Raw genomic sequence first — 114,295 nt, 5'->3', positions numbered from 1 at the left:
GGCCCACGCCGGACTGCCCGTCCTCGACATCGGCAAGGTCACCACGCGCTACGCGATCAGCCTCGACGTCGACGACCAGCCCGGCGTGCTCGCCGCCGTCGCGCAGACCTTCGCGCGGCACGGCGTTTCGGTCGAGCAGCTGCAGCAGACGACGAGCGACGAGTCTGGCCGGGCTACCCTGGTCGTCGGCACGCACACGGCCAGGGAGTCCGCCCTCGCCGAGACCGTCGCCGAACTCGCGACGATCCCGGCCGTGGCCTCCGTCGCATCCGTCCTCCGAGTCGAAGGAGCAGCGTGACCCACCCCACCCCGGCCGGCGAACCCGTCGAGGCCCCCGTCGCCGCGCGCACGGTGCACGTCAAGGTGCCGGCGACGACGGCCAACCTCGGCCCCGGCTTCGACACCCTCGGGCTCGCCCTGGCCCTCTACGACGAACTCGAGGCGAGCATCATCGACGCCGGGCTCGAGATCGAGGTGCACGGCGTCGGCGAGGGGGAGGTGCCCCTCGACGAGCAGCACCTCGTCGTCCGCTCCATCGCGCACACCTTCGCCCGCTTCGGCTACCGCATGCCGCCGCTGCGCCTCGTCGCCCGCAACGCGATCCCGCACGGGCGAGGCCTCGGCTCCTCGGGCGCGGCGATCGTCGCCGGCGTCATGATCGGCAAGGGGCTGCTCGAAGGCATCGCCGAGATCGGGCCCGACGAGCTGCTCGAGATCGCCACCGAGCTCGAAGGCCACCCCGACAACGTCGCCCCCTCGCTCTTCGGCGGGCTCACCATCGCTTGGACGACGCCCGACGGCCCACGGCACAAGAAGCTCATCGTGCACCGCGGCGTCTCGCCGCTCGTGCTCGTGCCCGAGCACGTCATGTCGACCGCGCTGGCCCGTTCGCTGCAGCCCGAATCGGTGCCCCACGAGGACGCCGTGTTCAACGTCTCGCGCTCCGCCCTGCTGGTCGCGGCCCTCACCCAGAGCCCCGAACTGCTGCTGCAGGCCACCGAGGACAAGCTCCACCAGAGCTACCGCGCCCAGGCGATGCCCGAGACCGACCGCGTCATCGCAGGGCTCCGCGCCGCCGGCTACCCGGCCGTCGTCTCGGGGGCCGGGCCCTCGGTGCTCGTGCTCGCGAGCGACCCGAAGCAGCGCCTCGACGCCGCAGCCCTCGTGGAGGAGACCTCGGAGAGCGCCTGGCAGGCGCTTCCGCTCGCGGTCGACTTCAAGGGGGCGACCGTCACGGGCACGGACGACGGACCTGCTGCGGCGTGACGCGCCGCTCGATTTCCGTCGCGGTGAGTGCCCGGTGCTAGAATGCTGAAAGCACCCGATGGCCAGGCTCTCCCCGAACCCGTCGGCTCGTGCACTTTTTCCAGCACTTCATTGCGTTCGCTCGCGCGCCCGCTCGGCAGGGTCCCTGCATCCGGCAGTGTTCCCGCATCGGCGGAGCGTTCGATTGCGATCAACTCTCCTGGTCACGCATGTCTTGCGTCCAGGGGGAAGGAATACACCCAGTGACCAACGGAACCGACCACGGCCAGGCCGTGGCGAACCGCACCGAACTCCGGGCCATGAAGGTCGCCGAGCTCCAGCGCCTCGCGCTCTCCCTCGGCGTACCCGGCGCCACCAAGCTCCGCAAGGGCGAGCTCATCGAGCAGATCGCCCTGCGGCAGGACGCGAACGCGGGCGCTTCATCCGCGCAGTCTGCGCCCGTCGAGGCGCCGGCGGCTGCGGCCCCGGCCGCCGCCCCGGCAGCGCCTGCCGCCGAGGCATCCGCCGGCGAGGAGGCCCCCGCCGCACCGGCCGAGGCCCCCGCCCGCCAGCGGCGTCAGCCGCGCCGCGCGACGAGCGCGAGCACCGCGGCCGCCGGCCACGTCAACGGCGGCGGAGCCGGCATCGACCTCGTGCCCGGCGACGACCGTCGCGAGGCCGCCCGTGCGGCCGTGCGCGAGGAACTCGCCGCGGCGGCCGAGGGCCGCGCCGCTCAGAACGAGGGCCGCGCCGCCAAGACGAGCGAGGAGGGCGGCGACGCCCAGGCCGAGGCCAAGCCTGCCGAGACCGACGAGACGCAGCCCCGCCAGGGCCGGCGCGGCCGCGGTCGTCGCGGCGGCCGGGACGAACAGGGCGGCCAGCAGCAGGGCGGCCAGTCGCAGGACGGCGGCTCCCAGAAGCAGCCCGAGAAGGGCGAGGGCGGCAAGAAGGACGGCGGCAAGGCCGACGGCGACGGCAAGAAGTCCGACAAGAACCAGGACAAGGGCGACCGCGGCCAGCACCAGGACAAGGGCCAGGGCGAGCGCCAGAACCAGGACCGCCAGAACCAGAATCAGCAGGACCGGGACGGCGAGGGCGGCCGCCGCGGCCGCTACCGCGACCGCAAGCGCCGCGGAGGCGGCGAGGACGTCGAACCCGAGATCCTCGACGACGACGTGCTCGTGCCCATCGCGGGCATCCTGGACGTGCTCGACAACTACGCGTTCGTCCGCACCACCGGCTACCTGCCCGGCCCGAGCGACGTGTACGTCTCCCTCGGCCAGGTCAAGAAGTACCACCTGCGCAAGGGCGACGCGGTCGTCGGCGCGATCAAGCAGCCGCGCGACGGCGAGCACAACAACCGCCAGAAGTACAACGCCCTCGTCAAGGTCGACTCGGTCAACGGCCAGAGCGTCGACGAGGCCGGCACGCGCGTCGAGTTCCAGAAGCTCACGCCGCTCTACCCGCAGGAGCGCCTGCGGCTCGAGACCGAGCCGACGAAGCTCACGCAGCGCATCATCGACCTCGTCGCCCCGATCGGCAAGGGCCAGCGCGGCCTCATCGTCGCCCCGCCGAAGGCGGGCAAGACGATCGTCCTGCAGCAGATCGCGAACGCGATCTCGCAGAACAACCCCGAGGTCCACCTCATGGTCGTGCTCGTCGACGAGCGGCCCGAAGAGGTCACCGACATGCAGCGCACCGTCAAGGGCGAGGTCGTCGCCTCGACCTTCGACCGTCCGGCCGAAGACCACACGACGGTCGCCGAGCTCGCGATCGAGCGCGCCAAGCGTCTGGTCGAGCTCGGCCACGATGTCGTCGTGCTGCTCGACTCGATCACCCGCCTCGGCCGTGCCTACAACCTCGCGGCCCCGGCGTCGGGCCGGGTGCTGTCGGGCGGGGTGGATGCCTCGGCGCTCTACCCCCCGAAGCGCTTCTTCGGCGCCGCGCGCAACATCGAGAACGGCGGTTCGCTGACGATCCTCGCCACGGCGCTCGTCGAGACCGGGTCGAAGATGGACGAGGTGATCTTCGAGGAGTTCAAGGGCACGGGCAACAGCGAGCTGCGCCTGTCGCGTCAGCTGGCCGACAAGCGGATCTTCCCGGCCGTGGACGTGAACGCATCCTCCACGCGACGCGAGGAGATGCTCCTCTCGCCCGACGAGGTCAAGATCACCTGGAAGCTGCGCCGCGCCCTTGCCGGGCTCGAGCCGCAGCAGGCCCTGGAGGCCGTGCTCGGCCGGCTCAAGGAGTCGCAGTCGAACACCGAGTTCCTCCTGCTCATGCAGAAGTCGGCTCCGGTCGGGGGTGCGCAGCACGCGCACGAGCTCGACCACCGCTGATCGTGTTCGAGTCCGTCCGGTCCCTCATCGCGGAGCACACCGCGCTGCAGGATCAGCTCGCCGACCCCGCGCTCCACGCGGACGCGGCGCGCGCCAAGAAGGTCAATCGGCGCTACGCCGAGCTCGGTCGCATCGTCGCCGCCCATGAGGCGTGGCAGCAGGCCGGCGACGACCTCGAGGCTGCACAGGAGCTCGCGAAAGAGGACGAGGCGTTCGCCGAGGAGGTGCCGGCCCTCGAGTCGGCCCTCGGCGAGGCGCAGGAGAAGCTGCGGCGCCTCCTCATCCCGCGCGATCCGGACGACGGCCGCGACGTGATCATGGAGATCAAGGGCGGCGAGGGCGGCGCCGAGAGCGCCCTCTTCGCCGCAGATCTGCTGCGCATGTACCTGCAGTACGCGCAGTCGAAGGGCTGGAAGACGGAGCTCCTCGAGCGCGACGAGTCCGACCTCGGCGGGTACAAGAACGTCCAGGTCGCCATCAAGTCGAACGCGAGCGACCCCTCGCAGGGGGTGTGGGCGCACCTGAAGTACGAGGGCGGCGTGCACCGCGTGCAGCGGGTACCCGTCACCGAGACCCAGGGCCGGATCCACACCTCGACGACGGGCGTGCTCGTCTTCCCCGAGGTCGACGAGCCCGAAGAGGTCACGATCGACCCGAACGAGCTGAAGATCGACGTGTACCGCTCGTCGGGTCCCGGCGGCCAGTCGGTGAACACCACCGATTCGGCCGTGCGCATCACGCACCTGCCGACGGGCATCGTCGTGTCGATGCAGAACGAGAAGTCTCAGCTGCAGAACCGCGAGGCCGGCATGCGGGTGCTGCGCGCCAGGCTCCTCGCTCGGCAGCAGGAGGAGCAGGCCGCGGCCGCGTCCGACGCGCGCAGGTCGCAGATCCGCTCGATGGATCGTTCGGAGCGCATCCGCACCTACAACTTCCCCGAGAACCGCATCGTCGACCACCGCACCGGGTACAAGGCCTACAACCTCGACCAGGTCATGGACGGAGCCCTGGAACCGATCATCGAATCGGCCGTGCACGCCGACGAGGAGTCGCGCCTGGCCGAGATCGGCGACGAGGCGTAAGGCGAGGCGCGGCGGTTCCGCAGAGGCCGCGCCCGACTCACTCCTCGTGCACGCCGCGGGCGGCGTCGGCGGTGCTCTGCGGCAGCGGCCGGAACGTCGCGGGGATGCCGACGACGAGCGAGTGCGGCGGCGCATCCTTCGTGACGACGGCGTTCGCGCCGACGGCGCTCCATGCGCCGATGACGATGTCCCCGAGCACTTTCGCGCCGGCGCCGACGGTGACGCCGTTCTCGAGGGTGGGGTGTCGTTTCGCGCCCCGGCCGGCGCCGCGCGCGGCCTTCCCGCCGAGCGTCACCCCGTGGTAGAGCATCACATCGTCGCCGATGAGGGCCGTCTCGCCGATCACGACGCCCATGCCGTGGTCGATGAAGAAGCGGCGGCCGATGCGGGCCCCGGGGTGGATCTCGATGCCCGTGAGGAAGCGCACGAGCTGCGAGACGAGGCGGGCCGGCAGGCGGAGGCCGGCCCGCCACATCCGGTGCGCGAGCCGGTACCCCCAGACGGCGTGCAGGCCCGAGTAGGCGAGGAAGACCTCGAGGTTCCCCCGCGAGGCGGGGTCGTGCGCCCGCGCGGTGCGGATGTCCTCGCGGAGGGAACCGAAGAATGTCACGCCCCTAGTCAATCAGGCGTGGGAGGGGTGCGGCCCGTTCAGTCGCGGAGATCTTCGAAGAGGATCGTCGAGACGTACCGTTCGCCGAAGTCGGGCACGACGACGACGATCGTCTTGCCGGCGTTCTCGGGGCGCTTGGCCACCTCGAGGGCCGCCCACACGGCTGCACCGGAGGAGATGCCGCCGAGGATGCCCTCGTCGGTCGCGAGGGTGCGGGCGGTGGTGATCGCGTCGGCCGTGGCGACGTCGACGACCTCGTCGTAGACGTCGCGGTCGAGCACCTCGGGCACGAAGTTCGCGCCGAGGCCCTGGATCTTGTGGGGGCCGGGGGTGCCGGTGGTGAGGATGGGGGAGTCGGCCGGTTCGACGGCGACCACGCGCACCTCGGGGTTCTGCTCCTTCAGGTAGGAGCCGGCGCCGGTGATGGTGCCGCCGGTGCCGATGCCGGCGACGAGGATGTCGACGGCGCCGTCGGTGTCGGCCCAGATCTCGGGGCCGGTGGTGGCGCGGTGGATGGCGGGGTTCGCGTCGTTCTCGAACTGGCGGGCGAGCACGGCACCGGGCGTACCGGCGGCGATCTCGTTCGCCTTGGCGAGGGCGCCCTTCATGCCCTCGGCGCCGGGCGTGAGCACGACCTCGGCGCCGTAGGCGCGCAGCAGCACGCGGCGCTCGATGCTCATCGTGTCGGGCATGGTGAGGATCACGCGGTAGCCGCGTGCGGCGCCGACGAGGGCGAGGGCGATGCCCGTGTTGCCGCTCGTGGATTCGACGATCGTGCCGCCGGGCTGCAGGGCGCCGGAGGCTTCGGCGGCGTCGATGATCGCCACGCCGATGCGGTCCTTGACGCTCGCGGCGGGATTGTAGAACTCGAGTTTGGCGAGCACCGTGGCGCCTGCGCCCTCGGTGAGGCGGTTCAGTCGGACGAGCGGGGTGCGCCCGACGACCTCGGTGATGTTCGCGTAGACCTGCGCCATGGTGCTGCTCCATTCGTGTGGGGTTCGGGGCCGTCTTCCAGCCTACGCGCGGGGCTCGCGTCCAGGACCGTGCGTTACATTCCCTTTCGTGAATACGTCGCGCGAGGCTGCCGGAACCGGGGTGCGGAGCGCACTCGAACGGGGCGCCGCCCGTCTGGCGGCCGCCGGCATCCCGGACCCGATGGTGGATGCCGAGCTGCTGCTCGGGCACGTGCTCGGGCTCGGGCGCGGAGCCGTGCAGGCGGCGGTCGTCATGGATCGCGGCCTCGGCGACGAGGATGCGGCGCGGTTCGCCGGGCTCGTGGAGCGGAGGATGCGTCGCGAGCCCCTCCAGCACGTCACGGGCGTCGCCTACTTCCGTTCCCTGGCGTTGGCCGTCGGGCCCGGCGTGTTCGTGCCGCGGCCCGAGACCGAGTTGCTCGCGGGCCTCGCGGTGGATCACCTGCTCGGGGTGCCGGGCCAGCCGGTGGCGGTGGATCTCGGATCCGGCAGCGGCGCGATCGCCCTGGCGATGGCGAGCGAGGCGCCGCACGCCCGGGTCTTCGCGGTCGAATACTCGCCTGCGGCGTATCCGTGGACGCTGCGGAACGCCCGCGCGGCGGCGCTGCCGAACCTCCGCACGGTCTTCGACGATCTCGGGCGGGCGCTGCCGGAGCTCGACGGCCGGGTCGACGTGGTCGCCTCGAACCCGCCGTACGTGCCGCGCGCGGCGGTGCCGCACGACCCGGAGGTGCGTCTGCACGACCCGGAGGCGGCCCTCTACGGCGGGGAGGACGGCCTCGACGCCGTCCGGGTGCTCGCCGTGCGCGCGGCCCGGCTCGTGCGCCCGGGCGGGCTCGTCGCGATCGAGCACGGCGAGGAGCAATCCGCCGGCGTCCGCGCGGTGCTCGAGGGGGCGGGCTGGCATGCCGTCGCCCACCACCGCGATCTCACCGGCCGCGACCGGGTGACGACGGCGCTTCGCTGAGGCGGTTCAGCCGAGCCGCTGCCGTGCGTCCTTCAGCATCTGGCGTTCGAGCTTGCGGGCCTGCCGCAGCGCCTTCTCGGCCTCGCGGATCTGTTTGCGGGCCTCGCGCACCTTCTTGTCGGCGGTGACGGCCGCAGGCTCGTCGGGTTCGGCCGGGGCTTCGGGGGCCGGTGTGCCGGCGGCGCGGGCGTCGAGGTAGGCGGCGATGCCGTCGAGCAGGCGTTCGAAGCCGAACGCGAGCGGATCGGCGTCGGGGTCGCTGAAGACGCCGGCGTCGACGGCGCGACGCATCGCGGGGAACTCCTCGGCCGTGATGAGTTCCTCGTAGAGGCGCGAGGAGGTGTCGTCGATGGTCTGCGCGTCGACGCCGGCGTCGGCCGCGGCGGTGTTGTAGGAGCGTTCGACGATGCCCTGCCAGCGCACCTGGCCGGTGACGAGCAGGGCGATGCCGATGCGTTCGCCCTCGTCGACGGGGGCTTCGGCGACGGCGTCGAGCAGCGCATCCATCCAGGCGACGGAGTTCGGGGTGACGGGCGAGCCGACGATGGGCACGTCAAGGAGCCACGGGTGGCGGAGGAACACGCCGAGCTGAGCGCGGAACAGGAAACGGATGCGTTCGCGCCACCCGGCGAGCCCGTCCTCCGGTTCGGGCGGCAGCCCGGTGCCGGCCTCGGCCATGAGCGCGACGAGGTCGTCTTTGGAGGTGACGTATCGGTAGAGCGACATGGTCGTGAAGCCGAGGGCCTGGGCGACGCGGGTCATCGAGACGGCGCCGAGGCCTTCGGCGTCGGCGATCTCGATGGCGGCGTCGACGATCTTCTCGATGCTCATCTCGCGCTTGGGGCCGCGCTGGGGGTTGGCGGCGACGCCCCAGGCGAGGGCGATGGCGCGGGGGAGTTCGGGCTCGGAGGTCTCGTCGGTCATGGGCCCTCGATTCGGTGGATGCCGGGCGGATTCCGCCGGGGTCTTGCGTCAAGCATAGAACTGTGTATTACTTAAACAGGAGTCGACGCCATAAACAGTTTGTCACATACACGGAAGGATCCGCCATGACGCTCGCCATCGAAACCCGCGGACTCGAGAAGCGCTTCGGCCGCACCGCGGTGCTCGCCGGGCTCGACCTCGACGTCCCGGCCGGCAGCATCTTCGCCCTCCTCGGCCCGAACGGCGCCGGCAAGACCACGACCATCAACATCCTCACCGGGCTCGTCCGGCCCGACGCCGGTCGCGCATCCGTCGCCGGCTTCGACGTCGTCCGCCAGGCCGGCGAGGTGAAACGCCGCATCAGCCTCACCGGCCAGTCGGCCGCCGTCGACGGCATGCTCACCGGCACCGAGAACCTCGTCATGCTCGGCCGGCTCTCGGGGCTCGGCCGCCGCGAGGCCCGCCGGCGCGCCGCGGAACTGCTCGCGCGCTTCGACCTCGCCGAGCACGCCGACCGCCGGGTCTCCGGCTACTCCGGCGGCATGCGGCGCCGGCTCGACCTCGCGCTCGGGCTCATCGTGACCCCGCCGGTCGTCTTCCTCGACGAGCCCACCACGGGCCTCGACACCCGCAGCAGGCAGGAACTCTGGTCGGTCATCGAGGGGCTCGCCGCCGCCGGCACCACGGTCTTCCTCACGACCCAGTACCTCGAAGAGGCCGACCGCCTCGCCGACCGCATCGCCGTCCTGCACCACGGACGCGTCGCCGCCCTCGGCACCGCCGATGAACTGAAGGCCCGCATCGGCGGCGACGTCGTCGAGCTCCGGGATGCCGACGGCGCGCTCCTGGCCGAAGTGCCGAGCGACGGCACCGTCCACGGCCTGCGCGCCGCCGTCGACGAACTCGACCGGAGCGCCGCGGCGGCCCTGCCCGGCGCGGTCGTCTCCATCCGCCGCCCGAGCCTCGACGACGTCTTCCTCGCCATCACGGGGCAGCCGGCGGATGCGGGCGACGCAGCGGCATCCACCCCCGAACCCGCCACCGCGAAAGGCTGAACATGACCACCGCACTCGCACCCCGCCCCGCCGCCCCGCGCGCCGGCATCGGCCCCGTCACCGCCGAGGCGGTCTTCGTGAAACGGAGCGTCCTGCACTCCATCCGCGACGGCGAATCGCTGCTCATGGCGATCATGCTGCCGACGATGCTCATGCTGCTGTTCACCTTCGTGTTCGGCGGCGCGATCGACCCGAGCGGCGGATACGTCGACTACGTCGTGCCCGGCATCATCCTGCTCTGCGCGGGCTTCGGCGCCTCGAACACGTCGATCTACGTCTCCCGCGACATGACGACGGGCATCATCGACCGCTTCCGCACCATGCCGATCCGCGCCGGCGCCGTCCTCACCGGCCACGTCATCGCGAGCCTGGCCCGAAACCTCCTGGCCACCGGCATCGTCATCGGCGTCGCCCTGCTGCTCGGTTTCCGGCCGAGCGCGACGCCGCTCGAATGGCTCGGCGCGATCGGGGTCATCGCCCTCTACATCCTCACCATCACCTACCTGTTCGCGGCGATCGGCCTGGCGGCCTCCAGCCCGGACGCGGCGAGCGGATACGGCTTCATCCTGCTCTTCCTGCCGTATCTGTCGAGCGCCTTCACGCCCGTGGAGACGATGCCCGGCTGGCTGCAGTGGATCGCCGAGAACCAGCCGATCACCCCCATCATCGAGACGATCCGGGGCCTGCTCATGGGCACGGAGATCGGCGACAGCGCGTGGTGGGCGCTCGGCTGGTGCCTCGCGATCCTCGCGTTCGCGGTCGTCTGGGGTGCCTGGTTGTTCCGGCGCAAGGCGGGCCGCCGCTGAGCGGTCGGGCCGCCGGGCCGATGCGCGCTCGCCCGCCACGGCCGCGCATCGGCGTGCGCGGCCCGCGAACGGGGGGTTGCTCCGCTCGGCATAGAATCGAGCGGATATGACTGCCACCTTCGATTGCTCGCTCGACTCGGAGCTCCTCGCCGGCATGCGCCAGGCGCGCGCCGCCCTCGGGCGCGGGGAGCTCGTCGTGCTGCCGACCGACACCGTCTACGGGGTCGCCGCCGATGCGTTCGATCCGAAGGCGGTCGCCCGCCTGCTCGAGGCGAAGGGCCGCGAGCGCACCTCGCCGCCGCCCGTGCTCATCCCGGGCGAGACCACCCTCGACGCGCTCGCATCCACCGTCCCCGACGAGGTCCGCGCCCTCGTCGCGGAGTTCTGGCCGGGCGGTCTGACCGTCATCCTGCACGCCCAGCCGTCCCTGCAGTGGGATCTCGGCGAGACGCGCGGCACGGTCGCCCTGCGCATGCCCGACCACCCCCTCGCCCTCGAACTCCTCGCCGAGATGGGCCCGCTGGCCGTCTCGAGCGCGAACCGCTCGGGCATGCCGAGCGCGACGACGGCCGAGGCCGCCCGCGACATGCTCGGCGACTCGATCGCGGTCTACCTCGACGGCGGACCGGCCGGCGACGGCTACGAGGCGATCGGGGAGCGGGCCGGCGACACCTCCTCGACGATCGTGGATGCCACGGCGCTCGGCACCGAGGGCGGCACCCTGCGGATCGTCCGCGCCGGCGTGATCTCCCGCGAGCGGATCGCGGCCGTCGTCGGCGAGGAGCTCATCGCGCCATGAGACTCTTCCTCATGCTCGCGCTCGTCTCGGCGCTCGTGACGTTCGTCGGGTCGATCGCGGTCTGGAAGCTCGGCCTGAAGTACAAGCTGTACCCGAAGATCCGGGATCGCGACGTGCACACCCGCCCGACGCCCCGGCTCGGCGGGGTCGCGATGTTCGTCGGCATCCTCGCGGCCTTCGGCGTCGCCTGGCTCGTCTCGATGATCGACTCGGCGACCTTCGCGCAGCTCGAGATCGTCTTCGCCGATCCGTTCCAGGTGCCGGCGATCCTCATCGCCGCCCTCCTCATCGTGGTCATGGGCGTCGCCGACGACCTCTGGGACCTCGACTGGATGACGAAGCTCGCCGGGCAGTTCATCGTCGCCGGCCTCATCGCCTGGCAGGGCGTCTCGATCGTCTCGCTGCCGATCGGCGGGCCCGACGGCGGCATCATCGTCGGGTCGTCCTGGCTGTTCGCGACGCTCACGGTCTTCACGATCGTGCTCGTCATGAACGCGATCAACTTCATCGACGGCCTCGACGGCCTCGTCGCCGGGGTCGCCCTCATCGCCAACGGCGTCTTCTTCCTCTACACGTACCTGCTCGTGCAGAAGACCTCCCCGTTCAACTACTTCAACCTCGCCTCGATCATCGCGGTCGTCGTCGTCGGCGCATGCATCGGCTTCCTGCCGCTCAACTGGCATCCGGCCCGACTGTTCATGGGCGACGCCGGCGCCCTGCTCGTCGGACTGCTCATGGCGACCTCGGCGGTCTCGGTGACCGGGCAGATCAACCCCGGCTCGCTCGAGGTCGGGGAGCTGTTCCCGGCCTTCATCCCGATCATCCTGCCGTTCGCCGTGCTGATCGTGCCGCTGCTCGACTTCGGTCTGGCCGTCGTCAGGCGATTGCGCGCGGGCAAATCGCCGTTCTCGGCCGACCGCGGCCACCTGCACCACCGGCTCCTCGACATGGGGCACAGCCACCTCGGCGCCGTGCTCGTCTTCTACGGGTGGACGGCCGTGGTCTCGGTGGGATGCCTGCTCGCCTTCGTCTTCCCCGTGTACTTCGGCATCCCCTCCTGGGTCGCATTCGCGTTGCTCGCGGCAGGCGTCGTCGTGCTGCTCGTGCTGACCCTCGCGCCGCTCGGGCGGCGCAGGCGGCTCGGCGCCGCCGCGGACCTCGGAGCGGGGGAGTCCGGTTCCGAGACGCCGTCACCGGCAGGACTCCCAGCCGACGGCCGGTAGAATCGCCGCGACCCCGAACTGGAGCCGCATGACCGCCGACACCCCCTCATCCGCCGACCGTACGCCGACCTCGACGCCGGTGCTGAAGGCCGCCCTGCGATGGGGCGGGCTCTTCGCCGCGATCATCCTCGTCGTCGGAGCCGTCGTCGGCTGGTTCGTCGCCGAATGGACCGGAGTCGTCAGCGCCCTGATCGGCACGGGCATCGCGGTCGTCTTCATGGGCATCACGGCCGCGAGCATCCTCCTGGCCAACCGCTTCGCGAACAGCGAGGCGTTCATCGGCGCCTTCTTCGGGATCGTGCTCGGCGGATGGCTCGTGAAGCTCATCGTCTTCGTCGTGATCGTGCTCGTGCTGCGCGGGCAACCGTGGCTGCACCCGATGGTGCTGTTCCTGAGCGTCGTCGCCGGCGTCGTCGCCTCGCTCGCGGCCGACGTCATCGCCATGACGCGATCGCGGGTCCCGTACACGGATGCACGGCTGCCGAAGCCGCCGGAGGACGTCTGACGATTCGTCGCGGGGCGGTCTCTTTGCTACAGTGTGTAGAGATCCCCCACGGTTTTCGCACCACTGTCGTGTGCGAAAACCGATTCCATGTTCGCCGCCGCGAGAGCCGAGCTCCACGCCCCGATTCAGGAGATAGCGCTGCTAGCTAACGCTGTGAACCTGCTGGTTCAGACCGAGTCCGAAGATGGTGGCTTCCACGCTCCCTCGATCTGGGAATTCTTCCCCGAGGTGTTCCTGTTCGAAGGCACGCCGTTCGCGATCAACCGCGTGATGCTGGTCCGCTTCGTCGCGGTCATCGCGCTGATCCTCGTGTTCTGGCTCGGCACGCGGAAGATGAAGGTCGTTCCCGGCCGCTTCCAGAGCCTCGTCGAGATGGGTCTCGACGTCGTGCGCGTGAACATCGGCGAGGACCTCCTGGGCAAGAAGGACGCGAAGCGCTTCCTGCCGATCCTCACGACGATCTTCTTCATGGTGCTGTTCATGAACCTGACGGGCATCATCCCGTTCCTGAACCTCGCCGGCACCGCCGTCATCGGCGTCCCGCTCGTCCTCGCCGTGATCTCCTACGTCACCTTCATCTACGCCGGCATCAAGAAGAGCCCCGGCAAGTTCTTCAAGAACTCGCTCTTCCCGGCCGGTGTGCCGTGGCCCGTCTACATCATCGTCACGCCGATCGAGTTCATCTCGACCTTCATCATCCGGCCCGTGACGCTCACGCTCCGACTGCTCATGAACATGATCGTCGGGCACCTGCTGCTCGTCCTGTTCTTCTCGGCGACGCAGTTCTTCCTGTTCACCCTGAGCGGCTGGTGGTCGGTGCTCTCGGCCGGCAGCTTCGCCTTCGGGTTCGCCTTCACCCTCTTCGAGATCCTCGTCGCGGTGCTGCAGGCCTACGTCTTCACGCTCCTCACCGCGGTCTACATCCAGCTCGCGGTCGCCGAGGAGCACTGAGCCGGGCTCACGCCCACCCCCTCCCAACGAAAGGAAATCCCACGTGGACGCAACGACTGTTCTCGCGGACATCTCTGGCAGCATCGCGACGGTCGGCTACGGCCTCGCTGCGATCGGCCCGGCCATCGGCGTCGGCATCGTCGTCGGCAAGACGATCGAGGGCGTCGCCCGCCAGCCCGAGCTCGCCGGCCGCCTGCAGGTGCTGATGTGGATCGGTATCGCCTTCACCGAGGCGCTCGCCTTCGTCGGCATCGCCACGGGCTTCATCTTCGGCTTCTGATCCCACCGCTCCCACCTAGGAGGCAATCGTGCTTCATGCAGTCCTGAGAGCTGCAACCGAGGGTGAGGGGACCCCGCCGGTCCTGCTCCCTGCGGACTACGACATCTTCTGGTCCGCGGTCATCTTCGTCATCCTGCTCTTCTTCTTCTGGAAGATGGTGCTGCCCCGCGTGCAGACGATGCTCGACGAGCGTTCCGCCGCGATCGAGGGCAACATCGCCAAGGCCGATGAGGCGCAGCGTCAGGCCGAGGCCGCGCTCGAGGAGTACACGGCCCAGCTCGCCGATGCGCGCGCCGAGGCCGGTCAGATCCGCGAGTCCGCTCGCGAAGACGGCAAGAAGATCGTCTCCGAGGCCAAGGAGCAGGCCACGACCGAGGCCGCACGCGTCACCGCGAGCGCCCAGGCGCAGATCGAGGCCGAGCGTCAGACGGCGCTCGTCTCGCTCCGCTCCGAGGTCGGCACCCTCGCGATCGACCTCGCCTCCGGCGTCATCGGAGAGACCCTCTCCGACGACCAGAAGGCCAAGGCCGTCGTCGACCGCTTCCTCGCCGACCTCGAGGCCAGCGAGCAGGCCGCGGCCGGAAAGACCAGCTAGAGCATGGGCAGCGCTACGAGCCAGGCACTCGCCGACGCACGCGATGCGGTGGCGAAGCTCGGCACCGTTCCGGCGGCACTGGCCGAGGAGCTCTTCTCGGCCGGTCTCGTCGTCGGCGATTCCCTGCAGCTGCGCCACGCCCTGAGCGACCCCGAGGTCGCCTCGACCGAGAAGCGCGCCCTGCTCGGCGCGATCTTCGGCTCGAAGCTCTCACCGGCCGCCCTCGAGCTGCTCGACGGGCTCGCCGCGGCCCGCTGGTCGCGTTCGAGCGACCTGCTCGTCGGGATCGAGGAGGCCGGCCTCCGGTCCGCGGCAGCCTCGACCGAGGCGGACGTGTCGGGCGAGCTGTTCGGCGTCGAGCGCCTCGTCGCCGGCGATGCCGAGCTCGAACTCGCGCTCGGCAGCAAGCTGAGCCCCGTCGAGACGAAGGTCGGCGTCGTCGAACGCCTGCTCACCGGCAAGGTCTCCCCGCAGACGGTCGCCATCGTCCGCCACCTCGTGCAGCAGCCTCGCGGCCGCCGCATCGGGGAGCTGCTGCGCCACGCCGCCGCGGTCACGGCCGATGCCCGTGGGTTCCAGATCGCGACCGTGACGAGCGCCGCACCGCTCGGCGAGGCGCAGACCACCCGACTCGAGCAGAGCCTGACCGCCCAGTACGGGCGGCCGCTCCGCATCAACGCGATCGTGGACCCCGCCCTCGTCGGCGGGCTCCGCGTGCAGATCGGCGATGACGTCATCGACGGCACCATCGCCAGCCGCCTCAGCGCCCTGAGGCAGAAGCTTGCCGGCTGACGCCGGGCCCCCAGAAAAGGAAATGGCAATGGCAGAACTCTCCATCAGCCCCGACGAGATCCGTTCGGCTCTCTCGGAGTTCGTCTCGTCCTACGAGCCGGGCAAGGCAGAGACGACCGAGGTCGGTCGCGTCACCGACGCCGCCGACGGCATCGCCCACGTCGAGGGCCTGCCCTCGGTCATGGCGAACGAGCTCATCCGCTTCGCGGACGGCACCCTCGGGCTCGCGCAGAACCTCGACGAAGACGAGATCGGCGTCATCGTGCTCGGCGAGTTCACCGGCATCGAAGAGGGCATGGAGGTGACCCGCACGGGCGAGGTCCTCTCGGTCCCCGTCGGCGAGGGCTACCTCGGCCGCGTCGTCGACCCGCTCGGCAACCCGATCGACGGTCTCGGCGAGATCGCCTCGATCGAAGGCCGTCGCGCCCTCGAACTGCAGGCGCCGGGCGTCATGCAGCGCAAGTCGGTGCACGAGCCGCTGCAGACCGGCATCAAGGCCATCGACGCGATGATCCCCGTCGGCCGCGGCCAGCGCCAGCTCATCATCGGCGACCGCCAGACCGGCAAGACGGCCATCGCGATCGACACGATCATCAACCAGAAGGCCAACTGGGAGTCGGGTGACGTCAACAAGCAGGTTCGCTGCATCTACGTCGCCATCGGCCAGAAGGGCTCGACCATCGCTTCGGTGAAGGGCGCCCTCGAAGACGCCGGGGCCATGGAGTACACGACGATCGTCGCCGCTCCGGCCTCGGACTCGGCGGGCTTCAAGTACCTCGCCCCCTACACCGGCTCGGCCATCGGCCAGCACTGGATGTACGACGGCAAGCACGTCCTCATCATCTTCGACGACCTGTCGAAGCAGGCCGAGGCCTACCGCGCCGTGTCGCTCCTCCTCCGTCGTCCGCCGGGACGCGAAGCCTACCCGGGCGACGTCTTCTACCTGCACTCCCGCCTGCTCGAGCGTTGCGCGAAGCTCTCCGATGAGCTCGGCGCCGGCTCGATGACGGGTCTGCCGATCATCGAGACGAAGGCCAACGACGTGTCGGCCTACATCCCGACCAACGTGATCTCGATCACCGACGGCCAGATCTTCCTGCAGTCCGACCTCTTCAACGCCAACCAGCGCCCCGCGGTCGACGTCGGCATCTCGGTCTCCCGAGTCGGCGGTGACGCGCAGCAGAAGTCGATCAAGAAGGTCTCCGGCACGCTCAAGCTCGAGCTCGCCCAGTACCGCTCGATGCAGGCCTTCGCGATGTTCGCGAGCGACCTCGACGCGGCCAGCCGCCGTCAGCTCGAGCGCGGCGCGCGCCTGACCGAGCTGCTGCGCCAGCCGCAGTACACGCCGTACCCCGTCGAAGACCAGGTCGTCTCGATCTGGGCCGGCACGAACGGCAAGCTCGACGAGGTTCCCGTCGAAGACATCCTGCGCTTCGAGCGCGAGCTGCTCGACTACCTCGGTCGCAACACCGAGATCCTCACGGCCATCCGCGACTCGGGCAAGCTCGAGGACGACGTGGTGAGCGAGCTCGCCGCCGCCGTCGACCGCTTCAAGCTCGAGTTCCAGACCGGCGAGGGCAAGCCGCTCGCCTCGGTCGGCCGCGAGGAGTTCGAGGCGATCAACGAGGAAGAAGTCGTCCAGGAGCAGATCGTCAAGGGTCGCCGCTAAGCATCCGCCGCTCGAGGCGCCGCACCGCGGCGGATCGGAACGGAACACGATTCGATCCGCCGCAGGTGCGGGCCTCGGACACCGGAAGGACACAGGAGAAACATGGGAGCGCAGCTTCGGGTCTACCGCCAGAAGATCAAGTCCGCCCAGACCACCAAGAAGGTCACGCGGGCGATGGAGCTCATCTCGGCGTCGCGGATCCAGAAGGCCCTGAACCGGGCGCAGGCTTCGACGCCGTACTCGAACGCGATCACGCGCGCCGTGTCCGCCGTGGCGAGCTACTCGAACGTCGACCACGTGCTGACGACCGAGCCCGAGCGCGTCGAGCGCGCCGCGATCGTCGTCTTCACGGCCGACCGCGGCCTCGCCGGCGCCTTCAACTCGCAGGTGCTCCGCGAGGCGGAGGAGCTCGCCGAGCTGCTCCGCGGCCAGGGCAAGGACATCGTCTACTACCTGATCGGCCGCAAGGCCGTCGGGTACTTCACCTTCCGGAAGCGCGACTACGTCCGCAGCTGGGTGGGCGGCACCGATACGCCCGACTTCGAGACGGCCAAGGAGATCAGCGACACGGTCCTCGAGTCGTTCACGACCGATGCCGCCGACGGCGGGGTCGATGAGATCCACATCGTCTACAACCACTTCGTGAGCCGGATGACCCAGGCCCCCGTCGTCACACGCCTGCTGCCGCTCGAGATCGTCGAGGCCGACGAGGCCGAGACGTCCGGCAAGTCCGAGGTGTTCCCGCTCTACGAGTTCGAGCCCGACGCCGAAACGGTGCTCGACGCGCTGCTTCCGGTCTACATCGAGAGCCGCATCTTCAACGCCATGCTCGACTCGGCTGCAGCCAAGCACGCGGCGACGCAGAAGGCGATGAAGTCGGCCTCCGACAACGCCGACAAGCTCATCCGGGACTACACGCGACTGGCCAACAACGCGCGCCAGGCCGAGATCACGCAGCAGATTTCCGAGATCGTGGGCGGTGCCGACGCACTCGCGTCGTCCGCACAGGACTGAATCAGAAGAGGAAGAACACATGACTGACACCGCTACCGCCCCTGGTGCGGCCCAGTCGACGGCCGGCGCCGTCGGCCGTGTCGCCCGCGTCACGGGCCCCGTCGTGGACATCGAGTTCCCGCATGACGCGATCCCCGACATCTACAACGCCCTGCAGACCGAGATCACCCTCGGCGGCGAGACGTTCACCCTCACCCTCGAGGTCGCCCAGCACCTCGGCGACGACGTCGTGCGCGCCATCGCCCTGAAGCCGACCGACGGCCTCGTCCGCGGCCAGGAGGTCAGCGACACCGGCGCCCCCATCTCGGTGCCCGTCGGCGACGTCACCAAGGGCAAGGTCTTCAACGTCACCGGCGAGGTGCTGAACGCCGAGCCCGGCGAGCAGATCGAGATCACCGAGCGCTGGCCGATCCACCGCAAGGCCCCCGCCTTCGACCAGCTCGAGTCGAAGACGACCATGTTCGAGACCGGCATCAAGTCGATCGACCTCCTCACCCCGTACGTGCAGGGCGGCAAGATCGGCCTCTTCGGCGGTGCTGGCGTCGGCAAGACCGTCCTCATCCAGGAGATGATCCAGCGCGTCGCGCAGGACCACGGCGGTGTGTCCGTGTTCGCCGGCGTCGGCGAGCGCACCCGTGAGGGCAACGACCTCATCGCCGAGATGGAGGAGGCGGGCGTCTTCGACAAGACCGCCCTCGTCTTCGGCCAGATGGACGAGCCGCCGGGGACGCGCCTGCGCGTCGCCCTCTCGGCCCTCACGATGGCGGAGTACTTCCGCGACGTGCAGAAGCAGGACGTGCTGCTCTTCATCGACAACATCTTCCGCTTCACCCAGGCCGGTTCCGAGGTCTCGACGCTGCTCGGCCGCATGCCCTCCGCCGTGGGCTACCAGCCGAACCTCGCCGACGAGATGGGCATCCTGCAGGAGCGCATCACCTCGACGCGCGGCCACTCGATCACCTCGCTGCAGGCGATCTACGTGCCCGCCGACGACTACACCGACCCGGCACCGGCGACGACGTTCGCGCACCTCGACGCGACCACCGAGCTCTCGCGCGAGATCGCCTCGCAGGGTCTGTACCCCGCGATCGACCCGCTGACCTCGACGAGCCGCATCATGGACCCCCGCTACCTCGGCGAGGACCACTACCGCGTCGCCACGACCGTCAAGCAGATCCTCCAGAAGAACAAGGAGCTGCAGGAGATCATCGCCATCCTCGGTGTCGACGAGCTCTCCGAGGAAGACAAGATCACCGTCTCCCGCGCGCGCCGCATCCAGCAGTTCCTCTCGCAGAACACCTACATGGCGAAGAAGTTCACCGGTGTCGAGGGTTCGACCGTGCCGCTGAAGGAGACCATCGAATCGTTCGATGCGATCGCCAAGGGCGAGTTCGACCACGTGGCCGAGCAGGCGTTCTTCAACGTCGGCCCGATCTCGGACGTCGAAGCCAAGTGGGCGCAGATCCAGAAGGAGAACGGCTGATCATGGCCGCGCTGAACGTCAGCGTCGTCTCGGCCGAACAGGAGATCTGGTCGGGCGAGGCGAGCATGGTCGTCGCCAAGACCGTCGAAGGCGAGATCGGCATCCTGCCCGGGCACGAGCCCATGCTCGCGATCCTGGCGAGCGGCGAGGTGCGGCTCACGCTGCCCGACGGTGAGAAGCTCACCGCCGACGCGGCCGACGGCTTCCTCTCCGTCCAGTCGAATTCGGTCCAGGTCGTCGCCTCGCGCGCCGCACTCGTCTGAGTCGACGCCGCTCGGACGAACCGACCGAACGCTTCCGCACCCGCCCCGCACCATGCGCGGGCGGGTGCGGCGTATCCACCCCGAACCACAGGAGCCCGCAGCTGCGCATCATCCTTCCTCCGTCGGAGACGAAGCGCTCCGGCGGCGACGGCCCGCCCCTGGCCGCCGGAAGCCTCGCCTTCCCCGAACTCGACGCCGCCCGCAGGCCGCTCCTCGACGCCGTCGTACGCCTCGCCGGCGATCGCGAGGCGAGCATCCATGCCCTGAAGCTCGGACCGAAGCAGCACGATGAGGTCGACCGGAACCTGACCCTCCTCGAGTCGCCGACGATGCCGGTCATCGACCGTTTCACCGGGGTGCTCTACGAAGGGCTGGATGCCGGGACCCTGTCGGAGACGGCGCGCGAGTTCGCCCGGGAGCATCTGCTCGTCCACTCCGCGCTGTTCGGCATCCTCGGCGGCCTCGACCGGGTGCCGGCCTACCGGCTCTCGCACGACTCCCGGGTGCCCGGGTTCGTGCTGAAGCGGCACTGGGCGCCGCAGCTCGCTGCGGTGCTCGAAGCCGAGTCCGGGCTGCTGCTCGACCTGCGGTCGGAGGCGTACGCCGCATTGGGCCCGGCGCCGGTGCGGCCCGATTCCGTCTACCTGCGGGTGCTCACCGAGGGGCCGGGCGGAGTGCGGCGGGCGCTGAACCACTTCAACAAGCAGGCCAAGGGGCGGTTCGCACGCGCCCTGCTGGAACAGGGGGAGGCGTTCGGCGACGTCTCGGCGCTGCTGGCCTGGGCCGAGGCCGCCGGCTGGCGCCTGGAGACCCTGCCGGAACGCCCCGGAGAGCTCGCGCTGATCGTCTGAGCCGACGAGGCCCGTGCGGCCCGGTCGGGCCCGCCCGAGCGGGCCGTGTGCCGGATCACGCCACGGCGCGGAAGCAGCCCTCGACGTGATCGTCGACCATGCCGGCCGACTGCATGAGCGCGTACATCGTCGTCGGCCCGACGAAGCGGAAGCCGCGTCTGCGCAGCTCCGCGCTGAGCGCCGTCGACTCCGGAGTCGACGCGGGCACCTCGCCGAAGCCCCGCGGCGCGCGCGAGCGGGGCTCCGGAGCGAACGACCACATGAGCTCGTCGAGGGGCACATCGAGTTCGAGGTACGCACGTGCGTTGGCGATCGTAGCCTCGATCTTGCGGCGATTGCGGATGATGCCGGTATCGCCCATGAGGCGCTCGACGTCGCCGGCATCCATCGCGGCCACCCGCTCGGGGTCGAAGCCGTGGAACGCGCGGCGGAAGCCCTCGCGCCGCTTCAGGATCGTGATCCACGACAGGCCCGACTGGAACGCCTCGAGGTTGAGCTTCTCGAACAGGCGCAGCGGGTCGCGCTGCACGGTTCCCCATTCCTCATCGTGGTACCGCTGGTATTCGGGGTCGCTGCCGGACCAGGCGCAGCGGACCACCCCGTCCTCGCCGGTGCGGATCGCCTCGGGGAAGCGGCGGTCGGCGTCGGTCTCGGGGCCCGCGCTCACGCAGCGAAGCCGATCTGCTCAAGCCCGAGCAGACGCAGCTTCGTGGGGACGCCCTCGCCGCCGGAGTACCCGGTGACGCGGCCGTCCGAGGCGAGCACCCGATGGCACCCGACGATGATCGGGATGGGGTTGGCCCCGACGGCACCGCCGATCGCACGCGCGGCGCTCGGTCGGCCCACCGCTGCGGCGATCGAACCGTAGGAGGTCGCCTCGCCCCAGCCGAGGCGCTGGATCTCGGCCCAGACGGCGCGCTGGAAGGGCGTGCCCTCCAGGCGGACCGGGATGTCGAACTCATGGCGTTCGCCCGCGAAGTACTCGCGGAGCTGGGCGGCGGCGGCTTCGAGCACCGCATTCGGGAGTTCGGGGAACCCGTCGTGGGGGAGCCGGCCCTCGCGCTCGATCGCGAGCGAGGTGAGGGCGGTGTCGTCCGCGGTCAGCTCGATGCGACCGATGGGGCTCGGCGTGCGGAGCAGGAACTGGCTGGTCATGGCTCTACGCTAGCCGCGGCCGCCGACATCGGCTCGCGGAAATCGGACATCGTCGGCGATCCGCGGGAATCGGAGGGTCGGAGGCGAGGTGTGGAGGAGAGGACGGGCTCGATCCTAGGCTGGACGCATGGCAGATCTCGAGTACCGTTCCCTCGGCCGAAGCGGGCTGCGCGTGTCGGCCGTCGGGCTCGGCGGCAACAACTTCGGCCGCCGCGGCACCGCGACCGAGTCGCCCGAGGGCACCCGCGCGGTGCTCGACGCGGCCCTGGCCGCGGGGGTGAACCTCATCGACACCGCCGATGTATACGGCAAGGAGTACGGCCTGAGCGAGAGCCTCCTCGGCGAGGCCCTGCAGGGGCGGCGGGACGAGGTCGTGATCGCCACGAAATTCGGCCACGCCGAGATCCCCTCGCCGCTGCCGGACTGGGGTTCGAAGGGCTCGCGCCGATACATCCGGCTCGCCGTCGAGGGCTCCCTCCGACGCCTGAAGACCGACTGGATCGACCTCTACCAGCTGCACACGCCCGATCCGGCGACGCCGATCGCGGAGACCCTCGCCGCACTCGACGAGCTCGTGCGCGAGGGCAAGGTCCGCTACATCGGGCATTCGAACCTCGCCGGCTGGCAGATCGCCGAGGCGGCCCTCACCGCGGAGCTGGCCGCCACCGAGTCGTTCATCTCCGCGCAGAACGAATACAGTCTCATCGTCCGCGACGCCGAAGCCGAGGTACTGCCCGCCGCGCGCGCCTTCGGCGTCGGATTCCTGCCGTACTTCCCGCTGCGGGCCGGGCTGTTGACGGGCAAGTTCACGCGCGAGGGCGGACCGGACGATTCGCGGATCATGCGCGAGCGCCGTGCGTACTTCGACGCCGCGCCCTGGGATGCGCTGGACCGGTATGCCGAGTGGTGCCGTGAGCACGGCGTCGCCATGCTCGAGGCGACCTTCGGCTGGATGCTCGCGCAGGACGGCCTCACGAGCGTCATCGCCGGGGCGACGAGGCCCGAGCAGATCGAGCAGAACGTGCGGGCGGGCTCGTGGCGGCCGAGCGCGGACGAGGCGGCGGAGATCGACGCGATCTTCGGCTGAGATCCCGCGGGGCGGCCGGATGCCGCGACGCGACGAACCTGCACGGCCGGCGGATGCCCGAGCGCACCGCTCCTCCACAGGGGCGCCGCGCACCTGCCGATTCCACGGCTTTCCGGAATCGCCTCGCGGGCCCGGCCCGGGCGGCGAGACTCGGCGGCATGTCGATCACCCTCACCGCACACCGCAGCCATGACCTCCTCGCCCTCGTCCCGTCGCTGGCAGGGTTCCGCCCGCGCGACTGCATCGTCTTCCTCGCCTTCTCGGGAACGGCCGCCGTCGCCGCGTTCCGTGCGCCGCTGCCGCGCGGCGAACGGGCCGACCGCGATGCCGTCGCCGCCCTGGCCGTCGGCATGCTGAGCCGCATGCCCGGCATCGACGGCGTCCTGCCGATCGTCTACACGAATCGCGCCTTCGGTCGGGGATGCCGCCCGCCGCGGGCATCCCTCTGCGAGTTCCTCGGAGGCCGGCTCGAGCAGGCGGGCTTCGCCGTCCGCGATGCGTTCGTCCTCGCCCGCGACGGGTGGGGATCCGTGTTCGACGAGGAGCTCCCGGCCGGCGGCCGGCCGATGTCGCTGATCGAGGAGAGCGAGGCGGCCGCGGCCGCACCGCCCGTCCCCGGCGCCCTGCACGAGGTCACCCGGCTGGCCGAGCTGCCGCCTCGCGACCGCGATCGCGCACGCAGCCTCGCCGTCCGCCGGCGTCGCCTCGGCGATGAGCTCCGTGCGGAGGTCGCCGGGCTGACGAACGCCGAGCGGCTGCGCGCGCTGCCGGGCGGCCGTTTCGACCCGATCGCGCTCGTGGAGGCCTTGCTCGTCGGCGACACCCGGCCCTCCGATGCGGAGGCGGATGCGGATCGCGCCGAAGCCCGACTCGACGAAGACGCCCTGCTGCTCGCCCATCTCGCCTCTCCCGCCGTGCGCGACGCCCTGACCCTGCAGATCGCCTTCGGCGCGAGGATCGGCGAACTCTCCCTCCTCGACGGCGCCCGCATCCACGAACGGGCCGAATACACGGGGGAGGCCTTCGACGACGCAGTCGTCGCACTGCGGGACCACCCCGTCACCGTCCGTCTGTCGAGCCTGTTCCGCGGCACGGCGACCACGCGGCCCGACCCCGACCGCATCGAACGGGCCATTGCACGACTCGCCGATATCGCCGCGCATGCGCCGCGTGCGGACCGGGCCGCCGTCGGAACGGTGCTCGCGTGGCTCGCCTGGAGCCTCGGACGCGGCAGCGCCGCCGGCGTCTTCGTCGACCGGGCCCTCGCCGCCGATCCCGGCTACGGGATGGCCCGTCTGCTGCACGCGATGCTCGGACGCGGGATGATGCCCGAATGGGCCTTCGCCGCCACGGCCGCCGCCGGCGAGCACGGACGGGCCGCCTGAGCCGCGCCGGCGGCGACCCGGCCGCCCGATCCACGCGGTCGCACGCGGCGCGGCCGTCGGCGTGCGAGACTTGCCGTCATGGAAGCGGGAGTGCTGCGCGGGCGTACGGGCAGCGGCCTGCACGTCGTCGCGGGCCGCAGCTTCGTCGCGGCCGTGGGCTCGCCCGTGTCGCCGACGGTGCTCGCAGCGCTCGTCGATGCGGCGGCGTCGGGCGCGGCCGTGCGACTCGAGCGGCTCATGGCCGCCCTGCCGACGGCCGGTGCCGATGCGGTCGGCGCGTTCGCCGTCGTCATCCGCGAGAGCGGACGGACGGATGCCTTCACCGTGGTGGCCCGCGGCGATCTCGTCGTCGAGCTCCGCGGCGAACGGCTGCGGCGGTTCACCTCGGGCGGCATCGTCCCGTTCCACCTCGCCGAGTTCGCCGCCGTCGACGGTTTCCGCATCATGCGCGGAGCGGATGCCGGCGCGCACCCCGGCGGCGAGGCCGCCGACGGCGGGGGGCCGGGGCATCCACCGGAGGGAGCCCGGCCGATCGGCCCGGGCGTCGCCGTCGATGCAGACCTCGTCGACTGGGCCGCCGAGCGACCCCTCGCCCCGCCCGCTGCCGCCGAAGCACCGGCCTCGCCCGCACCGCGGACGGCCAGGCCCGTGCGATACCGCATCGACGACGGCCCCGTGCGCCTGCTCGAAGGCACCGTGCGGATCGGCCGGGCCCCGCGCCGCGCGCGCATCCAGCGCGAGGACACCCTCGTCCTCACCGTCCCCGCGGCCGCGACGGTCTCGGGCACGCACCTCGAACTGCGCCGCGAGGGCACCCGGATCGTCGCCGACGACCTCGATTCGGCCAACGGCACGACCCTCATCCGGGGCGGGCTGCGCACCCGCATCCGCCCCGGCGAACCACGTGTCATCGAAGCGGGCACGCGACTTCAGCTCGGAGACGATACGATCGTCGAGATCCTGCCGAACCACGAGGAGCGCCCCGCGTGACCCCAGCCCGCTCGAAGAAGCCGATGCGATGACGCAGATCGGCCACGGAAACACGGGGCACACCGTCACCCTGCCGGACGGCACGGAGCTCGAACTCGCCTGGGCGGCGATGACCGATGTCGGCCTCCGGCGCGAGGTCAACGAAGACTCCTACATCGCCCAATGGCCGATCTTCGCCGTCGCCGACGGCATGGGCGGGCACGCCGCCGGCGATTTCGCAAGCGCCGCCGTCGTCACCCGCCTCGCCGAGCACGGCGGCCGGGACATCGTCGGCACGACCGAGATCGACTCGGCGCTGCGGCTGGCCGTCACCGACATGGGCCGCAGCACCGGCGTCACCGACGAGGGCAGCGGCACGACCGTCACGGGCGCGGCCGTCGGAATGATCGGGGACGAAGCGGCCTGGCTCATCTTCAACATCGGCGACTCGCGCGTCTACCGGCTCGAGAGCGGCGTGCTCGACCAGCTCACCGTCGACCATTCGATCGTGCAGGAACTCGTCGACGCCGGGCAGATCACCCGCGAGGAAGCCGACACGCACCCGCATTCGAACGTCATCACCCGTGCCGTGGGCTTCCACGAGGTGCCCGCGCCCGACTACCGCGCCGTCGAGATCGCCGAGGGCATGCGCCTGCTCGCCTGCTCCGACGGGCTGACCAAGGAGCTCACCTCCTACGGCATCCGCCACTTCCTGCTCGAGAACCCGAAGGCCGACGCCGCCGTGAAGGCGCTCGTCGACGCCGCGCTCGGCAACGGCGGCCGCGACAACATCACCGTCGTGGTCGTCGATGTGCTGAAGGTGCGCCGCCCGGACCCTGCGGGGTGACGATGACCGCCAGACTCCCGTCGGCCCCGCCGACGCTGCCCGGCTTCACCTTCGTGCGGGTGCTCGGATCGGGCGGTTTCGCCGACGTCTTCCTGTACGAGGAGAACTTTCCGCGCCGTCTCGTCGCGGTCAAGGTCATGCTCGCCGACATCGTCAGCGAAGAGGTACGAGCCGCCTTCCGCGCCGAGGCCGATCTCTCCGCGCAGCTCTCGGCGCACCCCTCGGTGCTCACCGTGCACCAGGCGGGGGTCTCTGCGGACGGCCGCCCGTACCTCGTCATGGAGCACTGCGTGGCGGGCCCCGCCCAGCGGTTCCGCACCGAACCGCTGCCCGTCACCGCGGCCCTGGCGACCACGATCCGCATCGCCGCCGCCGTCGAGACCGCGCATCGCAACGGCGTGCTGCACCGCGACATCAAACCCTCGAACATCCTCACGACCGCCTTCGGCCATCCCGTGCTCGGCGACTTCGGCATCGCGGCCACGATCGACGAGACCGATGTGAGCGATTCGCTCGGCCTGTCGATCCCGTGGTCGGCCCCCGAAGTGCTGCGCGGCGACGTCTCGGGCACGATCGCCAGCGAGGTGTGGTCGCTCGGTGCGACCGCCTACTCGCTGCTGGCCGGCCGCAGCCCCTTCGAAGGCCCGGAGCTCGACAACTCCTCGGCCGCCCTCATCGCACGCGTTCGGCGCGGCGACCCGCCGCCGACCGGCCGCAGCGACGTGCCGGCATCCCTCGAGGGGGTGCTCCGCCGCTCGATGAGCCGGGTGCCCGATGAACGCTACCCGGGAGCGCTCGCGTTCCTGCGCGATCTGCAGGCCGTCGAGGTCGAGCTCGGTCTCGAACCCACCGTGGCGGAGCTCGCGATCGGGGAATGGATCGAGGACGTCGCCGGAGATCGCGACGACCCCACCGTGCGTTCGGTCGCCGACGCCGTGCCGGCCGGCGGCGCGTCGCGCACCCCCCGGAGCCCCGTGCGCATGCCGCGGAAAGGCCCGAAGCAGGCCACCCCGGTGCCCGATACCTCGCGCATGCCGCTCTCGGCCGTGCGCCGGCGGCGCAACGCCCCGCTGTGGATCTCGGTGGGCCTGGCCGCGGCCCTCCTGATCGGCGCCGTCGGCGGCGCGCTGCTCGTCGGCGCCGCCGCCGAGCTCGACCTGCCGGCGATGGCCGGTCTGATCGGGGACCGGGGATGAAGCCCGCCCGCCGTCGCCTGCGACGGCTGGCGTTCGGCACCGCGGTCGTCGCGGCGGTCGCGCTGGCGGCGACCGTCATCGTCACCGCCGACGGCACCACCACCCGGCGGATGGATCTCGGCGATGCGGCCGTGTGGGTCGCCAACGAGCACCTGCACGCCGTGGGCCGTGCGAACACCGCGGTGCTCGAACTGAACAGCATCGTCGAAACCGGCGCCGATCGCGCGGTCGTCGCCCAGCGCGGTGCCGACGTGCTCGTCCTCGACCCCGAACGTGCCGGCATCGACGTCATCGACCCGGTGACCTCCGCCGTCACGGCGACCGTCGCCGCCCCGCCCGACACGCGGACCCTCGCGATCGCGGGGTCCAGGGCCGTCATCGGCGCCGACGGCGACGTATGGATCGTGCCCCTCGGCGAGCTCGAGCGCTTCGACAGCGGCAGCGAACCCGATCTCGGGTTCGGGCCGGGCACCCTGCTGTCGGTCGACGACGACGGCATGCTGTTCGCGTTCACCCCCGCCACCGGCGTCCTCGCCCGGGTCGACGCCGCCGACTCCGACCGGGTCGCCGAACGCTGGACGCTCGATGTCGACGCCGACCACGAATACCGGCTGAGCTCGGCCGGGGGTCGCTGGGCGGTCTACGACGTCGACGAGCGCGGCCTCCGAACCGCCGAGCGCACGATCGCACTGCCCGGAAATATGAGCGACGTCAGCCTGCAGGAGGCGTCGGCGGTCGGGGACCGCCTGGCGATCGCGCACCGCTCGGGCCTCATCGAGACGAACCTCGCCGACGGTTCGCTTTCGCGCCCGGTCGAGGGCCGGGCCGGCATCCCGGCCCCGCCCGTGCGGCAGGGCGGATGCCTCTATGCGGCCTGGGCCGACGGCACGGGCTGGCGCGGCTGCGCGGATGCCGAGGGGCAGCTCACCGAGCTCGCACGGCCGGCCGGGGCGCCCGATCTCGTCTTCCGCACCGCCGGCGAGGCGATCGTGCTGAACGACGCCCGCAGCGGCCGAAGCTGGGCCCCCGCCGACGGGTACGGCCTCATCGACAACTGGGACGCGATCCGCGACGCCGAGCAGACCGAGGAGACCGTCGAACGCCCCGACCCCGACACGCCGCCGACGATCGAGAAGGCGCAGCTGCCGCCGGTCGCCGTCGACGACGAACTGGGGGCCCGGCCCGGGCGCAGCACCATCCTGCCCGTGCTGCTGAACGACTCCGACGCGAACGGCGATGTGCTCGTCATCGAATCGATCGGCGAGGTGCCGGAGGGCATCGGCGTCGACATCGTCTCCGACGGCCAACAACTGCAACTGAGCGCCCCGGCCGAGGCGGCCGGCTCGTACGCGTTCGCCTACACGGTCGGCGACGGCCGCGGCGGCCGGGACACCGCCCGCGTCCGCGTCACGATGCGCCCGCCCGACGAGAATTCGCCGCCGAAGCAGATGCGGGCATCCACCGCCGTCATGGAGACGGGCGGGCGCATCACGCGAGACGTCCTCGCCGACTGGGTCGACCCCGACGGCGACACGATCTTCCTGCAGTCGGCCGAAGCCGCCGGCGACGACCTCGTCACCCACACGCCGGAAGGCCGGGTCGTGGTCGCCGAAGGCGGCGGATCCGCCCACGGGGTGCATCTGCTCGTCTCGGACGGGCGGGATGCCGGAAGCGGCGTGCTCGATGTCGAAGCGCGATCCGCCGGCACCGTGCCGCTCGTGGCCGACTCCTTCGTCGTGCGGGCGGCGGCCGGCGCCGAGGTCGAGATCCGCCCGCTCGAACACGTGCGCGGCGGCTCGGACGCGCCGCGCCTGTCGGCCGTGCCCGCGCGGGCCGATGCGGTCGTCACGACCGACTTCGACGCCGGCCGGTTCCGCTTCGAGAGCGCCGTCGCCGGCACCCACCTGCTCGAGTACAGCGTCACCGACGGGCGCCAGACGGCTACCGGCACCGTCCGCATCGAGGTGACCGCACCGCCCGACCGCGACACCGTGCCGATCACCGTGCCGCACACCGCGTTCCTGCGCGCCGGGCAGCCGGCCGACGCGGACGTGCTCGCCACCGACATCGACCCCATGGGCGGGGTGCTGCTCGTCACGTCCGCCGAAAGCGGAACCGACGGCGTCAGGGTCGAGGTCGTCGAGCACCGGGTGCTGCGCGTCACCCTCACCGCGCCGCTCGAGCGGGGCTCGGCGACCGTCGCCTACCGCGTCAGCAACGGGCTGGCCTCCGCCGACGGCGAACTGGCCATCGTCGAACTGCCCGTGCCCGTGCAACGGCAGCCGCCGACCGCCGTCGACGACACCGCATCCGTGCGCGTCGGCGGCGTCATCGACATCCCCGTGCTCGCCAACGATCTGCACCCGGACGGCGACGAGCTCACCCTCGACTCCGAGATCGTCGACCTGCCCGAGGCCGGCTTCGCCTTCGTCTCGGGGGAGACGCTGCGATTCGTCGCCCCGAGCGAGCCGGGCAGCGCCTCGGTGGTCTACCGGGTCACCGGCCCGGACGGCCAGTTCGCGACCGCGACGGCTCGCATCACCGTGCGCGAGGAGGACGCGGCCACGAACACCGCCCCGGCGCCGGCGACGATCGACGCCCGCGTGCTCGCCGGGCAGACGGTGCGGGTGCGGATCCCGCTCACGGGTGCCGATGCCGACGGCGACGCGGTGCAGTTCATCGGGGCCGACTCCGCCCCGGAACGCGGCGCGGTCACGGCATCCGGCGGCGACTGGCTCGAATACCGCGCCGGCGAGTACTCGGCCGGAACCGACGCCTTCGGCTACAGCGTCACCGACGCCCTCGGCGCCCGGGCCAGCGGAACCGTGCGCGTCGGCATCGCCCCGCAGAGCGGGAACGCGCAGGCGCCCGTCGCCGTCGAAGACGCCGTCACCGTACGCCCGGGCGCCCAGGTGGCCGTTCGGGTGCTCGCCAACGACTCCGACCCCGGCGGCGGCACCCTGCGCCTCGTCGGCATCGAGCCGACCGGCCAGGCCCGCGCCGAAGTCGACGGCGAACTCGTCCGGGTCGAAGCGCCCGAAGCAGAGGGCAGTTACGGCTTCGTCACGACCATCGAGAACGAACAGCGTGCGACGGCCTCCAGCTTCCTCGTCGTCGAGGTCGACGCCGACGCCCCGCCGGTGCCGCCCGTCGCATCCGACACCGTCCTCACCCTCTCCGACATCCAGGACCGGGCCAGCGTCGACGTCGACGTGTTGCGCAACGTCTTCGTACCCGAACGCGGCACCGCCGGGCTCGAGGTGTCGCTCCTGGCCGGATTCGACGCCGGTGCGAGCGTGCGCGCCGACGGCAAGGTGCGGGTCGAGGTCGCCGAACGCGGCCGGGTCGTGCCGTTCGCCGTCGGCGTGCCCGGCGACCCGGAGCGTCGCGCCTACGCCGTCATCCGCATCCCGGGCAGCGCCGACGCGATCCCGCAACTGCGCAAAGACGCGCCGGCCATCGTCGTGGCCAGCGGGCAGGAGACCCGCATCCCGCTCGAGGACGTCGTCGTGGCGGCCGCCGGCCGCACCGTGCGGCTGGTCGATCGGGCGGAGGTCGAGGCCACTCACAGCGACGGCGAAGCGGCGGCGACGGATGCCGTGACGCTCCGCTACCGCAGCGAACCCGGGTACTTCGGGCCGGCATCCATCGCCTTCACCGTCGTCGACGGGGAGGCCGGCGACCCGGACGCCCGCACCGCGGCCCTCGTGCTGCCGATCGAGGTCACCCCCGCCGAGGGGCAGCCGCCGAGCTTCACCGGAGGCGTCCTCGACTTCGAACAGGGTGCGACCCGCACGGTCGACCTGGTGCGGCTCACTCAGCACGCCGACCCCGAGGCGGCCGGCACACCGGGCTACCGGCTGCTCGACCCGGTCCCCTCCGGATTCCGCTTCCGCCTCGACGGGACGAAACTGACGATCACCGCCGAGCCCGGCACCGAGATCGGCACCCGCAGCCGCATCGGCATCGGCGTGCGCGACGGCGAGCTCGACGGCGTCGGCGGCCGGATCGAACTGCGCGTCGTGGCATCCACTCGGCCCCTGGCCCGCCCCGTCGCCGACGAGGCCGTCGTCACCCGCGGGCAGACGACCGTCGTCGACGTGCTCCGCAACGACCGGGCCGCCAACCCGTTCCCCGGAGAGGCGCTGCGCGTCGTCGGCCTCCGCGGGCTCGACGGGCTTCCGAAGGGCGTGAAGGTCGCGCCCGGCGACGACGGTGCGAAACTCGAGGTCTCGGTCGCCGCCGGAGCCGAGCCCGTGAACGCCGCCATCGACTACGAGGTCGCCGACGCCACCGGCGATGCGAGCCGCAACACCTGGGGGCGTCTCGTGATCTCGGTGCAGGACCGCCCGGACCCCGTCTCCTCGGTGCGGCTGACCGGCTTCGTCGACCGCGGCCTCGACGTCGCCTTCGCCGCCGGCGCCGCGAACAACGCACCCATCACCGGCTTCGAACTCGTCGCCCGCGACGCATCCGGCGCCGTCGTCTCGCGAAGCGAATGCGAGACCACGAGCTGCCGCATCCCCACCGGCGGCAACGGTCGCGAGCACGCCGTCGACGTGCAGATCTCCGCGCGGAACGCCGTCGGCGCCTCGACACCCGTCTCGCTCGGCGAGACCGTGTGGTCGGACATCGTGCCGGCGGCCCCGAGCGGGCTCGCCGCGACGCCGATCGACGGCGGGCTCCGCATCGCCTGGGACCCCGTCGACACCGGCGGCGGATCGGCCGTCGACGCCTACGTCCTCACCGTCGCCGGAAGGCAGTCGCAGCTGGGCGCCGCCTCCGCCTGCACGCGGAGCCGCTGCAGCGTCGATTGGACCGGCCTGGCCAACGGCACCGCCGTCGCCTTCACCGTCAGCGCCCGCAACCAGGCCTACCCCGCCTTCTCGCGCTGGGCCGAGGCCGGCGGCAGCGGCACCCCTTCGGGCGCGCCGGTGCCCGGCACGATCGAGGTCGCCGGCGATGCGGCCAACGGCCAGGTCACGGTGTCGTGGGCGCCCTTCTCGCCGAACGGCGACCCGGTGCGCGGGTACCTCGTCCAGCGCCTCACCGCCGACGCGACCGCCCCGCCCGGCGGCCCGCAGGCATGCCGCGTCAGCGAACCCGCCCCCGGCCAGCTCATCCGGCCATCCACCGGCGGCACCGTCGTCGAAGTCTTCGACGCCGGCCCGGGCACGACGAGCCTCCGTGTCGACGGCCTCGGTGCCGAATCGGTCCGCTACACCTTCGTCGTCTGGGGCTGGAACGGCTCCGGCTGCACGAGCACCGAGGTCGCCGGCGTAGTCGTCCGCCCCGCACCCGGCGCCGTGAACGGCCTCGCCGGCGACATGCGGATGACCGGCTCGGCCGACGCCCCCGTCTGGGATCGCTACCTGCGGCCGCCGTCGAGCTCGCACGCCTCGGTCGAGATCGTCGCCGTCGACGCGCGAGGATCCCAGATCCCCGGCACCCGGCGCAGCTACCAGGGCGAGAGCTGGCCGAGGCAGCTGCTCGACCGCCCCTACGGCGAGACCGTGCGCTTCCAATTGCGCGGCTGCACCGTCTGGGGCAGCTGCGGGGCCTGGTCGGAGGTGATGCCGGCGCTCGGCGTCGACTCGCCCTCGCTCACCTTCCGCCTGCCCGGCCGGACATGGAACGCGGCGGCCGGCACCTGGTCGTGGACGGGCGACCCCGACAACGCCGGGATCCCCGTCACCGCCTACCGCTGCGGCGTCGCCGGGTCCTCGGGCGCCAGGGCGCAGACCGGGACGAGCTGCACGGTGCCCGGGGCGATCCGGCCGTCGTGGGTCCGGCCCGATCAGTGGACCGCCCCCGCGGTCTGGTTGGATGTTGAGATCGGCGGCGTCGTCGCGAGGTTCGAGCAATGACGAACCCCGGCGGGCCGCCCACCGCCACCCCGGCGAGGAGGACCCGATGCCCATGACCCCCGAGCAGGCGACCGCCTTCGCCGCCGACCTCGATCGGCTCGTCGATGCCGTCGAGCAGGTGCTCCTCGGCAAGAACCGCGTCGTGCGCCTCGCGTTCACGGCCCTCCTCAGCGAAGGCCACCTCCTCCTCGAAGACGTGCCCGGCACCGGCAAGACCTCCCTCGCCCGTGCGATGGCGCAGTCCGTCACGGGCGCCGCGAACCGGGTGCAGTTCACCCCCGACCTCCTCCCCGGCGACATCACGGGCGTGAGCGTCTACGATCAACGCTCGGGCGCATTCGAGTTCCATGCCGGGCCCGTGTTCGCCAACATCGTCCTCGCCGACGAGATCAACCGGGCGAGCCCGAAGACGCAGTCCGCGCTCCTGGAGGTCATGGAGGAACGCCAGGTCACCGTCGACGGCGTCACCCATCCGGTGCCGGACCCCTTCATGGTCATCGCCACGCAGAACCCGGTCGAGCTGGCCGGCACCTACCGGCTGCCGGAGGCGCAGCTGGACCGCTTCCTCATCCGCACCTCGATCGGCTACCCCGACCACGTCTCCACCGTGCGCATCCTCGAAGGGGCCGACCGCCGCGCCCACGAGCAGGTCGTGCCGGCCGTCCTCGACGCCGCCGACATCGTGCGGATGGCCGCCGAGGCCCGCACCGTCTACGTCGACGCGACGATCCACGACTACGTCTCCCGCCTCGTGGATGCCACGCGCACCGCAGACGAGGTCCGCCTCGGAGTGAGCGTGCGCGGCGCGCTCGCGCTCATCCGCACCGCGAAGACCTTCGCCGCAGGCCGCGGCCGCCACTACGTCGTGCCCGACGATGTGAAGGCGCTCGCCGAATCCGTGCTCTCGCACCGGCTCATCCTCGACCCCGAGGCCGAGTTCGACGGGGCCAGCGCCTCGGGCATCATCGGGCGCATCCTGCTCGAGACGCCGCCTCCGTCGGCGAGGCAGGCGGGGTGAGCACCGGCGCCGCGCCCCGGCGGCCGGGCGGCGGCTTCTACATCGTCGTCGACGGGCTCGTGGATGCCGGCCGGCGCACCCGCAGCGTGGCCGCCGCCGCGGGGCGCGCCGTGCGCTCGGTCGTCACCCCGACCGGGGTCGCGGTGGCCGGCGGCGGGCTCGCCTCGCTCGTGCTGTGGGCGTGGTTCGGCTGGGTCGAGGGCCTCGTCATCGGCGCCGGCGTCGCCGCGATGCTCGTCGTCTCGGCGGTGCTGCTGTTCGGGCGGAACGGGGCCGGCCTCGTGCTCGGGTTGCCGCAGGAGCGGGTCGTCGTCGGCGACCCGGCCTCGGTGCGGATCACGGGCCGACGGGGTTCGGGCCGGGGCGGCAACGTCGAGATCCCCGTCGGAGAGGAGGTCGTGCGGCGGATGCTGCCCGGCGGCGCCGTGGACGTCTCCCTCGAGGTGCCCGCCGTCCGGCGCGGGGTGGTGTCGGTCGGACCGGTGCGGAGCGTGCGCGGCGACCCCTTCGGCCTCATGCGCCGCGAGCTGGTGCGTTCGGGCGAGGCCGTGCTGTACGTGCATCCGCGCACCATCGCCCTGCCGACGCTCTCGACCGGGTTCCTGCGCGATCTGGAGGGTGCGCAGACGCGCGACCTGACGGCGAGCGATGTGGCCTTCCATGCGCTGCGCGAATACGTGCCCGGCGACGATCGCCGGCACATCCACTGGCGGAGCACGGCCCGCACGGGCACCTTCATGGTCCGCCAGTACGAGGAGACCCGCCGCAGCCACCTCGTCGTCCTCCTCGATGCCGGGGCCGACGCGTACGCCGATGACGAGGAGTTCGAGCTCGCGGTGAGCGTGGCCGCTTCGCTCGGGTCGCGGGCGATCCGCGACGCGCGTTCCCTCGGGGCGCTCGTGACCGCACCGGGCGCGCGTGCGGGCGCCGCGGCGGGCACGGATTCGGCCGTGCGCTCGCTGCCGACGGTGTCGCCGGAACGGCTGCTGGACGCCATGTGCGGCGTCGAACGCGACGAGGAGGCCGCCGGGCTGCCGGAGGCGGCGAGGGCCGTCGCCGACACGATGCCCGGCGTCTCGCTCGCCTGCCTCGTGACCGGCTCGCTCCGCGGCACCGCCGAACTCCGCCAGGCCGCCCGGCGCCTGCCGAACGGGGTCGAGGTCGTCGCCGTCGAGTGCGTGCCGGCCGCAGCCCCGACGGTGCGGGCCGCCGGCGGGCTCACGGTGCGCACGATCGGCACCCTCGCCGAACTGCGGGCGATGCTGCAGCGGACGGCCTCGTCATGAGCATGCGCCCCGGCATCCGCCGCAGGATCGCCTCCTGCCTGCTCCTCGTGCTGGCGCTCGGGGTGGCCGTGCTGCCCTGGTGGCCGGTCTACGAATCGGCCGCGTTCGTCGTGGCCGTGGCCGTCGCGGTCGCCGCCGGCCTCGCCGTCGGGGTGTGGTCGGCGGTGCGGGGCGCGAGTCGGTGGGCGACGGCGCTCGCCGGGCTCGGGGCGGTCCTCGTGCTCGGGGTTCCGGCCGCCGTGCCGAGCCGGGCGCTGTGGGGGGTGCTGCCGACGCCTGCCGGGTTCGCCGAGCTGATGCCGGCGCTCGTCCTGTCGTGGAAGCAGCTCGTGACGATCGCGATCCCCGTCGGCTCGTACCGTGCCCTGCTCGTGCCCGTGTTCGTCCTGACGCTGGCCGCCGCGATCGTCGCCGTCGTCGTGGCGCTCCGCGCCAGGCACCGTTCGGCGGCGATCCTCGCACCGGCCGCCCTGTTCGCCGCGGGCGTCGCGCTCGGCAGCTCGCGCGAGGTGCTGGGGGCATGGCCGGCGTTCGCGTTCCTCGCCGTGACCGCCCTGTGGTTGCTGCACGTGCGGATCGGGGCTTCGCGCGCGGGCGGCGACGCGCGGATGCTCGCGCGCCGGCTGGTCGCGGCCACCGCGATGACGGCGCTCGCGATCGGGCTCGCGGGGGCCGCCGCCGCCGAGCTGCCGGCGCGGCCGCGCACCGTCGTGCGCACCGAGATCCGCCCGCCGTTCGAACCCAGATCGTTCGTGAGCCCGCTCGCCGAGTTCCGCGCCTCGTTCGCGGAAGGGGCGGCCGAGGAGTCGATGCTCGAGGTGCGCGGGCTGCCGGCGGGGGCCGGGCTGCGCGTCGCCGTGCTCGACGCCTACGACGGCGTCGTCTACGGGGTGGGCGGATCGCGGTCGGCCTCGGGGCGCTTCGTGCGCGTGCCGTACCGTCTGGATCGCACCGAGCTGGCCGGCGACCGCGAACGCATCGAGGTCGTCGTCGCCGGCTACGCCGAACCGTGGGTGCCGGGCATCGGCGCGCTCGAGCAGATCGAGTTCGCCGGGCCGAACCGGGAACGGCTCGCCGACGCCTTCTTCCTCGACGACGGCACGGGCACCGCCGTCGCCTCCGCCGTCCTGTCCCGCGGCGACCGGTACACGGCGAGCTCCGTCGTGCCGGCGACGGAGCGCGACGTCGCCGAACTCGTGCCCGGCACGGCGGTGATGCCGGCATCCGTCCGCGCCCCCGACGAGGTGCTTCGGCTCCTCGACCGCTGGACGGTGGATGCGACCGGCCCGGGCGAGCGCCTCGCGGCCGTGGTCCGCGGCATCCGCCGCGACGGATACGTCAGCCACGGGCAGGATGCGGATGCCGCGCCGAGCCGTTCGGGGCATGCGATCGACCGTCTCGTGGAGCTCGCGAGCGAGGAGCCCATGGTCGGCGACGGCGAGCAGTACGCCGTGCTCGCCGCCCTCCTCGCGCGCGAGATCGGCTTCCCGGCGCGCGTCGTCGTCGGCTACCTCGGCGGTGAGACGGAGGACGGGGTGACCGTCTTCCGCGGCGCCGACCGCCAGGCGTGGATCGAAGTGCAGGCCTCGGACGGCACGTGGATCCCGGTCGATCCGAACCCCGAGCCGCGCGAGATCCCGGAGCGCGAACCCGAACGCCCGACGAGCGTCACCCGGCCGCAGACCGTGCTGCCGCCTCCGCCGGAGGGAACCCCCGTCGACGACCTCGCCGCCGAGCCCGAGGAGGGCGATGACGACCCGCGCGGCGATGAACCCGCCTGGCTCGGCGTGCTGCTCGGCGCCCTGCGCGTCGCCGGCTGGTCCCTGCTGGGCCTCGCGCTGCTGGCGAGCCCGTTCCTCGCCGTCATCGGCGCCAAGGCGAGCCGGCGGCGTTCGCGGAAGCGGGCGCCGACCGCCCTCGAACGCGTCGAGGGTGCCTGGGACGAGCTCGAGGATGCGGCCCGGGATGCCGGCCACCGCATCCGCCCCGGTGCGACCCGCGCCGAGCAGGCCGCGCAGTTCGGCGGCATGGAGGCCCTCGTGCTCGCCGCCGTCGTCGACCGGGCGGCCTTCGCCCCGGGGGAGCCGGCGCGCGATCAGGAGCAGCTCGCGTGGGCGCGCCTCGCCCGCGCCCGTCGTGAGCTGGGGCGCGGGCGGCGGCCGGCGGAACGGTGGCGTGCGGCCGTCTCGCTCGACTCGTTCGGGCGCTATCCTGGCTCGCGGGAAGGAGGGCCGCGCCGGTGACGTGCCCGATCTGCTCGGCCGAGCTGCCGGAGACGGCCATGTTCTGCGGGGTGTGCGGATCCTCGACCCGGGCGACGCCCGAGTCGCGCCGGCGCCCCGACCCGAGGCCGGCCGACACCACGCGATTCGACCGCGCCGCGCTTCGCGCATCGATGCGTCAGAGCGGCGTCGTCAGCATCGACCTGGACGCCGTGCGGCCGGCGCCGGTGCGCTCCGAGGCCGGCGCGCCCGTGCTGTTCGCGCTGCACTTCACCGACGGGCAGGAGCGCACCGTGTTCGGCACGGGCCTCATCGGCCGCCGCCCGCATCCGCATCCCGGGGAGCATTTCGACCATCTCGTCTCGATCGAGGATCCGACGCGTTCGGTGTCGAAGACGCATCTGGAGTTCGGCGTGCACGAGGGCGCCCTGTGGGTCGCCGACCGATTCAGCGGCAACGGCACGACCCTGCACCGGCCGGGGCATCCGGCGCGCCGCTGCGAACCGGGGCGGCGCTATCTCGTGCCCCGCGGCTCGCGGGTGGAGATGGCGGCGCAGAGCTTCCGCGTCGCCTGAGCGTCGGGTTGTGCGGATGCCCGGGCGCGCCGCCGCCGTCGCGACCCCTCCTCCACAGGGCCGTCTCGCGGGTCCGTCATCCACGGATCCGCCGAAACGGGGGTCGGGGCGGCTGCCGCCTGCTGTGATGGGGCGCATGCCAGAGCCCCATGCCCGACTCACCCTGCCGCCGGCCGTGCCGGAGCCCGCGAAACACCCGTTCCCCGTGCTCGGCACCCTCATGCCGATGGTCGCCGCCGTCGTCCTGTGGGTCGTCACGTCCTCGCCCTTCGCCCTCGTCTTCGCGGCCCTCGGCCCGCTCGTCGCCCTGGCCGGGGTGCTCGACGGCCGGCGGGGCGCGAAACGCGCCCGTCGCACCGGGGCGAAGGAGCGCGAGGAGGCCCTCGCCGCGCTGCGTGCGGACATCGCCCGCGAGCACGAGGCCGAACGCCTGCGCGCCTGGACCGAGACCCCCTCGGCGCGCACCGTGGTCGCCGGGGAGGCCGGCCCGGGCTGGCACGGTGCCGATTCACCCGTCGTCGTCCTCGGCAGCGGCGAGATGCCGAGCGGACTGCGCCTGGACGGCGCACCGCAGGGCGAGGAGGATCGCGCGCTCCTCGCCGAAGCCGCCGGCCTCGCCGCCGCTCCGGTCGCCGCCCCGCTCGCCGGCGGCATCGGCTTCGTCGGCCCCGCCGCCCTCGCGCGGGCGGCCGCGCGCGCGGCGCTCGTGCAGTGCCTGCACGCGGTGCGGCCCGACCGCATCGCCGTGGATGCCGCGGGCGAGGGGTGGGCGTGGGCGCACCGCCCCGGCCGCGGCCGGCCGGTCGGCATCGTCGTGCTCGACCGCACCGCTTCCGGCGACCGGTCCGCGTTCGACGACACGGCATGCGTCCTCGCCGTCGCAACCGAGACGGCCGCCCTGCCGCCGGGCATCGCCACGATCGTGCGCATCCCCGACCCGGGCACGGCCGAACTGGTGCGCCCCCGCGCACACCGCTTCTCGCCCGCGCTCCTCGGCGCCGCCGAAGCCGAAGCCTTCGCCGCGCGGCTCGACGCTCGCGCCGAACGCGCCGGCGTCGCCGGCCGCGCCGGGGCCGTCCCCGACCTCGTCGCCTTCGACGAACTGCCGAGGCCCGGCCTCGAGCGGCGCCGCGACCGCCTGGCCGCGACCCTGGGAATCGGCGCCGACGGTCCGGTCGCCGTCGACCTCGTCGCCGACGGCCCGCACGCGATCGTCGCCGGCACGACCGGAAGCGGCAAGAGCGAGTTCCTCGTGGCCTGGATCGCAGCCCTGGCATCCGCACACCCGAGCGAACGGCTCACCTTCCTCCTCGTCGATTTCAAGGGCGGGGCCGCCTTCGAACCCGTGCGCGCCCTGCCGCACGTCGCCGGCATCGTCACCGACCTCGACGACGCCGAAGCGCTCCGGGCCCTCGAGAGCATCCGCGCCGAGATCCGGGCGCGCGAACGCATCCTCCGCACGGCCGGCGTCGCCGAGCTGTCGCGCCTGCCCGACGCCGTCGCCCTCGCGCGTCTGGTCATCGTCATCGACGAATACCAGGCGCTCATGGACCGCTTCCCGGAACTCGGCGCGATCGTCGCCGACATCGCCCAGCGCGGGCGCTCGCTCGGCATGCACCTCGTCCTGGCCGCCCAGCGGCCCCTCGGCGTCGTCCGTGACGCGATCAGCGCGAACTGCCCCATCAGGGTCTCGTTGCGGGTGCTCGACCGCGGCGACAGCATCGCCGTCATCGGCGACCCCCGCGCCGCCGAGATCGAAGCCGGCACCCCAGGCCGCGGATACCTGAGCTCGGGTGCGGCCGGCGTCCGGCAGGCCCAGTTCGCACTCGTCGACGAGGCCTCCATCGCCGCGATCGCCGCCGCAGACCCGGCAGGAGCACCCGTACGGCGACCATGGCTCGACCCCCTGCCCGGCGAGCTCCGACGCGGCGAACTCGGCCGCCTGGCCACCGAGCCCGCCGGCGGCGGCGTCGCCTTCGGCCTCGCCGACGAACCCGACCGCCAGGCCCGGACGATCGCGGAATGGCATCCGCACACCGACGGTCCGATGCTCGTATGCGGTCGCGGAGGATCCGGGCGGTCGACCGCGCTCGCCGCGATCGCGGCCGGGTTCGAGGCATCCGGGGGCGGAGCGGTGCACCGGGTGGCCGGGGCCGGCAGCCGCGTCTGGGATCTCCTGGCGGCGGCCCGCGGCGGGCGGCTCACGGGACTGCTCGTGATCGACGACCTCGACCGGCTCGGCCACGACTGGGACCCGGAAGCCAGGCAGGCTGCGATCGACACGATCGCCGGGGTGCTGCGCACCGCCCGGAGTTCGGGCCTCACGGTCGCGGCCAGCGCCTCGCGGCTCGGCGGGCCGGCGCACGGCCTCGTCGAAGGGTTCGGGGCGAGCCTGCTGCTCGCCCATGCCGGCCGGGCCGAGCTCTCGCAGGCCGGCGGCGACCCCGCCCTGTGGCGGCCGGATGCCGTGCCGGGTTCGGGGCAGTGGCGCGGCCGCGCCGTGCAGCTCGTCCACGAGCCGGTCGCGGCGCCGCCGGCCGGCCCCGCGGTGCCCCCGTTCGCGGTGCAGGCGGGGCGCCTGCATCTCATCGCCGCGGCTTCGCCGCGTGCGGCGCTCGAACACTGGCAACGGGCCTTCCCCGGGCAGCCCGCGCGGCTCATCGGTGCCATGCCGGCCCCGACGGGCGCCGGCGTATCGGAGCCGGGCCGCCCGGCGGCGCTCATCGGCGACGCGGATGCCTGGAACGCGAACTGGAGCCTGCTGGCGGCCGAACGCGACGAAGCCGTCGTGCTCGTCGACGGCGGACCGGCCGAACTCCGCGCCCTCGTGCGCGAGCGCAGCCTGCCGCCACTGCTCGACCCGGGTCGCGGTCAACTGTGGCGGGCGATGCCGGGCGCCCCCCTCGAACGCGTGCGGTGGCCGGCGTGAGCCCGCCTACCGGCGACCGGGGTTTCGATACGGCGCCGGGGCGCCTACTCAACCGGCGTGCCGGGGTTTCGATACGGCGCCGGGGCGCCTCCTCAACCGGCGTGCGGCGCGGCCGGGCACTGTCGCCGGTTGAGTAGGCGCCGAAGGCGCCGTATCGAAACCCCCGCCGGCCCCCGCTCAGACGCTCGCCCGAATCCGCCCCACGCGCTCGGCGCCGCCGGTCACCCACAGATCCAGTTCCGTCTCGACCTCGTCCACACGCGCGGCATCCAGCGCCCCGACGCCGACGAGCAGCCGCAACGCGATCGCGGTGGTCGCCCGCCCGCTGCCGTCGAGCACCTTGAGCGCGAGGGTCGTGCCGTCGGGCGCGCTCATCACCATGACGCCTTCGGCGCCGTGCTTGGCGAAGACGCCGAGGCGTTCGATCGCGATGGTGTCGGCCCGGCCGGGCCCGTCGACCGCCCACGGGTGCTCGCGCACCGCGAGGGTCAGCTCGGCGGCCTCCCGGTACAACGCGAACGGCGAACTCGTCTGCGACGTCGTCACGCGCTGGATGCCGCGGGCGAGGCCGGCAAGGCTCAGCGCATGCACGGGGGCTCCGCATCCGTCGATGCCCGTCGCCGCCGGTCGTTCGCCCGAGAGGCGCTCCAGCACCTCCAGCACGCGCCGTTGCAGCGGATGCGTCGGGTCGAGGTATCCGGCAAGGTCCCACCCGTTCGCGGCACAGGCGGCCAGCATCGCCGCATGCTTGCCGGAACAGGCCATCGCGAGCGGCTCGGGACCGCCGCCGTCGCGCAGCCGCTGCGTGCGCGCTTCGCGGTCGAGCGGCAGCGCGGGCGGGCAGCCGAGGGCCGCCACGGGTACGCCCGCCCGAGCGAGGATGCCCCGCACGAGGTCGACGTGCCGGGCGGTGCCGGAATGACTGGCCGTCGCGATCGCAGCGTCCTCTCCGCGGAGGGTGACGCCGCTGGACATCACCGCGACCGCCTGGAACGGCTTCAGGCTCGACCGTGCGAACACAGGCGTCTGCACATCCCCGAGCTCGCGGAGCACGCCGCCGTCGGGCCCCAGCACGATCGCCGAGCCCGCATGGCGCGACTCGACGAACCCGGAACGTTCCACGACGGCGAGCTCGACCGATGATCCGACTGCGAAGGTGCCCGTCGCCATCACCCGAGCCGGGCGAGTCCGTCGTCGAGCACCGAGAGCGCGTCTTCGATGAGGGCATCGCTCATCGCCAGCGACGGCAGGAATCGCAGCACGTTGCCCCAGGTGCCGGCCGAGAGGAAGAGCACCCCCTGCGAGGCGGCGTACGAGATGAGCTGCGCCACGGCATCCGCATTGGCCGTCTTGCTCGTCTCGCGCGTTCCGGGCTGCACGAACTCGATCGCGATCATCGCCCCGCGGCCGCGGATGTCGCCGATGACGTCGTAGCGCTCGCGCAGCTGCTCGAGGCCGGCGGTGAGGGTGCGTTCGATGCGCTGCGCCTCGGCGAGGAGCCCGTTCTGCTCGATCGCCTCGAACACGGCGACCGCTGCCGCACACGCCACCGGGTTGCCGCCGAAGGTGCCGCCGAGGCCGCCGGGCTGCGAGGCATCCATGATCTCGGCACGGCCCGTGACCGCAGCCAGCGGCAGGCCGCCGGCGATGCCCTTCGCGCTCAGCACGAGGTCGGGCTCGAGGCCGAGCAGCTCGCTCGCGTAGTAGGCGCCGGAACGGGCCATGCCCGACTGGATCTCATCGGCGATGAGCACCACGCCGTTCTCGGTGCACCACGCCTGCAGGGTCGGCAGGAACCCCTCGGCCGGCACCATGAACCCGCCCTCGCCCTGGATGGGCTCGACGACCAGGCAGGCGAGGTCGGCGGCGCCCACCGTCTTCTCGAGCGTCGCGATGGTGCGCGCCGCGGCATCCACCCCCGAAAGCCCGTCGCGATACGGGTAGGACCCGGGCACGTGGGTCACGTCGCCGGCAAGCGGCCCGTACCCGGTCGCATACGGATACGCCTTGTAGTTCATCGCCATCGTGAGGTTCGTGCGCCCGTGGTAGGCGTGATCGAGCACCGCCACGCCGCGCCGACCCGTGTACTTGCGGGCGATCTTCACGCCGTTCTCGACGGCCTCGGCGCCCGAATTCACGAGCACCGTCTTCTTCGCCCAGTCGCCGGGGGTGTGCTCGGCGAGCAGCTCGGCGACGCGCACGTACTCCTCGTAGGGGGTGATCGTGAACAGGGTGTGGATGACGTCCTGCAGCTGTGCGGCCGCCGCGGCGACGACGCTCGTCTCGGTGTGGCCGATCGTGGTCACGCCGATGCCTGCGCCGAAGTCGAGGAAACGGTTGCCGTCGACGTCGACGAGCACCGCCCCGTTCGCGCGCTCGATGTACACCGGAAGCGCGCTCGACACACCGTCGGAGACGACGGCCAGACGCCTGGCGTGGAGCTCCTCGGATCGCGGACCGGGGATGGCGGTCACGATCTTGCGCTCCTGGGGAACGGAATACACGGGGGCGACGGGTTCCGCCGCGTGCGAAGAGTCAGTCATGATGGGCTCAGCCTATCTTCGAGCCGGGCGGTGCGCAGCCGCCCCCGGCCACCCGGCGAAGGGAGAACCGCATGTTCGGCGAGCATCGATACGAGGTGCGCACGGAGTGGCTCGGCGACCGCGGCGAGGGCACCGCCTCCTACCGCGCCTACGGCCGCGAACTCCGCACGAGCGCCGCCGGCAAGCTGCACGAGATCGCCGGGTCGGCCGACCGCACCTTCCACGGCGACGCCGAACGGTGGAACCCCGAAGAGCTGCTGCTGGCCGCCCTCAGCCAGTGCCACATGCTCTCGTACCTGCACGTCGCGACCAAGCACGGCGTCATCGTCCGCGGCTACCGGGACGCGGCCCGCGGCACGATGGAGGAGGACGGCCGCGGCGGCGGCGCGTTCGTCGAGGCCGTCCTGCGGCCCGTCGTCGAGGTCGCCGACGCGTCCATGCTCGCGGTCGCCGACCGCATCCACGAGGAGGCGGCGGAGAAGTGCTTCATCGCCGCATCCGTCGCGTTCCCGGTGCGTCACGAGCCCGTCTCCCGGGTGTGGATGCCGCAAGCGGGGTAGACGGCCGGCACCGCCGCGGGGTGCGGCCGGGCATGGGCCGCGCCGGGGCATCCACTGCCCGCGTCGCTCAGCCCTGCGGAACCGCCGGAACCGGCCGGCACGGCTGCCCGCCCGCCAACCCCGTGCAGGGCGGCAGGAAGCCGGGGAAGCGCTCGGTGGTCGGGTCGCCGAACCAGCGGTTCCAGAGCAGCCAGAAGTTGAAGTTGCCCCAGCTCGAACAGGCGTCGCCTTCCGCATCCGGGTTCGCGAGGGCCTGCTCGTTCGGCTGGTACGGGGTGTAGTTGTAGAGGTTCGCCGTGGCCTGGTTGCGGATGTCGACCGCGCTCGCCCCGCACTCCGCGTTCGGGTGGTATCCGACATCCACCTGCCCGATCTTGTAGGTGCGCTCGGGCTCTTGCGTGTACTGCCGGAACTGCCAGGCGGCATGGTAGAGCTGGTTGAAGAAGCCGAAGTACTGCCGGTCGCAGTCGGCCGTGTCGGGGCATCCGTAGCCCGTGGCCCGTTCGTAGCCATACATCGTCGGCTTCGTCAGCAGCGACTGCTCCTTCTGCATGAGGACGAGCAGCACGCGCGGGCTGATCCCGCACGCTTCGGAGATCTTCTTGATGATGCGCGCCGCCGGCTCGCGGTCGGCGCCCTCGTACGGTTCGCAGTGCCCGGGGCCGCCGCCCGCGGGCTGGTCGTCGGTGTCCTGCCAGTAGTCGGCCACGCAGCGGGCGAAGTCGAGCGGCTGGCAGTCGAGGCCCTGCAGGAACGCGGCGATCTGCGCCTCCGTCATGGCGCCGGCGTTGTAGAAGCCGTCGTCGCTGACGATGAGGCCGGCGTCGAATCGGGCCGGGTCGGGGTCGCGCCGTTCGAAATGCTCGTTCGGGGCGGCGTTCGCGCAGGCGGCGAGGATGCCGGCGACGAGCAGCGCGGCGAGGGCCGCGACGGCCGTGCGGATGCCGCGGCGCGGCCCGGCGCGTTCGGGCTCCGCACCCGTTCGCGATCCTGCCCAGCTCATCCGGCCGACGATACCGGGATGCGCCGCTCGGCGTCTGGGAATCGCCGCCGAAAGGGCTGGGCCGAATTGCGAGTCTGGGCGGGCCGGGTTGCTGCTCGCGGCCGGCCGCTCAGCGGCGCTCGCGGGGCAGCACCCGGTCGGCGAGCTTGGCGATCGGGTTCGCCGGAGGCGATTCGTTGTACCGCCCGGCGAGTTCCTGCCCCGAGCGGGCGTGGATCGCGGCCATCACCTCGTCGGTCGCGGCCCGCCGCGCCCGCCCGCTCGTCGACGGGCCGTGGCCGGAGAGGTCGAGCGGTTCGCCGAAGTGCACGGCGACGGGCCGCACCCGGGGGAGCTTCGCGCCGACCGGCTGGATCTCCTGCGTGCCGACGAGGCCGACGGGCACGACCGGCGCACCCGTTTCCAGGGCGAGCCAGGCGACGCCCGTGCGCCCCTTGTAGAGGCGCCCGTCGAGGGAACGCGTGCCCTCCGGGTAGAGCGCGAAGGCGTTTCCGGTGTCGATGATCCGCTTGGACTGATCCAGCGCATCCTGCGCCGCCGCCCCCGCCCCGCGCTCGACGCTGACCGCACCGATGGCCTCGAAGAAGGTGCGCGTGATCCACCCCTTGACACCCGTGCCCGTGAAGTAGTGCGACTTCGCGAGGAACCGCACCGGCCGCGGCGACGTCAGCGGGATCACGATCGAATCGACGAACGACAGATGGTTCGATGCGAAGATCACCGGGCCGTCCTTCGGCACGTTCTCGACCCCGGTGATCGTCGGTCGGTAGATGAGACGCGCGAGCGGCCGCAGCACACCGGCGATGAGGCCGTACGCGGCCCCCTGGCGCGGAACGGGCGGTGCTTCGGGTGGGGCATCGGTCACCGTCCGAGGGTACGCACGCCAGCATGCGCCCGCGCGCATATTCGAGGCGCGGGTGGATGCGGTTGGGCGATGCGCGAGAATGCCAGCATGACTGCACTCCGCCGCCGGCCGCTGCGCATGTCGCGCGGTGCGGTTCGCGATGCGGACGTGGTGCAGGAGCTGGAGTTCGGCGAGGTGCGCGTGCAGCTGCGCGCGGGGGCGCGGCAGCGTGCCGAGGATGCGCTCGCCGCGCTGCTCGGGGATGCGGCCGGGGTGCCGGCGGGGGATGTGGAGCTCGAGCGGCGGTGCCGGGTCTGCGGGGCGGCGCACGGGCATCCGCTCGTCGAGTACCCGCAGACGCCGTCGGGCGGTGAGTGGTTCGCGGATGCGGCAGCCGCTGCAGGGTTCGCCGTCGCGGCGGTGTCGAAACGGCATCCGCTCGGGGTCGCGATCCCCCCTGCCCGGCTGGGGGACGAGGCCGACGATGCTGCGTTCCACCCGCTCGAGCGATCTGCGCTCGCCGGAGTCGGCGACGAGGATCGTGCACGACTGCGTGCCGAGCTGTGGGCGGGCAAGGAAGCCCTGATGCGGGCGCTCGGCCACAACCCGGTCACGGATCCGGGCGGCATCGCCCTCGCCCGAGACGGCGACGGCCTCCGCATCGAGCGCCTCGGCGACGAACTGCCCCCGCACGCCCGCGACGCCGCGCTCCACGTCATCCGCGCGGAGGAGCGCACCGCGGTCGTCGCCGTCCTCGCGCGCGGGTAGGTCGCGGAGCGAATCAGGCGTCCCCGACTGCGTCTCGTACTCGATTCGCCTCATCGCGGAGCTCGGGGAAATGGGCGGTCACGGTGACCCACAACAGCTCGACGTCGACCCGATCGTAGTGATGGACGACGAAGTCCCGATTCTTCGCGGCCTGCGACCAGATCGGCGCGCTGAACCGTGCCCGGTCAGCGGCGGAGAGGCGTTTCGAGAGATCACCGATGCGGTTCGCGAGGGCTTCGAACGCGAGCGGAAGGGCCGGGTCTGCATCGAACGCGCCCCTTCCGCGTGCAGCGAGGTCATCCGCGCCGTCGAGGGTCGATATGAGGTCGTCGAGCCAACGCGCAATGCGGTCTTCCGGGTTCACAACGGCACGGCCTCTGCGAGGATCGCGGCGTCGCGCACGGGGTCGAGGGCGCGGGATGAGACGACGTCGACCGGGTGTTCGAGGAGGTGCTCGAGGTCGATCTCGAACTGGGCGAGGTCGAAGAGGGAGGCGCCGTCTTCCGGATCGACGAGGAGATCGACGTCGCTGCCGGGGCCGGCTTCGCCGCGTGCGACGGACCCGAAGAGGCGGACGCGGCCGATCCGGTTCGCGAGGGCCAGACGCTCGATGAGCGTTCGACGACGATGCACGAGGGCGCGCAGATTCTCGGCGGAAGGGTCGGGCCGAACGAGGTCCCCGAACCGCCACCGGGCGTACGGGACAATGACGGCTTCGGGCTTCCGGTGCGAGCCGAAGACCACGGGCTCCGCCTCGGGATCGTCGCGGAAGGCGCGGAGCGTCTTCGTGAGCGCATCGCGGGCGTCGCTGACCGAGCGGACCTCGAATCGCTGCTCGCCCATAGCTCTCTCCTCAAAATATGCACAGATTCGTGTACATTTTAGCGCAGCATCCACCCACGACCCCGCCCCGCCCCAGCGCATAGGCTGGGCGTCGTGCGCACCGTCATCATCCTCGGCTCCACCGGTTCCATCGGCACGCAGGCGCTCGACGTCATCCGCGCGAATCCGCGCGACTTCGAGGTCGTCGGGCTCGCGGCGGGCACGAATCGCGCCCTGCTGACCGAGCAGGCCGACGCGTTCGGGGTGGATGCCGCGGCGCTCGGCACGGATGAGGCGATCGCGCTGGTGCGCGATGTCGACGCCGATGTCGTGCTGAACGGCATCACCGGCTCCGTCGGCCTCGGGGCGACGCTCGCCACGCTCGAGAAGGGCACCACGCTCGCCCTGGCGAACAAGGAATCGCTCATCGTCGGCGGCGACCTCGTCACACGCCTGGCCGCGCCCGGGCAGATCGTGCCGGTCGACTCCGAGCACTCGGCGCTCGCGCAGGCGCTGCGCAGCGGCATCCACTCCGAAGTGCGTCGGCTCGTCGTGACCGCCTCGGGTGGCCCGTTCCGCGGCCGCACCCGCGAGCAGATGCGAACCGTCACCCCCGCCGAAGCCCTCGCCCACCCCACCTGGAACATGGGCCGCGTCGTCACCACGAACTCCGCGACCCTCGTCAACAAGGGCCTCGAGGTCATCGAGGCGCATCTGCTGTTCGACGTGCCCTACGACCGCATCGAGGTCGTCGTGCACCCGCAGTCGCTCGTGCACTCCATGGTCGAGTTCATCGACGGTTCGACGATCGCGCAGGCCTCGCCGCCGGACATGCGGCTGCCGATCTCGCTCGGCCTCGACTGGCCGCGCCGCATCGGCGGCGTCGGCGCCCCGATCGACTGGACCCGGGCCCACGAGTGGACCTTCGAGCCCCTCGACGATACGGCGTTCCCCGCGGTGGCGCTCGCGAAGGAGGTCGGGCGCGCCGGCGGCATCCACCCGGCCGTCTACAACGCGGCCAACGAGCAGGCCGTCGAGGCCTTCCACGACGGGCGGATCGGCTTCCTCGACATCGTCGACACGGTGCGTGCGACGGTGGATGCCGTGCCGGCGCCCGATGGCGAGCTCACCCTCGAGGTGCTGCTCGCCGCCGAGGCCGAGGCGCGCGAGGCCGCCGACCGGCGCATCGCCGCCCTCGCCGGCTGAGGGGCGACCGAGCGGCGCGCCCGGGCATCCGCACCCGAAACCCCCGGCGCCCGCGCAGGCAGCTCAAAGGCGGGCGACACTACGCTTGCGGGGTGGACTTCGACTCCGTGCTCGCTTTCATCGTCGGCGTGCTCGTCATCGCGATCGGGCTGACGCTCTCGATCGGCCTGCACGAAATCGGCCACCTCGTGCCGGCCAAGCTCTTCGGCGTCAAGGTGCTGCAGTACATGATCGGCTTCGGGCCGACGGTGTGGTCGAAGAAGAAGGGCGAGACCGAGTACGGCATCAAGGCGATCCCGCTCGGCGGCTACATCTCGATGATCGGGATGTACCCGCCCGCGAAGGGCGAGAAGGTCGCCGCCTCGAGCACCGGGTTCTTCAACGGGCTCGTCGCCGACGCCCGCCAGTCGAGCGCCGAGACCGTCGCGGAAGGCGAGGAGCATCGCGCGTTCTACCGGCTGCCGGTGTGGAAGCGCGTCATCGTCATGCTCGGCGGCCCCTTCATGAACCTCCTCATCGCCGTCGTGCTGTTCGCCGTGCTCCTCATGGGGTTCGGGATGCCGCAGCAGACGACGACGATCGCCAGCGTCAGCGAATGCGTGCTGCCCGCCACCAGCGAACGCCAGACGTGCGAACCCGGCGACGAAGCCGCACCGGGCGCCGCGGCCGGCATCGAGCCCGGCGACCGCATCGTCTCCATCGAGGGGGAGGCGATCGACAGCTGGGCCGAATCCACCGCGATCATCCGCGAGCACCCGCGCGAGCCGATCTCGATCGTCGTCGAACGCGACGGAACCCAGCAGACCCTCACGGCCACTCCGGCGCTCAGCGAACGCTACGAACTCGACGAGAACGGCCAGGTGCGCACCGACGCCGCCGGCAACGAACTCACCGTCGAGGCCGGCTTCCTTGGCATCGGCAGCACCGTCGAACGGGTTCAGGAGCCCGCCACCGCCGTCATCCCGCAGGTGTGGGAGCAGACGACCGCCGTCGGCGGCGTCATCCTGAACCTGCCGCAACGCCTCGTCGACGTCGCCAAGGCCGCCTTCGGCCCCGAGGAACGCGACCCGAACGGCCCTCTGAGCGTCGTCGGCGTCGGCCGCATCGCCGGCGAAGTCGCCGCGATGGACGAGATCCCCATCGTCGAGAAGGCCGCAGGCTTCATCGGCATCCTCGCCTCGCTGAACATCGCCCTCTTCGTCTTCAACCTCGTGCCGCTGCTGCCGCTCGACGGCGGCCACGTCGCCGGCGCCCTGTGGGAAGCCATCCGCCGCGGGTTCGCGAAGCTCTTCAGACGACCCGACCCGGGCCCCGTCGACCTCGCGAAGGCCGTGCCCGTCACCCTCGCCGTCGCCCTCGTCCTCGGCGGCATGAGCGCGCTGCTCATCTACGCCGACATCGTCAAGCCCATCGCGCTGTTCTGAGCCGACGGCGCCGCCCGCGTCACGGGGGCGGCCGGCCGAGGCATCCTCCTGTGCCGCGGGCGTCAGTCGGGGCGCCGCAGGGCCCGTGCCATCGCCGCGGCCTGATGCCGATGCCCGACGGTCTCGTAGCCGACGATCACGACGAGCGGCGCGAGGGCCGCGATCGCAAGCGACCAGCCCATGCTCGCCCCGGCGGCCGAGGCGGCGACGCTCACGCCGAGCAGCAGGAGCGACCCGGCGAACAGCACCACGTGCAGCGGATCGAACTGCCTGATCAGCACCGTGTACAGGGTGAACAGCGCGGTCAGGAACACGGCGACCGGGATCACGACCGCAGACACCGCGAAGCTCTCGCCGACCTCCGCAGTGCCCTCGATGACGGAGGCGGCCACATGCAGCCCCGCCCCCGTCGCCGCGATCGAGCCGAAGACCACGAGATGCCCGTACCCCCAGCCGAAGGAGCGTTCGCGGTGCACCCGCAGCACCTCGGCCGAGGGCATCGTGAAGTACACCCACCACATCCCGAACGCCAGCGCCGTGCCGGCCGCGGCGACGAGGCCGGCCTCCACGCTCCACTGCTGCTCGTGCACGACCGCCGAGATCGCGAGGATCGTGCCGAGCACGACCTCGCCGAGCGTGATGATGACGAGAAGCCCGTACCGCTCGGCCATATGGCCCGGATGCCACGGCGTGCCGCCGGCGAGACGTTCGGCGACGATCGGGCCGGCCATCTCGACGACCATGAGCAGCGCGGCGAAGACGAGCCCGGCGACGAGCGGCGGATCCACCACGATGAGCGCGATCCACCCCGCCTGCGCGATCGAGACCGACACCGCGTACGCGATGCACGCCCGGCGATGCACCGGGTCGTCGCGCGCGGCGCGCACCCACAGTGCGACCGTCGCCACGCGCATCACGACGTACCCCGACACCAGGACGGCGTCGTTCAGATGCCGGCCCTCCGCGATCGAATCGAACACCTCCGGCATCCCGAGGGCGAGCACGAGCACCCCGACCATCTCGACGAACGTCGCCGCACGGAAGAACAGGTCGTCGTTGTCGTACGCCGACGCGAGCCACGAGTAGTTGATCCACGCCCAGCAGATCGCGAACGTCGCCACCGCGAAGCCGATGACCGCCGGCACGAGCCGCCCCTCGTCGAGGAGCCGCGCCGCCTGCGTGCCCGCCTGGCTGAAGGCGACGACGAAGGTCAGATCGAACAGCAGCTCGAGGGGCGTCGCAGCACGATGATCCTCGCCCGGGTCGCGGCCCGTCATCCGCCGCAACCGGTGATCGCGTCGCGCCTGCGCCCCCGGAACGCTCACCGCGGCCCCCTTCCGCCGTTTCGATTCTGCCAGCCGCACATGCTCCCCGGGGAGCAGGCGCAAGGCATCCGCCGGGAGGATCCGGCACGCGGGAGCCGGACGTAGGATCGGAGCATGCCCGTGCCGATGTGGGACGAGCCGCCCAGGAGAAGACCGGGGCCGCCGCGGGCGGTCCTGCTCCTGGTGCCGGTCGTCGTGAGCCTCCTCGTGCAGCTGCCCGCCGCCATCGGCATCGGCCTGTGGCGGGGCGAAAGCGCGCCGACGATCGCGTGGCAGGCCGCGCTCGCGGCCGCCGGCCCGCTCGCGCTCCTCGCCGTGCAGTGGATGCCCGGGCCCACCGTCGCCGTCGTCGCGGCCGCCGCCCTCGCCGACCTCCTCCTCGCCCCCGATCTCGGCCCGCCCTACATCGCCCTGGCCTTCGCGATCGTGATCGCCGTCGCCCGCGGCGCGATCGTGTGGGCGCTCGCCGCGACGGGCGCGGTCTGGCTCGCCGCGCTCCTGGCCGGGCCCCTCCTCGGGCTCGACTGGCACCCCGCGCGCATCGCGGCGACGACCCTCGCGCTCGCCGTCTGCTTCGCCACCGGAGCGTTCGTGCGGGTGCGCGGCCAGCGCGCCGCCGCGTACCGGGCCGCCGCCGAACGCCGCCGCGCCGACGCCGAGGACGCCGAACGCACCCGCATCGCCGCCGAACTGCACGACGTGCTCGGCCACTCCCTCTCCCTCATCGCCGTGCAGGCGAACGCCGGCCTGCACGTCATCGACGCCGACCCCGCGAAGGCGAAGACGATGCTGGCGAACATCAAAGCCGCCAGCCGCACAGCCCTCGGCGACATGCGCACCGTCCTCGGCGCGCTCCGCGACGAGGAGGCCCCGCTCGTCCCGCAGCGCGAACTCGCCGACCTCGCCGAGCTCGTGCAGGGCGTCCGCGCCGCCGGCATCGACGTGCGCCTCGACGACACCCTCGAGGAGCATCCGCCGCGGGCCGTGCAGTCGGCCGCCTACCGCATCGTGCAGGAGGCCCTCACGAACGTCCTCCGGCACGCCGGCGCCGGCCGCGCCGAGGTGCGGGTCGCCGCCGACGGCCCCATGGTGCGCGTCACCGTCGACGACGACGGACGGGGGCTGCCCGTCGGCGCCGAGGGAGCGGGGCTGCTCGGGATGCGGGGGCGCGCCGAACTCCTCGGCGGAGAGGTCCGGTTCGAACCCTCGCCGCTCGGCGGCACCCGCGTCCTCGCCCTACTGCCCGGGGCGGAAGCGGCATGATCCGCGTCCTCCTCGCCGACGACCAGGCGCTCGTGCGCGCCGGCTTCCGCGCCCTGCTCGAAACCGAGGACGACCTCGAGATCGCCGGCGAAGCATCCACCGGCGGGCAGGTGCTCGAACTGCTGCAAGCCGGCACCCCCGTCGATGTCGTGCTCATGGACATCCGCATGCCCGGCGGCGACGGGCTCGCCACGACCGAGGCGATCGCCGCAGACCCCGCGCTCGCCGGCGTGCACGTCGTCATCGTGACGACCTTCGAACTCGACGAGTACGTCATCCGCGCCGTGCGCGCCGGTGCGGCCGGTTTCCTCGTGAAGGACGCCGAACCGGCCGACCTCGTCCGCGCGGTGCGGGCTGCGGCGAGCGGCGAGGCGCTGCTGTCGCCCGGCGTCACCAAGCGGCTGCTGGCCCGTATGTCGCGGGGGCTTCGCCCGGAACCGGATGCCGCCCGCCTCGCCGCGCTCACCGAACGCGAACGCGAGGTGCTGCGCCTCGTCGGCCACGGTCTCAGCAACGAGGAGATCGCCGGCCGGCTCGTCCTCAGCCCCCTGACGGCGAAGACGCACGTCTCGCGCATCATGCAGAAACTGCACGCGCGCGACCGCGTCCACCTCGTCGTCACCGCCTACGAGTCGGGCCTCGTCGCGCCCGGCTGGGAGGGGAGCAGCCCGGGGGAGTAGGCGAGGTGCATCCCGGGGGCGGATGCCCCGGCGCACCCCACGCGGCAGCCTGGAATCGACGGCCCGAACCACGGGCCCGACGAAAGGCATCCACCATGTTCGCAAGCGGAACCGCGGCGCTCGCCGCCGCACACGTCGGCCCCTGGGCGGGAGGGTTCGGCTGGCTGTTCGCGCTCATCCCGCTGTTCTGGATCGCGCTGTTCGTGCTGATCTTCGTGTTCGCCGGGCGCCGCTGGCGGCGCATCGCGGCCGAGGGCGGCCCGCACGCCCGTAGCGCAGAGCGCACCCTCGCCGAACGCTTCGCGCAGGGCGACATCGACGAGGTCGAATACCGTGCCCGCCTCGAGGTGCTCCGCGCGAACCGTCCCGGCCGCTGACCCTCGCTGGCGATACCCACTGTCCATCGGTCGAGTAGCGCCGCAGGCGCGTATCGAGACCTCGCCTTGGTGCGGTGGGGGTCTCGATACGCTCGCTGCGCGAGCTACTCGACCGGCGGGTGGGGACGTCCGTCGGTCGAGTAGCGCCGGAGGCGCGTATCGAGACCTTGCTCTGGTGCGGTGGGGGTCTCGATACGCTCGCTGGAGCTCGCTACTCGACCGGCGGGTGGGGGACGTTCGTCGGTCGAGTAGCGCCGGAGGCGCGTATCGAGACCTTGCCCTGGTGCGGTGGGGGTCTCGATACGCTCGCTGCGCGAGCTACTCGACCGGCATGGGGCGTCGGTCGAGTAGCGCCGCAGGCGCGTATCGAGACCTCGCCTTGGTGCGGTGAGGGTCTCGATACGCTCGCTGCGCGAGCTACTCGACCGGCGGGTGGGGGTCGTTCGTCGGTCGAGTAGCGCCGCAGGCGCGTATCGAGACCTTGTCCTGGTGCGGTGGGGGTCTCGATACGCTCGCTGGAGCTCGCTACTCGACCGGCGGGTGGGGGACGTTCGTCGGTCGAGTAGCGCCGCAGGCGTGTATCGAGACCTTGCCCTGGTGCGGTGGGAGTCTCGATACGCTCGCTGGCGCTCGCTACTCGACCGGCGGGTGGGGACGTTCGTCGGTCGAGTAGCGCCGCAGGCGCGTATCGAGGCCCTGTCCTGGTGCGGTGGGGGTCTCGATACGCTCGCTGCGCGAGCTACTCGACCGGCGGGTGCGCTCAGCGGGAGAGCAGGAGCGCGTCGCCCTGGCCGCCACCGCCGCAGAGGGCGACGGCCGCGCGGCCGCCGCCGCGGCGGTCGAGTTCGAGGGCGGCGTGCAGGGCGAGGCGGGCGCCGGAGGCGCCGATGGGGTGGCCGAGCGCGATCGCGCCGCCGTGGATGTCGACGCGGGCGGGGTCGGCGCCGAGGGCGGCGATCGAGCGGGCCGAGACGGCGGCGAAGGCCTCGTTGATCTCGATGACGTCGAGTTCGTCGACCGACCAGCCCTGCTTGGCGAGGGCGGAGCCGATCGCGTTGGCAGGCTGCTCGTGCAGCGAGTTGTCTGGGCCGGCGACGCTGCCCGAGGCTTCGACGAAGCAGAGCCAGTCGAGGCCGCGGGCTTCGGCCCATTCGCGGCTCGCGACGACGACGGCTGCGGCGCCGTCGTTCAGCGGGGAGGAGTTGCCGGCGGTGATGGTTCCCTCGCTGAGGAAGGCGGGGCGGAGCTTGGCGAGGGTTTCGGCGGTGGAGTCTGGGCGGACGCCCTCGTCGGCGGCGATGCGCACCGGCTCGCCCCTGCGCTGCGGGATGTCGATGGGGGCGATCTCGCGCTCGAAGACGCCCTCGGCCTGGGCGCGGCCGGCGCGGCGGTGCGATTCGGCGGCGATCTCGTCCTGCTCCTCGCGGGTGATGCCGTGGCCGGTGTTGCCCTTGTCGGTGGAGATGCCCATCGATTCGCGGTCGAAGGCGTCGGTGAGGCCGTCGTGGGCGGCGTGGTCGAGCATCTCGACGGAGCCGTAGGGCCAGCCGCGGCGTGAGCCGGGCAGCAGGTGCGGGGCGTTCGACATGGACTCCTGGCCGCCGGCGACGACGACGGATGCTTCGCCGGCGCGGATGAGGCGGGCGGCGTCGACGATCGCGGCGACGCCCGACAGGCACACCTTGTTGATGGTGACGGCCGGTGTCTTCCAGTCGATGCCGGCCTTGATCGCCGCCTGGCGGGCCGGGCCCTGGCCGGCGCCGGCCTGCAGCACCTGGCCCATGACGACCTGGTCGACGTCGTCGGGGGAGACCTTCGCCTGTTCGAGGGCGGCGCGGATCGCGTGCGCACCGAGTTCGACGGCGCTGAGCGAGGCGAGTTGCCCGTTCAGTCGGCCGAAGGGGGTGCGGGATCCGCCGAGGATGACGACGTCGCTGCTCATGCCGAATGACTCCTTCGTGTTCGGGTTGCGGGGGGTGCCGCTCTCGTGCCATTGTACGTACCTGAAACCTGAACCGTGTGTCAGGTTTCATCCACAGCCATCATCGGAGAGGCAGACACATGCGGGTTACGAAGAAGTACCTGGCACCGATCGGCGCGGCGACCCTGGCGATCGCCCTCGCCGCATGCGCCCCCACCACGGCCGCCGGCGGAGGCGGCGACGCGGACGGCGGCGAGACCCCCGTCAAGGTCGCCATGATCACCTCCCAGACCGGGCCGCTCGCCGCCTACGGCGCCGCCTACCAGGCCGGCTTCGAAGCCGGCCTCGACTACGCCACCGACGGCACGGGCGCCGTCGACGGCCGCGAGCTCGACATCAGCTGGGACGATGACCAGGGCAACCCCGACACCGCCGTCTCGAAGGCGAAGGACTACATCGGGCAGGGCTACCGGATCCTCGCCGGCACCGCCGCCTCCGGTATCGCGACGGCCCTCGCCGAGCAGGCCGAGCAGAACGAGGTCCTCTACATCTCGGGCCCGGCCGCCACCGACGCCGTCACCGGCATCAACGACTACACCTTCCGCTCCGGACGCCAGACCTACCAGGACGTCGCGACCGCCGGCACCTTCATCGGCGACCCGGCCGGCAAGCACGTCACCGTCTTCGCGCAGGACAACGCCTTCGGCCAGGGCAACTTCGCCGGCGTCGAGGCCGTGCTCGGCGCGCAGGGTGCGAACGTCGACGGCGTGCTCGTCGCCGAGGACGCGACCGAGTTCACCCCCTTCGCCCAGCAGATCCTCGCCGCGAAGCCCGACCTCGTCTTCGTCGCCTGGGCCGGCGCATCCAGCGGCGCGATGTGGACGAGCCTGCAGCAGCAGGGCGTCTTCGACACCGTGCCCGTCGTCACCGGCCTCGGCGACGTCGCCACCTACGGCGCCTACGGCGAGGCGAGCGGCAGCATCTCCTTCCTGAACCACTACTTTGGCGGCGCCGCCGGCACCGACGCCGAGAAAGCGATGATCGCCCACCTCGAGGAGAACGGCGCCGAGCCCGACCTCTTCTCGCCCGACGGGTTCGTCGCGGCGCAGATGATCGTGCAGGCCGTGCGCGAGGGCGGCGACACCGTCGACGGGATGATCGCGGCGCTGGAGGGCTGGACGTTCGACTCCGTGAAGGGCGAGATCACCGTCCGTGCCGAGGACCACGCGCTCATCCAGCCCATGTACCAGGCCAAGCTCGTCCAGCAGGGCGACGGCTGGGCCCCCGAGCTGGTCGACACCGTCGACGCCGAGACGGTCGCCCCGCCCGTCGCCGGGGAGTAATCCGCGCACATGACCGACCACCCCGCGCTCGCCCTCGAGGGTGTCGGGCTCCGCATCGGCGGGGCCCGCATCCTCGACGGGGTCGATCTCGCCGTCCCCTCCGGGGAGCTTCTCGGCGTCATCGGCCCGAACGGCGCCGGCAAGACGACGCTCTTCAACGTCGTCTCCGGCCTCATCGCCCCCACCGCCGGCCGGGTGCGGCTGAACGGCGACGACGTGACCCGCATGCCCGTGCACCGTCGCGCCGTCGCCGGCCTCGGCCGCACCTTCCAGACGTCGAGCCTGTTCGGAGCGCTCACCGTGCTCGAGAACGTGCGGCAGGCGGCGCAGGCCCGCCTCGGCGGGGCGAGTTCGGTGCTCCGACGCCCGAGGGGTGCGGATGCCGCGACCACCCGGGCCCGCGAGGCGCTCGAGGAGGTGGGCCTCGCCCACCGCGCCGGCCAGCAGGCGTCCGGGCTTGCGCACGGTGAGAAGCGCAAGGTCGAGATCGCGATGCTGATCGCCGCCGAGCCGTCCGTGATCCTGCTCGACGAGCCGATGGCCGGCGTCGGCTCGGGCGACGTGCCCGCGATCACCGAGGTCATCCGGCAGCTGCACCGCGGCGGGCGCACCGTGCTCATGGTCGAGCACCACATGGAGGTCGTGCTGGGCCTGGCCACCCGCGTGGCCGTCATGCACCACGGCGAGCTGCTGGCCGCCGGCACCCCGGAGGACGTCATGGCGAATCCGACCGTGCAGCAGGCCTACCTCGGGGAGGCGGTATGAGCGAGCCCGTCCTCACCGTCTCGCACCTGTTCGGCCGCATCGGCGGGCAGCAGGTCGTCGAAGACGTCTCCTTCGAGGTCCCCGGCACGGGCGTGACCGCCCTCCTCGGCCGCAACGGCGTCGGCAAGACCTCCACGATCAAGTCGGTCCTCGGTCTCATCGACCGCAGCGGCGAGGTGCGCCTGGCCGGTGAGCGGATCGACCGGATGCCCACGCATCGCATCGTGCAGCGCGGCGTCGGATACGTGCCGGAGGACCGCGAGGTCTTCGGCGGCCTCACCGTCGCCGAGAACCTCCGCCTCGCCGAGCGCGGCGACGCGCCGGGTCGGGAGTTCGTCGCCCGGCTGTTCCCGGATCTCGTCGCGCGCCTCGCGCAACGGGCCGGCACGCTCTCGGGCGGGCAGCAGCAGATGGTCTCGCTCGCCCGCGCCCTCGTGAACGAGAACCGGCTCCTGCTCGTCGACGAGCCCACGAAGGGCCTCGCACCGAAGATCGTCGACGAGGTCGCCGACGCGCTCGCCGCGGCGGCGGCGGCCGTGCCGATCCTCCTCGTCGAGCAGAACCTGCACGTCATCCGCCGGCTCGCCGAGCGGGTCGTGGTGCTCTCCGGCGGGCGCGTCGTCCATACCGGCCCCGCCGCCGGGTTCCTCGACGACGAGGAGCTCGTGCAGCGCCACCTCGGCGTGCACGACGATCACGCGGAGCCTGCGGCATCCGCACCCGAACCCGAGGAGGCACCCCGATGAGCACCGTGCTCCTGCTGCTCGTCACGGGCCTCGGCCTCGGCGCGCTGTACTTCCTCGTCGCCAGCGGTCTCTCGCTCATCTACGGGCTCATGGGCGTGCTGAACTTCGCCCACGGCGTGTTCCTGACCGTCTCGGCCTTCCTCGGCTGGGAGGTCGCCCGGCGCGTCTCGGACGGCACCTGGGCGGGCCTGGCGATCTCGGCGCTCGTCGGCATCGTCGTCGGCGCGGCCGTGGCGGCGGCCACCGAGTACTTCATCATCCGCCGCCTCTACGAACGGCACATCGAGCAGGCCCTCGTCACCGTCGGCATCTCGCTGGCCGGCGTCGCCCTCTTCGAGGGCATCTGGGGCTCCGACCCGATCTACACGAAGCAGCCGGCGTGGCTCGGGGCGACGACCGAGATCCTCGGCGCGCGGATCCCGAACGACCGCTTCCTCCTGATCGCCTGCGCGGTGCTCGTGCTCGTCGGCATCGTGCTGTTCCTCCGGAAGACCCGGTACGGGCTCATCATCCGGGCCGGCGTCGAGAACCGGCAGATGGTCACCGCGCTCGGCATCGACGTGCGGCGCTCCTTCACCCTCGTGTTCGCGATCGGCGGCGCCGCGGCCGGCCTCGGCGGCGTCCTCGCCTCCGTCTACTACGGCTACGTTTCGGCGCACCTCGGCTCGGTGCTGCTGATCTTCGCGTTCATCGTGACCGTCATCGGCGGCCTCGGCTCGCTCACGGGGGCGGCCGTCGCGGCCGTGCTCGTCGCGGTGCTGCAGCAGTTCGCCAACTACTACCTCGGCGGCACCGGCGACCTGGTCGTCGTCGTGCTGCTCGCCGCGGTCCTGCTCATCCGCCCGCGCGGACTCATGGGGAAGGCAGCATGACCGACACCGGAATCGACGCGGCTCCCGTCGCGAAGGCCCGCGGCATCCGCACCCGGGGGTGGATGCCGGCCGCCGGCCTCCTGCTCGTCGCCGCCCTCGCCGTGCTGCCGCTGCTCGCGATCGACATCCCCGGGGTCCTGCCCGGCCCCACGTACACCCCGGGCACGCTGCAGCTGCTCGCGTACGCGATGCTGATCGCGGCGCTCGCGCTCAGCTACCGCATGATGTTCGGCCTCGCGGGCCTGCTGAGCTTCGGGCACGCGCTGTTCTTCGCGGCCGGCGCCTACGGGCTCGGCATGGCCCTCGACGCCTTCGCGCCGGCCGCCTGGCCGAGCGAGGCGATCTTCCTCGGGGCGATCGCGGCGACCCTCGTGTTCGGGCTCGTGCTGGCGACGACGGTCGGGGCGCTCGCCCTCCGCGTCACCGGCATCTCGTTCGCGATGGTCACGCTCGCCTTCGCGCAGGCCGGTTCGGTGCTGATCCGCCGGAACCCCGGCGGCGCCACCGGCGGCGACGAGGGCCTGCCGCTCGACACGACGCATGTGCCGGATGCCCTGATCGGCGTCATGAACACGCGGAACCTGTACTGGGTCGCCCTCGGCATCCTCGTGTTCGTGTACCTCGTCGTGCTGTGGGTCGAACGCAGCCGTGCCGGCCACGTCGCCGAGGCCGCCCGCGAGAACGAGACCCGGGTGCGGGTGCTCGGCATCCGCCCGTACGGGGTCAAGCTCCTCGTGTTCATCGTCGCCTCGGTGCTGGCCGCGGTCGCCGGCATGGGCTACTTCCTGCTGCAGTCGGGGGCCGCCCCGCGCATCGCGACGGCCGACTTCACCCTCACGATCCTCGTCATCGTCGTCCTCGGCGGGGTGGGGTACCGCTGGGGCGCGATCTGCGGCGGTATCGTCTACACGCTGCTCGACCAGCGGCTGACGGCGCTGGCCGGTTCGGATGCGATCGCGGGCCTTCCGGCGGTGCTCCGGGTGCCGTTGTCGGAGCCGCTGTTCATCCTCGGCACGCTGTTCGTGCTCGTGGTGCTGTTCCTGCCGGGCGGCATCGCCGGCATCCCGGCCCGTCTCCGCTCGGGGCGGGCGCAGCATCCGCTCGAGAAGGAGGGGGCGACGGATGCCTGACGGACGTCACACGCTCGGCCGCTGGACGGCCGACCGGGCCCGGGCGACGCCCGAGCGCATCGCGATCGACGACCGCGGGGTGGTGCTGAGCTACCGGGAGCTCGACGCCCGTGCGAGTCGGCTGGCCGCCTCGTTCCGGGATGCCGGGTATGCGATCGGCGACCGGGTGGCGACGATCACCGGCAACAGCGCCGACCACGTCGTGCTGTTCTTCGCGTGCGCGAAGGCGGGCCTCGTGCTCGTTCCGTTGTCGTGGCGGCTCTCGCCGCGCGAGCTCGCCTGGCAGCTGGAGGTCGCCGACCCGTCCGTCCTCATCGTGGAGAGCGAGTTCGAGACCCTGGCGCGGGCGGCGACGGGGCGCCTGCCCGGGCGGATCCCGCAGGCGGCGCCCGGGGCGCACGGCGTGGAGGCGCGGGTTCCGCCGCCCGCAGGCATCCGTCCGGCAACCCTCAGCCCCGTCGTCGTCGGCCGCCGCGAGGTCGCCGACGACGACGCCCTGCTCATCATCTTCACCTCGGGCACGACGGCGAACCCGAAGGGCGCGGTGCTCACGCACGCGAACTGCTTCTGGACGAACCTGTCGTTCTCGCGCATCGCCGGCATCGGCGCCGAGGACGTCGTGCTCGCGGTCATGCCGCAGTACCACGTGGGCGGGTGGAACATCCAGCCGCTGCTGGCGTGGTGGACGGGCGCGACGGTCGTGCTCGAGCGCACCTTCGAGCCGGGCCGGGTGCTGCACCTCATCGCCGAACGCCGCATCACGACGATGATGGGCGTGCCCGCCAACTACCTCTTCCTCGCCCGGCACCCCGGCTTCGCCGACGCCGACCTGTCCAGCCTCACGCATGCGATCTGCGGCGGGGCGCCGATGCCGCCGGCGCTGCTGCGCACCTGGCACGCCCGCGGCGTCGCCCTCGCGCAGGGCTACGGCCTCACCGAGGCCTCCCCGAACGTGCTGTGCCTGCCCGACGAGGATGCCAGGGCGCGGGTCGGTTCGGCCGGCAAACCGTACCCGCACGTCGACGTCGCCGTCGCCGATCCGGTCACGGGCGAGTATCTCGACGGGCCCGCCGCCGGCGAGCTCCTCGTGCGCGGGCCGGGCGTGTTCGCGGGGTATTTCCGCGACCCGGCGGCGACGGATGCCGTCTTCGCCGGCGAGTGGCTTCGCACCGGCGACCTCGTGCGCCGCGACGCCGAGGGCTATTTCACGATCGTCGACCGGCTGAAGGACCTCTACATCTCCGGCGGCGAGGGCGTCGCGCCCGCCGAGGTGGAGGCGGTGCTGATGGGTCACCCCGCCGTCGCCGACGTCGCCGTCGTCGGCGTGCCCGACGACCGCTGGGGCGAGGCCGGCGCAGCCTTCGTCGTGCCGGCCGACGGCCGCATCGCCGACGAGGCCGAGCTGACGGCGTTCGCGCGCGAGCAGCTCGCCGGCTTCAAGGTCCCGCGCGAGGTGCACCTCGTCGACGAGCTGCCGCGCTCCTCGGCCGGCAAGGTGCTGCGCCGCGTGCTCGCCCTGCGCATCGCCCCGATGGATGCCGGCGCGCCCCGGCATCCGCACCCCGAGGAGGCGCGATGAGCGCGAAACCGCGTACCGCCCGCGGCGCCGAAACCCGCCGCAAGCTTCTCGAGGCCGCCGAGCACGTCTTCGCCGAACTCGGCTACCAGGAGGCGTCGGTCTCGCGCATCACCGAGCGCGCCGGCGTCGGCCAGGGCACCTTCTACCTCTACTTCGATTCGAAGCTCGACCTCTTCGACGAACTCGTCGAGGACCTGAACCACCGCGTGCGGCAGGCCATGAGCGAGGCGTCCGGTGCCGCATCCGGCCGCCTCGAGGCCGAACGGGCGGGCTTCGCCGCGTTCTTCGCGTTCACCGCGCGGCATCCGGCACTCTACCGCGTCATCCGCGAGGCCGAACTCGTCTCCCCGGGCGCCCTGCGCCTGCACTACACCCGCATCGTCGACGGCTACATCCAGGGGTTGAAGGAGGCGCAGGCCGACGGCGAGATCGGCGACATCGACCCGACGGTCGCCGCGTGGGCGCTCATGGGCGTCGGCGAGATGATCGGCATGCGCTGGGTGCTCTGGGGCGCCGACCGCGAACCCGGCGACGACGCCGACCCCGGGGGCTCGGGCACGAGCGCCGTGCCGCCGGAGGTCTTCGACGAGATGATGCGCTTCATCGGGGGTGCGCTCGGCCGGCCGGCCGCACCGCAGACGGACGAGGCGCCCGCGCGGGCGGGCGAGAAGGAGGAATCGTGAGCGATCTCAGCGGACGCAGAGCCGTGATCACCGGCGGAGCGAGCGGCATCGGCGAGGCGTGCGCGCGCGCCTTCGCCGCCGCCGGCGCGCACGTCGTCATCGCCGACCTGAACGGCGAGGCCGCCGAACGCGTCGCCGGCTCGCTCGGCGGCGAGGCCTGGCAGGTCGACCTCGGCGACACGGCCGCGCTCGCCGGGCTGAGCCTTGAGGCAGACATCCTGGTGAACAACGCCGGCCTGCAGCATGTCAGCCCCATCGAGGACTTCGATCCGGCGCGCTTCTCGCTGCTCCTCCGGGTCATGCTCGAGGCTCCGTTCCTGCTCATCCGCGCCGCCCTGCCCGGCATGTACGAGCGCGGCTTCGGGCGCATCGTGAACGTCTCGAGCGTGCACGGTCTGCGCGCCTCGGCGTACAAGTCCGCCTATGTCGCCGCCAAGCACGGCCTCGAGGGGCTCTCGAAGGTCACCGCCCTCGAGGGCGGGCCGCACGGCGTCACGTCGAACTGCATCAATCCCGCCTATGTGCGCACGCCGCTCGTCGAGAAGCAGATCGCCGATCAGGCGCGTCTGCACGGCATCCCCGAATCGGAGGTGGTCGAGAAGATCATGCTCACCGAGTCGGCGATCAAGCGTCTCGTCGAGCCCGACGAGGTCGCGAGCCTCGCGCTGTGGATCGCCGGCGCGGATGCGGGCATGGTCACGGGCGCGAGCTACACGATGGACGGCGCCTGGAGCGCCAGGTGAACGGCGTCGAGCATGCGGTGCCCGTCGCCGGCGGCGCCCTGCACGTCGTCGAGCGGCCGGGGTCGGGGGAGTGGATGCCGGTGCTCGCCGTCCACGGCATCACGGCCACCCATCGCTCCTGGGATCTCCTCGCCGAGGCGCTGCCCGAGGCGCGCATCATCGCCGTCGACCTCCGCGGCCGGGGCCGTAGCAACCGACTGCCCGGGCCGTACGGGCTCGAGCAGCACGCCGACGACCTCGCCGCCGTGCTCGAGCACCTCGGGGTGGCGCAGGCGCTCGTCGTCGGCCACTCCATGGGCGGGTTCGTCTCGGTGCGGCTGGCCGAACGGCATCCGCACTCGGTCGGCGGGCTCGTGCTCGTCGACGGCGGGCTGCCGATCCCGAACCCGGCCGGCATCCCGCGCGAGGAGCTACCGGGCGTGCTCCTCGGGCCGGCCCTCGAACGGCTCTCGATGCGTTTCTCGAGCAGAGAGGAGTACCTCGCGTTCTGGCGGAAGCATCCGGCCCTCGGCCCGTACTGGAACGACGCGATCGCCGGCTACGTCGCCTACGACGTGGACGGCGCCGAACCCGAGCTGCGTTCGACGGCGAACCCCGACGCGGTCGCCGTCAACGCCCTCGAACTCGACGGTTCGGCCGGCTACGAGGCGGCTCTGGCCGCCCTACCCGGCCCGGTCGACGTCTTCATCGCCCCGCGCGGCCTGCTCGACGCGGCACCGCTGTACGATCCGGCGCACATCCGCGAGCAGGCCGCGCGCGTGCCGTCGCTCAGGGTGCACGAGGTCGATAGGGTCAATCACTACACGATCACGCTGGCTCCCGAGGGCGTCGCATCGCTCCTGCCCGTGATCCGCGAGCGGCTGGGCGCTGCCCCGGTCAGGAAGGAAGCATCATGACGCTCGACAAAGTCGTCGGGTCGGCCGCGGAGGCCGTCGCCGACATCCCATCGGGGGCGACGCTCGCCGTGGGCGGCTTCGGCCTCTGCGGCATCCCGATGGTGCTCATCGACGCGCTGCTTCAGACGGGCGTCGACGGGTTGCAGGTCGTCTCGAACAATTGCGGGGTGGATGACTGGGGCCTCGGCGTCCTGCTCGCCGCCGGCCGCATCGCGAAGATGACCTCCTCCTACGTCGGCGAGAACAAGGAGTTCGCCCGCCAGTACCTCTCGGGCGAGCTCGAGCTGGAACTCACCCCGCAGGGCACGCTCGCCGAGAAGCTGCGCGCCGGCGGCTCGGGCATCGCGGCGTTCTTCACCCAGACGGGCGTGGGCACGCAGGTCGCCGAGGGCGGGCTGCCGCAGCGGTATGCGGCGGACGGTTCGGTCGCCAAGGCGAGCGCCGCCAAGCCCGTCCAGGTCTTCGACGTCGACGGCGAGCGCCGCGAGTTCGTGCTCGAGGAGGCGATCGCCGCCGACTTCTCGCTCGTGCACGCCAAGCGCGCCGACCGCTTCGGCAACCTCGTCTTCGACAAGTCGGCGCGCAATTTCTCGCCGCTGGCCGCGATGGCCGGCCGGGTCTGCGTCGCGCAGGTCGAGGAGATCGTGGAGGCCGGCGAGCTCGACCCCGACGCCGTGCACCTTCCGGGCGTCTACGTCGACCGCATCGTCGTCGTCGGCCCCGACGTCGAGAAGCGCATCGAGCGCCGGACCATATCCGTCGACGAAGCGGCATCCCGCCCGATGCCGGAAGGAGCCTGACATGCCCTGGAACCGCAACCAGATGGCGGCCCGCGCCGCCGCCGAGCTCGCCGACGGCTCCTATGTGAACCTCGGCATCGGCCTGCCGACGCTCGTGCCGAACTTCGTGCCCGACGATGTGACGATCCTGCTCCAGTCCGAGAACGGCATCCTCGGCGTGGGCCCGTACCCCTCCGACGACGCGGTGGATCCCGACCTCATCAACGCGGGCAAGGAGACCGTGACGGTGCTGCCGGGTGCGGCGTTCTTCGACTCGGCGACGAGTTTCGGCATGATCCGCGGCGGCAAGATCGACGCGGCCATCCTCGGCGCCATGCAGGTCTCGGTGAACGGGGACCTGGCGAACTGGATGATCCCCGGCAAGATGGTCAAGGGCCCGGGCGGGGCGATGGATCTCGTCCACGGCGCCAAGCGCCGCATCATCCTCATGGAGCATGTCGCCAAGGACGGTTCGGCGAAGATCGTGAACGTGTGCTCGCTGCCGCTGACGGGAAAGGGCGTCGTCGACCGGATCATCACGGATCTGGCCGTCATCGACGTCACCGAGGACGGTCTGAAGCTCGTCGAGCTCGCCCCCGGGGTGAGTGCGGAGGAGGTCGCCCAGAAGACCGAGCCGGTGCTCGACACGAGCGATTTCGACTAGGCCGGTGACGCTGCTTCCCGGCATCCGCTCCCGCCGCGTCGCCGCCGCGCGCCTCGAGGCGAACGTCCTCGAGCGCGAGGCGCCGGCGGGCGCGCCCGCCGTCGTCTTCGTGCACGGCAACGTCTCCAGTTCGCTGTTCTGGCAGCCGCTGATGCTCGCGCTGCCTTCGGGCATCCGCCCGCTCGCGATCGACCTGCGCGGCTTCGGCGATTCCGAGACGCTCCCCGTCGATGCCACGCGGGGCGTGCGCGATTTCAGCGACGACGTGGCTTCGGTGCTGGATGCGCTGGGGCTCGGCCGGGTGCACCTCGTCGGCTGGAGCATGGGCGGCGGCGTGGCGATGCAGCTCCTCATCGACCGGCCGGAGTCGGTCGCCTCACTGACCCTGCAGGCGCCGGTCTCGCCCTACGGGTACGGGGCGACGGACGCCGCCGGCCGGCTCGTGACGCCGGATGCGGCGGGCACGGGCGGCGGGGCGGCGAGCGCCGAGTTCGTGCGGCGGCTGGCGGCCGGCGACCGGAGTGCGGATGCCGGCAGCCCCCGTCAGGTGTTCCGCGCGAGCTACGTCGCCGCCGGCTTCGACGACGGGCTCGAGGATCTCTGGGTCGAGTCGATGCTCACGACGAAGACGGGCGAGGGCAACTATCCGGGGGATGCGAGCGGTTCGGCGCACTGGCCGGGCTTCGCGCCGGGCGCTCGCGGCGTGCTGAACACGATGTCGCCGCGCTACTTCGACACCTCGGGCATCGCGGCGGTGGATCCGAAACCGCCCGTGCTCTGGATCCACGGCGCCGATGATGTGATCGTCGGCGAACCGGCCGCCGGAGACGTGAACCGGCTCGGCGAGCTCGGGGCGATCCCCGGCTGGCCGGGTGCGGATGCCGCGCCGCCGCAGCCCATGCTCACCCAGACCCGGGCGGTCCTCGACCGCTACGCCTGCGCGGGCGGCCACGTCACCGAGCTCGAGCTGGCCCACTGCGGCCATTCGCCGCACCTCGAGCACCCCGAGGCCTTCCGCGAGGCCCTCCTCGAGCTCCTCGCCCGCGCGGACCGCGCGGCGCCGGATCCCGTGCCCTGATCGTTACCCGCGCCCGTGTTCCGGCGGGCCGCGAGACGGCAGGATGATCATCGACCACCTGCGAAAGGGCGATGATGACGCGAAGCACGACGATCCGATGGGCCGCTGCCGCGGCGGCGATGCTGCTGCTGCCGGCGATGGCGGGATGCGCCGCCTCGCCGAGTCCGGCGGCCGAACCCGAGCCGACCCCCACGGCATCCGTCGCCGCTCCGAGCCCGACGCCGGAACCGGCGGACCCCCTCGAGGCCGTCGCGGCCGTCGTGGTCGGCCCGGCCGGGTTCTCCCTCGTCGACGAGGCCGGTGCCGCCGTCGAGACGATCGGCTACCTCGAGCCCGCCGGGGAGGCCGTGGACCTCCTGACCCGCGTGTTCGGCGAAGCACCGGTCGACACGGATTGGGAGGGCACGAACCACTTCCCGCCGGCCACGACGCACGAATGGTCGGGCTTCACGGTGATCGAGCAGCGCCTCGTCGACGGCTGGGAGGAGCTGATCCACGAGCCGAGCTATGCGCGGCCGAGCATTGAGCTGCGGGTCGAGACCGATGCGGTCGGCGGCGTCACGGTGCGTTCCGCGCAGGGGATGCAAGTGGGCGCCTCGTGGGCCGAGCTGCCGGTGGATCCGCGGATCGGCGAGCGGTTCACCTGCGGAGGCGTGCCCTTCGAACTCGAGGACGGCGCCGCCGTCGAGGCGGGCACGCCGACGGTCTCGGCCGCCGAGTCCGATGCGGGCACCGTCGGCCGGCTCGAGGCACCGCAGCCGATCGCGGACGGCTGCGCCTGAGGTTCGCCGCTCACAGCCGGCACCCGAGCCGCACTCAGACGGAGGGGGTGCGGCGGACGTAGACTTGCATGGTGCCTGCAGTGAATCTCGGAATGCCCAAGGTGCCGGAGGTGCTGGCCCCGCGCCGCGTCTCCCGCCAGATCAAGGTCGGCAAGGTCCTGGTGGGCGGTGATGCGCAGGTCAGCGTGCAGTCGATGACGACCACGCCGACGCCGAACATCAACGCGACGCTGCAGCAGATCGCCGAACTCACGGCCGCCGGCTGCGACATCGTGCGGGTGGCCGTGCCGAGCCGCGACGACGCCGAGGCGCTGCCGATCATCGCGAAGAAGTCGCAGATCCCGGTGATCGCCGACATCCACTTCCAGCCGAACTACGTGTTCGCCGCGATCGACGCGGGCTGCGCGGCGGTGCGCGTGAACCCGGGCAACATCCGCAAGTTCGACGACAAGGTCGGCGAGATCGCCAAGCGCGCCAAGGAGGCGGGGGTGAGCCTCCGCATCGGCGTGAACGCCGGTTCGCTCGACCCGCGCCTGCTGGAGAAGTACGGCAAGGCGACGCCGGAGGCGCTCGTCGAGTCGGCGGTGTGGGAGGCGAGCCTCTTCGAGGAGCACGACTTCCACGACTTCAAGATCTCGGTCAAGCACAACGACCCGATCGTGATGGTCAAGGCCTACCGCATGCTCGCCGAGCGCGGCGATTGGCCCCTGCACCTCGGCGTGACCGAGGCCGGCCCCGCCTTCCAGGGCACGATCAAGTCGGCGACGGCGTTCGGCATCCTGCTCTCGGAGGGCATCGGCGACACGATCCGCGTCTCGCTGTCGGCGCCGCCGGTCGAGGAGGTCAAGGTGGGTCTGCAGATCCTGCAGTCCCTGAACCTGCGCGAGCGCAAGCTCGAGATCGTCTCGTGCCCGTCGTGCGGCCGTGCCCAGGTGGATGTCTACAAGCTCGCCGACGAGGTCACCTCGGGCCTGGAGGGCATGAGCGTGCCGCTCCGCGTGGCCGTGATGGGCTGCGTCGTGAACGGGCCGGGGGAGGCCCGCGAGGCCGATCTCGGGGTCGCGTCGGGCAACGGCAAGGGGCAGATCTTCGTGAAGGGCGAGGTCATCAAGACGGTGCCCGAGTCCGAGATCGTCGAGACCCTCATCGCCGAGGCCAACCGCATCGCCGAGGAGATGGGGGCCGATGCGCCCGTCGGCAGCCCCGAGGTCGTCACGAGCTGAGCGGGTGCGGATGCCCGGGCGCGACCTTCCCGGCGCACGCATGGCTCCCGCTCGCTACGCTCTCGGTGTGACGCACCGCCGCCCCGCCTTCGCCCTCGTCGTTCTGACCGCCCTCGTCCTGACCGCGTGCTCGTCGCCCGAGCCGCGGCCGATTCCGAGCGGCACGGCCGAGCCGAGCGAGCAGGCGACGCCCGAACGGCCGTATCCCGCGTTCGGCGGCGACTGCGCCGCGGTGCTCGGCGCCGACGAGGTGCGTGCGGCGACGGGGGTGGATGCCGAGGTGCAGTCCTTGGCCCCGTACGCCCAGATCTGGGCGGTCGCCTCCCTCGGCGGCCTCAGCTGCCGCTGGGGCGCAGGGCAGGCCCCGGCGCTGTCGGCGACCGTCATGCCGGCCTCCTTCGCCGACGAGGCGGGCGAGGGCCGCACCAACTGCTACGACGTGCAGGCCGAGGGCGGGGTGAGCCAGTCGTGCTCGTTCAGCTCGATCGCCGGCGACTGGTGGTTCGCGGGCGTCGTGACGTCGGCGCCGGGCATGCCGGGTACCGAGGCCGTCGAGCTCGTCACGGCCGCGTTCGCGGAGCGGGCGGGGGATGCCTCGCCCGAGACGCCGACGGTGCCGGCCGGTGCCTGGCGGACGGACCCGGAGGGTTGCGGCGAGCTGGATGCCGAGGTGGATGCCGCCGGCACGCTGGGCAGCCCGGGCCTTACGGCATCCCGCGCGAACGGTGCGGCCGGAGTCGGCCCGGGCGTCTACGGGGCGATGGCCGAGAGCGGGTACGTCGCGTGCATCTGGGAGGGCGGCACGGGGGAGGTGCCGGGCTTCAGTATCGAGGTGGTGCCGGGCGCCGGCTGGGCGCTCGACGATGTGATGCGGCTGCCGGATGCGGTCGAGACCGAGGTGGCAGGCGCCGACCGGGCGATCGTGGCCTCCCCGGTGGCAGGCGCCGAGCTCGAGTACCTCTATCTCACCGACGGCGTGAATCTGCTCATCGTCGAGCCCACCTACGACGGCGTCGGCGCGGCCGCCCTGGAGCCGCTCGTGCCGGGTCTGGTCGCAGCTCTGGCCGGTTGAGCGGTCGGGCTCGGGCGGTGCGGCCGGCGTCCTACACTGGTCGGGTGCCCACACGCCTGACGAACTTCTTCCTCCGCACCCTCCGCGAAGATCCCTCGGATGCCGAGGTCGCGAGCCACAAGCTGCTCGTGCGGGCCGGCTATATCCGCCGGCAGGCTCCGGGCGTGTTCGCGTGGCTGCCGCTGGGCCTGCGCGTCAAGGCGAAGATCGAGCGCATCGTCCGCGAGGAGATGGAGGCGGCCGGCGCGCACGAGGTGCACTTCCCGGCGCTGCTGCCGAAGGAGCCCTACGAGCTCACGAACCGCTGGGTCGAGTACGGCGACGCGCTCTTCCGTCTGCAGGATCGCAAGGGCGCCGACTATCTGCTCGCGCCGACGCATGAGGAGGCGTTCACGCTCCTCGTGAAGGACCTGTACTCCTCGTACAAGGATCTGCCGCTGACGATCTTCCAGATCCAGGACAAGTACCGCGACGAGGCTCGGCCGCGTGCGGGCCTGCTCCGCGGTCGCGAGTTCACGATGAAGGATGCGTATTCCTTCGACGTGACGGATGCCGGGCTCGATGCGAGCTATCAGGCGCAGCGCGACGCCTACGAGCGCATCTTCACCCGGCTCGGGCTCGAGTACGTGATCGTGAAGGCCGACGCCGGGGCGATGGGCGGTTCGAAGTCGGAGGAGTTCCTGCATCCGACGCCCGTCGGCGAGGACACCTTCGTGCGTTCGGCCGGCGGCTACGCGGCCAACGTCGAAGCGTTCGAGACGGTCGTGCCCGAAGCGGTGCCCTTCGACGGCCTCCCCGAGGCGCTCGTGCTCGATTCGCCGAACACGCCGACCATCCAGACCCTCGTCGATCTCGCCAACGAGCGTTACCCGCGGCCCGACGGCCGGGCGTGGACGGCGGCCGACACCCTGAAGAACGTGGTGCTCGCCCTCGTGCACCCCGACGGAAACCGCGAGGTCGTCGTCGTCGGCCTGCCGGGCGACCGCGAGGTGGAGATGAAGCGCGTCGAGGTCGCCTTCGCCCCCGCCGAGGTGGATGCCGCGGGCGACGCCGACTTCGCGCGCCACCCGGGCCTCGTGAAGGGCTACATCGGGCCGTGGTCGCCCGAAGGCGCCGTGCTCGGAGAGGAATCCGCGACCGGCATCCGCTACCTCGTCGACCCGCGAGTGGCCGACGGCACCGAGTGGATCACGGGCGCGAACCTGCCCGAGAAGCACGTCTTCGGCCTCGTCGCCGGGCGCGACTTCGTCGCAGACGGCGTGATCGAGGCGGCGGATGTGCGCCCCGGCGACCCGGCGCCGGACGGTTCGGGCCCCGTCGAGCTGGCCCGCGGCATGGAGATCGGCCACGTCTTCCAGCTCGGCCGCAAGTACGCCGAGGTGCTGGGGCTCAAGGTCCTCGACGAGAACGGCAAACTCGCGACCGTGACGATGGGCTCATACGGCATCGGCGTGACCCGCATCCTCGCGATCATCGCCGAGGACCACCACGACGACAAGGGTCTCGTCTGGCCGGCATCCGTGGCCCCCTTCGACGTGCACGTCGTGGCCACGGGCAAGGATCAGGCGGCCTTCGACGCCGCCGAGGTGATCGTCGCCGAGCTCGAAGCGGCCGGCCGCGAGGTGCTCTTCGACGACCGGCCGAAGCTCTCGCCCGGCGTGAAGTTCGCCGACGCCGAGCTCCTCGGCGTGCCGAAGATCGTCATCGCCGGTCGCGGCGTCGCCGACGGCGTGGTCGAGGTCTGGGACCGGGCCACGGGCGAGCGCACCCAGGTGCCGCTGGACGGGGTCGTCGCCGCGCTGTCCTGAACCGTACCGGCACGCACCCGCCGCCCGCCGGGCGGCGGTGCACGAACGCGTCCGGCCCCCTCATCGGGTACCGTAGTGACGGGCCTGCCGGGTGCCGCTGAGAGTTGAATAGAGGAGGACGCGATGGACATCGACCTCGGTGTGCTGCGGATGATGGAGCGCGAGAAGGAGATCCCCTTCGAGGAGCTCGTGGAGATCATCGAGCAGGCGATCCTCACGGCGTATCTGAAGCACACGAATCCCACGCAGCACGGCCACCAGGTTCCGGCCGGCGTGCGTGCCCACCTCGACCGGAAGACGGGCCACGTCGCCGTCTACGTGCCGGAGCTCGACGACGAGGGAAACGTCGTCGGCGAGGTCGAGGACAACCCGGGCGACTTCGGCCGCATCGCCGCGTTCGCCGCGAAGCAGGTCATCAACCAGCGGCTCCGGGATCTCGCCGATGACGCGGTGCTCGGGGAGTTCCGCGGGCGCGAGGGCGATATCGTCGCCGGCGTCATCCAGCAGGGGCCGAACCCCCGCATGATCCACATCGACCTCGGCACCGTCGAGGCGATCCTTCCGCCCGAGGAGCAGGTGCCGGGCGAGGAGTACCCGCACGGTCAGCGCATCCGCGTCTACGTGACGAGCGTCGCCAAGGGGCAGAAGGGCCCCTCGATCACGGTCTCCCGCACCCACCCGGCGCTCGTGCGCAAGCTGTTCGCGCTCGAGGTGCCCGAGATCGCTTCGGGAGCCGTCGAGATCGTTTCGCTCGCCCGTGAGGCGGGGCACCGCACGAAGATCGCGGTGCGGGCGACGCAGCCGGGTATCAACGCGAAGGGTGCGGCGATCGGCGAGATGGGTCAGCGTGTGCGCGCGGTCACCGCCGAGCTCGGCACCGAGAAGATCGACATCGTCGACTGGAACGAAGATCTGGCGACCTTCGTGGCCAGCGCCCTGTCGCCGGCGAAGGTGACGCGGGCGTTCGTCATCGACGAGTCGCTGAAGGCCGTCCGTGCGCTCGTGCCCGACTATCAGCTCTCCCTCGCGATCGGCAAGGAGGGCCAGAACGCCCGTCTCGCCGCGAAGCTGACGGGCGCGAAGATCGACATCCAGCCGGACACGGCTGGATGACGATCTTCGCGCAACCGGAGGAGGAGCTCGCGCAAAGCCGGGCCTCAGCGAGCGCCCGCCTCGGAGGTGTAGAGTGGATCCCGTCAGAACGTGCATCGGTTGCCGTTCGCGTGCCCCGCGATCCTCGCTCTTGAGGGTCGTCACCCAGGAATCCCGAGTCGTCGCAGATGCGTCGGCCGTGCTCCCGGGTCGCGGCGCGTGGCTGCATCCGACCCTCGCGTGCTACCGGCTCGCCGTGCGGCGCCGCGCTTTCGGGCGTGCGCTGCGGATCGGCGGCGAGGTGGATTCCAGCGATGTAGAGAACAGGCTGAACGGCTAATGGACAACTCATGAGCGGCTCGAAATGAGACCCGTCCGTCATTGATGGTCCACCCCTGTGCCGGGGTGGGCCCGGAACAGGAGAGAAGTGGCTGCCAAACCACGCGTACACGAGATCGCGAGCGAGCTCGGCGTCGACAGCAAGGTCGCGCTCGAGAAGCTCAAGGAGATGGGCGAATACGTCAAGGGCCCGTCGTCCTCGATCGAACCCCCCGTCGCCCGCCGTCTGAAGGCGGCGCTCGAAGCCGCCGCACCTGCGGCGAAGGCGCCCGCGGCCAAGGCCCCGGCCGCCAAGCCGGGCCCGAAGCCCGCGCCCAAGCCGGCCCCCGCGCCGGCACCGTCCGACGTGCCCACGGTCGCCGAGCGGCAGGCCGCCGCCGAGAAGGCCGCGGCCGAGAAGACCGCCGCCGAGAAGACGGCACCCGCGCCTGAGGCGCCCGAGGCTCCGGCTCCGAGCGCGCCCGCCGCGAAGTCCGACCAGGCGCGTTCCGGTGCGCCCAAGCCCGGCGGTGCGCCGCGTCCCGGGCCGCGCCCGGGCCCGCGCCCCGGCAACAACCCGTTCTCGAGTTCGCAGGGCATGGGGCAGCGCCCCGCCCAGCCCCGACCGGGCAACAACCCGTTCTCGAGCTCGCAGGGCATGGGGCAGCGCCCCACGCCCGGCAACATCCCGCGGCCTCAGCCGCCTCGCCCCGGTGCCCCGCGCCCGGGTGCGCCGCGTCCGGCCGGTGCCGGTCGCCCCGGCGGCTTCCAGCGCCCCGGCGGCGGTGGCGGCGGCGCTCGTCCCGGTGGCGGCGGCGGCTTCGGCGGCCCGCGTCCGGGCGGCGGCTTCGGCGGCCCGCGTCCGGCGGGCGGCGGCGGTCGCGGTCGCGGCCCCGGCGGCGGTACGGCCGGCGCGTTCGGTCGCGGCGGCGGCAAGAGCAAGTCGCGCAAGTCGAAGCGGACGAAGCGGCAGGAATTCGAGATGCGGGAGGCTCCGTCGCTCGGCGGCGTGAGCGTTCCCCGCGGCAACGGCAACACGGTCATCCGTCTGCGTCGCGGCTCCTCGATCTCCGACTTCGCCGACAAGATCGACGCGAACCCGGGCGCGCTCGTCACGGTGCTGTTCCACCTCGGCGAGATGGCGACGGCGACCGAGTCGCTCGACGAGGCCACCTTCGAGGTGCTCGGCGCCGAACTCGGCTACAAGATCCAGGTCGTCTCGCCCGAGGACGAGGACAAGGAGCTCCTCGAGGGCTTCGATATCGACCTCGAGCAGGAGCTCGCGGACGAGTCCGACGAGGAGCTCGAGTGGCGGCCCCCGGTGGTCACCGTCATGGGCCACGTCGACCACGGTAAGACGAAGCTCCTCGACGCGGTGCGCAAGGCGAACGTGCAGGCGAGCGAGGCCGGCGGCATCACCCAGCACATCGGTGCCTACCAGGTGCACACCACGCACGAGGGCAAGGACCGCGCGATCACCTTCATCGACACCCCCGGTCACGAGGCGTTCACCGCCATGCGTGCCCGCGGTGCCCAGGTGACCGACATCGCGATCCTCGTGGTCGCGGCCGACGACGGCATCATGCCGCAGACGGTCGAGGCCCTGAACCACGCGCAGTCGGCCGGTGTGCCGATCGTCGTCGCGGTCAACAAGATCGACAAGGAGGGTGCGAACCCGGCGAAGGTGCGTCAGCAGCTCACCGAGTTCGGCCTCGTGGCCGAGGAGTACGGCGGCGACGTCATGTTCGTCGACGTGTCGGCGCTGAACAACGTCGGCATCTCCGAGCTCCTGGATGCGGTGCTGCTCACCGCCGATGCGGGCCTGGATCTCCGGGCGAACCCGAACAAGGACGCCCGAGGCGTCGCGATCGAAGCCAAGCTCGACAAGGGCCGCGGCGCCGTGGCGACCGTGCTCATCCAGTCGGGCACCCTGCACGTCGGCGACGCGATCGTCGCCGGCACCGCCTACGGGCGTGTACGGGCGATGGCCGACGAGAACGGCGACGCCGTCGAAGCGGCGACCCCGTCCCGCCCCGTGCAGGTGCAGGGTCTGTCGACCGTGCCGCGCGCCGGCGACACCTTCCTGGTGACCGGCGACGACCGCACGGCCCGTCAGATCGCCGAGAAGCGCGAGGCCGCCGAGCGCAACGCGCAGCTCGCCAAGGCCCGCAAGCGCATCTCGCTCGAGGACTTCACGAAGGCCCTCGAGGAGGGCAAGGTCGAGGCGCTGAACCTCATCATCAAGGGCGACGTCTCGGGTGCCGTCGAGGCGCTCGAAGAGTCGCTCATGAAGATCGAGGTCGACGACTCGGTGCAGCTGCGCATCCTCCACCGCGGTGTGGGCGCCATCACCGAGTCCGACATCGACCTGGCCACGATCGACAACGCGATCGTGATCGGCTTCAACGTCCGACCCGATGTGAAGGCGCGCGAGCGTGCCGCCCGCGAGGGCGTCGACGTGCGCTTCTACTCGGTCATCTACAACGCGATCGACGACATCGAAGACTCCCTGAAGGGCATGCTGAAGCCCGAGTACGAAGAGGTCCAGTCGGGTGTCGCCGAGATCCGCGAGGTGTTCCGCTCCTCGAAGTTCGGCAACATCGCCGGTGTCATCGTGCGTTCCGGCACCATCACGCGGAACGCCAAGGCGCGCGTCATCCGCGACGGCGTCGTGGTCGGCGACGGGCTCGCGATCGAGTCGCTGCGCCGTTTCAAGGACGACGTCACCGAGGTCCGCACGGACTTCGAAGCGGGTATCGGCCTCGGCAAGTTCAACGACATCCAGGTCGGCGACGAGATCGAGACGATCGAAATGCGCGAGAAGCCGCGCGCGTAATCGTGCGGTCGGGGGTCTCCGGCTCTTCTCCGACGTGAAGAGCGGGGACCCCTACCCCGATTCACGTCAGAGAAGAGCCGGAGACCCCCTTCGTCGAGTACGAAGATGGGGAGGAGAAGAAATGGCAGACCCGCAGCGGGCCAGGAAGATGGCCGACCGCATCAAGGAGATCGTGGCGCGGCGCCTCGACAAGGGGTTGCGCGACCCGCGGCTCGGGTTCGTGACGATCACGGACGTCCGGGTCACCGGCGACCTGCAGCACGCCAGCATCTTCTACACCGTGTACGGCACCGATGAGGAGCGACGCGATTCCGCCGCCGCGCTGAAGGCCGCCACGGGCATGCTCCGCAGCGAGGTCGGGCGCAACATCACCGCCCGGCTCACGCCGACGCTCGAGTTCATCCCCGATGCGATCCCCGAGAACGCCGAGCACATCTCCGCGCTGCTCCGCGAGGCGCGCTCGCGGGACGAAGCCTCCTCGCGCGACGCGGCGAGCGCCGAGTACGCAGGCGAGGCCGACCCGTACGTGAAGCCCCGCGTCATCGACGAAGACGATGACGACGCCGCGTTCGATGAGGGTGACGAGCCGGGCGAACGCTGACCGGCCCGAGCCGCGCGCGGCGGTGGATGCCCGGGCCCGGCCTCATGGCAGGCGGTAGCCGCCCGCCTCGCGCACGGCGAGCCCATCGGCCGCGAGCGAGTCGAGCGCGCGCTCGAGGCGCTCCGGATCCGCGCCGAGCGCATCGAGCTCCGCACGCGCGACGGGGCCGTGCGCGCCGCGCAGCTCCCGCATGACCATGCCGCGCATCTCGCGGTCCGAGCCCGCGAAACGCGCCTGCCGGGGTGCACGGGGACCCTCGTACTCCGGGTATCCGGCGGCCCGCCATGCGCAGCTCCCGGCGAGCGGACACGCCTCGCAGCGCGGGCTCCGGGCCGTGCACACGGTGGCTCCGAGCTCCATCGCCGCTGCGTTGAAGATGCGGGCGCTTCCGGCATCCACCGGCAACTGCGCCTCCATGGCGGCCAGTTCGTGCACGACCCGCGGCGGCCCGGCCTCGGCCCGGCCTTCGATCGCCCGGGCGAGCACGCGGCGCGTGTTCGTGTCGACCACCGGCACCCGCGCCCCGTAGGCGAAGGCGGCGATCGCGCGCGCCGTGTACGGGCCGATGCCCTTCAGGGCGAGGAGCGCGTCGAGATCGTCGGGCACGACGCCGCCGTGCCGTTCGACGATCTCCGTCGCCGCCTCGTGCAGCCACAGGGCGCGCCGCGGGTAGCCGAGCCGGTCCCAGGCGCGAACCGCCTCCGACGGCGGCGCGGCGGCCAGCTCGGCGGGCCGGGGCCAGCGCTCGATCCACTCCTGCCACCTCGGCAGCACGCGGGCGACCTGCGTCTGCTGCAGCATGAACTCGCTGACGAGCACCGCCCAGGGCGAGACGTCGGCGGCCCGCCACGGCAGCGGGCGCGCGGCACCGGCGAACCAGGGGACGAGGAGCGCTGCGATGGATGCGCCGGGGTGCGGGGTCGGGTCGGGCACGCCATCCAGCATCGCATGCGGGCGCAGACGGTAGTCTCCTGGCATGCGCTTGGTCACGACCCCGCGGGTGACGTTCCTGCGGGGGCTCGCCGATGAGATCCTCGCCCGGTTCGGGCGGGGCCGCGTCGTCGTCACGGTCGACGGCCCGTGGCTGGCCGGCAAGACGGCCTTCGGCGACGACCTCGCCGCAGTGCTCGCCGAGCGCGACCGTGCGGTGTTCCGCGCGAGCATGGAGGCCTTCCACCGCTCCCGCGAGGAGCAGGCGCGGTTCGGCCCGGACATCGCCGAACGCTACTACCGCTTCGGCTTCGACGAGTCGGCGCTGCGCCGGGTGCTCATCGACCCGTTCCGCATGGGCGGATCCACGGCGTTCGTGACGGCCGTGTTCGACCCGGTGGCCGACCGCTGGGTGGAACCGAAGTGGATCACCGGGCCCGCCGACGCCTTCCTCGTGCTCGACGGGCGCTTCCTGGCCCGGCCGAGCCTCGCGGATATCGCCGACGTCCGCATCGTGCTCGCGGGCGAACCGGCCGATGCGGCCGACGCCATCGCCTATGCGGCGGCCGATCCGCGCGCCACGGCATCCGCCGTCGTCGACAACGCCGACCCCGCGCTGCCCGAACGCGTCGGCTGACTCAGTCGAGGATCGCGCTCACCCGCGCCGCCGGCAGCGGGCCGGATCGTTCGGCCTCGTGCACGAGCGCCGTCAGCGCCCGGTTCACCGGCGCATCCGCTCCGACCGCCTCGGCCTCGCGCACGACGGCGCCGTTCAAGTGGTCGATCTCGCTCGGCCGGCCCCGCGCCAGGCTCTGCTGCGTCGAACCGAGGTTCGGCACGTCGCCCATCGCGCGCCGCATCCGGAGGGGCACGATGCCGCCGATCGCGAGCGGCAGGCGCGCGAAGGTGCGCAGACGACGGTCGTCGAGGCCTTGCAGCGCCCCGAAGCGGATGCCGCGGGCGATGCCGACCCGCACCGTCTCGCGCATCGAAGCCGTCACGACGCGCCGGAGGGCGGGATCGTCGACGACCTCCTGCACGCTTCGGCCCACGATCGCCGGAACCGCGTTCAGCATGTTCACGACGAGCTTCGTCCACTGCGCACCCCGGAAATCGTCGATCGCCCGCACCGGAACCGCCTCGGACAGCACCGACGCGATGCGGTGCGCGGCGGCATCCACCGGCCCGTCGCCCCGGCCGAGGAAGCTCGGGGCGGCCGCCGTCACCCGCCACGCGCCCGGTTCGGTGTGCTGGGCGGCGATCAGGGTGAGCAGGCCGAAGACGTCGGCGTCGGACACGGCGGCGCGGGCGGTTTCGACCCCGCCGAGGCCGTTCTGCACGACGACGAGCGGGATGCCGGCCAGCTGCGGGGCGTTCGCCGCGAGGGCGGCCGGCGCGTCCTGCGCCTTCGTGCAGAGCAATGCGAGCTCGGGGCGTTCGCTCAGCGCCGGCCCGGCATCCACCCGGGCCGTGACCTCGCCGTACGCGCCCGTGAGCCGCAGGCGGCCACCGGCGAGGGCGTCGAGCGTTTCGCCGCGCGCGGTCAGCCGCACCTCGTGCCCGGAGCGAGCGAGCAGGCCCGCGAACATGCCGCCGAGCGCGCCGGCGCCCACGATCCCGATCCTCATCGCACCCTCGCCAGATCCACGGTTCCGAGGCTACGCGAGTCTTCCGGGGGTCGTTTCCCGCCGCATCCACGCCCCCGAGCCCGGGATCGTGGCGGGAAACGACCCCCGGAACCGGCTGATATCGTTGTGATCCGTGACCAGCGGCATCCTCCTCGTCGACAAGCCGCACGGCATCACGAGCCACGACGTCGTCTCGCGCATCCGCCGCGCGGCCGGCACGCGCAAGGTCGGCCACGCCGGCACGCTCGATCCGATGGCGACCGGGCTGCTGCTCATCGGCATCGACGGCGCCACGCGCCTGCTGCACTACCTCGTCGGCCTCGACAAGGAATACCTGGCGACCGTGCGGCTCGGCTGGGGCACCTCCACCGACGACGCCGAAGGCGAAGCCGGGCCGCGAGCGGATGCCGAGGCGCTCTCCGGCCTCGACGAAGCCCGCATCCTGGCGGCGATGCTGCCGCTCACCGGCGATATCGAACAGGTGCCCTCGCAGGTCAGCGCGGTCAAGATCGGCGGCAAGCGGGCGTATGCGCGGGTGCGCGCCGGTGAGACCGTCGAGATCGCGCCGCGCCGGGTGACGGTCTCGGCGTTCGACCTCGGCGCGATCCGCCCGGGGGAGGGGTACGTGGACCTCGACGTGCGCGTCGAATGCTCCAGCGGCACCTATGTGCGCGCCCTCGCCCGCGACCTCGGCGCCGCGCTCGGCACGGGCGGGCACCTCACGATGCTCCGCCGCACCCGCATCGGCGCGTTCGGCGTCGACGAGGCCGCCGGGCTCGAAGGCATCGACGTCGCCGCGTCGATCATGGCCCCGGCCGAGGCGGCCGCCCGCGCCCTGCCGGTGGCGCGAGTGGATGCCGCCGCGGCACGCGACCTCGGGCACGGCAAACGCATCCCGGCGCCGGCCGGAACGCCCGACGGGCCGCTCGCGGCGATCGCGGAACCCGACGCCGACACCGCGCCCCCGGCATCCGCTGCCGACGCCGTGCATCCGGAACCCGCCCCCGACGCGCGTCTCGTCGCGATCGTCGAACGACGCGGCGACACCCTGAAGGTCGTCACCGGATTCCCCGAGGAGACCCCGTGATCGAATGGTTCGCCTACGTGCAGCTGGCCGTCGCCGTCGCCGCAGGCCTCCTCGGCATCGTGCTGGGCCTGGCGGGGCGTGTGCCGAGCGATCTGACGATCGGCGCCCTCGCCCTCGTCGAACTCCTCCTCGTCGCCCAGCTCGTCGTCGCGATCGCCGCCCCCGCCTTCGGCAACGAGGCCACCGGGAGCCTGCTCGAGTTCTACACCTACCTCGTCGGCGCCCTGCTGCTGCCGATCGCCGGTGCCGCCTGGGCGCTCATCGATCGCACCCGCTGGAGCACCGTCGTGCTCGGCGTCGCCGGGCTCGCGGTGGCGGTCATGGTCTACCGCATGCTGCAGATCTGGACCGTGCAGCTCGGCTGAGCCGGCGTTTGAGAGAATCGGAAGCACCATGACCACCAGTGATCCCCGCGCGAAACCGCGCATGAGCGGCATCGGCCGCGTGCTCGTCGCCGTCTACGGCGTGCTCGCCCTCGCCGCGCTCGGCCGCTCTTTCGTGCAGATCGCCGGCAAGTTCGACGAAGCCCCCCTCGCGTACACCCTCTCGGCGGTGTCGGCCGTCGTCTACGTCGTCGCGACGATCGCGCTCATCAAGAGCGGCCGCGGTTGGTACCGGGTGGCGTGGGTCACGATCGTCTTCGAGCTCGTCGGCGTGCTGACCGTCGGCACCCTGAGCATCCTCGCTCCCGAGCTCTTCGGCCACCCCTCGGTGTGGTCGTACTACGGCAACGGCTACCTGTTCATCCCGCTGGTGCTGCCCGTGCTCGGCATCTGGTGGCTCGCCGCGCATCGGCCGCGGGGCGAGGCGCGGGCCGAGGGCGCCTCCCCGGCATCCACCGCCGACGGGGTCGAAGCGTGAGGGTTTTCGACGGGCTCGGCGAGGTGCCGGCCGGCTTCGGGCCGTCGGCGGTGAGCATCGGCAAGTTCGACGGCGTGCACCTCGGGCACCGTTCGGTCATCGCCCGCCTCGAGGCGATCGCCGCCGCCGAGGGTTTGGAGCGCGTCGCGGTCACCTTCGATCGCAATCCGCTGGCGCTGCTGCGCCCGGAGATCTGCCCCGAGCAGCTCGTGAGCACCCGGCAGAAGCTCGAGCTGCTCGCCGCGACCGGGCTCGACGCGACCCTGCTGCTGCGGTTCGACCGGGCCCTGGCCGATGTGCCGGCCGAGGAGTTCGTCGAGCGGGTGCTGCTGGACGCGCTGGATGCGAAGGCGGTGCTCGTCGGCGAGGACTTCCGCTTCGGTGCGCGCGGCGCCGGCGATGTGCGGCTCCTGGAACGGATGGGCGCCGAGCGCGGCTTCGCCGTCGAGGTGATCGCCGAGGTGCGGCCGGGCGATGAGCGGCGGGTGTCCTCGACGTGGATCCGCGAACTGCTCGGGGCCGGCGAGGTGCGCCGCGCCGGCGAACTGCTCGGCCATACGCCGACGGTGACCGGTCTCGTCGTCCACGGGGCCAAACGCGGCCGCGAACTCGGCTTCCCGACGGCGAATCTCTCGCCCGATTCGGAAGGGCTCATCCCGGCCGACGGCGTGTACGCGGGCTGGCTGACGGATGCCGGCACCCGCTACCCGGCGGCGATCTCGGTGGGGAACAATCCCACCTTCGAGGGCGTGCCCCAGCGGCAGGTCGAGGCGTACGTGCTGGACCGCGAGCTCGACCTCTACGACCGCGTGGTCGACATCGAGTTCGTGGAGCGGATCCGCGGCATGGTCGCCTTCGAGGGCGTGCCGCGGCTCATCGAGCAGATGCACGCCGATGTGGATGCCGCCCGGGCGATCCTCAGCCCGGAGGGGTGACGGCGGGGCGCTCGGTGCGCCCCGGCATCCACCGCCGACGGAACGTGTCGGAGGCGAGACCTAGACTGGAGCGGATGTCACCCGTGCCCGCAGCCCCGCTGTGGGCCGGGCGTACCCTCGCGCTGCTCGGCATCATCCTCGTCGCCTGCAATCTGCGCAGCGCCGTCGCCTCGCTCTCGCCGGTGCTCGAGATGCTGGAGCGCGATATTCCGCTGAACGCGACGCTCGTCGGCGCGCTCGGCATGCTGCCGCCGCTGTGCTACGCGGTGTTCGGCATCCTCACACCGCTCGTGACGCGTCGTTTCGGGCTCGAGCCGGTGCTCATCGCCTCGCTGCTGGCGCTCTCGATCGGTCTGCTCGGGCGCGGTGCGGCAGGCGATGCGGTCGTCCTCTTCGGCGCGAGCGCCCTCAGCTTCGCCGCGATCGGCGTCGGCAACGTGCTGCTGCCGCCGCTCGTGAAGCGCTACTTCCCCGACCGGGTCGGGCTGATGACGACCGTGTACGCGACGGCGATGTCGCTGTCGACGCTCGTGCCGCCCCTCGTTGCCGTGCCCGTGGCCGATGCGGCCGGCTGGCGCGTGTCGCTCGGCGAATGGGCGCTGCTGGCCGTCGTCTCGCTGGTGCCGTGGATCGTGCTCGCCGTCCGCGAGACCTCCGAGCGGCGCGCGGCCGCGGCCGGTGCGCCGGCGGAACCCGAAGCGCATGCGCCGGGCATGGCCGACGGGGCCGAACCCGAGGAACTGCCCGAAGAGCCGGAGCCGGCCGGCCTCCGCCACGCCCTGCGCTCACCGGTGGCCTGGTCGCTCATGGTCGTCTTCGCCGTCTCGGGCTTCACCGCCTATTCGGGGTTCGCGTGGATGCCGCAGATCGTCGCCGACATCGCCGGTGCGACGCCGGCCGAGGCCGGGGCGCTGCTCGCGCTCTTCGCCGGCGCCGGACTGCCCGCCGGCATCATCGTGCCGATCGTCGCGGCCCGCTTCGGCCGGGTGCGGCTGCTCATCGGCATCGCGACGGCATGTCAGCTCACCGGAGCGGCAGGACTGCTCGCCGTGCCGACGACGGCGACCTGGCTGTGGGTGTTCCTGCTCGGCAGCGGTCCGCTGCTGTTCCCGCTCTCGCTCGTGCTCATCAACATGCGCACCCGCACGCATGCCGGCTCGGTCGCCCTGTCGGGGTTCGTGCAGTCGATCGGCTACATCATCGCCGCGGCCGGGCCGATGCTCACCGGCGGCCTGCACGACCTCACCGGCGGGTGGACGGGGCCGCTCGTGATGCTCGGCTCCGCCTGCATCGCCTCGGCCCTGGCCGGGCTCGTGATCTCGCGGCCGCGGTACTTCGAAGACGATACGGGTGCGGATGCCGGCGGCTCGCTCAGATCCGGTCGGGCCGGTGCACGAGCGCTCCGGCGCCGATGAGCGGACCCTCGTCCGAGAGCGCCGAGGCCACGATCTCGACGCGGCGCACGAAGCCGAAATCGCTGCGGTCGGCCAGGGCCCGCCGGGCGATCTCGAGCAGGTCGGGGGAGACGCGGGAGAAGCCGCCGCCGATCGCCACCCGGTCGAGGTCGACGAGGTTGGCCGCCGACCCGATCGTGCGACCGAGGGCGGTTCCGGCGCGCTCGACGGCGGCACGGGCGACCGCATCGCCTGCCGCGTAGGCGGCGGCGAGGTCTTCGCCGGTCGCGCCCGTGAAGCCGTGACGGCGCGCCCAGGCGACGCTGTTCGGGCCCGAGGCGATGGCTTCGAGGCATCCGCGCCCGCCGCATGCGCACGGCTCGTCGTGGCCGCCGACCTCGACATGGCCGATGTGCCCGCCGTTGCCGGTCGTGCCCGGCGCGGCGCGGCCGCCGAGGAGGAGCCCGCCGCCGACGCCGGTCGAGACGATCATGCCGAGGAAGTTGCCGGCGCCCTGCCCGGCGCCGATCCAGTGCTCGGCGAGGGCGATGCAGAGGCCGTCGATGCGGAGGGTGACGGGTACGCCCGGCACGAGCGATGAGACGAGGCCGGCGAGCGGGTACCCGCGCCAGGCGGGCACGTTCAGCGGCGAGACGGTTCCTTCAGCCAGGTCGACGGGGCCTGCAGCCCCGATGCCGGCGCCGGCGAGCGCGGCGCCGACGGGCATCGCGTCCAGGCTCGCACGGATCGCCTCGGCGACGCGGGCGGCGAGCTCGTCGGAGGTGGCGGCCGGGCCGGTCGGCCGGCGGTGCCGGCTGCCGGGCACGAGGGCGCCGTCGGAGTCGATCAGGGCCGTTTCGAGTTTGGTGCCGCCGAAGTCGAGCGCGAGGGCGAGAGGGCCGGGCATGGCACCAGCGTAGGGGACGGCCGGATGCGCATCGGAGCGATCCACTCCGCTCATATGAGCAGAAGCACCAACTTGCGTTGAGATCCGCACCGCCCGCTTCTACGCTTGAGCGGGACGGACGGAGGCACGCATGCAGGGGCACGATGAACTCCTGTCGATCCGCGCCGCCGAGCTCTACTACGAGGCCGGCAAGACGCAGGACGAGATCGGGCGACTGCTCGACCTCACCCGCTGGAAGGTGGGGCGCCTGCTCGGCCAGGCACGGGATGCCGGCTTCATCCGCATCGAGATCGTGCACCCCCGCGCGCGCCGCCTGCCCATGGAACGGCGCCTCCGCGAAGAACGCGGGCTCGACGACGCCGTCGTCGTCTCGACCGCCGGCATCTCCTCGCCCGAAGAGCTGCAGGCCCGCACCGCGCAGGCCGCCGCAGACTACCTGACCGCCCTCCGCCCCGTCCCGCGCACCCTCGGCGTCAGCTGGGGCCGCACCCTGCACGAGGTCGCCTCCCATCTCGTCAACGGCTGGGCCTCCGGCGTCGAAGTCGTGCAGATGAACGGCGGCGTCAGCCTCAACCGCCGCGCCGGCACCGCAGCCGCCACCGCCGTCGCCATCGCCCACAAGGGCGGGGGAGAGGCGACCCTGCTGCCGAGCCCGGCGATCCTCGAACGCGTCGAGACGAAGCAGGCGATCGAAGCCGACCGCGTCGTCGCCGGGGTCATCGACCGGGCCCGCACCGCCGGCACCTCCCTCTTCAGCGCCGGGGCCGCCGACCACGGCTCCGTGCACGTCGAGAGCGGATACCTCTCCGTCGCCGATGTCGACGAACTCGTGCGCAAGGGCGCCGTCGGCGACGTCGTCGGCCGCTACATCGACTCCGACGGCAACATCGTCGACCCCGCGCTCGACGCGCGCACCGTCGGCCTCACCCTCGACGAGATCCGCGCCTCGCCGCGCGCGATCGCCGTCATCGCCGGCCACAGCAAGCATCCCGTCGCCGACGCCGTCGTACGAAGCGGCCTCTGCACCGTGCTCGTCACCGACGAAGACACGGCCCGTCATCTCCTCGCCGACTGAGCGGGAACACAGGAAGGTCCGACATGGCTGCAGCAGACCTCGCCGAGGTGCGGGCGCGCGCGCTCGCCGTGCTCGGCGGCGAGCCCGACGACGCGACGCTCAGGCGCTATCTCCACGGCATCCCGGGTGTGGATGCCGTGGGGCTCGAGCAGCGGGCGGCATCCCTGGCCACCCGCTCGATCAAGACGAGCTCGAAGGCGTGGGCCCTCGACCGCATCGTCTCGCTCATCGACCTCACGACGCTCGAAGGCGCCGACACCCCCGGCAAGGTGCGCTCGCTCGTCGCGAAGGCCGTCAGCCCCGACCCCTCCGATCCGTCGACGCCCCGGGTAGCCGCCGTCTGCGTCTACGGCGACCTCGTCGGCGTCGCCCGCGACGCCCTCGGCGCAGCGCACGGCGACCCCGACGACGGCCTCGTCGCCGTCGCCGCGGTCGCCACCGCCTTCCCCTCGGGGCGCGCATCCCTCGCCGTCAAACTCGCCGACACCGCCGATGCGGTCGCCGCCGGCGCCGACGAGATCGACATGGTCATCGACCGCGGCGCCTTCCTCGCAGGCCGCTACGGCGAGGTCTTCGAGCAGATCGCGGCCGTGCGCGCCGCCTGCGAACGAGCCGACGGCACTCGCGCGAGCCTCAAGGTCATCCTCGAGACCGGCGAACTGCACAGCTACGACAATGTGCGCCGAGCCTCATGGCTCGCGATCCTCGCCGGCGGCGACTTCATCAAGACCTCCACCGGCAAGGTGAGCCCGGCAGCGACCCTGCCGGTCACGCTTTCGATGCTCGAGGTCGTCCGCGACTGGCACCGCCTCACCGGGCAGCGCATCGGGGTGAAACCCGCCGGCGGCATCCGCACCTCGAAAGACGCGATCCGCTATCTCGTGACCGTCGCCGAGACGGCCGGCGAGGAATGGCTCACCCCGCACCTGTTCCGCTTCGGGGCGTCGAGCCTCGCCAACGACGTGCTCCTGCAGCGGCAGAAACTGCGCACCGGCCACTACTCCGGCGCCGACTACGTGACGATCGACTAGGACGGACATGAGCTTCCTCGACTACGCACCGGCCCCCGAGTCACGCTCGGTCCTCGCCCTCCGCGAGGAGTACGGCCTCTTCATCGACGGCGCCTGGGTCCCGGGCCGCGGCGAACCGTTCCAGACGATCTCCCCGGCCGACGAGTCCGTCATCGCCCGGGTCGCGAGCGGAAACGAGGCGGACGTCGCCGACGCCGTCGCCGCAGCCCGCCGCGCCTATGAGCGCGTCTGGTCGAAGATGAGCGGGCGCGACCGCGGCAAATACCTCTTCCGCATCGCACGGCTCATCCAGGAGCGATCCCGGGAACTCGCCGTCGCCGAGTCGCTGGACAACGGCAAACCGATCAAGGAGTCGCGCGACGTCGACGTGCCCCTCGTGGCGAGCTGGTTCTTCTCCTACGCGGGCTGGGCCGACAAACTCGACTACGCCGGCCTCGGCGCCTCGCCGAAGGCGCTCGGGGTCGCCGGGCAGATCATCCCGTGGAACTTCCCGCTGCTGATGCTCGCGTGGAAGATCGCGCCGGCGCTCGCCGCCGGCAACACGGTCGTGCTGAAGCCGGCCGAGACGACGCCGCTGACGGCGCTCCTGTTCGCCGACATCGTCCGGCAGGCCGAGCTGCCGCCGGGGGTCGTGAACATCGTCACCGGGGCGGGGGAGACCGGTGCGGCCCTCGTCGAACACCCCGACGTCGACAAGATCGCCTTCACCGGTTCGACCGAGGTCGGCCGGCGGATCGCGCGCACCGTCGCCGGCACGCACAAGAGGCTGACCTTGGAGCTCGGCGGCAAGGCCGCCAACATCGTCTTCGACGATGCGCCCATCGACCAGGCGGTCGAGGGCATCGTCAACGGCATCTTCTTCAACCAGGGGCATGTGTGCTGCGCCGGCAGCCGCCTGCTCGTGCAGGAGTCGATCCACGACGAGGTCGTCGAACGGCTGAAGGCGAGGCTCGCGACCCTCCGCCTCGGCGATCCGCTCGACAAGAACACCGACATCGGCGCGATCAACTCGCGCGAACAGCTCGAGCGCATCCGCGAGCTCTCGGACGTCGGCGTGGCCGAGGGCGCCGAACGCTGGAGCGCACCGTGCGAGCTGCCGGAGGCGGGTTTCTGGTTCGCCCCGACGGTGTTCACGGGCGTGGAGACGAGCCACCGCATCGCGCGCGAGGAGGTCTTCGGGCCGGTGCTTTCGGTGATGAGCTTCCGCACCTCGAAGGAGGCCGTCGCCAAGGCCAACAACACCCCGTACGGCCTGTCGGCCGGCATCTGGAGCGAGAAGGGCAGCCGCATCCTGGCCGTCGCCGACGCGCTCCGCGCCGGCGTCGTCTGGGCGAACACCTTCAACCGCTTCGACCCGACCTCGCCGTTCGGCGGCTACCGGGAGTCGGGCTTCGGCCGCGAGGGCGGCCGCCACGGGCTCGCCGCCTATCTCACGCCGGCCGGGGCATCCACGGGCCGGGCCGCATCCGCAAGGCGCACCGCATCCACGAGCCGCAGGAAGGGGTCGGCGAAATGAGCCGTCTCGCCGTGCCGAAGACGTACAAGCTCGCGATCGGCGGGAAGTTCCCGCGCAGCGAGTCGGGTCGCAGCTACGAGGTGACCGGCGCCGACGGCGCCTTCCTCGCCAATGCGGCGAAGGCCAGCCGCAAGGACGCCCGCGACGCCGTCGTCGCCGCCCGCGCCGCGTTCGCCGGATGGTCGGGGGCGACCGCGATGAACCGCGGTCAGGTGCTCTACCGGGTCGCCGAGCTGCTCGAGGGCCGCCGAGCGCAGTTCGTCGACGAGATCGCCGCGCAGTCGGGTGCGAGCCGCGCCGAGGCCGGCGCCGAGGTCGACGAGGCGATCGACCGCTGGGTCTGGTACGCGGGCTGGACCGACAAGGTCGCCCAGCTCGCCGGCAACGCGAACCCGGTCGCCGGCCCGTACTTCAACCTCTCGGTGCCCGAGCCGACGGGGGTGGTCGCGGTGATCGCCCCGCAGGACACCTCGCTGCTCGGCTTCGTCTCCGCGGTGGCGCCGGCGCTCGTGACGGGCAACACGGTCGTGGCCGTCGCGAGCGAACGGTTCCCGCTCTCGGCGATCAGCCTGGCGGAGGTGCTGGCGACGAGCGATGTGCCGGGCGGGGTCGTGAACGTGCTCACGGGTTCGCCGGCCGAGGTCGCCCCGTGGCTGGCGAGCCATGCGGAGGTGAACGCGATCGACCTGGTGGGCGCAGGGGGCATCGACTGGGTCGAGTTGGAGTTCGCGGCGGCCGACACGGTCAAGCGCGTGCTCAGGCCCGAGTCGGGTGCGGATGCCGCGGCGCCCTCGTTCGAGCGCATCACCGCCTTCACCGAGATCAAGACCGTCTGGCACACGAAGAGCCTGATCTGATGGATGCGCGCGGCATGCTGGAGTCGGATCCGTTCTCGTACCGCGTCACGAAGGGCGGTCTCGTGCTCGTGAGCCGGGGCGGGCGGACGGTGGTGACCGTGGGCGGGGCGCCGGCGCAGAAGCTGCAGGCGGCGCTCGCTTCGGCGGGGCCGGATGAGGAGCAGCTCTTGCTCGCGAAGGCGACCGGCAACTATCGTCACGGGAACGAGCGTCGCTGAGATCCGTGGGATTTCCGGCATGTATGTAACGAAACGGTAACGATTCGGGTAGTGTGGCGGGCACGCGAACGACGAGGTGAGCGTTCGCGCGGAAAGGCCCGAACGTGCACGACCGCCCGCAGCCCGCATCCGACCCCGCCATCCGCCCACGCCGCGGGCCGAGTCACGGCATCCGATCCCGCGGCTCCCGCATCGCCCTGGCCGTCGCCGCCGCAGCGGTGCTCAGCGCATCGCTCGTCGTCGCGGCGACGCCGCCGCGGGCATCCGCCGTCGACGTCTTCGGCGCGCTCCGCGACCGCGGCGAACCCGCCTTCATCGTCGGGCACCGCGGCGACCGCGCCGAAGCCCCCGAGAACACCATGCCCGCCCTCGAAGCCGGCCTCGACGGGCCGATGGCCTTCATCGAGACCGACGTCAGGCTGAGCCGCGACGGCGTGCCCGTGCTCATCCACGACGGCGACCTCGAACGCGTCGCCGGCCGCCCCGGCCGCGTCGCCGACGCCACCGCCGCAGAGCTCGCTAGCACCGATGTGGGCTCGTGGTACTCGCCCGCCTACGCCGGCGTCGGCGTGCCGCAGCTCGACGAGCTCCTCGAGGCGCTCGCCGTGCGCCCGCACGCCCGCGCCCTCCTCGAGCTGAAGGGCGACTGGACCGCCGAGCAGGTCCGCGGCATCGCCGCAGCCGTCGAAGAGGCCGGAGTGCGCAGCCAGGTCGTGCTGCAGAGCTTCAGCCTCGCCGCCGTCGAATCGGCCCAGCGCGCCGCGCCCTTCCTGCCGCGCATCCTGCTCATGCGCGAGCTGCCGGCCGACCCCACCCGCATCGCCGAACGCTACGGCGTCATCGCGATCGCCACGACCGCGAAGTCCGTCAAGCGCGCCCCCGGCGCCGTCGAACTGCTGCACGAGGCCGGCGTCGGCGTGCTCACCTACACGCTGAACAGCGAAGACACCTGGGAGGTGGTGCGCGCGCTCGGCGTCGACGGCATCATCACCGACCGCCCGAGCGACCTCGACGAGTGGATCGCCGAAACCGCCCCGGGCACCTGAGCTCCCGGCGCCGTCCGGCCCCGATGCCGCCCGGCGCCGGGAACGGCCGGGTCAGCCCCGATTGTTGGAGAGTTCGAAGATGCGCACGAGCTCGGTCACGGCCGCCTCGCGCTCATCGCCGCCGGCCTCGAACATATGCGTCACATGCGTACGCAGGTGGTTCTCGACGAGCAGCTTGTTCAGCGAGGCGAGCGACTTCTGCACCGCGAGCGACTGGGTGACGATGTCGACGCAGTAGTCCTCGTTCTCGATCATCTTCTCGATGCCGCGCAGCTGACCCTCGATGATCCGCGTGCGGTGCAGGGCGCGCTTCTTGATGTCCTCGATCACCCCACCAGGGTATTCCCCGGGGGTGTCACTCCTCGGTTTCGGCCGCCGCCGCATCCGTGCCGCCGCCGCGGCGCTCGTCGCCGAGATCCACCCGGCGCTCGGCGTCGATGCCCGGGTCCTCCTCGTCGAGCGCATCGTCGAGGGTGCGTGAATCGTCATCGGGCGCGATACCGCCTTCCCCCTCGGATTCGCGCTCCGGATCCAGATCTTCGGGCGGCACGTCCGCGCCCGCCCCCGCGAGTTCGTCCATGCTCCCAGAGTACGGCGGCCCCCGCCGCCGCGCCAGGCATGGCGCCGGAGCCCGCATGGGCGGTAGACTGGGATCCCGTCCGGTGAATCCGTTCTTCGTCCCGACGGCGCGAGGCACCCGCTCGCGCCCTGCTCGGTTCGGGATCCACCGGCGATGCCGGACCGCCAGCCCGCCGCAGCGGCGCGCGACCCGCGGCCCGGCTGCGGTGCCGACCGGCCCGCACGCAAGAGCCCCAGAACCCGGGAGGACCATGGCCCAGACGAGGCAGCGCCGCAGCACGCGTTCGCGCGACGACGACGCACCCATCATCCCGATCCTCGCCCGCAAGGTGCGCGAGGTCGAGACGAAGGCGCAGAAGGGCAAGCTCGGTCCGACGAACCGCACCAAGTTCCAGGTCATCGCCCTGCTCATGCGCGAAGAGCGGAGCCGAGTGAAGGCCGACCCCGAGATCGGCGACGCCGCCCGGGCCGAGCTCCTGAAACGCCTCGACGGCATCGCGCAGATCCTCGCGAAGACCGCCGCGCGTGACACGAGCCTCATCACGCTGCTCGAACCCGACGCATCCATCTCGACCGTCGCCCAGCGCTTCCGCCGCGACTGGCTGCTGGAATCCGGTGCCGATCTCAGCCCCGACGAGCTCATCATCACCCGCGAGGCCGAGCCGGCCCCCATCACGAGCGAACACCAGGTCGTGCCGCCGTCGGTGCGATCCAGGCAGCTCGCCAACCCCTTCCTCGCCCCCGACCTCACCCCGGTCGCCGCCCCCGTCGCCGCCCCCGGCGCCTGGTCAACTGGGAACTGCTCGGCCCCCTCTTCAAAGCCTTCGAGTCCGGATCCGGCGGCCGCAGCGCGACGATGGAACTGCCCGACGCCCCGGCCGTCGACCGGCTCTCGCCGCACGGCCTCGAACTCATGAAGCACCAGGCCCGCTTCGTCGAAGCCGCCCGTCGCGGCCACCGCACCTTCCTCCTCGCCGACGAGCCCGGCCTCGGCAAGACCGCCCAGTCGATCCTCGCCGCATCCGTCGCCGACGCCTTCCCGCTCGTGGCCGTCGTGCCGAACGTCGTCAAGATGAACTGGGCCCGCGAGGTCGAACGCTGGACCCCGCACCGGCGCGCCACCGTCATCCACGGCGACGGCCGCGACGTCGACGCCTTCGCCGACGTCATCGTCGTCAACTACGACGTGCTCGACCGGCATGTCGCGTGGCTGTCGACCCTGGGCCTGCGCGGAATGGTCGTCGACGAGGCGCACTTCATCAAGAACCTCCAGTCGCAGCGCTCCAAGAACGTGCTCGCCCTCGCCGACCGCGTGCGCCGCAGCGCCCCCGGCGGCGACCCGCTCATGCTCGCCCTCACCGGCACGCCGCTCATCAACGACGTCGACGACTTCCGGGCGATCTGGCAGTTCCTCGGGTGGATCCAGGGCGACAAGCCCTCGCCCGAACTCCTCCTCAAGCTCGAGGAGACCGGGCTGACCCCCGCCGACCACGCCTTCTACCCGGCCGCCCGGCAAGCCGTGATCGATCTCGGCATCGTCCGCCGCCGCAAGGTCGACGTCGCCGCCGACCTGCCCGCCAAGCGCATCGCCGATCTGCCCGTCGAACTCGACGACGAACTCGGCCGATCCATCCGCGAAGCCGAACGCGAACTCGGCAACCGGCTCGTGCAGCGCTTCCGCGCCCTCGTCGAAGCCCGGCGCCTCCGCATCGGCGACCTCGACGAGGAGCAGCGCGACCAGTTCATCCGCGCCGTCGCGAGCGCCGAGCTCGAAGAATCGAAATCGGCCAAGTCCGGCGACAACGTCTTCACGATGGTGCGCCGCATCGGCCAGGCCAAGGCCGGCCTCGCCGCCGATTACGCGGCGCAGCTGGCCCGCTCGGTCGGCAAGGTGGTCTTCTTCGCCAAGCACATCGACGTCATGGATCAGGCCGAAACCTCGTTCCGGGCGCGCGAGCTCGGCGTCGTGTCGATCCGCGGCGACCAGTCCGCCCTGCAGCGGCAGGACGCGATCGACCGCTTCAACCGCGACCCCGAGGTCTCGATCGCGGTCTGCTCGCTGACCGCCGCCGGCGTCGGCGTGAACCTGCAGGCAGCCTCCAACGTCGTCCTCTCCGAGCTCAGCTGGACGGCCGCCGAGCAGACCCAGGCGATCGACCGCGTGCACCGCATCGGCCAGGACGAGCCCGTCACCGCGTGGCGGATCATCGCCGCGCACACCATCGACGCGCGCATCGCCGAGCTCATCGACCGCAAACAGGGGCTCGCCGCGCGCGCCCTCGACGGCAGCGACATCGAAGAGGGCTCGGCCGACTCCGTGCAGCTCGACGCCCTGCAGCATCTGCTGCGGCAAGCGCTCGACGGCGCGCTTTAGGCAGGTGGGTCCGGCAGGTGCTTCCGGCACCTGCCGGACCGCGGCGGCGCATTCCGCGTCGCGATAGACTCGCAACAGGTCGGCACCCCTCGTGCCAAGCGGTCCGGCGATCCCATCAACTGTCGAACTGTGCTGGAGTCAATCGACCATGAAAATCGGTCTGCTCACGAGCGGCGGGGACTGCCCCGGGCTCAACGCCGTCATCCGAGGCGCCGTCCTGAAAGGCGTCATCTCGCACGATGCCGAATTCGTCGGCTTCCGCTGGGGGTGGCGGGGCGTCGTCGAAGGCGACTTCATGCCCCTCGTCCGCCACGACGTGCGCGGCCTGTCCAAGCAGGGCGGCACCATCCTCGGCTCCAGCCGCACCAACCCGTACGAGGGCGCCGGCGGCGGGCCGGAGGCGATCCAGCGCACCCTCGACGAGAACGGCATCGACGCGATCATCGCCATCGGCGGCGAGGGCACGCTGACGGCCGCCCGGCGCCTGCACGACGAGGGCGGCATCAACATCGTCGGCGTGCCCAAGACGATCGACAACGACCTCGCCGCCACCGACTACTCCTTCGGCTTCGACACCGCCGTCGAGATCGCCACCGAGGCGATCGACCGGCTCCGCACGACCGCCGAATCGCACGGCCGCTGCATGGTGCTCGAGGTCATGGGCCGCCACGTCGGCTGGATCGCGCTGCACTCCGGCATGGCCGGCGGCGCGCACGCCATCCTCATCCCCGAGCAGCCGCAGTCCATCGAGCAGATCTGCGAATGGGTCGAATCGGTCCGCGATCGGGGGCGTGCGCCGCTCGTCGTCGTCGCCGAGGGCTTCCACCTCGACACGATGGAGGAAGCCCACTCCCACAAGGGGCTCGACGCCTTCAACCGGCCCCGGCTCGGCGGCATCGCCGAACAGCTGGCCCCCATGATCGAGGCACGCACCGGCATCGAGTCGCGCGACACCGTGCTCGGGCACATCCAGCGCGGCGGCGCGCCCAGCGCCTACGACCGGGTGCTCGCCACGCGGCTCGGGATGGCCGCGGTCGAGGCCGCCTACGACGGCGCCTGGGGGTCCATGGTCGCCCTCCGCGGCACGGACATCGAGGTCGTCTCGATCGCGGAGGCCACCGGCGGGCTCAACACGGTGCCGCAGGAGCGCTACGACGAGGCACGGATCCTGTTCGGGTGATGCGATCGGGGGCCGGGATCCGGTCCCCGGCGCCGCCGGGCTTGACCCGGCACCCAGTCCGTGTGGGTATCATGTCCCGTGCACGGCGCTCGCCGACTCACGCAACGACATCCCCACGAACGCTCGGCGCCCAGCGCCGTACAGAGAAAGACGCCGGTGGATCTCACCCTCATCGTCGTGCTGGTCATCGCACTGGCGCTCTTCTTCGACTTCACGAACGGCTTCCACGACACGGCGAACGCGATGGCGACGCCGATCGCGACGGGGGCCCTTCGACCGAAGGTCGCCGTCGGCCTGGCCGCGATCCTGAACCTCATCGGCGCGTTCCTGTCGACCGAGGTCGCCAAGACCATCTCGGGCGGCATCATCCGCGAGGGCGAGGGCGGCATCGCGATCGGGCCCGAGCTCATCTTCGCCGGCCTCATCGGCGCCATCGTATGGAACATGCTCACCTGGCTGCTCGGCCTGCCCTCATCGTCGAGCCATGCGCTCTTCGGCGGCCTCATCGGCGCCGCCCTCGTCGGCGCAGGCGTCGGGGCGATCGACTTCGGCGTCGTGCTCTCCAAGGTCATCCTCCCCGCCCTCCTCGCACCGCTGACGGCCGGTCTCGTCGCCTACGCCGCCACGAAGCTCGCCTACGCCATCACGCGCCGCTACGACGGCAAGCCCGACGGGCGCAGCGGCTTCCGCTACGCCCAGATCTTCTCCTCCTCGCTCGTCGCCCTCTCGCACGGCACGAACGACGCGCAGAAGACGATGGGCGTGATCACCCTCACCCTCATCGCCGTCGGCATGCAGGACGCCGGCACCGCCCCGCAGCTGTGGGTCGTCGTCGTCTGCGCGATCGCCATCGCGCTCGGCACCTACATGGGCGGCTGGCGCATCATCAAGACGCTCGGCACGGGGCTCACCGACGTCAAGCCCGCACAGGGGTTCGCGGCCGAGACGTCCACGGCCGCCACGATCCTCGCCTCCAGCCACCTCGGCTTCGCCCTCTCGACCACGCAGGTCGCCTCCGGCTCCGTCATCGGCTCGGGCCTCGGCCGTCGCGGCTCGAAAGTGCGCTGGCGGACGGCGGGGCGGATCGGCATCGGCTGGCTCATGACGCTGCCGGCCGCGGCCGCCGTCGGGGCGCTGGCCGCGCTCGTCGCCCACCTCGGCGTCGTCGGCGTCCTCATCGACGCCGTCGTGGGCGTCGCGATCATCCTGACGATCTTCATCATCTCCAAGCGCAACGAGATCTCGCACCGCACCGTCGTCAGCGACGTGGCCCACTCGGGCCGGGCGGTCAAGATCAAGCGCAACCCCAAGCCGAAGCGGAAGGCGCGCTCGTGATCGACTGGCTGGGATTCCTCGTCGTGCTCGTCGCGGCCCTCGTGGGTGCGTGCATCGTCGTCGCCACCTACTCCTTCGGCATCCGGCTGCTGACCCTCTCCGGCCGCACGCCGATCGTCTCACCGGCCGAATTCACCGACGCGATCACGATCGTCACCCCGGCCGAGATCAAGCAGGCCGAGAAGAAGGCCGCGAAAGCGGCGAAGAAGTCGCCGCTCAGCGACCGGCAGAAGACCGCCGCGTTCGTCGGCGCGATCGCCTGCTTCGCCGTCTCCGGCATCGCCGTGCTCGTGGGCATCTATCTCATCGTGCCCGCACTGCACGGCTGAGCGCCGACCCGGCGCATCCCCTCCCGCACACCCCCTCCCGCCACTAAGGTGAACGCATGACGACGACCCCGCCCGAGACGAACACGCCCGAATCGGCATCCACCGCCGAAGAACCGCGCAATCGGCTCGACCGATTCTTCGAGATCACGAAGCGAGGCTCGACCTTCGGCGCGGAGGTGCGCGGCGGCATCGTGACGTTCGTCGCGATGGCCTACATCGTCATCCTGAATCCGATCATCCTCTCCGGCAGCGAAGACGTTGCCGGCAACACCCTCGCCTTCCCGCAGGTCGCCGCGACGACCGCGCTCACCGCGGCCGTCATGACGATCCTCTTCGGCGTCGTCGCCCGGCTGCCCTTCGCGTTCGCCGCAGGCCTCGGCATCAACTCCTTCCTCGCGGTCTCCGTCGTCGGCGAGGTCACCTGGCCCGAGGCGATGGGGCTCGTCGTCATCAACGGCCTCATCATCGTGCTGCTGGCCGCGACCGGGCTGCGGCGGATGATCTTCAACGCGGTGCCGCTGCAGCTGAAGCTCGCGATCACCGTCGGCATCGGCCTCTTCATCGCCTTCATCGGCCTCGTCAACGCGGGCTTCGTCACCTCGACGGGCCTGTCGTCGCCGCCCATCGGGCTCGCCGTGAACGGCTCGATCGCGACGATCCCGACCGTGGTCTTCGTGCTGACGCTGCTGATCACCGGCATCCTGCTGGCCCGCAAGACGAAGGGCGCGATCCTCATCGGCCTGCTCGTGGGCACCGTGATCGCCGTCATCGCCGAGGCGATCTGGAAGCTCGGCCCTGCCGTCGGCGCCGACGGAAGCGCGAACCCCGGCGGCTGGAGCCTGTCGGTGCCGACGCTGCCGGATCAGGTCGTGAGCCTGCCCGATCTCTCGCTCGTCGGCCAGATCGGCTTCGGCAGCTTCGAGCGCATCGGCGCCCTCGCGGCGATCATGCTCGTCTTCACCCTCGTCTTCACGAACTTCTTCGATGCGATGGGCACCTTCACGGGCCTCTCGAAGGAGGCCGGCCTCGCCGATGCGAAGGGCGACTTCCCGCGCCTGAAGTCCGCGCTCATCGTCGAGGGCGTCGGCGCCGTCGTCGGCGGGGCGACCTCGAGCTCCTCGAGCACCGTGTTCATCGAGTCGGGCGCCGGCATCGGCGAGGGGGCGCGCACGGGCTTCGCGAACGTCGTCACCGGCCTGCTGTTCGTCGTGGCGATGTTCCTCACGCCGCTCACCCAGATCGTGCCGACCGAGGTCGCCGCCGCCGCCCTCGTCATCGTCGGTGCGCTCATGATGGCGCAGATCCGCAACATCGACCTGTCAGAGTTCTCGGTGCTGCTGCCGGTGTTCCTCACCATCGTGACGATGCCGCTGACCTACTCGATCGCCAACGGCATCGGCGCCGGCTTCATCAGCTGGGTGATCGTGCGGGCGTTCGCCGGCAAGGCCCGCCAGATCAGCCCGCTGCTCTGGATCGTCGCCGCCGGCTTCCTCATCTTCTTCGCCCGTGGCCCCATCGAGGCGCTCCTCGGGCTCTGATCCCGCACCCGGCAGCGCCGGGCACGAGGCCGGGCGGCGATCCGCCCGGCCTTCGTCGTCCCCGCAGCTCCGGCCTTCAGCCCCGCCCCGTCTCTGTCCCCGCCCCGTCTCCGTCCTCACAGCCCGGTCCTCATCCCCGCCCGGCTCGCACGATCTCCCTGCGCAATGCAGGAGCGCGCGCGTGTCGCGGGGGCTTCTGCCGCATGGGCGGGTGCGACACGCCGTGCGCGTTCCTGCATTGCGCAGGATGTGAGCGGGCGGATGCGGCGGGGCGACGATGCCGGGTGTGGATGCGGGGCGGTGGCGATGCCGGGTGTGAGCGGGTGGGCGGAGGCCCGGGTGTGGATGCGGCGGGTGGGCGGAGGCCCGGGTGTGGATGCGGCGGGGCGGCGATGCCGGGGTGTGGATGCCGGGAGGGCGCCGCGTGCACGGAAACGGGCCGGGCGGAAGCCGCCCGGCCCGTCCGATGCGCCGCGAAGTCGCAGCGCGCCGAAGCGCGGCGCCTCAGGAGGTGCCGCGGAGCTTCGCGATGCCGTTCATGAGGTGGTAGATCACGATGGCGGCGATCGTGCCGAGCGCGATGCCGTTGAAGGTGACCTCGCCGGGCAGCACGAAGGTGAAGTTCGCGATGCCGATGATGAGGGCGGTGGCGGCGGTGAACTGGTTCACCGGCTTGGAGAAGTCGACCTTGTTGTCGAGCCAGATCTTCACGCCGATGATGCCGATGAGGCCGTAGAGGGCCGTCGTGACGCCGCCGAGGACGCCGGCGGGGATCGTGTTGATGACCGCGCCGAACTTGGGGGAGAGGCCGAGGAGGATCGCGAAGACGCCGGCGACCCAGTACGCGGCGGTCGAGTAGACGCGGGTGGCGGCCATGACGCCGATGTTCTCGCCGTAGGTCGTCGTCGCCGAGCCGCCGAAGAAGCCGGCGATCGTGGTGGCGAGGCCGTCGGAGAAGAGCGCCTGCCCGGTCGACTTGTTGACCGACGGGTCGGTCATCTGGGCGACGCCGCGGATGTGGCCGACGTTCTCGGCGACGAGGACGAGCACGATCGGCAGGAACGCGGGCAGCAGGCCCCAGATCGCTGCGTCGGCGAACGGGTTGGCGGGCAGGTGGAAGTCGGGCAGGCCGATCCAGGCTGCGTCGCGGATCGGCTGGTCGTTTACCTGGCCTTGGAGGAGGGCGGCGATGTAGCCGACGACGACGCCGATGAGGATAGACAGGCGGCCGAGGATGCCGCGGAACGCGACACTGGCGACGATGACCGCGAGCAGGGTGATGAGCGCGGTCAGCGGTGCGGCGACGAAGTTGTCGCGTGCGGCGGGGGCGAGGTTGAAGCCGATGAGGGCGACGATCGCGCCGGCGACGACGGGCGGCATGAGCGCGTCGATCCACGCCGTGCCGGTCCACATCACGAGGAGGCCGACGAGGGCGAGCAGGACGCCGACGGCGACGATGCCGAAGAGCGCGGCGCCCATCGGGTCGGCGATGCCCTTGGCGCTCATGGCGGCGGTGATGGGCGCGATGAACGCGAACGAGGAGCCGAGGTAGCTCGGCACCTTGTTGCGGGTGATCGCGAGGAACAGCAGGGTGCCGATGCCCGAGAAGAACAGGGTCGTCGCGGGCGGGAAGCCCGTGAGGATGGGCACGAGGAAGGTCGCGCCGAACATCGCCACGACGTGCTGAGCGCCGAGTCCGATGGTGCGCGGCCAGCTGAGGCGTTCGCCGGGGGCGACGACCTCTCCGGGGTTCACGTTCTTGCCGTCGCCGTGGACGGTCCAGGGCAGCGTCATGCCACTCCGTTTCGCAGGGGGAGAAGGGGGTTGGGGATCTCTCAGATCGTAGCGGTATCGGGGCCGCTCGTTCGCGCATATCCGCGAGTGGATGCCGCGGCGCGCCGTGCGGCGGCCCCCGCCGCGATCCGGGGGTTAGCCCCATCGTGCCGCGGTGCGCGCGCTCGTAGCGTGGAATCACCGTCGAACAGGAGTGATCATGACCAGCCACGACACCACGAGCGAGCAGGCGTACCGGAGCCCGGCGGGCGAAGCACCGCCGCAGGCCGCGCCGCAGCCCGCAACCTCCGGCTACGCCCCGTACCCGCCGGCCGTCGAGGCCGAACCGCGCGGCTTCAGCATCGCCGCGCTCGTGCTCGGCCTCGTCTCGATCGTCGCCGGGTACACCTTCTTCGTGCCGATCGCGGGCCTCGTGCTCGGCATCATCGCGCTGAAGCGCGAGCCGGCCGGCCGCACGATGGCGATCTGGGGCACCGTGCTGAGCGGGGTGATGCTCGCCGGCACCGTGCTCATCGGGCTCGTCTCGCTCGCGATCGGCATCGCCCTGCTGCCGTTCGGGCTGTTGTTCTGACGCCCGCACGGCGAGTGGATGCCGGGCGCCGATCGGCGCCCGGCATCCGTGCGTCTGCGGCGACCGCATTGCCGCGGCGACGCGCACCGGCATCCGCTCACGCGTAGAAGCCGCGCAGCAGCGCCTCGGAACCGGCGAGGTGCTCGGCCATCGCCGCGGCGGCCGCTTCGGGTTTGCCGCGGAGGATCGCGGTGACGATCGCCTCGTGCTGCTCGTCTGAATGGGCGATGTTCGGCGGCAGCAGGGGGATTCCGTCGAGCAGCTCGTTCAGGCGCATGCGCGCATCGGCGACGAGGGGGATGATGCTCGGGGCGCCGAGGAGCTCGGCGATGACGAGGTGCAGGCGGGAGTCGTTGCGGCGGTACTCGCCGGGAGCGGCGTCGCGGCACTCCTCGTAGGCCTGCCAGAGCCGGTCGCGGTCGGGGCCGGCGAGCTCGGTGGCCGCCGCCCGGTGGGCGATGCCGACCTCGAGGGCGGCGCGGAGGGCGAGGGTGTCGTCGATGCGCGCGGCATCGGGGCGCGCGGCGGCATCCGCACCCCTGGGCGCATCGGGGATCGGGTCGGCGACGAAGGTGCCGCCCGAGCGGCCCCGCCGCGCCACGAGATAACCGGCGTCGGCGAGCGAGGCGATCGCCTCGCGCAGCGTGTCGCGGCTGACCTCGAGCATCTGCGCGAGCTCGCGTTCGGCGGGCAGGCGTTCGCCGGGGTCGATGAGCCCGAGGCGGATGGTCTGCAGCAGGCGCCGCACGGTTTCTTCGAAGGCGTTCGCGGTGCGTGCCGGCCTGAGCAGCAGTTCCGCGCTCAGCACCGCCTCGGCGGGCGACGGCTCGTGCATCCTCCCAGGGTACGGGTCGCCTCCGCCCGTGCCCGCTTCATCCGTCGGCACGGCCTACAGCGGCGTGACGTAGGCCGAGCCGATGCCGCCGTCGACGAGGAACGTGGAGGCGGTGATGAAGGATGCGTCGTCGCTCGCGAGGAACGCGACGGCCGCGGCGAGCTCCTCGGGTTCGGCGAAACGGCCGACGGGCACGTGCACGAGGCGGCGCTCTGCCCGCTCGGGGTCCGTGGCGAAGAGCTCCTGCAGCAGCGGCGTGTTCACGGGCCCGGGGCAGAGGGCGTTCACGCGGATGCCCTGGCGGGCGTACTGCACGCCGAGTTCGCGGCTCAGGGCCAGTACGCCGCCCTTCGAGGCGGTGTAGGAGATCTGCGAGGTCGCCGAGCCCATGACCGCCACGAACGAGGCCGTATTGATGATGGAGCCGCGCCCGGCCGGCACCATGTGCCGGAGCGCGGCCCGGCAGCACAGGTACACCGAGGTGAGGTTCACGTCCTGCACCCGCTCCCAGGCGGGCAGTTCGGTCGTCTCGATCGAGTCGTCGTCGGGCGGGGAGATGCCGGCGTTGTTGAAGGCGATGTCGAGGGTTCCCGTGATGGATGCGGCCTCGTCGAAGAGCGCGTTCACCTGCGTTTCTTCGGTGACGTCGACGCGGACGAAGCGGCCGCCGACGAGGGTGGCCGCGGATTCGCCGGCGGCGGCGTCGACGTCGCCGATGACGACGTGGGCGCCCTCGGCGGCGAAGCGCTTGGCGGTAGCGAGGCCGATGCCGGAGCCGCCGCCGGTGATGACGGCGACGCGGCCGGCGAGGCGCGCGGTGAGATCGACGGGAGGGATGGTCATGGGGTTCCTTCTTCGAGCGAGGGGGCGGCGATGAACACGTTCTTCGTCTCGGTGAACGCCAGCGGAGCGTCGGGGCCGAGTTCGCGGCCGAGGCCGGACTGCTTGAAGCCGCCGAAGGGGGTCGCGTAGCGCACGGAGGAGTGCGAGTTGACCGAGAGGTTGCCGGCTTCGACGGCGCGGGCGACGCGGATGGCGCGTGCCGAGTCGCGGGTGAAGATCGAGCCCGACAGCCCGTATTCGGAGGCGTTGGCGAAGGAGACGGCGTCGGCTTCGTCCTCGAACGGGAAGACGGAGACGACGGGCCCGAAGATCTCCTCGCGCGCGGTGCGGGCGTCGCGGGAGGGGGTGAGCACGGTCGGTGCGAACCAGTAGCCGGGGCCGGCCGGTGCGCTGCCGCGGAAGGCGACCTCGCGGTCGTCGGGCACGAAGGAGCGCACGCGCTCCAGATGCTCGGCCGAGACGAGCGGGCCCATCTGCGTGGCCTCCTCGCGCGGGTCGCCGACGCGGAAGGCGGCGACGGCGGGCTCGAGCAGTTCCATGAAGCGTTCGTAGACGCTGCGTTCGACGAGGATGCGGCTGCGTGCGCAGCAGTCCTGCCCGGCGTTGTCGAACACGCCGCCGGGTGCGGATGCCGCGGCGAGCTCGAGATCGGCGTCGGCGAAGACGATGTTGGCGCTCTTGCCGCCGAGCTCGAGGGTGACGCGTTTGACCTGTTCGGCCGCGCCGGCCATGATCCGCGTGCCGGTCGCCGTCGATCCGGTGAAGACGAGCTTGCGGACGGCCGGGTGCGTCACGAAACGGTCGCCGACGACGGAGCCCGGGCCCGGGATCACCTGGAACAGCCCCTCCGGCAGGCCCGACTCGAGGCCGAGCTCGGCCAGGCGGAGGCTCGTCAACGGCGTCCACTCCGCCGGCTTCAGCACGACGGCGTTGCCGGCGGCCAGCGCCGGGGCGAAGCCCCACGAGGCGATCGTCATGGGGAAGTTCCACGGGGTGATGACGCCGACGACGCCGATGGGTTCGTGGAAGGTGACGTCGAGACCGCCGGCGACGGGGATCTGCCGCCCGAAGAGCCGCTCGGGGGCGGCCGCGTAGTAGTCGAGGACGTCGCGGACGTGACCGGCCTCCCACCGCGCCTGCCCGACGGGGTGGCCGGATTCGGCGACCTCGAGGGCGGCGAGCTCCTCGACCGCGCCGTCGACGGCGGCGGCGAAGCGGCGGAGGGCCCTGGCGCGGTCGGCCGGGGGGAGCGCGGCCCAGCGGCGTTGCGCGGCCACGGCCCGGGCGATCGCGGCATCCACCGCGGGCACGTCGGCGCCCTCGACGGTGGCGACGACCGTCTCGTCGGCGGGGTTCAGGATCGTGCGGGTCATGCGGGGCTCCTCTCGGGCATGCGGGCGCGGGCGGCATCCACGAGCCCGGCGAACAGGCGCCGGTCCGCCGTGTCCTCCTCCGGGTGCCATTGCACGCCGACGGCGAAGGGATGCCCGGGCAGTTCGACGCCCTGGATGACGCCGTCTGCGGTGCGCGCGGTCACGCGCAGGCCGTCGGCGACGCGCCCCACGGCCTGGTGGTGGTAGACGGGGACGTCCAGCCGGGCGTCGACGAGGCCGCCGAGGCGGGAGGCCGGGTCCACGTCGACGCCCGCACGGCCGAAGACGCCGGCGCCCGGCTGGTAGGTCTCGCTGCCGACGACGTCGGGCAGGTGCTGGACGAGGGTGCCGCCGAGGGCGACGTTCATGAGCTGCGCGCCGCGGCAGATGCCGAGGAAGGGCAGGCCGGTTTCGATGGCGGCGGCGAGCAGCGCGTCTTCCCACGCGTCGCGGTCGGGGCGCGGGGCGCCGGTGCGTTCGTGCGGCTCCTGCCCGTAGCGGGCGGGGTCGATGTCGGCACCGCCGGCGACGATGAGGCCGTCGAGGCTCCCGATCACGCGGGCGGCGATGGCGGCGTCGACGGGCTGGGGCGGCAGCACGATCGCGATGCCCCCGGCATCCGTCACCCCGTCGAGGTAGACCTTCGGCAGGAACGAGGCCGGAACGTCCCAGACACCCGTCTGCGCCTGCTCGAGGTAGCTCGTGATGCCGATGAGGGGCCGCCGGATGCCGTCTCCGGCAGGGCCCGGCGCGTCGCCGGCGGGGCCGGCCGGCCGGAGCTCAGAGTCGTTCGAAGCCACGCACCCGCTCCCAATCCGTGACGGCGGCGTCGAAGGCGGCGAGCTCGACGCGCGCATTGTTCGCGTAGTGGTCGACGACCTCCTCGCCGAAGGCCTCGCGGGCGACGGCGGATGCCGTGAACAGCGAGGCGGCCTCGCGCAGCGTCGTCGGCACGCGCTCCGCACCGCCCGTGTAGGCGTTGCCGGCGAACGGCTCGCCCGGTTCGATCCCGTGGTCGATGCCGTACAGGCCGGCCGCGATCAGGGCGGCGACGGCGAGGTACTGGTTGACGTCGCCGCCGGGCACGCGGTTCTCCACGCGCATGCCGAGGCCGCGGCCGACGACGCGCAGCGCGCAGGTGCGGTTGTCCAGGCCCCAGGCGATCGCCGTCGGCGCGAAGGATCCGTCGACGTAACGCTTGTAGGAGTTGATGTTCGGTGCCGAGAAGAGGGTGAGCTCGCGCATCACGGCGAGCTGGCCGCCGAGGAAGTGCCGGAACAGCTCCGACATGCCGTGCGGTTCGTCGGAGTCGGCGAACACGGCCGACGCGCCCTCGCCGCGCAGGGAGATGTGGATGTGGCAGCTGTTGCCCTCGCGCTCGTCGTACTTGGCCATGAAGGTCAGCGACTTGCCGTGCCGGTCGGCGATCTCCTTCGCGCCGTTCTTGTAGATCGAGTGGTTGTCGCAGGTCTCCAGCGCCCCGGCGTAGCGGAAGGCGATCTCCTGCTGGCCGAGGTTGCACTCGCCCTTCACGCCCTCGCAGTACATGCCGGCGCCGTCCATGGCGTTGCGGATGTCGCGCAGCAGCGGTTCCATGCGGGTGCCGGCGAGCACCGCGTAGTCGATGTTGTAGTCGCTTGCGGGGGTGAGGCCCCGGTAGCCCTTCCGCCAGGCGTCGCGGTAGCCGTCGTCGAAGACGATGAACTCGAGCTCGGTTCCGACGAATGCGGCCAGGCCCCGTTCGGCGAGCCGGTCGAGCTGGCGCTGCAGGATGCGACGGGGCGCGACCTCGACGGGGGTATCGTCCAGCCATCGCACGTCGGCGGTGCAGATGACGGTCGCCTCGAGCCAGGGCGCCGCGCGGAGGGTGCCGAGTTCGGGCACGAGCGCCATGTCGCCGTAGCCGCGCTCCCAGCTGGACATGGCGTAGCCGTCGACGGTGTTCATGTCGACGTCGACGGCGAGCAGGTAGTTGCAGCATTCGGCGCCGTGGGCGGCGACCTCTTCGAGGAAGAGCCTGGCCGAGACGCGCTTGCCGGCGAGCCGGCCCTGCATGTCGGTGAAGACGAGCAGGACGGTGTCGACGAGCCGGTCGGCGACGGCGTGCTCGAGTTCGTCGAGCGTCAGGTATCCGCTGGGTTCGGGCATCCGCTGCGTGCTCCTTCGACCGGGGAAAGGTAGGGTGTGGCGACCATTAGAGCAGACGTGTTCGCGACACGCCAGACCCGTTCGCATGTTTCACGGGGGTTACGAGTGGATGCCGTGAGAATAAGGTCTGTACAGGCAACCATTCCCGGCTCTAAAGTGAGGCCCACGCAGTGCCCCCTCCGCTCGGCCGCCCGGCCGTGCGCCACACGAGAACAGGGAACCCGTCATGGCGAAAGACACCCTCCGCGTCTCGGGCGTGAAGTACACGACCGCCGACTCCGGATACTTCGAGAAACGCAAGCTCACCCGCGCCGCGGGCGTCTGGGGGCTCTGGGGCCTCGCCGTCGCCGCCGTGATCTCCGGCGACTTCTCCGGCTGGAACTTCGGCATCGACGCCGCCGGCTTCGGCGGCATGCTCATCGCCTTCGCCGTGCTCGTCGTCATGTACTACGGCCTCATCTTCTCGATCGGCGAGATGAGCTCGGCGATGCCGCACACCGGCGGCGCGTACTCCTTCTCGCGCGCGGCCATGGGGCCGTGGGGCGGCTTCGTCACGGGCCTGGCCGAAACCATCGAGTACGTCGCGACGACCGCGGTCATCGTCTACTTCTCCGCCTCCTACGCCGACAGCATCACCACCGAGCTGCTCGGCTTCTCGATGCCGGCATGGGTGTGGTGGCTCCTGCTGTACGTCGTCTTCATCGCGCTGAACGCCTCGGGCGCCTCGATCTCGTTCAAGTTCGCGATCGTCGTCTCGGTGCTCTCGATCGCGGTGCTGCTCGTCTTCGGGATCATGGCCCTGGCCAGCGGCCAGTTCTCGTGGGACAAGCTGTTCGACATCGCGCCGGATGCCGGGCAGAGCGCCTTCCTGCCGCACGGCGTGCTGCCGATCCTCTTCGCCCTGCCGTTCGCCATGTGGTTCTTCCTCGGCATCGAGGAGCTGCCGCTGGCCGCCGAGGAATCGCACGACCCGGTCCGCGACATCCCGCGCGCCGGGCTCTGGGCTCGCGGCACGCTCATCGTCACCGGCCTCATCGTGCTGTTCCTGAACACCGGCGTCGTCGGCGCCGCCGAGACCGGAGTCGCAGCCGAGCCCCTCCTCGACGGCTTCCGCGCCATCGTCGGCGACGGCCTGGCCGCCGTCCTCGCCCTCTTCGCGCTCATCGGCCTGCTCGCCTCGCTGCAGGGCATCATGTTCGCCTACGGCCGCAACATGTACTCGCTCTCGCGCGCCGGCTACTACCCGCGGTTCCTCTCGCTCACCGGCCGCCGGCACACCCCGTGGGTCGCGCTCGTCGCCGGTGCGCTCATCGGCTTCGTCGCGCTCGTCATCGTCGACGCGGCCGGCGGTTCCGACGGCGTCGCCGGTGCGGTCGTGCTGAACATCGCCGTCTGGGGCGCCGTGCTCGCGTACCTGCTGCAGATGGTCTCCTTCGTGATCCTCCGCCGCAAGTACCCGAACGCGAAGCGCCCCTACCGCAGCCCGTGGGGCGTGTTCGGGGCCGTGGCGGCCGCCGTCATCGCCGCGCTCATCTTCGTCGGCTTCCTGCTGAACCCCGCCTACCTGCCCGCGATCATCGCGATCATCGTCGTCTACGCGGTGATGCTCGCCGGCTTCGCGTTCTGGGGCCGGCACCGCCTCGTGCTCTCGCCGGAGGAGGAGTACGCCGTCTCCGGCGGGCTGCACGGCGACCCGCAGGCCGAGGGGTACGGCGGCGCCGTCGAGGAGCAGCTGCTCGCCGCCGACGGCGTCGACGAGCCGAAGGCCTGACGATCCGGGTGCGGATGCCCGGGGGCGACCCCGGGCATCCGTCATGCCGGGCAGGGGCACGCGCCATCAGCCTTCGCGCATGCGCCGCGGACTAAGCTCGACAGGGTAGGCGCCGCGATCCGGCGCGCAGAAAACCCCAGGCGATGGAGCCGTTTGTGTCGATGATCCGTGAACAGTCCGACCGCACACCCGTGGAGGAGTTCGTGACCCCTGAGCCGCTCGCAGACGGCCCCACCCGCATCGAGCGCGACTCGCTCGGCGTCGTCGACGTCCCCGCCGACGCGTACTGGGGGGTGCACACCATGCGCGCCCTCGAGAACTTCCCGATCTCCAAGCGCCCGATCTCGGTGTATCCCGAATTCGTCCGGGCGCTCGCCTCGGTCAAGCTCGCCGCGGCGCGCGCGAACCTCGAGGTCGGCGCCCTCACCCCGCAGAAGGCGGAGTGGATCGAGGCCGCCTGCCAGCGCATCATCGACGGCGAGTTCCACGAGGAGTTCGTCGTCGGCGTCATCCAGGGCGGGGCCGGTACCTCGACGAACATGAACGCCAACGAGGTCATCACCAACGTCGCCCTCGAGATCGCCGGGTACGAGAAGGGCCGCTACGACGTCATCCACCCGATCGACGACGTCAACCGCAGCCAGTCGACGAACGACACGTATCCGACGGCGCTGAAGATCGCCCTCATCTTCAGCCTGCGCACCCTGCTCGACGAACTGAACGAACTGCGCGCCGCATTCGGGCGCAAGGGCGCCGAGTTCCGCAACATCCTGAAGGTCGGCCGCACCCAGCTGCAGGATGCGGTGCCGATGACCCTCGGCCAGGAGTTCCACGGCTTCGCCACGACGCTCGGCGAAGACCACGCCCGCCTCACCGAGTCGATCTGGCTGCTCTCGGAGATCAACCTCGGCGCGACCGCGATCGGCACGGGCATCACCGCCGACCCCGGCTACGGCGCTGCGGCCGTGCGGCACCTGAACGACATCACGGGCTTGAACCTCGAATCGGCCCCCGACCTCATCGAGTCCACGAGCGACGCCGGCGCGTTCATGTCGTTCTCGGCGGCGCTGAAGCGCAGCGCCATCAAGCTCTCGAAGATCTGCAACGACCTGCGCCTGCTCTCTTCGGGCCCGCAGGCCGGTATCGGCGAGATCAACCTGCCGCCGCGGCAGGCGGGGTCCTCGATCATGCCCGGCAAGGTCAATCCGGTCATCCCCGAGGCCGTCAGCCAGGTCGCCTATGCGATCGCCGGCACCGATGTGACCGTCACGATGGCCGCCGAGGCCGGGCAGTTGCAGCTGAACGCCTTCGAACCGGTCATCGCCCACTCCCTGCTGCAGTCGATCACGTGGATGCGGCAGTCGTTCTGGACGCTGCGCGTGAACTGCGTCGACGGCATCACGGCGAACGTCGACCGTCTCGGCGAGATGGTCGGCTCCAGCGTCGGCGTCATCACCGCGCTCATCCCGTTCATCGGCTACACGGAGGCGGCGCGCCTGGCCAAGGAGGCGCTGCGCACCGGCCGCCCGGTCGCCGATCTCGTCGTCGAGGCCGGCCTCATGACCCGGGAGGCGGTGCTCAGGCAGCTCTCGCCGACGCGCCTGTCGGGAATGCAGCCGGTGACGGCGGCGATCCCGGTGATCGAGCTGAAGGGCGAGCCGAGCGAGTAGGCTTCGCCGGCTCAGGCCGCGGGCGCGTGGGCCTCGATGGCGATCCTCGTCACCGGAAGCGACTCGGGGTGTTCCCGCTGCAGCCACCCGATGACCCGCTCGCGCACCATGCAGCGCAACGTCCACTGATCGTCCGAATCGGCTGCGGAGAACATGAAGCGGACGGTGACGCGACCGCCCTCCGCGCCCGTGACGAGCATGTTCGCGGCACGGCGATCCCACAGTTCGGTCGAGTCGATGATCGTCATGAATTCGGCACGCAGCTCCTCGATCGGCACCCGCCAGTCGAGGTCCATGAACACGGTGCCGAGGATCTTGTCGGAGCGGCGGGTCCAGCTCTCGACGGGGTTGGTCGTGAAGTACGTGCACGGCAGGATGAGACGCCGCTCGTCCCAGACGTAGACGACGACGTACGACAGATTGATCTCGCCGATCCGGCCCCACTCGCCCTCGATGACGACCACATCGCCGACCCGGATGGAGTCGGTGAACGCGATCTGCAGACCGGCGATGAGGTTTCCGAGGGTCGATTGCGCCGCCAGGCCCGCGATGACGCTCACGATGCCGGCGGAGGCCAGCACGCTCGTGCCGATCGACCGGACTTCGGGGAAGGAGAAGAGCACCGTCCCGACGGCGATCACCGAGATCACCACGACCGCGAGGCGGTTGAGGATCGTCAGTTGCGTCCGTCGTCGGCGGCCTTCCGGAGAGCGGTCGTCGCGGGCGCGGTCGCGCAGAATGAGCCGGCCCGTGCCGTACGAGACGAGCGCCGCGAGCGCCCAGGCTCCGGAGAGGATCGTCGCGATGAGGAAGACCCGCTCGACGACCGGCCACCAGCTTTGGCCGGCCGGAAGGGCGGTCGCGCACGCGATCCAGAGGGCGATGAGCACGGTCAGCACCGACCCGGGCGCGCGGAGCCTGCCCTCGAATTCGCCGATCCAGCTGCGCCTGCGCGCGAGGCGGGCCACGACGGCGCGGGCCGTGATGACGACCAGCGCCCCGAGCACGAGGGCGAGGGCGACGGCGATCGCCCAGTTCAGCCAAGGATCGCCCGCGAGGCGGGCCTGGATGAGCACACGCATCACCTCACCCTAGGGATTCCTGCTCTGATCGTCGATGTCGACGGTGTCTCAGATCACGCGGCAGCGGGTCGTCAGGGAGCCGATGCCGCCGATCGAGACCGTGACGCTCGCGTGATCGCGGAGGAAGACCGGCGGGGTGCGCGAGTAGCCGGCGCCGCCGGGGCTGCCGGTCGAGATCAGGGTGCCGGCGGGGATCGTCGCGGTGCGCGAGAGGTACTCGATGATCTCGGCGACGGATCGCACCATGTCGGCCGTCGACCCGTCCTGCAGGATGCGTCCCTCGAGGTTCGTCGTGAGCCAGAGGTCTTGCGGGTCGGGGATCTCGTCGGCGGTGACGACGACGGGGCCCGTCGGCGTGAAGCCGTCGAAGGACTTGCAGCGCGACCACTGGGCTTCGCTGAACTGCAGGTCGCGGGCGGTGATGTCGTTGACGACGGTGTAGCCCCAGACGTGCTCGAGCGCGTCGCGGGCGGCCACGCCCTTCGCGGGGGTGCCGATGACGACGCCGAGCTCGGCCTCGTAGTCGACCTGGGTGGCGATGTCGCCCGGCCACGTCGTCGTCGCCTCGTGGCCGGTCAGGGAGTTCGGCCAGAGCGAGAAGACGGTCATCGCGGTCTCGCTGCGGAGCTTCAGTTCGCTCGCGTGCGCCGCGTAATTGGCGCCGATCGCGAGGATCTGCGGGGGCCGGAGCACGGCGGAGGCGTGGCGGTACCCGTCGAGGGCCGTGAGCCGGCCGGCCGCTGCGGGCCCCTCGACCGCCTCGCGCACCTCGGCGAGCCCGGCATCGCCGCGTTCGATGAGGTCCTGCAGGTCTCGCGGGGGAGCCTCCATGATCTCGTCGAGGAACACGGCCGCTTCGGCGACCATGACCGCGAGGCGGGGGAGCTGATGCCCGTCGGCCCTGAGGTGCGCAAATCTCACTCGTCAACGGTACCGGGCGGTTTCTGTGAGCGATCGGGGGTCTCCCACAACGAAGCACCGACGGCGTACCCCGATTCCCACAATCGGGCTGCCGTGTTCGCAGAACGAATACGGATCCGCGCGAGGGGTTCAGGCTGCCGCACGCCAGAGATGCATGGAAGCGTACGAGCGCCACGGCGCCCAGCGCCGGCCGAGCTCGGCGAGCTCTTGCGGCGCATCCGGCAGACCGAGGGCGCGGGCGCCGCTGCGCAGCGCGAGGTCGGAGACGAGCAGCACGTCCGGGTCGCGGGTGACGCGCATCGAGACGTATCCGGCCGTCCAGGGCCCGATGCCGGGCACGGCGAGGAGGTCCGCGGCCAGTTCGTCGCGGGGCCGCTCGGCGGTGACGAGGAGGGAGCCGTCGGCGAGGCGGCCGGCGACGTCGAGGATCGTGCGGATCCGGGAGGCCGGCCCCCGCAGCACCTCGGCGCCGCCGTCGCGGATCGCCTCGGCGGTGGGGAACAGCCGCTCGATCCCGTCGCCGGCGAGGCCGGCCGGCAGCGCCTCGCCGAGCGCATCGGCGAGGCGGATGAGCGCGGTGCGGGCCGAGGCGACCGAGACCTGCTGGCCGATGAGGGCACGGAAGAGCAGTTCGTGCGGGTCGAGGCAGCCGGGCATCCGGAGGCCCGGGGTGCGGCGCACCGAGTCGCCGAGGGCCGGGTCGGCGGTGAGGGCCGCGTCGATCGCCCAGGCGTCGGCGTCGAGGTCGAAGAGGCGCCGCACCCGGGCGACGAGCGGGGAGACGTCGGCGAGGGTCGTCGTGCGGGCCTCGATGCGGATGCCGGGGGAGTCGTCATCGGGTGCGACGCGGATGCGGGCCGGGCCGCCGGGCAGCAGCAGGGCGCGCTCGAAGCGCGCGGCGGTGGCGCGCTCGACGCCGGCGACCTCGCGTGCGGCGAGCCAGGCGAAGACGCCGTCCGCGTCGAAGGGCTCCCGGGCCGGAAGGCGCAGGCGCACGGTCCCGGCCTCGCCGGCCTCGGCTGCGCCGTTCCGCCGCCGTGCGGCCGCGCGGATCTCGCCCGGCTGCCGCTCGTAGACGACGCGGACGGTCTCGTTGAACTGCCGGACGCTGCCGAAGCCCGACGCGAAAGCGATGTCGGCGGCCGGGAGATCCGTGCCGATGAGCAGGTTCCTGGCCGTCTGCGCCCGATGCGCCCGCGCGAGGGCCAGCGGGCCGGCGCCGAGTTCGGCGGTGAGCACCCGCGTGAGGTGGCGCGTCGTGTAGCCGAGGCGCGAGGCAAGGCCGGGTACGCCTTCGCGTTCGACCACGCCGTCGGCGATGAGCCGCATCGCCCGCGCGGCCAGATCGTCGCGTTCGTCCCACTCCGGCGAGCCCGGCACGGCGTCGGGCAGGCAGCGCTTGCAGGCGCGGAGCCCGGCCTCGTGCGCGGCGGCGGCCGTGAGGTAGAAGCTCACATTGCCGGGCTTCGGGGCCGCCGCCGGGCAGCTCGGCCGGCAGTAGATGCCCGTCGAATGCACCCCGGTCACGAAACGGCCGTCGAAGCGGGCGTCGCGCGCGAGCATCGCCCGGTAGCGCTCGGCGAAGGCCGGGTCGTCGAGGGGGTCGGCCGCGGTGCGGCGGCGAGTGGATGCGGGCAGGGCCATGCCTCGAGCATGGCACGGCCCACCGGCATCCACTCGCGGAAATCGGACACGGCCGCCGCGGCTACAGTGATGGCATGCCGCACGATGCCGTGACCCGATTCGAAGCCGCCCTCGGAGACGCCGTCAGCCGCGACGCCGCCGTGCTCGACGCCATGCGCGAAGACCGATCCGGCTGGCGGAGCGAACATGCCGCGCTCGCCGTCGTCTCGCCGCGCACCGTCGCCGAGGTGCAGACCGCCATGCGCATCGCGAGCGAGACCGGCACCCCCGTCGTGCCGCGCGGCGCCGGCACGGGCCTGGCCGGCGGCGGCATCTCGAGCGAGGGCTCGATCGTCCTCGACGTCTCGGGCCTGGACCGCATCCTCGAGATCGACCGCGCCGACGAACTCGCCGTCGTCGAGCCCGGCGTCATCAACGGCGAGCTGAACGACGCCCTCGCCGAACACGGCCTCTGGTACGCGCCCGACCCGGCGAGCCGGGCGATCTCCTCCATCGGCGGCAACATCGCCACGAACGCCGGCGGCCTGCTCTGCGCGAAGTACGGGGTGACGCGCGAGTCGGTGCTGGGCCTCAAGGTCGTCCTCGCCGACGGCCGCCTCATCGAGACCGGCCACCGCACCGTCAAGGGCGTCACCGGCTACGACCTCACGGCCCTCTTCACCGGATCAGAGGGCACCCTCGGCGTCATCGTCGAGGCCACGCTCCGGCTCCGGCCCCTCGTCGCCGGCGCAACGACGACGATCGCCGCCGCCTTCCCCGACGTCGAGGCCGCGGCGGCCGCCTCGGCGAGCGTGACCGCCGCCGGCATCCGCCCCGCCGTCCTCGAGCTGCTCGACGCCCTCGCCCTCGAACGCATCGCCGCCTACCTCGGGCCGGAGCCCGTCGCCGGCACGCCACTGGCCGGCATCCGCCCGGGCGAGACCTTCCTCCTCGCACAGTCCGACGCCGGCGCCGCCGACGAGGCCGCCGAGATCGCCCGCCTCTTCGAGGCGGCGGGCGGGCGCGTCACGGCATCCACCGACGAGGCCACCGGGGAGCGGCTCCTCGGCATCCGCCGCGCCATGCACCCCGCACTCGCCGCCACCGGCCAGGTGCTCATCGAAGACGTCGCCGTGCCCCGCTCGAAACTGCCCGAGATGTTTCGCGCGATCGAACGCATCGGGCGCGAATACGACGTCGAGATCCCCGTCGTCGCCCACGCCGGCGACGGCAACCTGCACCCGAACTTCGTCTTCGAGGGCGAGACGGTGCCGCCGAAGGTGTGGGAGGCCGCCGACGCCATGTTCCGCACCGCCGTCGAGCTCGGCGGCACCCTCACCGGCGAACACGGCGTCGGGGTGCTGAAGCGCCGCTGGCTCGCCGACGAGCTCGGCGACGACTCCTATGGACTGCAGCGGCGCATCAAGGCCGTCTTCGACCCGGCCGGGATCCTGAACCCCGGCGTCATGTTCGCGGAGACCGCCGAGAAGGTGTGAGCGGCCGCCCGGCCCGGTAGGCTGCCCCGAGTGGGGGTAGGGGACCGACGACGCACCGGCGACGAGACCGGGCCGGTGCTGCGCGCCGCCGACACGGGCATGCAGCCCGTGCAGGCCTCCGACGCCGTCTGGGCGCCGCCCGTGCAACCGGCACCGGCGCGCCCGGCCGCCCGAACCGGCCGGCTCTGGGTCTCGGTCGTCGCGATCGTCTTCACCGCCGTCGTCGCCCTGCTCGTCCTCGGCTACCTGCTCGTCTCGCTCGGCGCGCCCGCCGTGCTCGTGGCGATGCTCTTGGCCTTCGTGCCCCTCGTGCTCGTGCTCGTCGCCATCCGCTGGGTCGACCGCTGGGAGCCCGAACCGCGTTCGGCGCTGTGGTTCGCCTTCCTCTGGGGCGCGGCCGTCTCGGTCGCGATCGCCCTGCTCGTCGACGCCGGCATCCGCTTCGCCCTCGCGACCCCGGCCGACACCGACTCGGTGCGCGAGTTCGTCAGCGCCGTCGTCCAGGCGCCCTTCGTCGAAGAACTCGCCAAAGGCCTCGGCGTCCTGCTCGTCTACGCCTTCTGGCGCAGCCAGTTCGACGGGCCCGTCGACGGCCTCGTCTACGCCGCCACCGTCGCCGCCGGCTTCGCCTTCAGCGAG

General features: G+C 72.0%; 105 protein-coding genes and 1 pseudogene (2 of these 106 only partly in view). 79 read left to right on the top strand and 27 right to left on the bottom strand.

The annotated features are described in order from the left end of the window. From G127AT_RS02735 to prfA, 4 genes are all read left to right on the top strand, one after another. Positions 1-298, top strand: partial view of a homoserine dehydrogenase gene (locus G127AT_RS02735; protein ID WP_210899524.1) — the end only. Its footprint begins 1,013 nt before the window's first position; the window shows 298 of its 1,311 coding nt (coding positions 1,014-1,311); the start codon falls outside the window, past its left edge; its stop codon occupies positions 296-298. Next, positions 295-1,266: a homoserine kinase gene (gene thrB, locus G127AT_RS02730; RefSeq protein ID WP_210899522.1), complete on the top strand. Its 972-nt coding sequence runs from the start codon at positions 295-297 to the stop codon at positions 1,264-1,266. The genes G127AT_RS02735 and thrB overlap by 4 nt, the downstream gene beginning before the upstream one ends. A gap of 209 nt (positions 1,267-1,475) precedes the next feature. Then, positions 1,476-3,584, top strand: coding sequence for a transcription termination factor Rho (gene rho, locus G127AT_RS02725; protein ID WP_210899520.1), 2,109 nt, complete (start codon positions 1,476-1,478; stop codon positions 3,582-3,584). Positions 3,585-3,586: 2 nt separating this feature from the next. Beyond that, positions 3,587-4,666: a peptide chain release factor 1 gene (prfA, locus tag G127AT_RS02720; RefSeq protein WP_210899518.1), complete on the top strand. Its 1,080-nt coding sequence runs from the start codon at positions 3,587-3,589 to the stop codon at positions 4,664-4,666. Positions 4,667-4,703: 37 nt separating this feature from the next. Here prfA and epsC read toward each other — a convergent pair whose 3' ends face one another. Continuing rightward, positions 4,704-5,276 carry a serine O-acetyltransferase EpsC gene (gene epsC, locus G127AT_RS02715; RefSeq protein WP_210899516.1) on the bottom strand — a complete coding sequence of 191 codons (573 nt, stop codon included), beginning with the start codon at positions 5,274-5,276 and terminating at the stop codon, positions 4,704-4,706. Between the two features lie 38 nt (positions 5,277-5,314). Next, positions 5,315-6,250, bottom strand: coding sequence for a cysteine synthase A (cysK, locus tag G127AT_RS02710; protein WP_210899514.1), 936 nt, complete (start codon positions 6,248-6,250; stop codon positions 5,315-5,317). Positions 6,251-6,338: 88 nt separating this feature from the next. Here cysK and prmC point away from each other — a divergent pair, with 88 nt between their 5' ends. Then, positions 6,339-7,217: a peptide chain release factor N(5)-glutamine methyltransferase gene (prmC, locus tag G127AT_RS02705; RefSeq protein WP_244857701.1), complete on the top strand. Its 879-nt coding sequence runs from the start codon at positions 6,339-6,341 to the stop codon at positions 7,215-7,217. A 6-nt stretch (positions 7,218-7,223) separates the two neighbouring features. On the opposite strand, the gene G127AT_RS02700 is transcribed toward prmC, so the two are convergent. Beyond that, positions 7,224-8,141, bottom strand: coding sequence for a TetR/AcrR family transcriptional regulator (locus G127AT_RS02700; protein ID WP_210899510.1), 918 nt, complete (start codon positions 8,139-8,141; stop codon positions 7,224-7,226). Between the two features lie 125 nt (positions 8,142-8,266). Between G127AT_RS02700 and G127AT_RS02695 the strand changes: the two genes are divergently transcribed. From G127AT_RS02695 to G127AT_RS02630, 14 genes are all read left to right on the top strand, one after another. Further along, a complete protein-coding gene (locus tag G127AT_RS02695; protein ID WP_210899508.1) occupies positions 8,267-9,196 on the top strand; it encodes an ATP-binding cassette domain-containing protein in 930 nt (309 codons plus the stop codon). A 2-nt stretch (positions 9,197-9,198) separates the two neighbouring features. Then, a complete protein-coding gene (locus G127AT_RS02690; protein ID WP_210899506.1) occupies positions 9,199-10,002 on the top strand; it encodes an ABC transporter permease in 804 nt (267 codons plus the stop codon). A 106-nt stretch (positions 10,003-10,108) separates the two neighbouring features. Further along, on the top strand, positions 10,109-10,801 hold the full coding sequence (locus G127AT_RS02685; protein ID WP_210899504.1) for an L-threonylcarbamoyladenylate synthase: 693 nt from the start codon (positions 10,109-10,111) through the stop codon (positions 10,799-10,801). Continuing rightward, on the top strand, positions 10,798-12,024 hold the full coding sequence (locus tag G127AT_RS02680) for an MraY family glycosyltransferase (protein WP_210899502.1): 1,227 nt from the start codon (positions 10,798-10,800) through the stop codon (positions 12,022-12,024). Before G127AT_RS02685 ends, G127AT_RS02680 begins: the two co-directional genes overlap by 4 nt. 28 nt (positions 12,025-12,052) lie before the next feature. Continuing rightward, positions 12,053-12,529: a Cg1360 family ATP-synthase-associated protein gene (locus G127AT_RS02675; protein ID WP_210899500.1), complete on the top strand. Its 477-nt coding sequence runs from the start codon at positions 12,053-12,055 to the stop codon at positions 12,527-12,529. A gap of 153 nt (positions 12,530-12,682) precedes the next feature. Beyond that, positions 12,683-13,480: a F0F1 ATP synthase subunit A gene (gene atpB, locus G127AT_RS02670; RefSeq protein WP_244857700.1), complete on the top strand. Its 798-nt coding sequence runs from the start codon at positions 12,683-12,685 to the stop codon at positions 13,478-13,480. A gap of 43 nt (positions 13,481-13,523) precedes the next feature. Then, a complete protein-coding gene (gene atpE, locus G127AT_RS02665; RefSeq protein WP_210899496.1) occupies positions 13,524-13,760 on the top strand; it encodes an ATP synthase F0 subunit C in 237 nt (78 codons plus the stop codon). A gap of 28 nt (positions 13,761-13,788) precedes the next feature. Then, a complete protein-coding gene (locus G127AT_RS02660) occupies positions 13,789-14,355 on the top strand; it encodes a F0F1 ATP synthase subunit B (protein WP_210899494.1) in 567 nt (188 codons plus the stop codon). A gap of 3 nt (positions 14,356-14,358) precedes the next feature. Further along, positions 14,359-15,147, top strand: a complete 789-nt coding sequence (locus tag G127AT_RS02655) for a F0F1 ATP synthase subunit delta (RefSeq protein ID WP_210899492.1) — start codon at positions 14,359-14,361, stop codon at positions 15,145-15,147. Positions 15,148-15,175: 28 nt separating this feature from the next. Next, the gene (atpA, locus tag G127AT_RS02650; protein ID WP_210899490.1) at positions 15,176-16,816 is read left to right on the top strand and encodes a F0F1 ATP synthase subunit alpha; all 1,641 of its coding nucleotides are present in this window, start codon (positions 15,176-15,178) and stop codon (positions 16,814-16,816) included. A 102-nt stretch (positions 16,817-16,918) separates the two neighbouring features. After that, a complete protein-coding gene (locus G127AT_RS02645) occupies positions 16,919-17,830 on the top strand; it encodes a F0F1 ATP synthase subunit gamma (RefSeq protein ID WP_210899488.1) in 912 nt (303 codons plus the stop codon). 19 nt (positions 17,831-17,849) lie between these two features. Further along, the gene (atpD, locus tag G127AT_RS02640; RefSeq protein WP_210899486.1) at positions 17,850-19,313 is read left to right on the top strand and encodes a F0F1 ATP synthase subunit beta; all 1,464 of its coding nucleotides are present in this window, start codon (positions 17,850-17,852) and stop codon (positions 19,311-19,313) included. 2 nt (positions 19,314-19,315) lie between these two features. Next, positions 19,316-19,576: a F0F1 ATP synthase subunit epsilon gene (locus G127AT_RS02635; RefSeq protein ID WP_210899484.1), complete on the top strand. Its 261-nt coding sequence runs from the start codon at positions 19,316-19,318 to the stop codon at positions 19,574-19,576. Next, the gene (locus tag G127AT_RS02630; protein WP_342344066.1) at positions 19,573-20,427 is read left to right on the top strand and encodes a YaaA family protein; all 855 of its coding nucleotides are present in this window, start codon (positions 19,573-19,575) and stop codon (positions 20,425-20,427) included. The genes G127AT_RS02635 and G127AT_RS02630 overlap by 4 nt, the downstream gene beginning before the upstream one ends. 55 nt (positions 20,428-20,482) lie before the next feature. Here G127AT_RS02630 and G127AT_RS02625 read toward each other — a convergent pair whose 3' ends face one another. Continuing rightward, on the bottom strand, positions 20,483-21,094 hold the full coding sequence (locus G127AT_RS02625) for a DNA-3-methyladenine glycosylase I (protein ID WP_280527591.1): 612 nt from the start codon (positions 21,092-21,094) through the stop codon (positions 20,483-20,485). Further along, the gene (locus tag G127AT_RS02620; protein ID WP_210899482.1) at positions 21,091-21,582 is read right to left on the bottom strand and encodes a methylated-DNA--[protein]-cysteine S-methyltransferase; all 492 of its coding nucleotides are present in this window, start codon (positions 21,580-21,582) and stop codon (positions 21,091-21,093) included. The genes G127AT_RS02625 and G127AT_RS02620 overlap by 4 nt, the downstream gene beginning before the upstream one ends. 127 nt (positions 21,583-21,709) lie before the next feature. Between G127AT_RS02620 and G127AT_RS02615 the strand changes: the two genes are divergently transcribed. The 11 genes from G127AT_RS02615 to G127AT_RS02565 all read left to right on the top strand — a co-directional run bounded on the left by G127AT_RS02615 (position 21,710) and on the right by G127AT_RS02565 (position 40,963). Next, positions 21,710-22,669, top strand: coding sequence for an aldo/keto reductase (locus G127AT_RS02615; protein WP_210899480.1), 960 nt, complete (start codon positions 21,710-21,712; stop codon positions 22,667-22,669). A gap of 158 nt (positions 22,670-22,827) precedes the next feature. Then, a complete protein-coding gene (locus G127AT_RS02610; RefSeq protein ID WP_210899478.1) occupies positions 22,828-24,054 on the top strand; it encodes a DUF4192 family protein in 1,227 nt (408 codons plus the stop codon). Between the two features lie 78 nt (positions 24,055-24,132). Further along, positions 24,133-25,044, top strand: a complete 912-nt coding sequence (locus G127AT_RS02605) for an FHA domain-containing protein (RefSeq protein ID WP_210899476.1) — start codon at positions 24,133-24,135, stop codon at positions 25,042-25,044. A gap of 28 nt (positions 25,045-25,072) precedes the next feature. Beyond that, the gene (locus G127AT_RS02600; RefSeq protein WP_210899474.1) at positions 25,073-25,870 is read left to right on the top strand and encodes a PP2C family protein-serine/threonine phosphatase; all 798 of its coding nucleotides are present in this window, start codon (positions 25,073-25,075) and stop codon (positions 25,868-25,870) included. Positions 25,871-25,872: 2 nt separating this feature from the next. After that, the gene (locus G127AT_RS02595; protein WP_210899472.1) at positions 25,873-27,066 is read left to right on the top strand and encodes a serine/threonine-protein kinase; all 1,194 of its coding nucleotides are present in this window, start codon (positions 25,873-25,875) and stop codon (positions 27,064-27,066) included. Continuing rightward, positions 27,063-32,933 (top strand): Ig-like domain-containing protein, encoded by a 5,871-nt coding sequence (locus G127AT_RS02590; protein ID WP_210899470.1) that lies wholly within the window; start codon positions 27,063-27,065, stop codon positions 32,931-32,933. The genes G127AT_RS02595 and G127AT_RS02590 overlap by 4 nt, the downstream gene beginning before the upstream one ends. A gap of 46 nt (positions 32,934-32,979) precedes the next feature. Continuing rightward, the gene (locus tag G127AT_RS02585) at positions 32,980-33,951 is read left to right on the top strand and encodes an AAA family ATPase (RefSeq protein ID WP_210899468.1); all 972 of its coding nucleotides are present in this window, start codon (positions 32,980-32,982) and stop codon (positions 33,949-33,951) included. Beyond that, a complete protein-coding gene (locus G127AT_RS02580; RefSeq protein WP_210899467.1) occupies positions 33,948-35,237 on the top strand; it encodes a DUF58 domain-containing protein in 1,290 nt (429 codons plus the stop codon). The genes G127AT_RS02585 and G127AT_RS02580 overlap by 4 nt, the downstream gene beginning before the upstream one ends. Further along, positions 35,234-37,480: a transglutaminaseTgpA domain-containing protein gene (locus tag G127AT_RS02575; RefSeq protein ID WP_210899465.1), complete on the top strand. Its 2,247-nt coding sequence runs from the start codon at positions 35,234-35,236 to the stop codon at positions 37,478-37,480. The genes G127AT_RS02580 and G127AT_RS02575 overlap by 4 nt, the downstream gene beginning before the upstream one ends. Next, positions 37,477-38,034, top strand: a complete 558-nt coding sequence (locus G127AT_RS02570) for a hypothetical protein (protein WP_210899463.1) — start codon at positions 37,477-37,479, stop codon at positions 38,032-38,034. The genes G127AT_RS02575 and G127AT_RS02570 overlap by 4 nt, the downstream gene beginning before the upstream one ends. A 136-nt stretch (positions 38,035-38,170) precedes the next feature. Next, positions 38,171-40,963: an FtsK/SpoIIIE domain-containing protein gene (locus G127AT_RS02565; protein WP_210899462.1), complete on the top strand. Its 2,793-nt coding sequence runs from the start codon at positions 38,171-38,173 to the stop codon at positions 40,961-40,963. A 177-nt stretch (positions 40,964-41,140) separates the two neighbouring features. Here the strand turns inward: G127AT_RS02565 and G127AT_RS02560 are convergent, their stop codons facing one another. Together G127AT_RS02560 and gabT are read right to left on the bottom strand one after the other, a co-directional pair. Next, positions 41,141-42,133, bottom strand: a complete 993-nt coding sequence (locus G127AT_RS02560) for an asparaginase (protein WP_210899460.1) — start codon at positions 42,131-42,133, stop codon at positions 41,141-41,143. Continuing rightward, entirely contained in the window at positions 42,133-43,506 is a 1,374-nt protein-coding gene (gabT, locus tag G127AT_RS02555) for a 4-aminobutyrate--2-oxoglutarate transaminase (protein ID WP_210899458.1), read from the bottom strand. The genes G127AT_RS02560 and gabT overlap by 1 nt, the downstream gene beginning before the upstream one ends. Before the next feature lie 71 nt (positions 43,507-43,577). Here gabT and G127AT_RS02550 point away from each other — a divergent pair, with 71 nt between their 5' ends. Next, positions 43,578-44,066: an OsmC family protein gene (locus tag G127AT_RS02550; protein WP_210899456.1), complete on the top strand. Its 489-nt coding sequence runs from the start codon at positions 43,578-43,580 to the stop codon at positions 44,064-44,066. Between the two features lie 67 nt (positions 44,067-44,133). On the opposite strand, the gene G127AT_RS02545 is transcribed toward G127AT_RS02550, so the two are convergent. Together G127AT_RS02545 and G127AT_RS02540 are read right to left on the bottom strand one after the other, a co-directional pair. Then, on the bottom strand, positions 44,134-45,069 hold the full coding sequence (locus G127AT_RS02545) for a hypothetical protein (protein WP_210899454.1): 936 nt from the start codon (positions 45,067-45,069) through the stop codon (positions 44,134-44,136). A gap of 109 nt (positions 45,070-45,178) precedes the next feature. After that, positions 45,179-45,973, bottom strand: coding sequence for a lysophospholipid acyltransferase family protein (locus G127AT_RS02540; RefSeq protein WP_210899452.1), 795 nt, complete (start codon positions 45,971-45,973; stop codon positions 45,179-45,181). 48 nt (positions 45,974-46,021) lie between these two features. Between G127AT_RS02540 and G127AT_RS02535 the strand changes: the two genes are divergently transcribed. Continuing rightward, a complete protein-coding gene (locus tag G127AT_RS02535) occupies positions 46,022-46,681 on the top strand; it encodes a 4'-phosphopantetheinyl transferase family protein (protein ID WP_210899450.1) in 660 nt (219 codons plus the stop codon). A gap of 13 nt (positions 46,682-46,694) precedes the next feature. Here the strand turns inward: G127AT_RS02535 and G127AT_RS02530 are convergent, their stop codons facing one another. Together G127AT_RS02530 and G127AT_RS02525 are read right to left on the bottom strand one after the other, a co-directional pair. Beyond that, complete coding sequence (locus G127AT_RS02530; RefSeq protein WP_210899448.1) at positions 46,695-47,045, bottom strand: HepT-like ribonuclease domain-containing protein; 351 nt, start codon at positions 47,043-47,045, stop codon at positions 46,695-46,697. Then, entirely contained in the window at positions 47,042-47,524 is a 483-nt protein-coding gene (locus G127AT_RS02525; protein WP_210899442.1) for a nucleotidyltransferase family protein, read from the bottom strand. Before G127AT_RS02525 ends, G127AT_RS02530 begins: the two co-directional genes overlap by 4 nt. A gap of 93 nt (positions 47,525-47,617) precedes the next feature. Here G127AT_RS02525 and G127AT_RS02520 point away from each other — a divergent pair, with 93 nt between their 5' ends. Both G127AT_RS02520 and G127AT_RS02515 read left to right on the top strand, forming a co-directional pair. Then, positions 47,618-48,709 carry a 1-deoxy-D-xylulose-5-phosphate reductoisomerase gene (locus G127AT_RS02520; RefSeq protein ID WP_210899440.1) on the top strand — a complete coding sequence of 364 codons (1,092 nt, stop codon included), beginning with the start codon at positions 47,618-47,620 and terminating at the stop codon, positions 48,707-48,709. A gap of 92 nt (positions 48,710-48,801) precedes the next feature. Next, positions 48,802-50,133 carry a M50 family metallopeptidase gene (locus G127AT_RS02515; protein WP_244857699.1) on the top strand — a complete coding sequence of 444 codons (1,332 nt, stop codon included), beginning with the start codon at positions 48,802-48,804 and terminating at the stop codon, positions 50,131-50,133. 62 nt (positions 50,134-50,195) lie between these two features. On the opposite strand, the gene G127AT_RS02510 is transcribed toward G127AT_RS02515, so the two are convergent. Next, on the bottom strand, positions 50,196-51,458 hold the full coding sequence (locus G127AT_RS02510) for a low temperature requirement protein A (RefSeq protein WP_244857698.1): 1,263 nt from the start codon (positions 51,456-51,458) through the stop codon (positions 50,196-50,198). 114 nt (positions 51,459-51,572) lie between these two features. Here G127AT_RS02510 and G127AT_RS02505 point away from each other — a divergent pair, with 114 nt between their 5' ends. The 3 genes from G127AT_RS02505 (at position 51,573) to G127AT_RS02495 (ending at position 53,778) form a co-directional block, all read left to right on the top strand. Then, complete coding sequence (locus tag G127AT_RS02505; protein ID WP_210899439.1) at positions 51,573-52,721, top strand: sensor histidine kinase; 1,149 nt, start codon at positions 51,573-51,575, stop codon at positions 52,719-52,721. Further along, complete coding sequence (locus G127AT_RS02500; protein ID WP_210899437.1) at positions 52,718-53,401, top strand: response regulator; 684 nt, start codon at positions 52,718-52,720, stop codon at positions 53,399-53,401. Before G127AT_RS02505 ends, G127AT_RS02500 begins: the two co-directional genes overlap by 4 nt. Positions 53,402-53,496: 95 nt before the next feature. Then, on the top strand, positions 53,497-53,778 hold the full coding sequence (locus G127AT_RS02495) for an SHOCT domain-containing protein (protein ID WP_210899434.1): 282 nt from the start codon (positions 53,497-53,499) through the stop codon (positions 53,776-53,778). A gap of 760 nt (positions 53,779-54,538) precedes the next feature. Here the strand turns inward: G127AT_RS02495 and G127AT_RS02490 are convergent. Next, positions 54,539-55,720: an acetyl-CoA C-acetyltransferase gene (locus G127AT_RS02490; RefSeq protein WP_210899433.1), complete on the bottom strand. Its 1,182-nt coding sequence runs from the start codon at positions 55,718-55,720 to the stop codon at positions 54,539-54,541. A 119-nt stretch (positions 55,721-55,839) separates the two neighbouring features. Here G127AT_RS02490 and G127AT_RS02485 point away from each other — a divergent pair, with 119 nt between their 5' ends. The 20 genes from G127AT_RS02485 to rbfA all read left to right on the top strand — a co-directional run bounded on the left by G127AT_RS02485 (position 55,840) and on the right by rbfA (position 76,709). Next, positions 55,840-57,042, top strand: a complete 1,203-nt coding sequence (locus G127AT_RS02485) for a substrate-binding domain-containing protein (RefSeq protein WP_210899432.1) — start codon at positions 55,840-55,842, stop codon at positions 57,040-57,042. Between the two features lie 9 nt (positions 57,043-57,051). Beyond that, entirely contained in the window at positions 57,052-57,807 is a 756-nt protein-coding gene (locus G127AT_RS02480) for an ABC transporter ATP-binding protein (protein WP_210899429.1), read from the top strand. Further along, positions 57,804-58,553 (top strand): ABC transporter ATP-binding protein, encoded by a 750-nt coding sequence (locus G127AT_RS02475; protein ID WP_210899426.1) that lies wholly within the window; start codon positions 57,804-57,806, stop codon positions 58,551-58,553. Before G127AT_RS02480 ends, G127AT_RS02475 begins: the two co-directional genes overlap by 4 nt. After that, on the top strand, positions 58,550-59,425 hold the full coding sequence (locus G127AT_RS02470; RefSeq protein WP_210899424.1) for a branched-chain amino acid ABC transporter permease: 876 nt from the start codon (positions 58,550-58,552) through the stop codon (positions 59,423-59,425). Before G127AT_RS02475 ends, G127AT_RS02470 begins: the two co-directional genes overlap by 4 nt. A gap of 62 nt (positions 59,426-59,487) precedes the next feature. Continuing rightward, the gene (locus G127AT_RS02465) at positions 59,488-60,555 is read left to right on the top strand and encodes a branched-chain amino acid ABC transporter permease (RefSeq protein WP_210901759.1); all 1,068 of its coding nucleotides are present in this window, start codon (positions 59,488-59,490) and stop codon (positions 60,553-60,555) included. Next, a complete protein-coding gene (locus G127AT_RS02460; protein WP_210899422.1) occupies positions 60,548-62,134 on the top strand; it encodes a class I adenylate-forming enzyme family protein in 1,587 nt (528 codons plus the stop codon). The genes G127AT_RS02465 and G127AT_RS02460 overlap by 8 nt, the downstream gene beginning before the upstream one ends. Next, complete coding sequence (locus G127AT_RS02455) at positions 62,131-62,817, top strand: TetR/AcrR family transcriptional regulator (protein ID WP_210899420.1); 687 nt, start codon at positions 62,131-62,133, stop codon at positions 62,815-62,817. The genes G127AT_RS02460 and G127AT_RS02455 overlap by 4 nt, the downstream gene beginning before the upstream one ends. Continuing rightward, positions 62,814-63,560, top strand: coding sequence for a 3-hydroxybutyrate dehydrogenase (locus G127AT_RS02450; protein ID WP_425305879.1), 747 nt, complete (start codon positions 62,814-62,816; stop codon positions 63,558-63,560). Before G127AT_RS02455 ends, G127AT_RS02450 begins: the two co-directional genes overlap by 4 nt. Next, on the top strand, positions 63,557-64,456 hold the full coding sequence (locus G127AT_RS02445) for an alpha/beta hydrolase (protein WP_244857697.1): 900 nt from the start codon (positions 63,557-63,559) through the stop codon (positions 64,454-64,456). Before G127AT_RS02450 ends, G127AT_RS02445 begins: the two co-directional genes overlap by 4 nt. Further along, positions 64,453-65,256, top strand: a complete 804-nt coding sequence (locus G127AT_RS02440; RefSeq protein ID WP_210899419.1) for a CoA transferase subunit A — start codon at positions 64,453-64,455, stop codon at positions 65,254-65,256. The genes G127AT_RS02445 and G127AT_RS02440 overlap by 4 nt, the downstream gene beginning before the upstream one ends. A 1-nt stretch (position 65,257) precedes the next feature. Next, positions 65,258-65,899 (top strand): 3-oxoacid CoA-transferase subunit B, encoded by a 642-nt coding sequence (locus G127AT_RS02435; RefSeq protein ID WP_210899418.1) that lies wholly within the window; start codon positions 65,258-65,260, stop codon positions 65,897-65,899. A 4-nt stretch (positions 65,900-65,903) separates the two neighbouring features. Beyond that, entirely contained in the window at positions 65,904-66,977 is a 1,074-nt protein-coding gene (locus tag G127AT_RS02430; RefSeq protein ID WP_210899417.1) for an alpha/beta fold hydrolase, read from the top strand. Between the two features lie 74 nt (positions 66,978-67,051). Beyond that, entirely contained in the window at positions 67,052-67,759 is a 708-nt protein-coding gene (locus G127AT_RS02425; RefSeq protein ID WP_210899415.1) for a hypothetical protein, read from the top strand. 92 nt (positions 67,760-67,851) lie between these two features. Beyond that, positions 67,852-68,982, top strand: coding sequence for a flavodoxin-dependent (E)-4-hydroxy-3-methylbut-2-enyl-diphosphate synthase (gene ispG / locus G127AT_RS02420; protein WP_210901754.1), 1,131 nt, complete (start codon positions 67,852-67,854; stop codon positions 68,980-68,982). Positions 68,983-69,049: 67 nt separating this feature from the next. Further along, positions 69,050-70,054: a hypothetical protein gene (locus G127AT_RS02415; protein WP_210899413.1), complete on the top strand. Its 1,005-nt coding sequence runs from the start codon at positions 69,050-69,052 to the stop codon at positions 70,052-70,054. Between the two features lie 44 nt (positions 70,055-70,098). Next, positions 70,099-71,862 carry a proline--tRNA ligase gene (locus tag G127AT_RS02410; RefSeq protein ID WP_210899411.1) on the top strand — a complete coding sequence of 588 codons (1,764 nt, stop codon included), beginning with the start codon at positions 70,099-70,101 and terminating at the stop codon, positions 71,860-71,862. A gap of 123 nt (positions 71,863-71,985) precedes the next feature. Then, positions 71,986-72,975: a transcription termination factor NusA gene (gene nusA / locus G127AT_RS02405; RefSeq protein ID WP_210899409.1), complete on the top strand. Its 990-nt coding sequence runs from the start codon at positions 71,986-71,988 to the stop codon at positions 72,973-72,975. A 73-nt stretch (positions 72,976-73,048) separates the two neighbouring features. Next, a complete protein-coding gene (locus G127AT_RS02400; RefSeq protein WP_210899408.1) occupies positions 73,049-73,294 on the top strand; it encodes a YlxR family protein in 246 nt (81 codons plus the stop codon). Between the two features lie 87 nt (positions 73,295-73,381). After that, the gene (gene infB, locus G127AT_RS02395) at positions 73,382-76,108 is read left to right on the top strand and encodes a translation initiation factor IF-2 (RefSeq protein WP_210899406.1); all 2,727 of its coding nucleotides are present in this window, start codon (positions 73,382-73,384) and stop codon (positions 76,106-76,108) included. Positions 76,109-76,229: 121 nt separating this feature from the next. Next, positions 76,230-76,709: a 30S ribosome-binding factor RbfA gene (gene rbfA, locus G127AT_RS02390; protein WP_210899405.1), complete on the top strand. Its 480-nt coding sequence runs from the start codon at positions 76,230-76,232 to the stop codon at positions 76,707-76,709. Between the two features lie 42 nt (positions 76,710-76,751). Here the strand turns inward: rbfA and G127AT_RS02385 are convergent, their stop codons facing one another. Beyond that, positions 76,752-77,654, bottom strand: coding sequence for an A/G-specific adenine glycosylase (locus tag G127AT_RS02385; protein WP_210901752.1), 903 nt, complete (start codon positions 77,652-77,654; stop codon positions 76,752-76,754). Between the two features lie 31 nt (positions 77,655-77,685). On the opposite strand from G127AT_RS02385, the gene G127AT_RS02380 reads away from it, so the two are divergent. Continuing rightward, complete coding sequence (locus G127AT_RS02380; RefSeq protein ID WP_210899404.1) at positions 77,686-78,276, top strand: nucleoside/nucleotide kinase family protein; 591 nt, start codon at positions 77,686-77,688, stop codon at positions 78,274-78,276. 1 nt (position 78,277) lies between these two features. Here the strand turns inward: G127AT_RS02380 and G127AT_RS02375 are convergent, their stop codons facing one another. Next, the gene (locus G127AT_RS02375) at positions 78,278-79,252 is read right to left on the bottom strand and encodes a ketopantoate reductase family protein (protein WP_244857695.1); all 975 of its coding nucleotides are present in this window, start codon (positions 79,250-79,252) and stop codon (positions 78,278-78,280) included. 148 nt (positions 79,253-79,400) lie between these two features. On the opposite strand from G127AT_RS02375, the gene truB reads away from it, so the two are divergent. From truB to G127AT_RS02350, 5 genes are all read left to right on the top strand, one after another. Continuing rightward, positions 79,401-80,354 (top strand): tRNA pseudouridine(55) synthase TruB, encoded by a 954-nt coding sequence (truB, locus tag G127AT_RS02370; protein WP_210899400.1) that lies wholly within the window; start codon positions 79,401-79,403, stop codon positions 80,352-80,354. Then, positions 80,351-80,719 carry a hypothetical protein gene (locus G127AT_RS02365; protein ID WP_210899398.1) on the top strand — a complete coding sequence of 123 codons (369 nt, stop codon included), beginning with the start codon at positions 80,351-80,353 and terminating at the stop codon, positions 80,717-80,719. The genes truB and G127AT_RS02365 overlap by 4 nt, the downstream gene beginning before the upstream one ends. A gap of 28 nt (positions 80,720-80,747) precedes the next feature. Continuing rightward, positions 80,748-81,215 (top strand): hypothetical protein, encoded by a 468-nt coding sequence (locus tag G127AT_RS02360; protein ID WP_244857694.1) that lies wholly within the window; start codon positions 80,748-80,750, stop codon positions 81,213-81,215. Beyond that, positions 81,212-82,150: a bifunctional riboflavin kinase/FAD synthetase gene (locus G127AT_RS02355; RefSeq protein WP_210899396.1), complete on the top strand. Its 939-nt coding sequence runs from the start codon at positions 81,212-81,214 to the stop codon at positions 82,148-82,150. The genes G127AT_RS02360 and G127AT_RS02355 overlap by 4 nt, the downstream gene beginning before the upstream one ends. 74 nt (positions 82,151-82,224) lie before the next feature. Further along, the gene (locus G127AT_RS02350) at positions 82,225-83,565 is read left to right on the top strand and encodes an MFS transporter (protein ID WP_210899395.1); all 1,341 of its coding nucleotides are present in this window, start codon (positions 82,225-82,227) and stop codon (positions 83,563-83,565) included. Here the strand turns inward: G127AT_RS02350 and G127AT_RS02345 are convergent. Next, on the bottom strand, positions 83,522-84,451 hold the full coding sequence (locus tag G127AT_RS02345; protein WP_210899393.1) for an ROK family protein: 930 nt from the start codon (positions 84,449-84,451) through the stop codon (positions 83,522-83,524). The two genes, G127AT_RS02350 and G127AT_RS02345, sit on opposite strands and share 44 nt — an antisense overlap. 130 nt (positions 84,452-84,581) lie before the next feature. Here G127AT_RS02345 and G127AT_RS02340 point away from each other — a divergent pair, with 130 nt between their 5' ends. The 6 genes from G127AT_RS02340 (at position 84,582) to G127AT_RS02315 (ending at position 90,194) form a co-directional block, all read left to right on the top strand. Continuing rightward, entirely contained in the window at positions 84,582-85,526 is a 945-nt protein-coding gene (locus G127AT_RS02340) for a sugar-binding transcriptional regulator (protein ID WP_210899391.1), read from the top strand. A 23-nt stretch (positions 85,527-85,549) separates the two neighbouring features. Next, positions 85,550-86,557: a deoxyribose-phosphate aldolase gene (gene deoC, locus G127AT_RS02335; RefSeq protein WP_210899388.1), complete on the top strand. Its 1,008-nt coding sequence runs from the start codon at positions 85,550-85,552 to the stop codon at positions 86,555-86,557. Positions 86,558-86,564: 7 nt separating this feature from the next. Beyond that, positions 86,565-88,073 (top strand): aldehyde dehydrogenase family protein, encoded by a 1,509-nt coding sequence (locus tag G127AT_RS02330; protein WP_210899387.1) that lies wholly within the window; start codon positions 86,565-86,567, stop codon positions 88,071-88,073. Beyond that, on the top strand, positions 88,070-88,930 hold the full coding sequence (locus G127AT_RS02325; RefSeq protein WP_210899384.1) for an aldehyde dehydrogenase family protein: 861 nt from the start codon (positions 88,070-88,072) through the stop codon (positions 88,928-88,930). Before G127AT_RS02330 ends, G127AT_RS02325 begins: the two co-directional genes overlap by 4 nt. Further along, on the top strand, positions 88,930-89,148 hold the full coding sequence (locus G127AT_RS02320; protein ID WP_244857693.1) for a hypothetical protein: 219 nt from the start codon (positions 88,930-88,932) through the stop codon (positions 89,146-89,148). Before G127AT_RS02325 ends, G127AT_RS02320 begins: the two co-directional genes overlap by 1 nt. Positions 89,149-89,252: 104 nt before the next feature. Continuing rightward, a complete protein-coding gene (locus G127AT_RS02315; RefSeq protein ID WP_210899381.1) occupies positions 89,253-90,194 on the top strand; it encodes a glycerophosphodiester phosphodiesterase in 942 nt (313 codons plus the stop codon). Between the two features lie 51 nt (positions 90,195-90,245). Here the strand turns inward: G127AT_RS02315 and G127AT_RS02310 are convergent, their stop codons facing one another. Both G127AT_RS02310 and G127AT_RS02305 read right to left on the bottom strand, forming a co-directional pair. Then, entirely contained in the window at positions 90,246-90,524 is a 279-nt protein-coding gene (locus G127AT_RS02310; RefSeq protein WP_210899379.1) for a metal-sensitive transcriptional regulator, read from the bottom strand. Positions 90,525-90,549: 25 nt separating this feature from the next. Further along, a complete protein-coding gene (locus tag G127AT_RS02305; RefSeq protein ID WP_210899377.1) occupies positions 90,550-90,774 on the bottom strand; it encodes a hypothetical protein in 225 nt (74 codons plus the stop codon). A gap of 250 nt (positions 90,775-91,024) precedes the next feature. Here G127AT_RS02305 and G127AT_RS02300 point away from each other — a divergent pair. The 5 genes and pseudogenes from G127AT_RS02300 (at position 91,025) to G127AT_RS02280 (ending at position 97,529) form a co-directional block, all read left to right on the top strand. Further along, positions 91,025-93,147 (top strand): annotated as a pseudogene (locus G127AT_RS02300) (DEAD/DEAH box helicase). Between the two features lie 148 nt (positions 93,148-93,295). Further along, positions 93,296-94,327, top strand: a complete 1,032-nt coding sequence (locus G127AT_RS02295; RefSeq protein ID WP_210899374.1) for a 6-phosphofructokinase — start codon at positions 93,296-93,298, stop codon at positions 94,325-94,327. A gap of 156 nt (positions 94,328-94,483) precedes the next feature. Next, positions 94,484-95,662: an inorganic phosphate transporter gene (locus tag G127AT_RS02290; protein ID WP_210899373.1), complete on the top strand. Its 1,179-nt coding sequence runs from the start codon at positions 94,484-94,486 to the stop codon at positions 95,660-95,662. Then, the gene (locus tag G127AT_RS02285; protein WP_210899369.1) at positions 95,659-95,991 is read left to right on the top strand and encodes a peptidase; all 333 of its coding nucleotides are present in this window, start codon (positions 95,659-95,661) and stop codon (positions 95,989-95,991) included. Before G127AT_RS02290 ends, G127AT_RS02285 begins: the two co-directional genes overlap by 4 nt. A gap of 56 nt (positions 95,992-96,047) precedes the next feature. Continuing rightward, positions 96,048-97,529 carry an NCS2 family permease gene (locus G127AT_RS02280; protein ID WP_210899367.1) on the top strand — a complete coding sequence of 494 codons (1,482 nt, stop codon included), beginning with the start codon at positions 96,048-96,050 and terminating at the stop codon, positions 97,527-97,529. A gap of 504 nt (positions 97,530-98,033) precedes the next feature. On the opposite strand, the gene G127AT_RS02275 is transcribed toward G127AT_RS02280, so the two are convergent. After that, on the bottom strand, positions 98,034-99,323 hold the full coding sequence (locus G127AT_RS02275) for a uracil-xanthine permease family protein (RefSeq protein WP_210899365.1): 1,290 nt from the start codon (positions 99,321-99,323) through the stop codon (positions 98,034-98,036). Between the two features lie 199 nt (positions 99,324-99,522). On the opposite strand from G127AT_RS02275, the gene G127AT_RS02270 reads away from it, so the two are divergent. Next, positions 99,523-99,894, top strand: a complete 372-nt coding sequence (locus G127AT_RS02270; protein ID WP_210899363.1) for a DUF4190 domain-containing protein — start codon at positions 99,523-99,525, stop codon at positions 99,892-99,894. A gap of 97 nt (positions 99,895-99,991) precedes the next feature. On the opposite strand, the gene G127AT_RS02265 is transcribed toward G127AT_RS02270, so the two are convergent. Genes G127AT_RS02265 through G127AT_RS02245 form a run of 5 tightly spaced genes read right to left on the bottom strand, consistent with a single transcriptional unit; the run spans position 99,992 to position 105,093 of the window. Continuing rightward, positions 99,992-100,729 (bottom strand): FadR/GntR family transcriptional regulator, encoded by a 738-nt coding sequence (locus G127AT_RS02265; protein ID WP_210899361.1) that lies wholly within the window; start codon positions 100,727-100,729, stop codon positions 99,992-99,994. A 54-nt stretch (positions 100,730-100,783) separates the two neighbouring features. Then, on the bottom strand, positions 100,784-101,572 hold the full coding sequence (locus G127AT_RS02260) for a 3-oxoacyl-ACP reductase (RefSeq protein WP_210899359.1): 789 nt from the start codon (positions 101,570-101,572) through the stop codon (positions 100,784-100,786). Next, positions 101,569-102,945 carry an aldehyde dehydrogenase family protein gene (locus G127AT_RS02255; RefSeq protein ID WP_210899357.1) on the bottom strand — a complete coding sequence of 459 codons (1,377 nt, stop codon included), beginning with the start codon at positions 102,943-102,945 and terminating at the stop codon, positions 101,569-101,571. The genes G127AT_RS02260 and G127AT_RS02255 overlap by 4 nt, the downstream gene beginning before the upstream one ends. Further along, positions 102,942-103,745 (bottom strand): gamma-glutamyl-gamma-aminobutyrate hydrolase family protein, encoded by an 804-nt coding sequence (locus G127AT_RS02250; RefSeq protein WP_342344052.1) that lies wholly within the window; start codon positions 103,743-103,745, stop codon positions 102,942-102,944. The genes G127AT_RS02255 and G127AT_RS02250 overlap by 4 nt, the downstream gene beginning before the upstream one ends. After that, complete coding sequence (locus G127AT_RS02245; protein WP_210899353.1) at positions 103,726-105,093, bottom strand: glutamine synthetase family protein; 1,368 nt, start codon at positions 105,091-105,093, stop codon at positions 103,726-103,728. Before G127AT_RS02245 ends, G127AT_RS02250 begins: the two co-directional genes overlap by 20 nt. Positions 105,094-105,319: 226 nt before the next feature. Between G127AT_RS02245 and G127AT_RS02240 the strand changes: the two genes are divergently transcribed. Both G127AT_RS02240 and G127AT_RS02235 read left to right on the top strand, forming a co-directional pair. Beyond that, positions 105,320-106,864, top strand: a complete 1,545-nt coding sequence (locus G127AT_RS02240; RefSeq protein WP_210899351.1) for an amino acid permease — start codon at positions 105,320-105,322, stop codon at positions 106,862-106,864. A gap of 161 nt (positions 106,865-107,025) precedes the next feature. After that, complete coding sequence (locus G127AT_RS02235; RefSeq protein WP_210901746.1) at positions 107,026-108,534, top strand: aspartate ammonia-lyase; 1,509 nt, start codon at positions 107,026-107,028, stop codon at positions 108,532-108,534. Positions 108,535-108,545: 11 nt separating this feature from the next. Here the strand turns inward: G127AT_RS02235 and G127AT_RS02230 are convergent, their stop codons facing one another. From G127AT_RS02230 to G127AT_RS02220, 3 genes are all read right to left on the bottom strand, one after another. Next, on the bottom strand, positions 108,546-109,616 hold the full coding sequence (locus G127AT_RS02230) for a mechanosensitive ion channel family protein (protein WP_210899349.1): 1,071 nt from the start codon (positions 109,614-109,616) through the stop codon (positions 108,546-108,548). A 48-nt stretch (positions 109,617-109,664) separates the two neighbouring features. Continuing rightward, the gene (locus tag G127AT_RS02225; RefSeq protein ID WP_244857692.1) at positions 109,665-110,537 is read right to left on the bottom strand and encodes a fumarylacetoacetate hydrolase family protein; all 873 of its coding nucleotides are present in this window, start codon (positions 110,535-110,537) and stop codon (positions 109,665-109,667) included. Positions 110,538-110,666: 129 nt separating this feature from the next. Further along, the gene (locus tag G127AT_RS02220) at positions 110,667-112,181 is read right to left on the bottom strand and encodes an AlkA N-terminal domain-containing protein (protein ID WP_210899347.1); all 1,515 of its coding nucleotides are present in this window, start codon (positions 112,179-112,181) and stop codon (positions 110,667-110,669) included. A gap of 74 nt (positions 112,182-112,255) precedes the next feature. On the opposite strand from G127AT_RS02220, the gene G127AT_RS02215 reads away from it, so the two are divergent. Together G127AT_RS02215 and G127AT_RS02210 are read left to right on the top strand one after the other, a co-directional pair. Continuing rightward, positions 112,256-113,656 (top strand): FAD-binding oxidoreductase, encoded by a 1,401-nt coding sequence (locus G127AT_RS02215; RefSeq protein WP_210899345.1) that lies wholly within the window; start codon positions 112,256-112,258, stop codon positions 113,654-113,656. Between the two features lie 30 nt (positions 113,657-113,686). After that, a protein-coding gene (locus G127AT_RS02210; RefSeq protein WP_244857691.1) for a PrsW family intramembrane metalloprotease crosses the window boundary here: on the top strand, positions 113,687-114,295 show its 5' portion. Its footprint extends 603 nt past the window's final position; the window shows 609 of its 1,212 coding nt (coding positions 1-609); it begins with the start codon at positions 113,687-113,689; its stop codon lies beyond the right edge, outside the window.

The sequence above is a fragment of the Agromyces archimandritae genome (assembly GCF_018024495.1).
In the GTDB taxonomy this organism is placed as follows: Bacteria; Actinomycetota; Actinomycetes; order Actinomycetales; family Microbacteriaceae; genus Agromyces; species Agromyces archimandritae.
Note: the sequence above shows the minus strand (reverse complement) of the source record. Positions and strands in the feature narration are given on the sequence as shown.

Excerpts from the sequence above, each read along its gene's own strand:
- G127AT_RS02500 (WP_210899437.1), top strand. The coding sequence starts at position 52,718 with ATGATCCGCGTCCTCCTCGCCGACGACCAGGCGCTCGTGCGCGCCGGC.
- G127AT_RS02645 (WP_210899488.1), top strand. The coding sequence starts at position 16,919 with ATGGGAGCGCAGCTTCGGGTCTACCGCCAGAAGATCAAGTCCGCCCAG.
- G127AT_RS02695 (WP_210899508.1), top strand. The coding sequence starts at position 8,267 with ATGACGCTCGCCATCGAAACCCGCGGACTCGAGAAGCGCTTCGGCCGC.
- gabT (WP_210899458.1), bottom strand. The coding sequence starts at position 43,506 with ATGACTGACTCTTCGCACGCGGCGGAACCCGTCGCCCCCGTGTATTCC.
- G127AT_RS02465 (WP_210901759.1), top strand. The coding sequence starts at position 59,488 with ATGCCGGCCGCCGGCCTCCTGCTCGTCGCCGCCCTCGCCGTGCTGCCG.
- G127AT_RS02265 (WP_210899361.1), bottom strand. The coding sequence starts at position 100,729 with ATGCACGAGCCGTCGCCCGCCGAGGCGGTGCTGAGCGCGGAACTGCTG.
- G127AT_RS02540 (WP_210899452.1), bottom strand. The coding sequence starts at position 45,973 with ATGCGCGCGGGCGCATGCTGGCGTGCGTACCCTCGGACGGTGACCGAT.
- G127AT_RS02505 (WP_210899439.1), top strand. The coding sequence starts at position 51,573 with ATGCCCGTGCCGATGTGGGACGAGCCGCCCAGGAGAAGACCGGGGCCG.
- G127AT_RS02600 (WP_210899474.1), top strand. The coding sequence starts at position 25,073 with ATGACGCAGATCGGCCACGGAAACACGGGGCACACCGTCACCCTGCCG.
- G127AT_RS02245 (WP_210899353.1), bottom strand. The coding sequence starts at position 105,093 with ATGCCCGAACCCAGCGGATACCTGACGCTCGACGAACTCGAGCACGCC.
- G127AT_RS02360 (WP_244857694.1), top strand. The coding sequence starts at position 80,748 with ATGACCACCAGTGATCCCCGCGCGAAACCGCGCATGAGCGGCATCGGC.
- G127AT_RS02215 (WP_210899345.1), top strand. The coding sequence starts at position 112,256 with ATGCCGCACGATGCCGTGACCCGATTCGAAGCCGCCCTCGGAGACGCC.
- G127AT_RS02495 (WP_210899434.1), top strand. The coding sequence starts at position 53,497 with ATGTTCGCAAGCGGAACCGCGGCGCTCGCCGCCGCACACGTCGGCCCC.
- G127AT_RS02330 (WP_210899387.1), top strand. The coding sequence starts at position 86,565 with ATGAGCTTCCTCGACTACGCACCGGCCCCCGAGTCACGCTCGGTCCTC.
- G127AT_RS02235 (WP_210901746.1), top strand. The coding sequence starts at position 107,026 with ATGATCCGTGAACAGTCCGACCGCACACCCGTGGAGGAGTTCGTGACC.
- G127AT_RS02550 (WP_210899456.1), top strand. The coding sequence starts at position 43,578 with ATGTTCGGCGAGCATCGATACGAGGTGCGCACGGAGTGGCTCGGCGAC.
- G127AT_RS02690 (WP_210899506.1), top strand. The coding sequence starts at position 9,199 with ATGACCACCGCACTCGCACCCCGCCCCGCCGCCCCGCGCGCCGGCATC.
- G127AT_RS02700 (WP_210899510.1), bottom strand. The coding sequence starts at position 8,141 with ATGACCGACGAGACCTCCGAGCCCGAACTCCCCCGCGCCATCGCCCTC.
- cysK (WP_210899514.1), bottom strand. The coding sequence starts at position 6,250 with ATGGCGCAGGTCTACGCGAACATCACCGAGGTCGTCGGGCGCACCCCG.
- G127AT_RS02425 (WP_210899415.1), top strand. The coding sequence starts at position 67,052 with ATGACGCGAAGCACGACGATCCGATGGGCCGCTGCCGCGGCGGCGATG.
- G127AT_RS02525 (WP_210899442.1), bottom strand. The coding sequence starts at position 47,524 with ATGGGCGAGCAGCGATTCGAGGTCCGCTCGGTCAGCGACGCCCGCGAT.
- G127AT_RS02460 (WP_210899422.1), top strand. The coding sequence starts at position 60,548 with ATGCCTGACGGACGTCACACGCTCGGCCGCTGGACGGCCGACCGGGCC.
- G127AT_RS02485 (WP_210899432.1), top strand. The coding sequence starts at position 55,840 with ATGCGGGTTACGAAGAAGTACCTGGCACCGATCGGCGCGGCGACCCTG.
- G127AT_RS02595 (WP_210899472.1), top strand. The coding sequence starts at position 25,873 with ATGACCGCCAGACTCCCGTCGGCCCCGCCGACGCTGCCCGGCTTCACC.
- G127AT_RS02275 (WP_210899365.1), bottom strand. The coding sequence starts at position 99,323 with ATGACGCTGCCCTGGACCGTCCACGGCGACGGCAAGAACGTGAACCCC.
- G127AT_RS02585 (WP_210899468.1), top strand. The coding sequence starts at position 32,980 with ATGCCCATGACCCCCGAGCAGGCGACCGCCTTCGCCGCCGACCTCGAT.
- G127AT_RS02480 (WP_210899429.1), top strand. The coding sequence starts at position 57,052 with ATGACCGACCACCCCGCGCTCGCCCTCGAGGGTGTCGGGCTCCGCATC.
- G127AT_RS02490 (WP_210899433.1), bottom strand. The coding sequence starts at position 55,720 with ATGAGCAGCGACGTCGTCATCCTCGGCGGATCCCGCACCCCCTTCGGC.
- G127AT_RS02535 (WP_210899450.1), top strand. The coding sequence starts at position 46,022 with ATGACTGCACTCCGCCGCCGGCCGCTGCGCATGTCGCGCGGTGCGGTT.
- rho (WP_210899520.1), top strand. The coding sequence starts at position 1,476 with ATGTCTTGCGTCCAGGGGGAAGGAATACACCCAGTGACCAACGGAACC.
- G127AT_RS02380 (WP_210899404.1), top strand. The coding sequence starts at position 77,686 with ATGCGCTTGGTCACGACCCCGCGGGTGACGTTCCTGCGGGGGCTCGCC.
- G127AT_RS02325 (WP_210899384.1), top strand. The coding sequence starts at position 88,070 with ATGAGCCGTCTCGCCGTGCCGAAGACGTACAAGCTCGCGATCGGCGGG.
- G127AT_RS02685 (WP_210899504.1), top strand. The coding sequence starts at position 10,109 with ATGACTGCCACCTTCGATTGCTCGCTCGACTCGGAGCTCCTCGCCGGC.
- G127AT_RS02305 (WP_210899377.1), bottom strand. The coding sequence starts at position 90,774 with ATGGACGAACTCGCGGGGGCGGGCGCGGACGTGCCGCCCGAAGATCTG.
- G127AT_RS02260 (WP_210899359.1), bottom strand. The coding sequence starts at position 101,572 with ATGACCATCCCTCCCGTCGATCTCACCGCGCGCCTCGCCGGCCGCGTC.
- G127AT_RS02295 (WP_210899374.1), top strand. The coding sequence starts at position 93,296 with ATGAAAATCGGTCTGCTCACGAGCGGCGGGGACTGCCCCGGGCTCAAC.
- G127AT_RS02680 (WP_210899502.1), top strand. The coding sequence starts at position 10,798 with ATGAGACTCTTCCTCATGCTCGCGCTCGTCTCGGCGCTCGTGACGTTC.
- G127AT_RS02590 (WP_210899470.1), top strand. The coding sequence starts at position 27,063 with ATGAAGCCCGCCCGCCGTCGCCTGCGACGGCTGGCGTTCGGCACCGCG.
- G127AT_RS02320 (WP_244857693.1), top strand. The coding sequence starts at position 88,930 with ATGGATGCGCGCGGCATGCTGGAGTCGGATCCGTTCTCGTACCGCGTC.
- G127AT_RS02270 (WP_210899363.1), top strand. The coding sequence starts at position 99,523 with ATGACCAGCCACGACACCACGAGCGAGCAGGCGTACCGGAGCCCGGCG.
- G127AT_RS02345 (WP_210899393.1), bottom strand. The coding sequence starts at position 84,451 with ATGCCCGGCCCTCTCGCCCTCGCGCTCGACTTCGGCGGCACCAAACTC.
- G127AT_RS02605 (WP_210899476.1), top strand. The coding sequence starts at position 24,133 with ATGGAAGCGGGAGTGCTGCGCGGGCGTACGGGCAGCGGCCTGCACGTC.
- G127AT_RS02565 (WP_210899462.1), top strand. The coding sequence starts at position 38,171 with ATGCCAGAGCCCCATGCCCGACTCACCCTGCCGCCGGCCGTGCCGGAG.
- G127AT_RS02470 (WP_210899424.1), top strand. The coding sequence starts at position 58,550 with ATGAGCACCGTGCTCCTGCTGCTCGTCACGGGCCTCGGCCTCGGCGCG.
- rbfA (WP_210899405.1), top strand. The coding sequence starts at position 76,230 with ATGGCAGACCCGCAGCGGGCCAGGAAGATGGCCGACCGCATCAAGGAG.
- G127AT_RS02475 (WP_210899426.1), top strand. The coding sequence starts at position 57,804 with ATGAGCGAGCCCGTCCTCACCGTCTCGCACCTGTTCGGCCGCATCGGC.
- atpA (WP_210899490.1), top strand. The coding sequence starts at position 15,176 with ATGGCAGAACTCTCCATCAGCCCCGACGAGATCCGTTCGGCTCTCTCG.
- G127AT_RS02560 (WP_210899460.1), bottom strand. The coding sequence starts at position 42,133 with ATGGCGACGGGCACCTTCGCAGTCGGATCATCGGTCGAGCTCGCCGTC.
- deoC (WP_210899388.1), top strand. The coding sequence starts at position 85,550 with ATGGCTGCAGCAGACCTCGCCGAGGTGCGGGCGCGCGCGCTCGCCGTG.
- G127AT_RS02655 (WP_210899492.1), top strand. The coding sequence starts at position 14,359 with ATGGGCAGCGCTACGAGCCAGGCACTCGCCGACGCACGCGATGCGGTG.
- G127AT_RS02675 (WP_210899500.1), top strand. The coding sequence starts at position 12,053 with ATGACCGCCGACACCCCCTCATCCGCCGACCGTACGCCGACCTCGACG.
- G127AT_RS02350 (WP_210899395.1), top strand. The coding sequence starts at position 82,225 with ATGTCACCCGTGCCCGCAGCCCCGCTGTGGGCCGGGCGTACCCTCGCG.
- G127AT_RS02635 (WP_210899484.1), top strand. The coding sequence starts at position 19,316 with ATGGCCGCGCTGAACGTCAGCGTCGTCTCGGCCGAACAGGAGATCTGG.
- G127AT_RS02230 (WP_210899349.1), bottom strand. The coding sequence starts at position 109,616 with ATGCGTGTGCTCATCCAGGCCCGCCTCGCGGGCGATCCTTGGCTGAAC.
- G127AT_RS02620 (WP_210899482.1), bottom strand. The coding sequence starts at position 21,582 with ATGACCAGCCAGTTCCTGCTCCGCACGCCGAGCCCCATCGGTCGCATC.
- G127AT_RS02340 (WP_210899391.1), top strand. The coding sequence starts at position 84,582 with ATGCAGGGGCACGATGAACTCCTGTCGATCCGCGCCGCCGAGCTCTAC.
- G127AT_RS02440 (WP_210899419.1), top strand. The coding sequence starts at position 64,453 with ATGACGCTCGACAAAGTCGTCGGGTCGGCCGCGGAGGCCGTCGCCGAC.
- G127AT_RS02575 (WP_210899465.1), top strand. The coding sequence starts at position 35,234 with ATGAGCATGCGCCCCGGCATCCGCCGCAGGATCGCCTCCTGCCTGCTC.
- ispG (WP_210901754.1), top strand. The coding sequence starts at position 67,852 with ATGCCCAAGGTGCCGGAGGTGCTGGCCCCGCGCCGCGTCTCCCGCCAG.
- G127AT_RS02610 (WP_210899478.1), top strand. The coding sequence starts at position 22,828 with ATGTCGATCACCCTCACCGCACACCGCAGCCATGACCTCCTCGCCCTC.
- G127AT_RS02385 (WP_210901752.1), bottom strand. The coding sequence starts at position 77,654 with ATGCTGGATGGCGTGCCCGACCCGACCCCGCACCCCGGCGCATCCATC.
- G127AT_RS02615 (WP_210899480.1), top strand. The coding sequence starts at position 21,710 with ATGGCAGATCTCGAGTACCGTTCCCTCGGCCGAAGCGGGCTGCGCGTG.
- G127AT_RS02280 (WP_210899367.1), top strand. The coding sequence starts at position 96,048 with ATGACGACGACCCCGCCCGAGACGAACACGCCCGAATCGGCATCCACC.
- G127AT_RS02240 (WP_210899351.1), top strand. The coding sequence starts at position 105,320 with ATGGCGAAAGACACCCTCCGCGTCTCGGGCGTGAAGTACACGACCGCC.
- nusA (WP_210899409.1), top strand. The coding sequence starts at position 71,986 with ATGGACATCGACCTCGGTGTGCTGCGGATGATGGAGCGCGAGAAGGAG.
- G127AT_RS02255 (WP_210899357.1), bottom strand. The coding sequence starts at position 102,945 with ATGACCCGCACGATCCTGAACCCCGCCGACGAGACGGTCGTCGCCACC.
- G127AT_RS02455 (WP_210899420.1), top strand. The coding sequence starts at position 62,131 with ATGAGCGCGAAACCGCGTACCGCCCGCGGCGCCGAAACCCGCCGCAAG.
- atpD (WP_210899486.1), top strand. The coding sequence starts at position 17,850 with ATGACTGACACCGCTACCGCCCCTGGTGCGGCCCAGTCGACGGCCGGC.
- G127AT_RS02435 (WP_210899418.1), top strand. The coding sequence starts at position 65,258 with ATGCCCTGGAACCGCAACCAGATGGCGGCCCGCGCCGCCGCCGAGCTC.
- G127AT_RS02220 (WP_210899347.1), bottom strand. The coding sequence starts at position 112,181 with ATGGCCCTGCCCGCATCCACTCGCCGCCGCACCGCGGCCGACCCCCTC.
- G127AT_RS02545 (WP_210899454.1), bottom strand. The coding sequence starts at position 45,069 with ATGAGCTGGGCAGGATCGCGAACGGGTGCGGAGCCCGAACGCGCCGGG.